The organism is Streptomyces sp. DF42 (assembly GCF_058267695.1).
The window spans coordinates 3077660-3193002 of sequence record NZ_CM177859.1 but is presented as its reverse complement, the minus strand read 5'-3'; the positions used below and the strand labels follow the sequence as shown (position 1 = coordinate 3193002).

The window sequence follows — 115343 nt, the reverse complement described above, 5'->3', positions numbered from 1 at the left end:
TGTTCGCGCTGAACGCCGGCGCGGTGGAGTTCGGTACCCACCGTGGCCGCAAGGTCGTGAACATCGTTCCGGTCGCCTGAGCTCAGGCTTAGACACAGACCGAACGTTTCGCGAGGCGGACCTCACTTCCCCTGGGGGAAGGCGGGTCCGCCTTTCGCGTGTTATAGCAGAGACACATCCGTACGTTTTTGAAGTGCTGGAGGCACCCCAGATGACCACCTTCGTGGACCGCGTCGAGCTGCACGTCGCCGCGGGTAACGGGGGCCACGGCTGTGCCTCCGTTCACCGTGAGAAGTTCAAGCCGCTCGGCGGACCCGACGGCGGCAACGGCGGGCGCGGCGGCGATGTGATCCTCACCGTCGACCAGTCCGTCACCACGCTCATCGACTACCACCACTCCCCGCACCGCAAGGCCACCAACGGCAAGCCGGGCGAAGGCGGCAACCGCTCGGGCAAGGACGGACAGGACCTCGTCCTGCTCGTGCCGGACGGCACAGTCGTGCTCGACAAGGCGGGCAACGTACTCGCCGACCTGGTCGGACACGGCACGTCGTACATCGCCGCGCAGGGCGGCCGGGGCGGCCTCGGCAACGCGGCGCTGGCGTCGGCGCGGCGCAAGGCGCCGGGGTTCGCGCTGCTCGGCGAGCCCGGGGACCTGCAGGACATCGGCCTGGAGTTGAAGACGGTCGCCGACGTGGCGCTCGTGGGGTACCCGAGTGCGGGCAAGTCCTCGCTGATCTCGGTGCTGAGCGCGGCGAAGCCGAAGATCGCGGACTATCCCTTCACGACGCTGGTGCCGAACCTGGGTGTGGTGACCGCGGGTTCGACCGTGTACACCATCGCCGACGTGCCGGGGCTGATCCCCGGCGCCAGCCAGGGTAAGGGCCTTGGCCTGGAGTTCCTGCGGCACGTCGAGCGGTGCAGTGTGCTCGTGCATGTACTGGACACCGCGACCCTGGAGTCCGAGCGTGACCCCGTCTCCGACCTCGACGTCATCGAGGAGGAGCTGAAGCAGTACGGCGGGCTCGACCGGCGACCGCGGATCGTCGTACTGAACAAGACCGACGTACCGGACGGCAAGGACCTCGCGGAGATGGTGCGGCCGGACCTGGAGGCGCGGGGTTACCGGGTCTTCGAGGTGTCGGCGGTGGCCCATCTCGGCCTGAAGGAGCTGTCGTTCGCGCTCGCCGACCTCGTGGCGAAGGCGCGGGCCGCCAAGCCGAAGGAAGAGGCGACGCGGATCGTGATCCGGCCCAAGGCCGTCGACGACGCGGGCTTCACGGTGACGCACGAGGAAGCCGACGGGGAGGCGGTGTTCCGGGTGCGGGGCGAGAAGCCCGAGCGCTGGGTACGGCAGACCGACTTCAGCAACGACGAGGCAGTCGGATTCCTCGCCGACCGGCTCAACCGGCTTGGTGTGGAAGAGGCGTTGATGAAGGCGGGGGCGCGTTCCGGTGACGGTGTCGCCATCGGACCCGAGGAGAACGCCGTCGTCTTCGACTGGGAGCCGTCGATGATGTCCGGGGCGGAGATGCTGGGACGCCGGGGTGAGGACCATCGCTTCGAGGCGCCGAGGCCCGCAGCGCAGCGGCGGCGGGACCGGGAGGCTGAGCGGGACGAGTCCCTCCAGGAGTTTGACGGGTTCGAGCCGTTCTGAGCTGTCGGCGCGGGTGACCGGGGGCTGCGCCCCCAGACCCCCTGTCGGCCTGCGGCCTTGTCCTCAAGCGCCGGACGGGCTGGTTGGGGCTGAGTTGGGTTCGTCGTCAGGTGGCGGACGGGCTGGTTGGGGCTGAGTTGGGTTCGTCGTCAGGCGCTGGACGGGCTGGTTGGGGCTGAGCTGGGTTCGTCGTCAGGTGGCGGACGGGCTGGTCTCGTGTGGGGGGTGCGCACTGCGGGCGTGCCCGGCAGCGTCGAGCGGGGCGACCGCTTCGGCACCGACGTCCAGATCGGGGACGTCGATAGCGACGGTTATCCGGATGCGGTCACCGGTCTGCCCGGCGAGGACCTGGGTTCCGTCGCCGACGCCGGTTCCGTGGTCGTGCTGCGCGGCAGCGCCGCCGGGCTGACCGGTAACGGCGCTCAGGTGGTCACGCGGAACACCGGCAACGTGCCCGGGGCCGGCCGCCCAGAAGGGCGCCCCCTTCGGCCGGGCCGTGCACCTCGGTGATTCCGACGGAGACGGGCCGGCCGACGTCGCCGTCGGCGCACCGGGGGGAACGGCGACGTCGGGGTCGTCCGGCACTTCCGTTGCGGCCCGAGCACCGTCGTGACGCCGAACAGCACCGGCCTCGTCGGCAACCCCCTGCTCGGCACGGACGGTACGAACGCGAAATTCGGCTCGAACTTCTCGTACTGAAGCCTCATGTGGTGGGCGTCAATTGATGTGACGTCAGACCCGTTGTGACCAGGTGACGTTCATCCCGTTGTTCCTGTGTCGCAACGGGTCTTCTGTTGTCTGCCCATTTGTCATGCACGCGAACACTTGCGTTCAGCCGGTGGACCGTCCGGCTACGTGAGCTTTCACGTGTCCAAGAGGCTTGCGAGGCAAGGGAGTTCGTGATGACCGGAACAATCTCGCCCGACCGACGGCGCTTTCTGACCGCCGGTGCCGCCGTCCTCGGTGCGGCGGCCTCCGCCCAGCTGTGGGTGCCGGGCACCGCCCGGGCGGCCGAGGCCACGCTGCCCGACGGGGTGTTCAGCCTCGGCGTCGCCTCCGGTGACCCGCTGCCCGACGGCATCGTGCTGTGGACCCGGCTCGCCCCCGACCCGCTGAACGGCGGCGGCATGCCCGACCGCGTGGTCGCGGTGGAGTGGGAGATCGCGGAGGACCCGCGGCTCAGAAAGCCGGTGCGCCGGGGTGTCGCCGAGGCCGGCCCCGAGTACGGGCACAGCGTTCACGTGGACGTACGCGGGCTGCGCCCGGACCGCTCGTACTGGTACCGCTTCCGGGTGAGCGGGCAGCTCTCGCCCACCGGCCGCACCCGCACCGCCCCCCACCCGCACAGCAGGGGCGGCTCCCTGCGCGTCGCGCTCGCCTCCTGCCAGAACTGGCAGCACGGCTATTTCACGCCGTACGCCGACATGCTCCAACAGGATCCCGACTTCGTCCTGTTCGTCGGCGACTACATCTACGAGTCCACGCCGGCCTCGACGGGGCCGCGCCGGCACGAGGGCACGGGGGAGCCGTACACCCTCGTCGAGTACCGCAACCGGTACGCGCAGTACCGCACCGACCCCGACCTCGCGGCGATGCACGCCAGCGCCCCCTGGGTGGTCACCTTCGACGACCACGAGGTCGACAACGACTGGGCCGGCGAGATCCCGCAGGATCCCGCCAAGCAGTCCCACGACGCGTTCGTGGCGCGGCTGACGGCGGCCTTCCAGGCGTACTACGAGCACATGCCCGTCCGGGCGACCGCGATCCCGACCGGCCCGCACATCCAGATGTACCGCCGCCTGGAGTTCGGCCGCCTCGCGCGCCTCAACCTCCTCGACACCCGCCAGTTCCGCAGCGACCAGGTGACCAGCCAGGCGGCCGCCGAGGACCCGTCACTCACGATGCTCGGCGCCGAGCAGAAGGCGTGGCTGCTGGACGGGATGCAGGACTCGCCGGCCCGCTGGAACCTCGTCGCCTCGCAGATCATGATGGCCGAGACCGACCTGCAGATCGGCGAGGGCAAGCTCTGGTACTACGACGCCTGGGACGGCTACCAGGTCGAGCGCAACGCCCTGCTCGACGAGTTCGCCGACGTCCGCAACCCGGTCGTACTCAGCGGCGACCGTCATCTGACGATGATCAGCGACCTCAGAACGGACTACGCCGACCCGGACTCCGAGGTCGTCGGCGCCGAGTTCGTCGGTACGTCCATCTCCAGCAACGGCGACCAGGACCAGGCCGCCTTCCACGCCCAGTGGGACCCGCTGCGGGCGGACAACCCGCACTGGAAGCTGATCGACGCCCACCGCGGCTACCACCTCTTCGACATCCGGCGTGACGGAATCGACGCGCAGGTGCGGGTGGTCGACACGGTGCTGCAGCCGAAGGCGACGCCGAGCACCTACGCGCGGCTGCGGGTGGAGAACGGCCGGCCGGGCGTCGAACTCGCCTGACGCCGTGCCCCGGGGCGGTGCATGAAGTCTGCGTGACGGGGGCCTGGGACACATCCGTGTCTTAGGCCCCCGTCACGTTCCTCCCTCACCGAGACCGAAATGCTGCGGAATCTTAATAAGGAATTCCGCGGCAATGGGCTGTCGGGCGGGCCGTATTCCAGGCTCATCCGTAACGGCGCGGTCATGCATATGAAGAATGCGTGCAGTACGGCACCGGGGGACGTGAAGATCTCGACGCCCCGGGCGGACGCAGAGGCCGCCGTCGGGAACGCCGTCGGGCGCGGTGCCGGGGATCGGCGCCGAGATGATCGGGCGCATCACTCGTATGGGCGTACGGGGCCTCGGGGATCCGGCGGCACGCACGGTTCACCTGGTTCACCTGACGTCTTCGTGGAACCAGCCAACGTGCCCCCGGCGGGCGCTGCCTGAGGAAGCCGCGGCGGCGCTGACCCCCTGTGCAGTTACTCACAGCAATTCGACAGGTCCTCCCGGCGGCGTTCCCGGGGCCACCAGCAGTGCAAGATGAATGTCAGGTGGCGCGCACATATGCAGTGAACGGCGCTCACCTTGCACAGCGGTAACCGCAAGTGGGACCATTTCCAGGTTCCCTGACGCCCCAAGGTAGGTCCTCTGTGTCCCAGCACATAGCCAAGCCCCGTACCACCGCAGTGATCCTGGCCGGTGGCACCGGCCAGCGGGTGGGTCTCTCGATCCCCAAGCAGCTGCTGAAGATCGCCGGCAAGGCAGTCGTCGAGCACACCCTGACCACCTTCGAGAAGGCCGACTCGATCGACGACGTCATCGTGCTGATGGCGCCGGGCTACGTCCCCGACATCGAGAAGATCGTCGCCAAGGCCGGGTTCAAGAAGGTCAGGAAGATCATCGAGGGCGGCTCGACGCGGAACGAGACCACCGAGCGTGCCATCGAGGCCCTCGGCGAGGGCCTGGCCGAGGGCGAGGACCTCAACGTCCTCTTCCACGACGCCGTGCGCCCCCTGCTCTCGCAGCGCGTCATCGACGACTGCGTGGTCGCCCTGGCGCGCTTCCAGGCCGTCGATGTCGCCATCCCGTCCGCGGACACCATCATCGTCACGCGCACGCACGGCGAGGACGGCGAGTTCATCACCGAGATCCCGGACCGCTCCCGCCTGCGCCGCGGACAGACCCCGCAGGCCTTCAAGCTGTCCACGATCAAGCGCGCCTACGAGGTCGCCTCCAGTGACCCCAACTTCCAGGCCACGGACGACTGCTCGGTCGTACTGAAGTACCTGCCGGACGTGCCGATCCACGTCGTCGCGGGCGACGAGTACAACATGAAGGTCACGCAGCCGGTCGACGTCTTCATCGCCGACAAGCTGTTCCAGCTCGCCTCGACCGCCACGCCCGAGCAGATGAGCGAGGAGGCCTACCGCGAGCTGCTGACCGGCAAGACGGTCGTCATCTTCGGCGGCTCGTACGGCATCGGCAAGGACATCGCCGAGATCGCCGAGTCCTACGGGTCCAAGGTGTACGCGCTCGGCCGCTCCACCACCGGCACGCACGTGGAGAACCCGGAGGAGGTCGACGACGCGCTGTCCAAGGCGTACGCGGAGACCGGCCGGATCGACTACGTCGTCAACACCGCGGGCGTGCTGCGCATCGGCAAGCTGGCCGAGACCGACAACGCGACCATCGAGGAGGCGCTGAAGGTCAACTACCTCGCGCCGGTGCAGATCGCCCGTTCCGCGTACAAGTACCTGGCGGAGACCAAGGGCCAGCTGCTGCTGTACACCTCCAGCAGCTACACCCGCGGCCGCGCCGAGTACAGCCTCTACTCCTCGACCAAGGCCGCCATGGTGAACCTCACCCAGGCCCTGTCCGACGAGTGGGCCGGCGACGGCATCCGTGTCAACTGCGTCAACCCGGAGCGCACCGCGACGCCCATGCGCACCAAGGCCTTCGGCCAGGAGCCCACGGGTTCCCTGCTCTCCTCCGAGGCGGTGGCCCGCACCTCGCTCGACGTGCTGCTCTCCGAGCTGACCGGGCACGTCATCGACGTCCGCCAGCAGGACCCGACGGCGGGCGCGGCGAAGGCCTCCGGCTTCGAGCAGGCGCTGGCCTCGGTTCTGGACGTCCAGGACGGCGTGTAATAATCGACGGTAATTAGTCTTCCGTTATTCAGGCCTCTGCTTTCCGGCGTTAATGCAGTGCATTGACCGGGTGCTTGCAGAGGCCTGATCCGTACACCCGACGAATTACCTAAACCCTGCGCACTCCAGAACAAAACCGGCACTCCCCATCCCAGAGCAGGTTCTCCGTGATATCCACCGCTATTCGCGTCGCCCGCGTGGGCAGCGCGGCCGAGCTGGCCGCGGCGGCACTCATGATGCTGGGCTTCCCGGCCATCATGCTGGCCGCGCTCATTCCGAGCGTCTACGCCTTCGCGGCCGCGGCCGCCGTGACGTACCTGGCGGACCACTATCTGCACCGCAAGGGCAGCTACCTCGTCAACCGGCTCAGCAAGGTCCGCGCCGGCCTGTCGATCCGTTTCCTGATCCGGCAGCTGCTGCTGGTCCTGCTGCTGGCCCGGATGTCCCTCTCGGATGGCCTGATCTTCTACGGCGCGATCGCCTGCTTCATCGCCTTCTACGGCCTCCAGGCCCCGCACGGCGCCCTGGTCACGCTGATCCGCAACCGCCGCCGGATGCCGGTCGCGACCCGCAACGTCGACCTGGCCTCGCGCGTCCGCATCCCGGACGCCCCGCCGCGCGGGCTGCTGAACCGCTCCGCCGAGAAGATGCTCCACCTCGACCTCGCGGCCGTCGCGGGCCTGCTCGTCTCCGCCGTCCTGGACTCGGCCGTGCCCGCCTTCATCGGCATCGGCGTCACCCTGGTCCTGGGCTGCCTCTACGTCCTCACGCTGATGCCGTACGTCCGTGGCACCAAGATCCCGCCGAACGCGGAGAAGGTGCTCGCGGCCGTCGACGACTGGCTGCGGGAGTACAAGCCGGAGACGGTGCTGTACTTCTCGGGCTCCAAGGACTCCGCGTACCAGGTCAACATGTGGCTGGAGACCATGGAGCAGCTTGACTCCAAGCCGCTGGTCATCCTGCGAGAGCGGGTCATCCTGACGAACCTGGCGCCCACCACGGCCCCCGTCATCTGCGTGCCCGGCGGTGTGCACCTGATGAACATGGAGCTCTCGACGGTGCGCGTCGCGCTGTACGCGGCGAACGTCGGCAAGAACATCCACCTGCTGCGCGTCCCCACCATGAAGCACGTCTTCATCGGCCACGGCGACAGCGACAAGCTCGCCAGCGTGAACCCCTTCAGCAAGGTGTACGACGAGGTGTGGACCGCCGGCCGCGCGGGCCGAGACCGCTACGCCATCGCCGACGTCGGCGTCCGCGACGACGACATCGTGGAGGTCGGCCGCCCGCAGCTGGCGCCGATCCAGAGCAGGCAGGACGCACTGCCCGCCCGTGGCGCGGCCGCTGACGGATCCTGCCCGACCGTGCTGTACGCGCCCACCTGGGAGGGCTGGGACGGCAACCCGGGCAACACCTCGCTCGTGCTCGCCGGCGAGCACATCGTGAAGAAGCTGGTGAAGGCCGACCCGCCGGTCCGTGTCCTGTACAAGCCGCACCCCTTCACCGGCACCGTCAGCAAGCAGGCGGGCGCCGCGCACCAGCGCATCATCGCCCTGGTCGAGAAGGCCGCCGCCGAGCGTGCCGCCGACTCCCGCTACACGGTGGACGCGGCTGCCCAGGCCAAGGCCAAGAGCGAACTGGCCCGTATCGAGGCCCGGCTCGCCGAGCTGTCCGGCACCGCCGGCGACAAGGGCGACGAGGCCGAGGCCACGCGGGACGGAGTGGTCGACGTCGAGAAGCACGCGGAGGTCGCCCGGCTGCGCGGCGAGTGGAACGACGCGTACTGGCGTTCCTTCGGCGGCTTCGAGCACCGCGTCATCGCGGGCGCCGAGCCGCGCCTGTACGACTGCTTCAACGTCTCCGACGCGATGGTCTCCGACATCTCCTCCGTGGTCTCCGACTTCATCGCGAGCGGCAAGCCGTACGCGGTCACGGACTCCGCCGAGCTGGGCGCCGAGGAGTTCAAACGGCAGAACACCGCCGTGCGTGCCGCGGTGATCCTCTCCAACAGCGCGGCGGAACTGGGCGAGTTGCTGGATGCGGTCCGCGCCCCGGCAGCCGACCCGCTGGCCGAGGACCGCAAGGAGCTGAAGGAGTATCTGCTCGGCCCGGACGAGCCCACGTCCATCGAGCAGTTCAACAAGGCGGTGGCCGACCTGGCGCTCAAGGCCCAGACGCGCAACCTCGGCCAGGAGTCCCGGGCTGCGGCCGGCGCCGCGGGAGCCGACGAGCTGTCGGACCAGTTGTCCCCGGCACAGCCTGCCCAGCCGGTGCCGGCGACCGGGGAGACGGACGGCGCCAACACACGCTGACGTTCTCCGCTCCCACGTAAACACCTCAAGAGCCCGGCCCCGAGGATCATTCCTCGGGGCCGGGCTCTTTACCGTTTCTTACCGCTTGCTCCCACCGCGTCCTGAGTAACTCTCGGCGGTTCTGCGTACTTTTCGGTGCCCGTTCCTTTCGGCTGCCTGTGCCGCCTGTGTGCTCCCTGTGACCTGTGTCACCAATTTCAAGCGGTAAGGCAACCTCCTCAAGTGACCGCCCGTCTAACAAATTGCGAATATGCGGATTCGGGGGAAATGCCCTGTGACCAAGGGGGAAATGTGACCGTCGCGCAGCCTGATGTGAGTGTGATCATCGGGGCGTACGAAGCGATGCCGTATCTGGTCGAGTGCCTCGCGTCCGTGGAGGCACAGACCATCGACCCGGAGCGCATCGAGGTCATCGCGGTGGACGATGGGTCCACCGACGGGACGGGGGACTGCCTGGAGGAGTTCGCGGAGCGTGTGACCATGCCGGTCACGGTGATCCGGCAGGACAACTCCGGCGGCCCGAGCGGGCCGCGCAACGTCGGGCTCGGCAAGGCCGCCGGGCGCTACGTCTTCTTCCTCGACGCCGACGACCGGCTGGGCCCGGAGGCGCTGGAGCGGATGGTCGCGATGGCCGACCGCAACCGCACGGACGTGGTCCTCGGCCGGGTCGAGGGCATCAACCGCAAGCCGCCGCAGTCGATGTGGGGGAAGACGTTCGAGCGTACGGACGTGTTCTCCTCCAACATCAAGTTCACGCTGAGCGCGCAGAAGCTGTTCCGGCGGGAGTTCCTGGAGCGGCACGGCATGCGCTTCGACGAGTCCCTGTGGACGGGCGAGGACGCGCTGTTCACGATGGAGGCCTATCTGCGGGCGGACGGCGTCTCCGTGCTGGCCGACTACACCTGCTACTACCTGGTCGGCCGGGACGACGGCAAACACGTGACGAAGAGCGGGAGTTACACCCTGCGTTTCGACTCCGCGCGTGCCCTGATGAACCTGATAGCCGGGCTGGTCCCCGCGGGGGAGCGGCGCGACGCGCTCATGATCCGGCCCTTCCTGATCACGCTGCTGCCGCAGTTCGGTCCCCGGTACCTCAAGGACAGCGAGAAGGTCCGTCGGCACAAGTTCGAGCTGGCGAAGCCGCTGATGGAGGAGTTCTGGGGTGAGGGCGTGGCCGGCCGCCTGAAGGTCGAGGAGCGGCTCAGGCTGCACCTGGTCGCCGAGCAGCGGCCCGAACTCCTCGTCGGCGTCCTGGAGTTCGTCAAGGCGAAGCAGGAGGCGGCCGCGCTCCTGGAGCGCAAGGGCCGCCATGTCTATCTCGCCTACCCGCTCTTCCGCGACGCCGCGGCGGGCATCCCGGACTCGGTCTACCTCGCCGCTCCCCGCGAGGCCCGCGCCTTCCCGGGCTACCGGGAACACACGCCCGCCTCGGTGCTGCGCCGCGCGGCCCGCAAGGCGCGCAGGGCGCTCAGGTCCCGGACGGCGACGAGCGGGCCGCGGACGCCGGGCGGTACGGGTACGGGAAGGGGCGCTGCGGCGGCGGCCTGACGCGCACGCCGGCTGCCTGAAAGCTGCCCTGCGCGGGTCGGCGGGCGCGTTGTCCGGGACGCCGGGCGGGCAGGTGCAGGTCTGTCGGTGAGCGGAGTGCTCGCCGCCGGACCCGTCGCTACCGCTGCCTACTAGGGCCCGACCCCTGCCTACCGGCCCGACTGCAGTGCGCGCCGGATCGGGCGGCCCACCACGCGGCGGGCCCGGCGGTAGACGGACGTCGACGGTGACGCCGTACCCGGCTTGGCGGTGCCTCGTTCCAGATCCCGCTTCAACTGGGCGTTGTCCAGCGACAGTTCGGTGATACGGCTCTGCATCCAGCCGAACCGTGAGGTGAGCGAGGCGAGGTCGGCGTCGTTCCAGGGGCGGATGCCCGCCGGGAAGGCCAGCTCCTTCATCCGGGCCTCGAAGCCCGCGCCGCCGTCGCCGTGCGTGAACGTGTTCTCCAGGCCGTTCCTGTCAAGGAACCCCGTGAACCGCTCGAAGCGCTCCAGATGACCGCCGGTCAGGCCGGTGAGGTCGGCCTCCTCGTAGAGCTGCGCGGGGTCCAGATCCGGAGGCAGTCTGTCGATGCGGCGGTGCGGGATGTCGAAGTAGCGGCACAGCTCCAGCGTCCGCGAGTCGCCGCACAGCACCGTCGCGGGCGTGCCCGCGAGCAGCGCCGCGACATTGCCGTGAATACGGGAGCCGAACGAGAAGTCGTATCCGCGCAGGTCGTCGATCCAGGTGACCGGGTCGACGTAGACCCGGACCTTGTCCTCCCGGTACATCGGGTGGTCGGGATGCGTCGGGATCGCCGTCACCGCCCCGTTCGGGTGGGACAGGTCCCGCCAGTGCAACTGCCGCGCGTCGCTGAGGTTCTGGCCGATGAACGTCAGATGCGGATAGCGGGCGTGGGCGCGGTCGATGACCTTGCCCAGGCCCTGCTTCTGCACCGCGCTGTGCGAGCCGTTGACCGCGATCCGGGAGCCGGCGGTGAGGCCCGGCGTCCGCTTGTGCACGGCCAGTTCCTTGCCGTGCATGAACAGGGACGGGCAGCCGATGACCTCGACGTCGTTGAACCCCAGGTCCTTGAGGTACTTCTCGGTGAACTCGCCCCGCACGCCGATCGAGGCACTGCGGTCGAGCACCGCGGAGACGAAATCGCGCACGGCAGGCTCCATGGGCTTCAGCCGTGCCGCGTTGTAGTTCAGCCCGGCCTGCGCGCCGATGCCCAGCACCACGACCGGGATCTTCAGCCTGCTGATCAGCCGCGTCAACCGCTTCAGCCCGGTCTCGAAGGACGGCCGGAAAGCATTGGCCAGCGGCACGACGAACGCGTCGTACTCCTCGTTGATCAGGCCCGCCGCCGCCACTTCGGTCCGCATGCTGTTCGAGACGACCTCGGTCCCCGGGGTTTCGAGGATCTTGTGGGAGGCGTCACTGAAGATCAGGTTGCCGGAGTTGGTGGCGATGACGTCCTGGTCGAGGGCCTCCTCCACCGGAAAGACGTCGAAAGGACTCTTCCCCGAACGCAGGAGGATGCGCTTTGCACGGCGAACTTCTGTAGGTTGCACGGAGTTCAAATTAGGTTTACCTGCACTTTGATTTCTATAGGCAACCAGTGCAACCTTTTTGCCGTACGCGACGCGTGAGCAAACGGTTACGTGACGCCTGTCCGGGGGCTGGACCGGCGCGCGGATCCGGGTCCCCTTCGCGTAGATTGCCGGGCGGGGAAGCTTGAGCGCGAGGGACGGAAGAACAAGGTGGCAGGGGCAAGGCAGGCCGTGATCGAGGCCCGCAGGATCGTCGTCAAGGTGGGCTCCTCGTCGCTGACCACCGCGGCCGGCGGTCTCGACGCCGACCGGGTCGACGCGCTCGTCGACGTTCTCGCCAAGAGCCGCAGCGGAGGAGAGAAGGAGATCGTCCTGGTCTCCTCCGGCGCCATCGCCGCGGGCCTGGCCCCGCTTGGCCTGCGCCGCCGCCCCAGGGACCTCGCCCGCCAGCAGGCCGCCGCCAGCGTCGGCCAGGGCCTGCTCGTCGCCCGCTACGCCGCCTCCTTCGCCCGCTACGGCGTCCGCGTCGGCCAGGTCCTGCTCACCTCGGACGACATGAGCCGCCGCGCCCACCACCGCAACGCCTCCCGCACCCTCGACAAGCTGCTCGCCATGGGCGCGTTCCCGATCGTCAACGAGAACGACACCGTCGCCACCGACGAGATCCGCTTCGGCGACAACGACCGCCTCGCCGCGCTGGTCGCCCACCTCGTCCACGCCGACCTGCTGGTGCTGCTGTCCGACGTCGACGGTGTCTACGACGGCGATCCCAGCAAGCCCGGCACCTCGCGGATAGCCCAAGTCCACGGGCCCGAGGACCTCGCGCACGTCGACATCGGCAGCGCGGGCAAGGCCGGCGTCGGCACCGGCGGCATGGTCACCAAGGTCGAGGCGGCCCGGATCGCGGCCGCCGCCGGCATCCCGGTCGTCCTCACCAGCGCGATCCACGCCGGCGACGCGCTGCAGGGCAACGACACCGGCACCTACTTCCACCCCGCGGACAGGCGCTCCGCCGACCGGCTGCTGTGGCTGCAGCACGCCTCCACCCCGCAGGGCTCCCTCACGCTGGACGACGGGGCGGTGCGGGCGGTGGTCGAGCGGCGCAAGTCGCTGCTGCCGGCCGGAATCGCCGCGGTGGAGGGCGAGTTCAGCGCCGGGGACCCGGTCGAGCTGCGCGACGGCGAGGGGCACGCGGTGGCCCGCGGGCTCGTCAACTTCGACGCCAAGGAGATCCCTCAGCTGCTCGGCCGCTCGACCCGGGAACTGGCGCGCGAACTGGGCCCGGCGTACGAGCGCGAGGTCGTCCACCGGGACGACCTGGTGATCCTGCACCCCTGACCGTTCCGAACGCCCGCGGCAGCGGAAGAGGGTGGCGCGAGAGCCGAAAACGGGGGGAACGCCCCGCAAAACGGCCCGCCCCTGAGGTGGACGTTCCGCAAAACCGCCCCACGAACCCTTGCGGCCTGCTCAACTTTGTCTCAGGGACAGATTCCGCGCGAGCATCGCTCGACCATTGCGTAAAGGAGGCCGTCGTGAGACGAGTGCGCCCTGGGGCGGCGGCGTCCCGCGACGGCGCCGCCTCCCGCGCGGGCGGCGAGGAGCGCGCCCTGACCAGCGTCGCGGCCGGCGCACGGTACGAGGAGCCGGCCGACCTGCCGCGTCTGTGGCACGTCACCCTCAGCGTCTCCGGCGAACAGGCGCCGCTGAAGGAGGTGCGGCGCGGCCTCGAACAGCTCGCCCACGACCACCCCTTCCTCCTGACCAGCCGATACGCGGGCGACCACGCGGAGATCCGCTACTGGGAGGAGGCCCGCGACCTGCACGACGCGGCCGCCGTCGCCCTGCGGCTGTGGGGCGAGCACCGCCAGACCGCCAAACTGCCGCCCTGGGAGATCGTCGGCCTGGAGGTCATCGACCGCGAGACCTACCACCAGCGGCTCGCCGAGGGGTACGGCCCGCCGCCGGCCAGCCCGGTGGGTGTCCACCCCTTTTGAGAGACCTGCGAGGTCTGCGAGGCCTGCGAGGTCTGGGGGATATATGGGCTATGCGGGCTCTGCGGTGCTTGTCTCGGGGTGTGGAATGCGCGGTGGATGAGCCCGGCCGGCGCACTACGCTTCCCTCATGACCACGCTTTCGCCGTACGACTCCATGTCCCCGGTCACCCGGGCCGCCTACCGCGCCAAGGCCGCCGCCGCCGACCTCGCCCCGCTGCCGCGCGCGGTGAAGGACGACGCGCTGCTCGCCGTCGCGGACGCCCTGGAGGTCCGTACGAGCGAGATCGTCGAGGCGAACGCCAAGGACATCGCCAAGGCCCGCGAGGCCGGCACCAGCGAGGCCATCGTCGACCGGCTGACGCTCACGCCCGAGAGGGTGCGCGCGATCGCCTCGGACGTGCGGGACGTCGTCGCGCTGCCCGACCCCGTCGGCGAGGTCGTCCGCGGCTCGACGCTCCCGAACGGCATCGATCTGCGCCAGGTCCGCGTCCCGCTGGGGGTCGTCGGCATCATCTACGAGGCCCGCCCGAACGTGACCGTGGACGCGGCGGCACTCTGCCTGAAGTCCGGCAACGCGGTCCTGCTGCGTGGCTCGGCCTCGGCGTACGAGTCGAACACCGCCCTCGTACGGGTGCTGCGCGACGCCGTGGGCGGCGCCGGGCTGCCCGCCGACGCGATCCAGCTGGTGCCCGGGGAGAGCCGCGAGAGCGTGCGCGAGCTGATGCGCGCCCGGGGCCTGGTCGACGTGCTGATCCCGCGCGGCGGCGCCTCCCTGATCCAGACGGTCGTCTCCGAGTCCACCGTCCCCGTCATCGAGACGGGCACCGGCAACTGCCACGTCTACGTCGACGCGTCGGCCGACCTCGACATGGCGGTCGACATCCTGATCAACTCCAAGGCCCACCGGGTCAGCGTCTGCAACGCCGCCGAGACCCTCCTCGTCCACCAGGACATCGCCCCCGAGTTCCTGCCGCGGGCCCTGGACGCCCTCGCGGAGGCCGGGGTGACCGTGCACGCCGACCCGCGCGTGCTGGCGTACGCGAAGGACTCCAAGGCGACCGTCGTCGAGGCCACGCCGGAGGACTGGGACACCGAGTACCTCTCCTACGACATCGCCGCCGCCGTGGTGGACTCGCTGGACAAGGCCGTCGAGCACATCCGGCTGTGGACCTCCGGCCACACCGAGGCGATCGTGACGACCTCCCAGCAGGCCGCCCGCCGCTTCACCCAGCTCGTCGACTCCACCACGGTCGCCGTGAACGCCTCGACCCGCTTCACCGACGGCGGCCAGTTCGGCTTCGGCGCGGAGATCGGCATCTCCACGCAGAAGCTGCACGCGCGCGGGCCGATGGGGCTGCCGGAGCTGACGAGCACGAAGTACATCGTCACCGGGGACGGGCACATCCGGCGCTGACCCGGCGCTGACCCGGCACCCAGGCCGGAAATGTCTCAGCAGACGGATGAATTTCCATACCGTCTGCCCAAAATGACCCCCCAGGTCTACTCTGGAGTGGTGCCGGAGGACGTGGGGGGCGCGCCGTTCCCTGACGGCTGGGAGCCCGACGACGACCACGACCGCGGGGTGTCGGACGAAGAGTTCGCCTCCGTGGTCTTCGACGAGGCCTTCGTACGGGCGGCCGTAGTACACGAGCCGACCGCCGTCGAACGCCTCCTTGCCGCTGCCCAGGCGAGAGCGGAGGCCTCCGAAGCGGAAGCCCGCAGGGCCCATGGCAGGGGTGAGCGCTACGAGGACGGATACCGCCCCGACGCCCGCACCGGTTTCGGCCATGATCCCGACCTCGACGACCCGGACGACACCGACGTCCTCGAAGGCCGCTACGGCGCCCCGGGGACGTACGGGAAACAGGTCCGCTGGCATCGCCCCGTCGCCTGGATGCTCGCCCTCGTGATGGGCATCGGCATGGTCGCGCTGGCCTTCGCCGCGGTCTACCGTGGAGCCTCCTCGGGCAGCCGGGACCAGGTGCCGGCGCCCGCCTCGACCGGCCTGGAACACGGCAGCGCGGTGCCGCCCTCCGCTTCCGCCGACAACTCTCAGCCAGCCCTCTCGGTGATACCGCGCACGCCCTGAGCAGCACTCGGAACAGCTCCGTCGCGCTCACTTTCGAACCTGGTGAGAACCTGTCAGAACTTGTCGTGTACCAGGGCGTTTACCGAAGCTCTCGGAGACCTACCCTGAATGTATGGGAGGGCCTGGAGACCCACCTGAGGGGACACCCGAGGGCGCCCCCGGAGGTGGAGAGGACGAGTATCGATCCGTCGTCTTCGACGAGTCGTTCGTCCGCGCTGCCCGCCTCCAGGAGTTCTCGGCGCACGAGCGCATGGCCGACCACGCACCCGCCGTACGCCGCCGTCCGTCACTGCGCCGGGGCCTGTCGCGGCAGGCGCTGATCCTGGTTCTCCTGATCGCGGTGGCCTTCGGCACCGCGATCTACATGGGTGTACGGCACCCCTACCAGACGCCCGCGGCCCGGCAGCCCGTCGAAGCCCTGCGGATGACCGTCATCCCGCTCTCCCCGCAGGGCAGGGTGCCCGGCGCGGTCGATCCCGAGTACCTGTACGCGCACAGCCCCGCCGCGCAGTTCCGCATCGGCGCCGAGGGCATACCGCTGCCCGCCTCGCGGCGCACCGCGCACTTCTCCGACAGCCAGGTGGTGGCCGCCCTGACCACCGCCAAGGACTACATCGTGCGGTCCTCGCTCTCACCCGACGTGATCAGCAGCCAGGACGTCCGCTCCGTGCGCGTCCTACTCGACGGCGACCAGCTGGACCAGTTCGACCAGAGTTTCGAGCACCCGACCGCCGACGGGCGCCACCAGCCCACCGGCTGGATGGTTCGCTTCGACCAGACCCGCGCCCAGCTCGCCGACACCAAGATCCGTGTCGAGGGCACGCTGCAGGCCGCCGAGACCGACTCAGCCACCCTCGAGGTCACCGCGGACCACACGTTCGTCTACGCGCTGAAGCCGACCGGCGCCGACGCCAGAGCCCAGGTCTCCCTGTTCACCGTCCGACGCGAGCTGCACTTCCGCTTCGACCGTGACGACCTGCGCCTGCGCCAGGCCCAGCTCGTCGTGTCCTACGTCCAGGCCGGCCCGCTGTCCTGCGCTGAGGACTCCACCAACCACCTCCACCCGCTGCTGGCCGGACAGACGGCCAGGGCGGGCGGCCCGGCAGGCACCGACCCGTACGCCACGGGCGGCACGACGGCCCTGTGCGGGTCGTTGGCCACTGGGGCGCAGCCGAGGGTGTGACAGGGGCGCGGGGTCGGTTGTCGGCTGCGGGTCCGGTGGGGGCTGGTCGCGCAGTTCCCCGCGCCCCTTGAGGGGGTGCAGTCGTCCGGAGTCGGTCAGTGCTCCTGGTCCGTGGGCGGCTCGTCGGTGGGCGGCTCGTCGGCCGTCGGCCGTTCCTGGGTGGGCGTCGAACTCGCGAAGCCGCCGAAGCCGCGCCGCACCCGCCCACCCAGATCCCCCGCCCCGCCGGCGATGTCGCTGACCAGCTTCATCAGGGGGTCCTTGGAGCTCTTCACATTGGTCGCATAGCTCGCCGCCGACTCACGGAACGAGTCCGAGACCGAGGTGTCCTTGTCCTCGGTGCGCCGCGGGTAGTGGCCGTCCATGATCCGCTGGTAGTCCCGGGACTCGGCCCACTTCTTCAGCTCGGCCGCGCGGATGGTGGTGAACGGGTGGGAGCGCGGCAGCAGGTTCAGGATCTTCAGCACGGAGTCGCGCAGGTCCCCGCCCGCCTCGTACTCGTCGGCCTGCTTCAGGAACGCGTCCACGTTCATCTCGTGCAGGTGGTTGCCGCCCGCGATCTTCATCAGGCCGCGCATCGAGGCCTGCAGATCCTGGCCGGCCAGCAGCCCCGCCCGGTCGGCGGACAGCTCCGACTTGCGGAACCACTCGCGCAGCGCCGTCACGATCGCCATGATCGCGAGGGTGCCCAGCGGGATCCAGGCGACCCGGATCGCCAGGTTCGTCAGGAACAGCAGGATCGTGCGGTACACGGAGTGGCCGGACAGCGCGTGGCCCACCTCGTGGCCGACGACCGCCCGCATCTCCTCCTCGTCGAGCAGCTCGACGAGACCCGTGGTGACGACGATGATCGGCTCGTCCAGGCCGATGCACATCGCGTTCGGCTGCGGGTCCTGGTTGACGTACATCGGCGGGACCTTCTCCAGGTCCAGGATGTAACAGGCGTCCCGCAGCATGTCGTTGAGGTGAGCGAACTGCTGGTCCGAGACGCGCACCGAGTCGGACAGGAACAGCAGCCTGAGGCTGCGCTCGGGCAGCAGCCCGCTGAGCGCCTTGAAGACCGTGTCGAATCCGCTCAGCTTGCGCAGCGCCACCAGAGCGGAACGGTCCGCCGGGTGTTCGTACGCACGCGAGGAGATCTCCGGGAAGCGCCGGCGCTGCCTGCTCGGTACGTGCTCGTGTCCGTTGTGCTCGTGGCCGTCGTCGGGCATGTCTTCCCCCATGCGTGAGAGTTGCCTTTGCGGACCCTTGTGCGGCCCTTTGCGCCCCCGAAGCAAGCCCCAGCCTAGGCGGAGTTACCGTGGACGGGCACTACACCGAAGGAGTCCAGCACCATGGATCACAGCCCCGCAGCCGCCTGGCTCACCGAGGCCGCGAGCGCCGCCCAGCACCAGGGGCCGGGGAATCTGCTCCGGGTCGTACTGATCGTGATGATGGTGGGTTGCGCGCTGACCGGGTGGTTCCTGTTGCGGGGTTACAAGCAGAAGGACGACTGAGGACCGCCCCGGGTTCCCCAACGGCGGAGTCGGCGTGATCGCCCTGAAGACGCCCGCTTACCATGGACGGACGTCTTTATCCCGCCCACACCGATAGGTTCTGTCGATGACGAGCTTCCACAGTGCTGCCGCTCAGTTGGTGACCCTCGCTGCCGAGGGCGAGGAGCACGGCGGCAACCACGAGAGCCTCAGCCCCTACGTCACCGGCGGCGGCGCCCTGTTCCTCCTGCTGCTCCTGCTGTGGATCACCACCCGCTTCAACCGCGACCGCTGAGCCCTTCCCGGGTCGCCTTCGGGCACCGGCCCGGGCGGGCTTCTCAGGCCGGGCCGGTAGGGTCTGCACGCATGGGAGAGCAGGACATGCCTACCGGTCCGGCGACCGGCACGGCGGACGGCACGCAAAACCGTCCGAAGAGCGGCCCCGCCGCGCAGCCGCGCCTGGTGAACGGCCCCGGCAACGGCCCGTCGAACCCCGGCAAGCGCCGCCTCGGCGTCATGGGCGGAACGTTCGACCCGATCCACCACGGGCACCTCGTGGCGGCCAGCGAGGTCGCCGCGCAGTTCCACCTGGACCAGGTGGTGTTCGTCCCGACCGGCCAGCCGTGGCAGAAGAGCCACCGCCATGTCTCCCCGGCCGAGGACCGCTATCTGATGACGGTCATCGCGACCGCCGAGAACCCGCAGTTCTCGGTGAGCCGCATCGACATCGACCGCGGCGGCCCGACCTACACCGTGGACACCCTGCGCGACCTGCGCGCGCTCAACCCCGACACGGACCTCTTCTTCATCACGGGAGCCGACGCACTGGCCCAACTGCTGACCTGGCGGGACACGGCGGAACTCTTCTCCCTCGCGCACTTCATCGGCTGCACCCGGCCCGGCCACCACCTGACCGACCACGGTCTCCCGGAGGGCGGCGTCTCGCTGGTGGAGGTTCCCGCCCTGGCCATCTCGTCCACAGAGTGCCGTGCGAGAGTCGCCAAGGGAGACCCCATCTGGTACATGGTGCCGGACGGGGTCGTGCGCTACATCGACAAGCGTGAGCTGTACCGCGGCGAGTGAGCCGAGAGGGGCACCGGTGAACGACCGATACGACGCGGGCTACGGCGGCGACCACGAGGAGCACGAGGAGCCGTACGAGCTCGTCGGCTACGACGAGTACGGCCGGCCCGTCTACCGGCAGGCCCAGCCGCAGCAGGCTCCCCCGCAGCAGTACGACCCGTACGCGCAGCAGCAGGGCTACGGATACGACCCGTACGCGACCGGACGGCAGCAGCCGGTCCAGCCGCAGCAGTACGACCCCTACGGCACCGGCCAGCAGCCTCCCGTGCCCTCCTACGACCCCTATGGCAGCGGGGGGACGACCCAGGGCGGTGCGCCCGGAGCGCCGTACGACCCCTACGGGCGGGCCGCGGCCGGCGGTCAGCAGCCCCGTGTCGCCGAGCAGACCGCCTACATCCCGCAGCAGGCCGGCCCGTCGGAGCCGGCACAGGACGACCCGCAGGCCGCCGCTCGGCCCGAACGGGACTACCGCACCGAGCAGTTCGCCTTCGTCGAGGATCCCGACAGTGACTCCGAAGACGTCATCGACTGGCTGAACTTCACCGAGAACCGCACCGAGCGACGCGAGGAGGCCAAGCGGCGCGCCCGCAGCCGCCTCGTCGCCCTCGTCGTGGTGCTGGCCCTGGTCGCGGTCGGCGGAGTGGGCTACCTCTGGTACGCCGGGAAGCTGCCCGGCCAGTCGTCGTCCTCCGGCTCCAGGACCGGTACGGCGACCGCCGCGGGCGCCCAGAGCCGCGACGTGATCGTCGTCCACCTGCACAACACCAAGAAGGGCGGCACCTCCACGGCGCTGCTCGTCGACAACACCACCACCAAGCAGGCCACCACCGTGCTGCTGCCGAACTCCCTCTCCCTGACGGACGACGACGGCACCACGACCACCCTCGCCAAGTCGGTCGACGAGGACGGCTCCTCGGGCACCCGCGACGCCATCGACACGGTCCTCGGCACCGACATCGAGGGCACCTGGCGGCTGGACACCCCTTACCTGCAGAACCTCGTCGACCTCGTCGGCAACATCGACGTCGACACCAACGCCGACGTACCGGACCCGGACGCCAAGAAGGGCAGCGCGCCGCTGGTCCACAAGGGCAAGGGCCAGACCCTCAGCGGCAAGACGGCCGTCGCCTACGCCACCTACCGCGCCGCCGGCGAGGCCCAGAACGCCCAGCTGGAGCGGTTCGGCCAGGTCATGCAGGGAGTGCTGCGCAAGCTGTCCTCCGATCCGAAGGGGGCGACCACCACCGTGCAGACGCTGGCGCAGATCCTGGACCCCTCACTCACCGACAAGGACCTCGGCACCTTCCTCGCCAAGCTCGCCGACCTCGCCAAGGGCGGCGACTACAAGACCGCCCTCCTGCCCGTGCAGAACGACGGCACGCTGAGCGCGCAGGCAAGCACCAGTGTGGTCAAGGACGTCCTCGGCGGCACCGCCAAGAGCCCCGACCAGGGCTCCGCCGTGCGGGTCTCCGTCCAGAACGCCAGCGGAGTCAAGGACAACACCGAGAAGGCCCGCGTCGTACTCCTCAACGGCGGCTTCACCTTCCTGGGAGGCGGCACCGCCACCACGTCGGCCACGTCGGCCACGTCAAGGGTCGTCTACACCGACGCCGCCGACAAGGAGAACGCCACCGAGGTCGCCAAGACCCTGGGCCTGCCCGCCGGCTCCGTCACCAAGGGCGCGACCACCTCGAACGCGGACGTCTCGGTGACCCTCGGCCAGGACTACAAGCCGTCGTAGTCCTGGCCCGCAGGCCCGGGAGAGAACGCAGGAAGCGGGGCCGCCCCACGTGATCCCCCAAACGCGTGGGGTGCTCCCGGCGGTCCGTGAGACCCTTGACGTCAAGTGACCGCCGACCGAAAGCCACGTAGTGACCGCCACTGACCGCTCCACCGAGCTCATCAACGCCGCCGCTCAGGCGGCCGCCGACAAGCTCGCGCACGACATCATCGCCTACGACGTCAGCGACGTCCTGTCGATCACGGACGCCTTCCTGCTGGCCTCCGCGCCCAACGACCGCCAGGTCAAGTCGATCGTCGACGAGATCGAGGAGCGGCTCCAGAAGGAGCTCGGCGTCAAGCCGGTGCGCCGCGAGGGCGACCGCGAGGCCCGCTGGGTCCTGCTCGACTACGTCGACATCGTCGTCCACGTCCAGCACAGCGAGGAGCGTGTCTTCTACGCCCTGGAGCGGCTGTGGAAGGACTGCCCCGAGCTGGAGCTGCCCGCCGACGCGAAGGCCACCCGGGGCAAGGCCGAGGAGCACGCCAAGCTGCGGGCTGCCGAGGAGGCGGCCGACCTGGGCGGTGAATGGTGATGAGCGCCACCGGTGAGGTGTCCGCGGGCCGTCCCGGCCGCGGGCGCCGCGTCATTCTGTGGCGGCACGGCCAGACCTCCTGGAACGTGGAGCGCCGCTTCCAGGGCAGCACGGACGTGCCGCTCACCGAGGACGGCGTGGCCCAGGCCCGCCGCGCCGCCCGGCTGCTCGTCTCCCTCAAGCCTGACGCGATCGTCGCCTCCGACCTCCAGCGGGCCGCGAACACCGCGGCCGAGCTGGCCGCGCTCACCGGCCTCGAGGTCACCCACGACGAGGGGCTGCGCGAGACCTACGCGGGCGTCTGGCAGGGGCTGACGCACGACGAGATCATCGCCCGCCACGGCGAGGAGTACGCCGCGTGGAAGCGCGGTGAGCCGGTCCGCCGCGGCGGCGGCGAGCTGGAGACCGAGGTGGCCGAGCGGGCCGCTCCCGTCGTGCTGCGGCACGCCGAGAAGCTCCCCGACGAGGGCACCCTCGTGGTGGTCAGCCACGGCGGGACGATCCGCACCACCATCGGACGCCTCCTGGGCCTGGAGGCCCGCCACTGGGAGAGCCTCGGCGGTCTCTCCAACTGCTGCTGGTCCGTCCTCGGCGAGGGCGCCCGCGGCTGGCGCCTGCTGGAGCACAACGCCGGCACGCTGCCGGAGCCGGTGCTCGGCGACGACGACTGAACGCCGGACCGGCCGTCGTGCCGGGCCCCTGATCCGGATTTCACTTTCCGGCAGGTCGCAGGCTAAAGTTCTTCTTGTTCGCCCCGCCGAGCGGGGCGAAACATCATGTGGCTCCACCACATGACAGAAGGACAAGGGGCTATAGCTCAGTTGGTAGAGCGCCTGCATGGCATGCAGGAGGTCAGGAGTTCAATTCTCCTTAGCTCCACAGATCGGATCCCGTCCCCTCAGGGGGGCGGGATCTTTCGTTGTCGCAGACCACCGCGGGGGGTGGGCCGTACGGCGCCGCAGCCACGTGGGAGCCACCTCGGCACCGAACTCCACGCCTCCGGGGCCGACTTGGCCCGCTCGTCACGGTCGCGCAGTTCGGACGGCTGACTGGGCTCGCCGCGTTCGGCACACTGTTCCCCAAGCGTCTTGAGTCACTTGGGGCCCGGCGGCGTATATCTCTGCGGAGGCGCCTTTGGCGTGCACGTTCGCGCCGGCCGGGACGGCCGCGGAGGGTGCCGTGTCCGGACTGGTACTGAGGCGTCGCTGACCGTATTGCTCCGGCCGTGGCAGAATCAAACGGCCGGAAGGGAGCGCGGCCCGACGGGAGGGAGCAGTGATGCCTGCGAGCATCCTCGAGGAGGTCGGCCACCTCCTCGAAGCGGCGTCGACACGGGACACGGTCACCCGTCTGAGCTGCCCTTCCTGTGGTTCCGTCCATGTCGCCCAAGTGCTCGGCGACAACGGCGGAATCTCCTACGTGTGCACGGCCTGCGGCCACAGCTGGAGCTGATCGATGGGTGCACACAGGCGAAAGTGCGATTGGTGCGGCAGTGGTACGCCCATCGTCCGGGACATGGAGCCGGTCAACCCCGACTACCAGTACTGGTGCGAGGAATGCGCGAGGGCGCTGATCATAAAGGGCGATCCGATCGAGACGTACCGCGAACTGGAGGGCGAGCCGATCTACGGCCGCCTCCTTGAGGAGCACTGCACACTGAAGCGGTTCTATTCGTTCGTCACGGCATGACACCCGTCGGCCTTGTCCTTGGCCGACGGAAACGATTTGGTGTTGCACCCGGTCGACCGTGTAATGTTGGCGTCGCCGCCGGGGAAACCTGCCGGACAGCGCCAATATCCGGCTTCGCCGGGTGACGCGAGGGGCTATAGCTCAGTTGGTAGAGCGCCTGCATGGCATGCAGGAGGTCAGGAGTTCAATTCTCCTTAGCTCCACAGGACTTGGAAGGCGGGTCATCCGATGGATGGCCCGCCTTCCACGTGTGTGAGCGGTGCAACATGACGGCGGGCCACCCCGAGGAGGGTGGCCCGCCGTTTCCGTCCGGTTCAGCGGCCGTTCGGGCTCAGCGGCCCAGCGCGCGCCGGCCGCGGCCCTGCGAGAGGACCGGCAGGTTGCGGGAGGGTGCCCGGTCGCGTGCCGCCTCCTCCTCGATGCGCAGGGCGAGTGCCGGGCAGCGGCGCACCGCGCGCAGGGCCTTGGCCTCCGCGTACCGCGGCACCTGGGCCTGGGCGACGGTCGGGAAGCCGTCGGCGCCGAGTTCGAACACCTCGGGGAGGATGTCGGCGCACAGGCCGTGGCCGCGGCACAGGGTCCAGTCCACGTAGATCTTCTGGCGGCTGGGGCCGTTCTCCTCCGGCTCTCCGCCGCCCGCGATGCCCGCGGGCATCTGGCCGCCCTCGAAGAGCGGCAGAACGCCCTCCACGGGCCGTCCGCAGCCGTTCCCGAGGACGTGCGCGGCGAGGTCGTCGGTGAACGCCTTGATCGTCGACTCCAGGAACATCGCGGAGCCGTCCGGGTGCGAGCAGGCGCCGCGCCGCTTCACGTTCTTGGCGACCTGCTTGAGCGCCTCCAGTGCGGCCGGGCCGCCGCCGCCCAGGATGTCCGCCATGCCGCGCGCGGCGGCCGGCAGACCGAGGTAGCAGGGACCGCACTGGCCCGCGCTCTCCTCCGCCAGCCACTGTGCCACGCGCAGCGACTCGCCCAGCGGGCAGGTCTCCTGAGTGATCGGCAGGATCGCGCCGGCGCCCAGCGCTCCACCCACCGCGTCCAGGGAGTTGCGGGAGACGATCGCCTCGTTGACCGTCGCCGCGTCGATCCACTTGCCGTGGTAGCCGCCCGTCAGCACCCCCTGCGGGACCGGCGGGGCGCCGGCGAGCTGGAGGACGTAACGCAGCGGGACGCCCGTGGGGACCTCGATCACCATGGGGCGTGCGACCGCGCCGGAGACCGTCAGCATGACGGTGCCCGGCTCGTCGTACAGACCGGTGTTGCCGTAGCGCTCCGGGCCGATGCGGGCGGCGATCGCCAGCTGGGCGAACGTCTCGGCGTTCGACAGCAGGGTGGGTGCGCCGCCCACGCCGTTCTGGGAGGCGCTGACCTTGCGGCCGGGCGGGATCGCGGGGCCGCCGTCGATGGAGCGGATCAGCGACGCGGCGGCGCCGGTGACCATGCGGACCGGGTTGCGCTGGACCCAGGCCTTCAGTGCCGAGCGGCGTCCGTTGCTCAGGCCGCGCTCGGCGAGCGCGGCCTCCATCGAGCGCTGCGTCGACTCACGGGTGACCCCCACCACGAGCGTGCGGGCGCCCAGCGCCTCCGCGACCAGCAGCGCGCCGTCCAGGATGAGGTGCGGGGCACGGTTGATCAGCACCGTGTCCTTGCGGCAGGCCGGCTCGTCCTCGCTGCCGTTGACCACGACGACGGGCCGTACGCCGCGCTTGATCGCCGCTTCGGCGACCGAGCGCAGCTTCTTGTGGAAGGGGAAGCCCGCGCCGCCGCGGCCCTTCAGGTTGATGTTCTCGGCGAGTTTGGCGAGCTGCTCGCCGCCCAGGGGTTCGAGCGGCCCGTGCACCTTGAGGTGCATGGACAGATCGAGTCTTTCGACAAGGTCGAAGCCAGACGTCAGTTGCGGAAGGCCGACCACGCGGACTTCCGGGACGTCGGGCAGGGCCTCGTTCACCTATAGCCTCCGGAGGGCGTGTTCCAAGGTTCGCCCGAACCCGGTGCGTCGTACGAGGCACCGGGCGATGGTTCGTTGGCGGGACCGCTGTGGTACGTGCCGTTCTGGTTGTACGTGTCGCTCTGGTTGTACGTGGCGTAGCCCGTGTTCGTCTCACCGGTGTCGTACACATCACTGTTGCGATAGGCGGCTGTGCTCGAATTGTCGTAGGTCGGGATGTTGTATCCGGTGTCCTGCATCGGGTCGTACGCCGATGGGGGCGCCTCGCCGACCGGAGGAGGCAGGGGGACCGGCCAGCTCCCCGAGGTGCTGCCGCCGCCGTCCATGCGCGGGATCGCCTCCGTGGCCTGCATGTCCACGGGCATGTCCATGCGCGCGGTCCGGTCGGCCGCGTAGGGCTGCTGTCCACGCTGCTGGGGAGTGACGGCGCGATAGGCGGCCGCGAAGCCGTTCGAGGGCTCGGGGGACATGGTGCGCGAGGCCGGGGCCTCGTACAGGGGTGCTGCCGCCGGGATGCTTCCCGTGTCGGTGACCGACTGCCTCGGTGCCCGCCTGTTCTCGTAGCCGGGCAGTGCCGAGGAGCCCTCGGCGACGCGCGCGCGACTGGCTTCGAGCTCCTCGGCGCGGACCGGCCCCGGCTCATTGCCCAGAATCATGGCGAGGCGGTCGGCGACCTTGCGCTTGAACGGGCGCGGCGCCGCACGCAGCGCGAGGGCCGCTGCGACCGCGACCACGCACAGCTCGTACGACACCATGAAGAACGTCTTCGCCGGCCGGCCCGCGAACAGGCCGTGGAGCAGCGCCGCGCACCAGGCCGGGTAGGCGAGCATGTGCATGGCACGCCAGCGCGCCGCGACCGGCGCCGGGGAGGCGAACTGGTTGCGGAGCGCGCCGGTGATGCCGACGAAGATCATGAGGTACGCGGCCAGGGAGCCCATGCCGATGAGGGTGGCGCTGCCCGGGTTCGCTCCGCCGGTGCCCGAGAAGAGCCAGCCGAAGGGGAGCAGGGCCGCGATCCAGTCGGCGTGGTCCAGTGCCAGCTTGACCCCGATGTGTATGAACAGGAACGCGATCGAGGCGACGGCGGTCACCCGGTGGATGCCCTGCGCGACGATGCGCTGGCGGATGTTGAGGACGAGCCGGTCCTGGGCCACCAGGCCCCAGATCACCGAGCAGGTGAGGCAGACGAGCGACAGGACGCCCGCACCGAAGTTCAGGAACTGCTGCAGCCAGTCGCCACCGAGCATCACGACGACGGGTATCAGCAGCAGTACGACAGCCGAGGCCACCCCGTAGGCCGACCGGCCCGGTTTGGGGAGCGAGGTGTTACTACGACGAGCGTTCATGGGGGCAACTCCGAAGCAGTTCGGGAAGGCGGTCCCGCTGCCGAACTCTAAGTGTCTCCATACCGATCGGTACGAGGTTTGAGTTATTGCGTTGTTATCAAAGGACCGCGCGCTTGTTGCGATGTCCCGGTGTTGGTCGTTACGCGAAGTAACGTTTGACCTTGGTTCAGTTTTTGTCGGGTGATGACCGATGCCAAGGAGCCATACGCACGCGCGTCGCATCGTGCTCAAGCGCTGCGGTACCCTAACCGCATGCGTGCCGTACGCCTTCTGCTTAGCGAGCCGCGCTGATCAGTCCCGACCGCCGGAACCGGCAGGTCGGCATCGGCGCGGCGTCCCCTCCTGTGTGAGGGGATTTTTCGTTTCTCGACGACACAGCCGCAGGCAGAGACGATCGATGGAGCTTAAGGATCATGAGCGAGACGAACCCCGCTGCCGCCGAGGTGGCCGCGCCGCACCGCTACACGGCCGCCGTGGCGGCCGAGATCGAGGCACGCTGGCAGGACTTCTGGGACGCCGAGGGTACCTACGCTGCGCCGAACCCCAAGGGTGATCTGGCCGGGGACCCCGAGGTCGTCGCCCGTCCCAAGAAGTTCATCATGGACATGTTCCCGTACCCCTCCGGTGCGGGTCTGCACGTCGGTCACCCCCTGGGCTACATCGCCACCGACGTCTTCGCGCGTTTCCAGCGCATGACCGGCCACAACGTCCTGCACACCCTGGGCTTCGACGCCTTCGGCCTGCCCGCCGAGCAGTACGCCGTGCAGACCGGCACGCACCCGCGCGTGTCCACCGAGGCCAACATCGCGAACATGAAGTCCCAGCTGCGCAGGCTGGGCCTGGGCCACGACAGGCGCCGGTCGTTCGCCACGATCGACCCGGACTACTACAAGTGGACCCAGTGGATCTTCCTGCAGATCTTCAACTCCTGGTACGACGACGAGGCCGGCAGGGCCCGCCCGATCTCCGAGCTGATCGCCCGGTTCGAGACCGGTGAGCGCGCCGTACCGGGCCACACGCGCGCGTGGCACGAACTGAGCGCCATGGAGCGTGCCGACGTCCTGAGCGAGTTCCGCCTGGCGTACGCCTCCGACGCGCCGGTCAACTGGTGCCCCGGCCTGGGCACCGTGCTGGCCAACGAGGAGGTCACCGCCGACGGTCGCTCCGAGCGCGGCAACTTCCCGGTCTTCAAGGCCAAGCTGCGCCAGTGGAACATGCGGATCACCGCGTACGCCGACCGGCTGCTGGACGACCTGGACGCGCTGGACTGGCCCGAGGCCATCAAGCTGCAGCAGCGCAACTGGATCGGCCGCTCCGAGGGCGCCCGCGTCGACTTCCCGATCGACGGCGAGCGCATCACGGTCTTCACCACGCGCCCCGACACCCTGTTCGGCGCGAGCTACATGGTGCTGGCGCCCGAACACCCGCTGGTCGAGAAGTTCACCCCGGCCGCCTGGCCGGAGGGCACGCACGACGTGTGGACCGGCGGTCACGCGACCCCGGGCGAGGCCGTCGCCGCCTACCGCGCGCAGGCCGCCTCGAAGTCCGACGTCGAGCGGCAGGCCGAGGCCAAGGACAAGACGGGCGTCTTCATCGGCGCGTACGCGACCAACCCGGCCAACGGAGACCGGCTGCCCGTCTTCATCGCCGACTACGTCCTGATGGGCTACGGCACTGGCGCGATCATGGCCGTACCCTGCGGCGACCAGCGCGACTTCGAGTTCGCGCGGGCCTTCGAACTGCCGGTCAACTGCATCGTCGAGCCGACGGACGGGCGCGGCACCGACACGTCGACGTGGGAGAACGCCTTCGCTTCGTACGACGCGAAGATCATCAACTCGACCAACGACGACATCTCCCTGGACGGCCTGGACGTCGCCGAGGCCAAGGCGCGCATCACCGAGTGGCTGGCGCGCAAGGGCCTGGGCGAGGGCACGGTCAACTTCCGCCTGCGTGACTGGCTGTTCAGCCGCCAGCGCTACTGGGGCGAGCCCTTCCCGATCGTCTACGACGAGGACGGCGTCGCCCACTCGCTGCCCGAGTCGATGCTGCCGCTGGAGCTGCCGGAGGTCGAGGACTACTCGCCGCGCACCTTCGACCCGGACGACGCCGACACGTCCCCCGAGACGCCACTGTCCCGCAACGAGGACTGGGTCAACGTCACGCTGGACCTGGGCGACGGCCCGAAGCGGTACCGCCGTGAGACCAACACCATGCCCAACTGGGCCGGTTCCTGCTGGTACGAGCTGCGCTACCTGGACCCGCACAACAGCGAGAAGCTGGTCGACCCGGAGATCGAGCAGTACTGGATGGGCCCGCGCGAGGGCCAGCCGCACGGCGGTGTCGACCTGTACGTCGGCGGCGCCGAGCACGCCGTACTGCACCTGCTGTACGCGCGCTTCTGGTCCAAGGTCCTGTTCGACCTGGGGCACGTCTCCTCCGCGGAGCCGTTCCACAAGCTGTTCAACCAGGGCATGATCCAGGCTTACGTCTACCGCGACAGCCGCGGCATCGCGGTACCGGCCGCCGAGGTGGAGGAGCGCGACGGCGCGTACTACTACCAGGACGAGAAGGTCTCCCGGCTGCTGGGCAAGATGGGCAAGTCCCTGAAGAACGCGGTCACTCCGGACGAGATCGCCGCCGAGTACGGCGCCGACACGCTGCGCCTGTACGAGATGGCGATGGGCCCGCTGGACGTGTCGCGGCCGTGGGACACGCGCGCGGTCGTGGGCCAGTTCCGGCTGCTGCAGCGGCTGTGGCGCAACGTCGTCGACGAGGCCACCGGTGAGGTCACCGTCTCCGACGCCGAGCCCGACGACGAGACGCTGCGCGCCCTGCACAAGGCGATCGACGGGGTGCGCCAGGACCTGGAGGGCCTGCGCTTCAACACCGCCATCGCCAAGGTCACGGAGCTGAACAACGCCCTGACCAAGGCGGGCGGCGCGGTGCCGCGCTCCGTCGCCGAGCCGCTGGTGCTGCTGGTCGCGCCGCTGGCCCCGCACGTCGCCGAGGAGCTGTGGAGCAGGCTGGGCCACAGCGACTCGGTCGTCCACCAGGACTTCCCGGTCGCCGACCCGGCGTACGTCGTCGACGAGAGCGTGACCTGCGTGGTGCAGATCAAGGGCAAGGTCAAGGCGCGGCTGGAGGTCTCGCCGTCCATCTCCGAGGAGGAGCTGGAGAAGGTCGCGCTGGCCGACGAGAAGGTCGTCGCGGCGCTGGACGGCGCGGGCATCCGGAAGGTCATCGTGCGGGCACCGAAGCTGGTGAACATCGTTCCGGCCTAGGCGCCTGCGGTCTGGGTGCCGGTGGCCCAGGCGCCGGAGGCCTGGGGCGTGAGCGCCTCGGGGTAGTCCCCTACGGGCAGGTTCGGGGTTCGTCTGGAACTCCGCGCCTGCCCGTCTCGTTTACCGTGGAAGAGCGACGCCGTATGGGTCGCGACCGGTCGGAGGAGGAGCGGTGGAAGCAGTGATCGCAGTATTCGCCCTGCTCTTCGTGCTCTTCCTGGTACTCGGCGCCTACGCCACGGTGAAGGCGGTCGGCGCCGCCAAGCGAGGCGTGGACCGCACGATCACCCAGGCCCGCCGCACGGTCGAGGACCACACCCTGCGGGCCAAGTCCTTCGTCCAGCCGGGAGCGGCGGGCGAGCTGGCCCAACTGCGGCTGAAGCTGCGCACATCGATGCGCGCGACCCAGGACGCGCTGCACGCGGGCGTGGCCGAGGACGAGTCCCTCAAGGAGTCCCTGGGCCTCTTCGAGCGCCTCAGCGCGCACGGGCACGAACTGGACGGCGAGCTCAGGCGCCTGGAGGCCGAGCCGGACCGGACCACTCTCGCCGAGCGGCTGCCCGACCTGCGGGAGCGCACCGAGCGCATCGTTCAGGCGGCCGACTCACTGCGCTGGGCCGCCCGCGACCGGGCCCGCCGCTTCGCCGACGACGACCTGGACTCGCTGAGCGCGCAGATAGACGTGGAGGCCGGTGCCCTGCGGCACTGGACGACGGCGGAGCCCGCGTCGGCCCCGCCGCCGTGGCCCGACGCCCCGGCCGCCGACGGCGAGGCATCTCGGCAGACCTGGCCGGAGGCGCCCCGGTCGCGCACGGCCGAGGAGCCGACGCGGACCGCCATCACCCCGCCGGTGCGGCGCCCTTCCTACCCCTGGCAGAAGAAGCCCCGCCCCGAGAGCACTACTTGATCCGGTCAAGGGCATACCAGGTGAGAGGGGCCGGGCTGCCGCCCGGGCACTACGGCAGGTAACCTCCAGCTCATGTCCCGCCATGTCGCGATCGTCACCGATTCAACGGCCTACCTGCCGCCGCGGACGATGGAGCGCCACGGCATCACATCGGTGCCGCTGACCGTGGTCCTCGGCGACCAGGCGCTGGACGAGGGCACCGAGATCTCGACCCGTTCCCTGGCCCAGGCACTCCAGAAGCGGCGCCCCGTCACCACCTCGCGTCCCAGTCCCGAGCTGTTCGCCCAGACCTATCGCAAGGTCGCCGAGTCCGGTGCGACCGGTATCGTCTCCCTGCATCTCTCCGCCGAGCTCTCGGGTACGTACGACGCGGCGGTCCTCGCGGCGCGCGAGGCACCGGTACCGGTGCGGGTGGTGGACACCGGCATGGTCGCCATGGCACTCGGCTTCTGCGCGCTGGCGGCGGCGGAGGCGACGGAGGCCGGCGGCACGGTGGACGAGGCCGTCACCGCCGCGGAGAAGCGGGCCTCCGGCACGGCGGCCTACTTCTACGTCGACACCCTCGATTATCTGCGCCGCGGCGGCCGGATCGGCGCCGCGCAGGCGCTGCTCGGCTCCGCGCTCGCCGTGAAACCGCTGCTGCAGCTGGACGGCGGCCGTATCGAACTCCTGGAGAAGGTCCGCACCGCGTCGAAGGCGATCGCCCGCCTTGAGGAGATCGTGGCCGAGCGCGCCGGCAGCGCACAGGTCGACATCGCTGTCCACCACCTCGCAGCCCCCGACCGGGCAGCGGCGCTCGCGGACCGGTTGCGGGCGCGGGTGACCGGGGTGGTGGACCTGCATGTGAGTGAGGTGGGGGCCGTGATCGGAGCGCATACCGGGCCGGGGTTGCTGGGGACTGTGGTCTCGCCGCGGTGACGGCGGTGCAGTCGCCGGGTGCCGGGTGCCGGGTGCCGGGTGCCGGGTGCCGGGTGCTGCGGGTTGGGTGCTTTCTGCGCCGTGCTTTCTGCTGTGTGGTGTCTTCCGTGTGCTGTCTTCTGTGGGTCGTTCCGCTCGTGTGGGTGACGTGGTTATCCACAACTGGCTGGTAATCCCCGGGAATTGAGCAAGATCATCGCGAGATCGGCGGGCTGTCCGATCCTCGTCGCATGGCACTTCGATCACGTTCACGTACAGCGACCGTCTCCAGCGGCCCGGGACGCGGACCCGCCTCCGACGGCCGGATCCGCCCTCGCCCGCTGCCGCTGAGGAGCCGTGCCCGGCACCGGCACGCGTCGGCGGAGGAAGCCCGCCGGCGTGCGCAGGCACTCTTTCCCGAACGTGCCGGTGATCGGCGGGAGTTGGGGACCGGGCCGCCGCCGGTGCTGCCTGTGGAGGAGGACGGCGAGCACGGTTCGTTCTCTGCGACTCCGGTGAGAGAAGCGGTTGAGGGCACGGAGGTTTCCCCGGCAGGAGAGGCCTGGCGTGCGCGGGCCGGGCATGCTCTGCGGGAGCGGATGCCGTTGTGGCTGCAGGCGAGGTGTGGGCTGGAGCGGCGCAGCGTGTTCGCACTCGGGGCGCTGCTTGTCGTGGCCGCCGTCTTCGCCGTTCAGCACTTCTGGGTCGGGCGGACACAGTCCGTGCGGGCGCCCGAAGTGGTGCGGGCAGCGGCTCCGTTCGGTGAACGGAAGGGGAGCGGAGAGCCGGAGCCGGACGCATCGGCCGGGGCGCCGGACACCGTGGGCACCGCGCGGACGGCGGCGACCGCCGGGGCCGAGATCGTCGTGGACGTCAGCGGCAAGGTCCGTGACCCCGGGATCCACCGCCTGCCCGCTGGGTCACGTGTCGCCGACGCGCTGCACGCGGCCGGCGGGGTGCGCCCTGGCACCAGCACGGACGGCCTGAACCGGGCCCGCTTCCTTGTGGACGGTGAGCAGGTGATCGTCGGCGGTTCCGCTGCCCCGGCACCCGGTTCGGGCGGTGTGGCCGGCGGCGGCCCGGCCGGCCCGCCGGCGGGTGCTGCTCCCGCTGCTCCGGTCGCGCTCAACACCGCCACCGTGGACCAGCTCGACACCCTGCCGGGCGTCGGCCCCGTGCTCGCCCAGCACATCATCGACTACCGCACACAGCACGGCGGCTTCCGCTCCGTGAACGAGCTGCGCGAGGTCAACGGCATCGGCGACCGCCGCTTCGCCGACCTCCGGAATCTCGTACGGCCATGAGGCGCACGCCAGCGCCCCCGCCCGGGCGCGCCACCGTCCACGCCGCCTCAGGAGGACGGCTCGGAACCGCCCACCCCAGACAGGAAGGACCGACGGACCTACGCCTCGTACCGCCCGCACTCGCGGCTTGGGCGACGGCGGCGTTGATGCTGGACGCGCCGTCCGGCTGGGTCGCGGGTGTCGCGGTCCTCTGCCTGACTGCTGCGGTGGTCCTGCTGGCGGTACGGCGACGGGGAGGACGAGCCGGTTCGCCGACACCGAAGCCAACGCCGACGCCTATGCCGGGTCTGTGGCCGCGGGCCCCGGTCGCTGCCCTGCTGCTCTGCGTCGCCGCTGCCGCCGTCTCCGCCGGGCTGCACGGAGCCGACCTGCGGCGCGGGCCCGTGCCCGGGCTGGCCCGGCAGTACGCCACCGTGACCGCCGAGGTCGAGATCACCTCCGACCCGCGGCTGACCAGGCCCCGGATCAGAGGGGATCATGCCGCTCCCGCCTCCGTGGTGATGGAGGGGGAGGTACGGCGGGTCGAGGAAGCGGACGGGGCGGCGTTGGCGACGCGGGCACCGGTGTTGGTGATCGTCGACGTGGGGGCGGGCAGTGCCCGAACGAAGGCCGACGTTGAGGGGCGATCACGGTCCCCCTGGCTCGAGTTGTTGCCCTCCACCCGGCTGCGGGTCGTTGCGCGGTCGGCGCCCGCGGCGGTCGGTGGGGACCGTATCGCCGGGGTGCTGCGGGTGCGGGGGCAGGCCGTGCCGGAGGTGACGGAAGGACCGTCGGGCATCCAGCGGTTCGCCGGGCGGTTGCGGGCCGGGCTGCGCGAGGCGACCGAAGGACTGCCGGCGGACGCGCGGGCGCTGCTGCCCGGGCTGGTCGTCGGGGACACCTCGCGGATCACTCCGGAACTGGACGAGGCCTTCAAGGACACCGACCTCGCGCACACGCTCGCCGTGTCCGGGAGCAACCTCACGATCATTCTCGCCCTGCTCATCGGACCGCCGGGCATGGCGCAACTGGTGGAGCGCCGGGGGCTCGCGCCCCGGCTCGGCATCCCGCTGCGGATGACCGCGCTGCTCGGGGGAGCGCTCACACTCGGCTTCGTGGTCGTGTGCCGACCGGATCCGAGTGTGCTGCGTGCCGCGGCCTGCGGTGCCGTCGTGCTGCTGGCCCTGGCGACCGGACGCCGCAGATCGCTCGTCCCGGCGCTGGCGACGGCGGTACTGCTGCTCGTGCTGTACGACCCCTGGCTGGCTCGGAGTTACGGCTTCCTGCTCTCCGTGCTGGCCACCGGAGCCCTGCTCACGCTTGCTCCGCGCTGGAGCGAGGCGCTGCGGCGGCGCCGGGTCCCGCCGAGGCTGGCCGAGGGGCTGGCTGCGGCGGCCGCGGCGCAGGCGCTGTGCGCACCGGTCGTCGCCGTGCTGTCGGCACGGGTGAGCCTGGTGGCGGTGCCGTGCAATCTGCTCGCGGAGATCGCGGTGGCGCCGGCCACGGTGCTCGGTTTCGCGGCGCTGGCGACCGCCCCGGTGCTGATGCCGGTGGCCAAGGTGCTGGCCTGGTGCGCGAGTTGGCCTGCCGACTGGATCGCGGACATCGCCCGGACCGGGGCGGCCCTGCCCGGCGCGGGAGTGGACTGGCCGGGCGACTGGAGCGGAGCAGGCCTGCTCGCGCTGGTCACGGTGGCCGTCCTGCTGGCCGGACGCCGGTTGTTGAGACATCCCTGGGTGTGCACCGCCTGCGGGGTGCTGCTCGTGCTCCTCGTGGTGCAGCCGCCGCCGTTGACGAGGGTGATCACGGGGTGGCCGCCGCCGGGATGGCGGTTCGCGATGTGTGACGTGGGGCAGGGCGACGCGACCGTGCTCGCGGCGGGGGACGGCAGCGGTGTGGTGGTCGACGCCGGGCCCGATCCAAGGCTCGTCGACCACTGTCTGAGCACGCTCGGCATCACCAGGATCCCCCTGATCGTGCTGACCCACTTCCACGCGGACCATGTGGCCGGGCTGCCCGGTGTGCTGCGCGGGCGTTCGGTGGGGGCGATCGAGACGACCGGCTTCGACGAGCCTGCGGACCAGGTGGAGTTCGTACGGAAGCAGGCGGCGGCACGGCGCATCCCGGTGACCCGGGCCGTGGCCGGCGAGCAGCGGCGCACCGGTTCGCTGTCCTGGCAGGTGCTGTGGCCTCCGCCGAGCCCGGCACCTGATCCGGACGGGCCGAACGACGCCAGCGTCGCCCTGCTCGTCAGGTCGGCCGGGCTGCGGCTCCTGCTGCTCGGGGATCTTGAACCCACGGCCCAGCAGGCGCTGTTGAGTTCGCCGCAAGGGGCACAGCTCGGTGGCGTGGACGTCCTCAAGGTCGCCCATCACGGTTCGGCCTACCAGGACCCGGAGCTGATACGCAGGGTGGCCCCGCGGATCGCGCTGATCAGCTGCGGGAAGGACAACCCTTACGGGCACCCGGCCCCCAGCACGGTCGCGGCCTTGCGGGCCGGGGGCGCGCTGGTGCTGCGGACGGACCGGGACGGGGCGCTGGCGGTCACGGAGACGGAGACGGGGACGGGGACGGGCAGGGAGTTGCAGGTGGCGCGAGACTGAGGGCATGCATAGCTCACAGGTCGACGCCTACCTCCGCCGTCTGGGAATCGAGCCCGCTCAGTGGCCCACCGCGCCCACCACCCCCACCATCGAGGGTCTGCGCGACCTGCATCTGCGTCACCTGCAGGCCGTGCCCTTCGAGAACCTGTCGATCCACCTCGGCGAGGAGATCGTGCTGGAGGAGAAGCGGCTGCTGGACAAGGTGGTGGGGGCGCGGCGGGGCGGGTTCTGCTACGAACTCAACGGGGCGTTCGGGGCCTTGCTCGCCGCACTGGGTTTCGAGGTCACCCTGCTCGCCGCCCGGGTGCACGGCGACGAGGGGCGGCTCGGGATCCCGTGCGACCATCTCGCGCTGCGGGTGCGGACGGTGGACGGGAGTGACTGGCTGGCGGACGTCGGCTTCGGGGCGCACAGTCACTGGCCGCTGGCGTTCGGGGAGAGGGGTGAGCAGAAGGATCCGGGCGGCACATTCCGGATCGTCGAGGCGGGGCCGGACCTGGACGTCGTCGTGAACGGCAGGCCGCAGTACCGGCTGGAGGTGCGGCCGCGTGAGCTCGGCGACTTCGTGGCCGGGGCGTGGTGGCACAGCACCTCGCCCGTGTCGCACTTCGTGCAGTCGTTGGTGTGTTCAAGGGTGACGGAGGACGGAGGGAGGATCACGCTCAGCGGGCGCACCTTCAAGGTGACCGGCCCGGACGGGGTGCGGGAGGAGCGTGAGTTGGGCACGGACGAGGAGGTGCTCGGGGTGTACCGGGACCGGTTCGGGATCGAGCTCGGCTGCGTGCCGACTGTGCGAAATCCGCGCAGGAGCGACTGATTGGGTCCACGAGGGACCATTCGTTGCTACTCGTGCGTAGGCAGTGCGTGTTGCCTCGAAAGCCACAACGGTGATCGAATGTGTCTTCGGCAGCGTGTGACGTCGAGGTGCACAGGGGTGGCGTGGATGTTCGGCCGCTGGTTGGCAAACCGAACGAGCAGAGAACAACGGACGAGTCCACTGGCGGCGGTGCAGACCCCGCCGACGGCCGGGGTGCTGAGCTGCCGGGTGCTGGATCCGGTCCACGCGCCGGTGACGCATGCGGAGTTCGCCGTCAGCGACCCCATGGGGCGCAAGGTGGCCGGCGGGGAGACGGATCCCTTCGGGTCGTTCGTGACGACGGTGCCCGCGGGGGAGTACCGGCTCGCGGTGTCGGCCGAGGGATACACGCCGTACCGGGCCAGCGCGACCGTCGGGGAGAATGCACTGGCCTCGCTGGGCGACGTGACGCTTCAGGTCGCGCGGCCGCCGGAGCTGCCCGCGGCGGGCGACTGGGAGATCGAGCCTGCGCACTCCTCGATCGGGTTCACCGCGCGGCACATCGGGCTGGCACGGATCCACGGCCGGTTCAACTCCTTCGCGGGGGCTGTACGGATCGCGGATCCGATGGAGCAGTCGGCGATGCATGTGGTGATCGACGCGGCGAGCATCGACACGAACGTCAGGATGCGGGACGACCATCTGCGCTCCGGCGACTTCCTGGACGTGGCGCGCTTTCCGACGCTGGAGTTCTACAGCGAGCGGTTCGTGCACAAGGGCGGCACCCGGTGGGCGGTCACGGGGGCGCTGTCGCTGCACGGCGTGACCCGTACGGTCACGCTCGACACGGAGTACCTCGGGCTCGGCAACGGCATGGAGGGCGAGGTGCGGGCGGCCTGCCGGGCCACGACGGAGCTGCATCGGGACGACTTCACGGTGAGCTGGCAGACGATGCTGGCGCGGGGGATCGCGGTTGTGGGGCCGAGCATCCGGATCGACCTCGATGTGCAGGTCGTGCGCAAGGGGTGACCTGCGGGAGCCTGACGTCAGTGCCGGACAATGGCTGCCGTGAGCGATGTGAGACATGTCCTGGTGCTGCCGGACCGTGATGCCGCGGAGGAGGTGGCCGAGGCGCTCGGGGAGCGGTTCGGGCTGTCCGAGCAACCGCGGCTCGTCAGGGACGCGCTGGCCGGTGAGGACGACGCGGAGGACGCGCAGTGGCTGGTCGTGCTGCGGGACGAGGACGGGCGGCTGGATCCGGGGGAGCTGGACGAGTTCGTGGGGGCGTGGGACGGGTGGCGGGAGGAGCCGTGAGCCGGTGAGCCTGCGGCGGGAGCCCGTTGTCAGTGGTGCGTGCGATGCTTGTCGCGATGGCCAGGAAGACTGCTGATGACGACCTTCTCGCCCCGGTGACGCTTGCCGTGGGCCAGGAGGACCTCCTGCTCGACCGTGCCGTGCGGGAGGTGGTGGCCGCCGCCAGGGCCGCCGACGCCGACACGGACGTACGTGACCTGAACCCGGAGCAGTTGCAGCCCGGCACGCTCGCCGAGTTGACCAGTCCGTCGCTCTTCGCGGAGCGGAAGGTCGTGGTCGTACGCAATGCGCAGGATCTTTCGGCCGACACCGTCAAGGACGTGAAGGCGTATCTCGGGGCGCCCGCCGAGGAGATCACCCTCGTGCTGGTGCATGCGGGCGCGGCGAAGGGCAAGGCGCTTCTCGACGCCGCGCGCAAGGCGGGTGCGCGTGAGGTGGCCTGCCCGAAGATGACCAAGCCGGCGGACCGGCTGGCCTTCGTGCGGGGGGAGTTCAGGGCGGTCGGGAGGTCTGCCACGCCCGAGGCCTGTCAGGCGCTCGTCGACGCGATCGGGAGCGATCTGCGGGAGCTGGCGTCCGCCGTTTCCCAGTTGGTCGCGGATGTGGAAGGGACCATCGACGAGGCCGTTGTCGGGCGGTACTACACCGGGCGGGCCGAGGCGTCGAGTTTCACGGTTGCCGACCGGGCCGTGGAAGGGCGGGCGGCCGAGGCGCTGGAGGCGCTGAGGTGGTCGCTGGCCACCGGGGTGGCGCCGGTGTTGATCACCAGTGCGCTGGCGCAGGGGGTGCGGGCCATCGGGAAGCTGTCCTCCGCGCGAGGGGGGCGGCCGGCCGATCTGGCGCGGGAGCTGGGGATGCCGCCGTGGAAGATCGATCGGGTGCGGCAGCAGATGCGGGGGTGGACGCCGGATGGGGTTGCTGAAGCGTTGCGGGCGGTTGCTGAGGCCGACGCGGGGGTGAAGGGGGGCGGGGACGATCCCGAGTACGCGTTGGAGAAGGCCGTCGTGACCATTGCGCGGGCAGCGCGGTCGCGCGGGCGGTAAGTGTGGATGGGGGTGGGTGTTGCGGGGCCTGCGTCGGTGTCGGCGCCGTGTGTTCTCGCCCCCGCCGCCCCTACCCGTCCCCTTCCCAGGGGCGCCGCCCCTGCCGCCCCAGCCCCCCGGCTTCGGCTTGGGTGGCCTTGTCTTCATGCGCTGGACGGGCTGGTTGGGGGGCTGCCCCTGTCGCTTCCTCCGGGGGCTGCCGCGATCAGTCCCCCGCGTTGGCTTGGGTGGCCTTGTCTTCATGCGCTGGACGGGCTGGTTGGGGGGCTGCCCCTGTCGCTTCCCCCGGGGGCTGCCGCCCCCCCCCAGACCCCCGCTTCGGCCTGGACGGCCTCGTCCTCAAGCGCCGGACGGGCTGATTGAGGGGCCGCCCTTCCCCTCACCAAGCACGCTGGAAGTGCGGAGGCCCGCGTCCCCGGACCCCTGATTCGGGCCCACCAAGAACGCAAGAAGTGGCGAAGGCCCCGCCCCCACCCTGGGGAAGGGTGGGAAGCGGGGCCTTCGGTTCACGATGTCGAGCCCGTACCCGCGTGGCGAACGCAGGCCGCGTACAGGCTCTGGGAGCCGGTCGGGAGCGGATGAGAGAGGGCCCGCTCTGGTCCTTCCGGCTGTTCGGTCCCGTAGGACCGGTCAGATCAGTGAGAGGTTCAGCCCTGGAGGGAAGCGACCTTGGAAGCAAGCGCCGACTTCTTGTTGGCGGCCTGGTTCTTGTGGATGACGCCCTTGGAGACGGCCTTGTCGAGCAGACGCGCGGCAGCGCGCTCGTGCTCGGTGGCCTTCTCGACGTCACCCGCGGCAGCGGCCTCGCGGGCCTTGCGGATCGCGGTCTTCAGGGAGGACTTGACGGCCTTGTTGCGCAGCCGGGCCTTCTCGTTGGTCTTGATCCGCTTGATCTGGGACTTGATGTTCGCCACTGATGAGCCTTTTCAGGTTCTGGTCCGGGGCCGCAAGGGACCCGTCCCGGTGATTTTCTGGAGTATGCCTCGTGCTGAGAGGGCAGGAGACACAGCCACCCAGGCTACCAGGGGCCCGGCCCATGGCCCAAAACGGTTCCCGGTCCCCGCCCGTGGGACCATGGAGCCTACGTATAGATCCGACCCGAGGCATAAGGCGCCTCAAGAGACAGGACCCTGCGTGCCCGCGACCCCTAACAATGTGCCCGAGCCGAGCCGTACCGCCCCGGCTCAGATCCGCAATTTCTGCATCATCGCGCACATCGACCACGGCAAGTCCACGCTCGCCGACCGCATGCTCCAGCTGACCGGCGTGGTCGACCAGCGGCAGATGCGTGCTCAGTACCTCGACCGGATGGACATCGAGCGCGAGCGCGGCATCACGATCAAGTCCCAGGCGGTGCGTTTGCCGTGGGCCCCGACCCATGACAAGACCGACACGCACATCCTCAACATGATCGACACCCCGGGGCACGTCGACTTCACGTACGAGGTCTCGCGCTCGCTCGCCGCCTGCGAGGGGACCGTACTCCTCGTCGACGCCGCCCAGGGCATCGAGGCCCAGACCCTCGCCAACCTCTACCTGGCGATGGAGAACGACCTCACGATCATCCCCGTACTGAACAAGATCGACCTGCCGGCGGCGCAGCCCGAGAAGTTCGCCGAGGAGCTCGCGAATCTCGTCGGCTGCGACCCGGACGACGTGCTGCGGGTGTCCGCCAAGACCGGTCTCGGCGTCGACGCGCTGCTCGACAAGGTGGTCAAGGAGATCCCGGCCCCGGTCGGCGTCGCGGACGCCCCCGCCCGCGCGATGATCTTCGACTCGGTCTACGACTCCTATCGCGGCGTCGTGACGTACGTACGAGTCATCGACGGGCAGCTCAACAAGCGCGAGCGCATCCGGATGATGTCCACCAACGCCACGCACGAGCTGCTGGAGATCGGGACGAACTCGCCCGAGATGCTCGGTGCCGACGGACTCGGCGTCGGTGAGGTGGGCTACCTCATCACCGGTGTGAAGGACGTCCGCCAGTCCAAGGTCGGTGACACGATCACCAGCCTGCACAAGGGCGCGACCGAGGCCCTCGGGGGATACAAGGACCCCAAGCCCATGGTCTTCTCCGGGCTGTATCCGCTGGACGGCTCCGACTACCCCGAGCTGCGCGACGCGCTCGACAAGCTGCAGCTCAACGACGCCGCGCTGGTGTACGAGCCGGAGACCTCCGCCGCCCTGGGCTTCGGCTTCCGTGTCGGCTTCCTCGGCCTGCTGCACCTGGACGTCATCCGTGAGCGGCTGGAGCGCGAGTTCGGGCTCGACCTGATCGCGACCGCGCCGAACGTGGTCTACCGCGTGATCATGGAGGACGGGACCGAGCACACGGTCACCAACCCCAGCGAGTTCCCCGAGGGCAAGATCAACGACGTGTACGAGCCCGTCGTACGCGCCACGATCCTCGCCCCGAGCGAGTTCATCGGGGCGATCATGGAGCTGTGCCAGACCCGGCGCGGGACTCTTCTCGGCATGGACTACCTGTCCGAGGACCGGGTCGAGATCCGCTACACGCTCCCGCTCGCGGAGATCGTCTTCGACTTCTTCGACCAGCTGAAGTCGAAGACGCGCGGTTACGCGTCGCTGGACTACGAGCCCACCGGCGAGCAGACCTCCAGCCTGGTCAAGGTCGACATCCTGCTGCACGGCGACAAGGTCGACGCGTTCTCCGCGATCACGCACAAGGACGCGGCCTACTCCTACGGTGTGCGGCTCGTCGCCAAGCTGCGCGAGCTCATCCCGCGGCAGGCCTTCGAGGTGCCCATCCAGGCCGCCATCGGCTCCCGGGTGATCGCCCGCGAGACCATCCGCGCCATCCGCAAGGACGTCCTCGCCAAGTGCTACGGCGGCGACATCTCCCGTAAGCGCAAGCTCCTGGAGAAGCAGAAGGAGGGCAAGAAGCGAATGAAGATGGTGGGTTCCGTGGAGGTTCCCCAGGAGGCGTTCATCGCCGTGCTCTCCAGCGATGACAGTGCGGGGTCGGGCAAGGGCAAGAAGTAACCCCGGGTAACAACGGGTTGCGGCACCAAACCGGACACAACAGGGGCTCGTCGTACCGAAAGCGCGACGGGCCCCTACGCGTGCGTAGCGTCGCTCTCTGTACGAAGTGACAGGCCGCCGCCCCTTACGAACCGGCCGGTCGGGCTCTACCCTGATCTCTGCTCGATAGTTACTCGCGAGTTAAACAACGGCTCGCGTGAATACACGCAGTCAATACCGCCGCACTTGAGCCAGCCGCGCTGCCGCGGGCCCCGGAGGATGTCGTGAGCGACACACAGACACTGATCGAGAACCGTCCGCCGAGCGTGGCGGCCCTCTTCCTGGAGCGCGTTGCGGCCACGCCGGACGCGGAGGCGTACCGCTACCCGGTGGCCCCCGTGTCCGGTGAGGGCCCCGACGACTGGAAGGCGCTGAGCTGGGCGCAGGCCGCGGAGCGGGTCTACTCGATCGCCGCCGGCCTGATCGAACTGGGTGTGCAGCCCGAGCAGCGCGTCGCGCTCGCCTCCTCCACCCGGGTCGAGTGGCTCATCGCCGACCTCGGCATCATGTGCGCCGGGGCCGCCACGACCACGATCTACCCGCAGACCAACGCCGACGAGTCGGCGTTCATCCTCTCCGACTCCGAGAGCCTGGTGCTGGTCGCGGAGGACGCGGCCCAGCTCGCCAAGGTGGTGGAGAAGCGCGCTGAGCTGCCCGCCCTCACCCATGTGGTCGTGATCGACTCGGCCGGCGTCGAGACGAGCGACTGGGTCCTCACCCTCGCCGAGCTGGAGGCCAGGGGCGCCGCTCGCCTGGAGAAGGACCCCGACCTGATCAGGGAGCGGGTCGGGGCGATCACCAAGGACCAGCTCGCCACCCTCATCTACACCTCCGGCACCACCGGCCGCCCCAAGGGCGTGCGCCTGCCGCACGACAACTGGTCGTACATGGCGAAGGCGATCTCCGCGACCGGCCTGATCAGCGCCGAGGACGTGCAGTACCTGTGGCTGCCGCTCGCGCACGTCTTCGGCAAGGTGCTCACCTCGGGCCAGATCGAGGTCGGTCACGTCACCGCCGTCGACGGCCGCGTCGACAAGATCATCGAGAATCTGCCGATCGTGCGGCCGACGTACATGGCGGCCGTCCCGCGCATCTTCGAGAAGGTCTACAACGGGGTCGCCGCCAAGGCGAAGGCCGGCGGCGGAGCCAAGTACAAGATCTTCCAGTGGGCCGCGGAGGTCGCGCGCGAGTACGCCAAGGTCTCCCAGGACAACTTCCGGCGCACCGGCACGGCGTCGGTCCCCTTCGGACTGGGCGCCAAGCACAAGGTCGCCGACGCGCTGGTCTTCGCCAAGATCCGCGAGGCGTTCGGCGGCAACCTGCGGGCCTGCGTGTCCGGTTCGGCCGCGCTCGCGCCGGAGATCGGCTACTTCTTCGCCGGCGCGGGCATCCACATCCTTGAGGGCTACGGCCTCACGGAGTCCTCGGCGGCCTCCTTCGTGAACCCCGGCGAGGCCTACCGCACCGGCACGGTCGGCAAGCCGCTGCCCGGCACGGAGGTGCGCATCGCGGACGACGGCGAGATCCTGCTGCGCGGCCCCGGAATCATGGAGGGCTACCACGGGCTGCCCGAGAAGACCGTCGAGGTGCTGGAGTCGGACGGCTGGTTCCACACCGGCGACATCGGCGAGCTGTCCCCGGACGGCTACCTGCGCATCACCGACCGCAAGAAGGACCTCATCAAAACGTCCGGCGGCAAGTACATCGCGCCGGCCGAGGTCGAGGGGCAGTTCAAGGCGGTCTGCCCGTACGTCTCCAACATCCTGGTGCACGGCGCCGACCGGAACTTCTGCACGGCGCTGATCGCGCTGGAGGAGCCGTCCATCCTTGAGTGGGCCAAGGAGAACGGGCTCGCGGGCAAGTCGTACGCGCAGGTCGTCGCCGAGCCGGCGACGGTCGCCCTCATCGAGGGGTACGTCAAGGAACTCAACCAGGGCCTGCAGCGCTGGCAGACCGTCAAGAAGTTCCGGTTGCTGCCGCGTGACCTCGACGTGGAGCACGGCGAGATCACGCCGAGCCTGAAGCTGAAGCGGCCGGTCGTCGAGCGGGAGTACAAGCACCTGATCGACGAGATGTACGCCGGAGCCCGCGAGGCGTAGCCAGGGGCGTTACGGACGGCCCCTGTTGACGAGTGTCCGCAGCTCCCGGACCTGGATGCGCAGTGCTTCCAAATCCGGGGGCTCGTGGCCGTCCAGCTGCGCCTCCAGCTCCGCCAGTCTGCTGCTCACCTCCCCGTAGTCCGCCTGTTCCTGTGCGCGTACGCGCTCCAGCTGCTGGTTCTTGCGGTGCAGGTCCAGGAAGACCGTGACCTTCGCCCGCAGGACCCAGGGGTCGAAGGGCTTGGTCAGGTAGTCGGCGGCGCCTGTGGCGTACCCGCGGAAGGCGTAGCCCGAGTCGTCCTCCGCACCGGTCAGGAAGATGATCGGGACGTCCTTGGTCTGGTCGAGCCGCTTGATGTTCGCGGCCGTCTCGAATCCGTCCATGCCGGGCATGCGGACGTCGAGCAGAACGAGGGCGAAGTGCTGGCGCAGCAGTGCCTTCATCGCCTCCTCGCCCGAACGTGCGCGTACCAGCGGCTCGTTGAGGGACCCCAGGACGGCCTCGAGCGCGATCAGGTTGTCCTCCATGTCGTCCACGAGGAGGATGCTGGCGCGCTCGCGGGTCGTTGCCTCAGCGCTCATGGTGACAGTGCCTCATGATTCGGTCGTCGGCGGAACCGTGGCTTCCCCAGTCGTGGTCGGTTCCGTCGCAACGGTTTCGGTGGTGTCGTCCGCCCCTTCGGGATCGAGCAGGGCGCAGACGACTGTCAGCAGCTGGTCGACGTCCACCGGCTTCGGTACGTAGTCGTTGGCGCCCCGCGCGATGGACTTCTCGCGGTCTCCGGGCATCGCCTTCGCGGTGAGGGCGACGATCGGCAGGCCCGTCCAGCGGGGGGCACGGCGGATGGCGGCGATGGTCTCGTAGCCGTCCATCTCCGGCATCATGATGTCCATCAGGACGAGTTCGACGTCCGGGTTGCGCTCCAGTGTCTCGATGCCCTCGCGGCCGTTCTCCGCGTACAGGACCGGCATGCCGACGCGGCCGAGGACATGGGTGAGGGCGAAGACGTTACGGATGTCGTCGTCCACGATCAACACCCGCCGCCCGGGCAGCACCTGACCCGCGCGGCCGGCCTTCCACGCCTCCAGCTTGGTGGGCGTCGGCCAGGAGTCGTCCACGTCGTGCGTCGCGGTGTACGGCTCCGCCGACAGCTGCTCCGGCGCCGCCACCGCACGGTCCTCGGGAACCGGTCCGGTCGCCGAGTGGCCGGGGCTGACGACGGGGACGTACAGCGTGAACGTGGACCCCGTGCCGGGCTCGCTCGTGGCGACGATGCGGCCGCCGAGCAGGCCCGCGATCTCCCGGCTGATGGACAGACCGAGGCCCGTGCCCCCGTACTTGCGGTTGGTGGTGCCGTCGGCCTGCTGGAACGCCTCGAAGATCACCGGGAGTTTCTCGGCCGCGATGCCGATGCCGGTGTCGGAGACGGCGAAGGCGATCACGTCGTCCCCCTCGCGGACGTGGAGGTGCTCGGGGTCCTTGATCCTGTTCACCCGCAGCTCCACCCGGCCCGTCGCGGTGAACTTGATCGCGTTGGACAGCAGATTGCGCAGGATCTGCTGCAGGCGCTGCTCGTCCGAGTACATCTCGCGCGGTACGTCGTCGCCGACCGCGACCTCGAAGGCGAGCCCGCGGTCGAGGGTGAGCGGGCGGAAGGTGGCGTGCACGTAGTCCAGCAGTTTGATGAGCGGCAGCTTCTTCGGGCGTACGTCCATCCGGCCGGCCTCGATCTTCGACAGGTCCAGGATGTCGTTGATCAGCTGCAGCAGGTCGGAGCCGGAGCGGTGGATGGTCGTCGCGAACTGCACCTCCTGGTCGGTGAGATGACCGTCGGGGTTGTCGGACAGGAGACGGGCCAGGATCAGCAGGGAGTTGAGCGGGGTGCGCAGCTCGTGCGACATGTTCGCCAGGAACTCCGACTTGTACTGGGAGCTGGTGGCCAACAGGGCGGCCTTCTCCTCCAGTTCGGCGTTCGAGCGCTGCAACTCCGCCTGCTGCTTCTGGAGTTCGTCGGAGCGCTCCTGGAGCTGCATGGCCAGCCGCTGGGACTCGCCGAGCAGGGACTCCGTACGGGAGTTGGCGATGATCGTGTTGATGGCGACGGCGATGGTGTTGACGAACTGGTCGAAGAACGCGAGATGCACATCGGAGAAGCGGGAGAAGGACGCCAGCTCGATCACACCGAGGAGCTTGTCCTCGAAGAGGATCGGGATGATGACGACGCTCGTGGGGGCCGCCTCCCCGAGCCCGCTGTTGATCTTGATGTAGTCCGGCGGGGCCTCCTCGACGAGGATCCGCTTCTTCTCGCGGGCCGCCTGCCGGACCAGGCCGTGCACCGGCAGACCGCTGGTCTCGACCGTCGCGCCCTGGGCCGAGCCGTACCCGGCGATGAACGCGAGCCCCTTCGTGGGAACGGTGGTGCGCAGCGAGGCGCTGTCCTCGCCCGGGTCGGCCAGGAAGAACGCGCCGTACTGGGCGTTCACCAGCGGCGTCAGCTCGCGCAGCAGCAGGTCGGCGACCTCCATCAGGTCGCGGTGGCCCTGCATCAGTGCGGCGAGCCGGGTCAGGTTGGACTCCAGCCAGTCCTTCGCGCGGGTGGTCTCGCGGAGGTTGGCCACCATCAGGTTGATGTTGTCCTTGAGCTCGGTGACCTCGCCCTGGGTCTCCACGGTGATCGACCGGGACATGTCGCCCTGGGCCACGGCGGAGGCGACCTCGGCGATCGCGCGGACCTGGGTGGTGAGGTTCAGGGCGAGTTCGTTCACGTTCGTCGTCAGGCGCTTCCAGGTGCCGTACACGCCCTCGACCCGTGCCTGGCCGCCGAGTTGGCCCTCGGAGCCGACCTCGCGGGCCACCCGGGTGACCTCCGAGGAGAAGGACGACAGCGTGTCGACCATCGTGTTGATGGCGGTCTTCAGCTCCAGGATCTCGCCGCGCGCGTCCACGTCGATCTTCTTGGAGAGGTCGCCGTTGGCGACGGCCGTGGTGACCTGGGCGATGTTGCGCACCTGCGAGGTCAGGTTGTCCGCCATGTAGTTGACGTTGTCCGTCAGGTCCCGCCACACGCCGGAGACCCCGAGCACCTGGGCACGGCCGCCCAGCCGACCGTCGGTGCCTACCTCGCGGGCCACCCGGGTGACCTCGTCGGCGAAGGCGCGCAGCTGCTCCACCATCGTGTTGACGGTGTCCTTCAGCTCCAGGATCTCGCCGCGCGCGTCGACGGTGATCTTCTTGGAGAGGTCGCCGTTGGCGACGGCCGTGGTGACCTGGGCGATGTTGCGGACCTGCGAGGTCAGGTTCAGCGCCATGAAGTTGACGTTGTCGGTGAGGTCCTTCCAGACGCCCGACACGCCCCGCACCTGCGCCTGGCCGCCGAGGTTTCCCTCGGTGCCGACCTCGCGGGCGACGCGGGTGACCTCGTCGGCGAAGGCGGAGAGCTGGTCGACCATGGTGTTGATGGTGGACTTCAGCTCCAGGATCTCGCCCTTCGCCTCGACAGTGATCTTCTTGCCGAGGTCGCCCTGCGCCACGGCGGTCGAGACGAGGGCGATGTTGCGGACCTGCGAGGTCAGGTTGTCCGCCATGAAGTTGACGTTGTCGGTGAGGTCCTTCCAGACGCCGGAGACGCCCCGCACCTGGGCGCGGCCGCCGAGGTTTCCCTCGGTGCCGACCTCGCGGGCGACGCGGGTGACCTCGTCGGCGAAGGCGGAGAGCTGGTCGACCATGGTGTTGATGGTGGACTTCAGCTCCAGGATCTCCCCCTGCGCGTCGACGGTGATCTTCTGGCTCAGGTCGCCGTTGGCGACGGCCGTGGTCACCTGGGCGATGTTGCGGACCTGCGACGTCAGGTTCGAGGCCATGAAGTTGACGTTGTCGGTCAGGTCCTTCCAGACCCCGCTGACACCGCGCACCTGGGCCCGCCCACCCAACTGGCCTTCGGTGCCGACCTCGCGGGCGACCCTGGTGACCTCGTCGGCGAAGGCGGACAGCTGGTCGACCATCGTGTTCACGGTCAGCTTCAGTTCGAGCAGCTCACCGGTCGCCTCGACGGTGACCGTGCGGGTCAGGTCACCGCGGGCCACCGCCGTCGTCACCAGGGCGATGTCCCTCACCTGGGCGGTCAGCCGGGCCGCCATCGTGTTGACCGCCTCGGTCACATCCCGCCAACTGCCCGACAGGCCCGTCACCTTGGCCCGCCCGCCGAGCCGGCCCTCCGTGCCCACCTCGCGCGCGACCCGGGTCACCTCGCCCGTGAACAGCGACAGCTGGTCGACCATCTTGTTCACGGCACGGCCCAGCCGCCGCAGATCACCTCGCAACTGCCGGCTGCCGTCGTGCAGGTCGACCCGCTGGGTCAGATCGCCGCCGGCCACCGCGTCCAGCACCCGCGTCGCGTTGGCCGCCGGGGCCACCAGCGCGTCCAGGATCTGGTTCACGTCGTTGACCCGGGACGTCCAGGCCCCCTGCCCGGGGCTTGCCGAGACCCGCTCGTCGAGTCGGCCGTGGCGTACCAACTCCCGCTTCACGCGCTGCACTTCACCGTTGAAGTGGGTGCTGCGGTCCATGATCTGGTTGAAGGCGGCCGTCAGCTCCGCCACCATCCCGTGGCCCGTCTCCGGAACCATCGTGAAGTTGCCGTCCCGGGCCGCGGCCATCGCGGCGAGCAGCGGGCGCAGCTCCGATGCTCGGAGTTGTTCCGGTTTTTGACCGTCTTCGAGCACACGCGTAGCACTGTTCTCACTCATGGCGGCCCACTTCGGTAACTCGGCGCTTATGGGCGAGGCCAGTCTGTCACTCTGTCGGCATCGACTGAGGCGAATTCGTCCGAACCGCTCGGGGAGCTGTCCATGGGGGCCATTCCGACGCAACGGGAGACCGCTTCCTGTGCCTGCGGTGCGCCTGAGCATCGGCATCCGCCCGCACACGGGAGTGTGGATCCACGTGCGCAGACGTACACGACGCTGCCCGGCAGCCCTCTCGCGCCGGGCTCCGCCAGGGCGCTCGTGCGGGCCGCCGTCGCCGACTGGACCGAGTCACGCCTGCCCGGCACCGAGTACCTCACCGACCGCCTCGCCGACGACGCCGTGCTCGTCGTCAGCGAACTCGTCACCAACGCGGTCGTGCACGCGGGCACCGAGGTCGAGGTGGAGTGCCGCCTGGAGGGGGCGGCCGGAGCACTCGTCCTGGAGGTCTCCGACCACCACCCCTCCCGCGCGCCCCGCGACTCGGCCGCCGAAGTGCCGCACGAGACACCGGAGTACGGCCGGGGACTGCGCCTCGTCGCCACGCTCGCCGAGTCCTGGGGCGTCACCTTCCGCAGGGGCGCCAAGACGGTGTGGGCGCGGCTGTCCGCCGAGGGACGCCCGGCCGCGGGCCAGACTGAGGCGTACGCAGGCCGGTACGCCCTGGAACGCGGCCTGCGCGCCGCCCAGGTGCTGGCCCCCGACCCGCAGCGCGCCGAGCGCGACCGGGACTGGCTCAACCGGGGCTCCCTGTCGTTCCTCGCCGAGGCCTCCGACCTGCTCGCCGGGCAGCTCGACGAGAATCTCGTCGCCGCGCTCGCCGGACAGCTGATCGTGCCGCGGCTCGCCGACTGGTGCGCGGTGTGGCTGGAGGACGAGGCCATGGGCCGCGGTGGCGGTTGGGGGGCCGACGGCACCACGGGGGCCGGGCCCCGGCTCGCGCGCGTCTGGCACGGCAGCGAGAACCGCATCGAGGAACTGCGCCGGGCCCTGGAGAAGGACCCGCCGCACCCCGGCGAGGCCCTGAGGTCGGGGCCGGTCTCCCACCCCTGGCCCGGCGAGGCACTCGGGGTGCGGGACGAGCACGGTACGGCGCTGGCGTACCGCCTGATCGCGGGCGGCCGCCCGCTCGGCACGCTCGTCATCGGCCGTGCCGGACTGCTGCGCTTCCCCGACGAGATCACCGGCCTGGTCGAGGACCTCAGCCGCCGGGTGGCGCTCGCCGTCGGCGCCGCCCGCCAGTACGCCCGCCAGGCCACCATCAGCCAGGTCCTGCAGCGCGGACTGCTGCCCGCCGCCGTCGCCGAGATCCCCGGCGTGCGCAGCGCCCTCGTCTACGAGCCGTGCGACAAGGGCGGCCCCAGCGGCGACTTCTACGACCTCTTCCCGGCCGGCGACGGCCGCTGGTGCTTCGCCGTCGGCGACGTGCAGGGCAAGGGCCCCGAGGCCGCCGTGGTCATCGGTCTGGCCCGCCCCTGGCTGCGCCTCCTGGCGCGCGAGGGCTACCGCGTCGCCGACGTCCTCGACCGCCTCAACCGGCTCCTCCTGGACGACGCGACGGAGGCCGCGGACGCCGCCGCCCGGGCCCTGGCACGGCCGGCCGCCCCCGGCGACGGCCCGCAGACCCGCTTCCTCTCCCTCCTCTACGGCGAACTGGCCCCCTTCGACGGTGGCATCCGCTGCACCGTCGCCTCCGCCGGCCACCCGCTCCCACTGCTCCTCGGCCTCGACGGGGACGTCCGCACGGCGGCCCGCCCGCAGACCCTCCTCGGTGTCGTCGACGACGAGACGTACACCAGCGAGACCTTCGAGCTGCGCCACGGAGACAGCCTCCTGTGCGTCACGGACGGTGTGACGGAGCGCCGCTCCGGCTCCGACATGTTCGACGACGCCGACGGCCTCGCGGCCGCCCTCGCCGGGTGCGCCGGGCTCAGTGCCGAAATGATCGCGGAGCGCATCCGGCGGCTGGTGCACGAGTTCGGCGGACGACCGCCGGAGGACGACCTGGCGCTGCTGGTGCTGCAGGCGGAGTAGGCCCCGCCGGCGTACTGGACAATGGAAGGCATGCCTTCCGCACTCCCCGACGGCGAGCCGGTCCCCGCCGACGGCGCCCTCCCCGCGTCCGCCCTCGCCGGTTCGGCCGACCGCCCCCTCGGCTTCTACCTGCACGTCCCGTACTGCGCGACCCGCTGCGGCTACTGCGACTTCAACACGTACACGGCCACCGAGCTGCGCGGCACGGGCGGCGTCCTCGCCTCCCGCTACAACTACGCGGACACCCTCATCGACGAGATCCGCCTGGCCCGCAAGGTCCTGGGCGACGACCCGCGCCCGGTCCGCACGGTCTTCGTGGGCGGCGGCACGCCGACGCTGCTGGCGGCGGGCGATCTCGTACGGATGCTGCACGCGATCCGCGACGAGTTCGGCCTCGCGCCCGACGCGGAGGTGACGACGGAGGCGAACCCGGAGTCGGTGGACCCGGCGTATCTGGCCGAGCTCCGGCAGGGCGGCTTCAACCGCGTCTCCTTCGGCATGCAGAGCGCGAAGCAGCATGTGCTGCGCGTGCTGGACCGGACGCACACGCCGGGCCGCCCCGAGGCGTGTGTGGCGGAGGCCCGCGCGGCGGGCTTCGAGCACGTCAACCTGGACCTGATCTACGGCACACCGGGGGAGTCGGACGACGACTGGCGGGCCTCCCTGGAGGCGGCGCTGGGCGCGGGCCCGGACCACATCAGCGCCTATGCGCTGATCGTCGAGGAGGGCACGCAGCTGGCGCGCCGCATCCGCCGCGGCGAGGTCCCGATGACGGACGACGACGTCCACGCCGACCGCTACCTGATCGCGGACGAGGCGATGAAGGCGGCGGGCCTCGACTGGTACGAGGTCTCCAACTGGGCCACCTCCGAGGCGGGCCGCTGCCTGCACAACGAGCTGTACTGGCGGGGCGCCGACTGGTGGGGCGCGGGCCCCGGCGCCCACTCGCACGTGGGCGGGGTGCGCTGGTGGAACGTCAAGCATCCCGGGGCGTACGCGGCGGCACTGGCGGCGGGGCGGTCACCGGGCGCGGGACGCGAGCTCCTGTCGGACGAGGACCGGCGCGTGGAGCGGATCCTGCTGGAACTGCGGCTGCGGGAGGGCGTACCGCTGTCGCTGCTGAAGGAGGAAGGGCTGGAGGCCTCTCGGCGGGCGCTCGGGGAGGGGCTGCTGGAGGGCGGGCCCTACGAGGACGGGCGGGCCGTGCTCACGCTGCGGGGGCGGCTGCTGGCGGATGCGGTGGTGCGGGATCTGGTGGACTGATCTGCCGCCGGCCCGACCCCAGGGCGGCTATTGCGGCGCCGTGACGAAGTCGATCAGCTCCTCCACCCGTCCCAGCAGCTCCGGCTCCAGGTCCTTGTAGGAGCCGACCCGCTTCAGGATCGCCTGCCACACCGCCCCGGTGTTCTCCGACGGCCAGCCCAGCGCCCGGCACACCCCGGTCTTCCAGTCCTGCCCGTGCGGCACCCGCGGCCACTCCGCGATCCCCAGGGACGACGGCTTCACCGCCTCCCAGATGTCGATGTACGGGTGGCCGACCACCAGAGCGTGCTCGCTCGTCACCGACTCCGCGATGCGCCACTCCTTGGTGCCGGGCACCAGGTGGTCCACAAGCACCCCCAGCCTCGCGTCCGGACCCGGCGCGAACTCGGCCACGATCGACGGCAGGTCGTCCACGCCCTCCAGGTACTCGACGACCACGCCCTCGATGCGCAGGTCGTCACCCCAGACCTTCTCCACCAGTTCGGCGTCGTGCCGCCCCTCGACATAGATGCGCCCGGCGCGGGCCACGCGCGCGCGTGCGCCGGGGACGGCGACCGAACCGGATGCCGTGCGGCTGGGGCGCACGGGCCCCGAGGACGGGCGTACGAGCGTCACGACGCGCCCCTCCAGCAGAAACCCGCGCGGCTCCATCGGAAACACCCGGTGCTTGCCGAAGCGGTCCTCCAGGGTCACCGTGCCCGCCTCGCAGCGGATCACCGCGCCGCAGAAACCGGTGCCGGGCTCCTCGACCACCAGACCGGGCTCGGCCGCGACCTCCGGGACGGGCTTGGGCTTCTTCCACGGCGGGGTCAGATCGGCGGAGTACTGGCGCATTCGGATGACGATAGGAGAAGCCGCCGGGCGGCGGTCACGACACGCCGAAACGCGCGGCCAGCTCGTCGCGCTGTGCCCGCACGAACCCCGCGTCGACCACCGCTCCGTGACCGGGCACGTACAGCGCGTCCGCGCCGCCCAGGTCCAGGAGCCGGTCGAGGGCGGCCGGCCATTGCGACGGGACGGCGTCGGGGCCCGCCTGCGGCTCACCGGACTCCTCGACCAGGTCGCCGCAGAAGACGACCTCCGGGGAGCCGGGGACCAGGACGACGAGGTCGTGGGCGGTGTGGCCGGGGCCCACGTTGGCCAGCAGGACCTGCCGCCCGCCGCCCAGGTCGAGGGTCCACTCGCCGGAGACGTGATGCCGGGGTGCGACAAGGGCGTCCACCGCCTCCTCGGCCACCCGCGCGTCCAGACCGTTGCCCACCGCGTCCGCCCGCAGCTCCTCGCGCGCGTGCCGTGCGCCGAACACCGTGTCCATGCCCACCGCGCCGTACACCTGCGCACCCGCGAACGCCGCCGCCCCGAAGACATGGTCGAAGTGCGGATGCGTGAGCGCGAGATGAGTCACACGGTGACCGGTGAGTTCCTGCGCCTCGGTACGCAACCGCACGCCCTCCGCGAGGCTCGAACCGGCGTCGATCACCAGCGCCGTGCCGGCCCCGACGACCAGTCCGGCCGTGCAGTCCCAGCCCGGAAGACGGCACCGCCCGACCCCGGCCGCCACCCGATCCCACCCCAGCTCTTCCCAAGTCACCGTCATACGGCGACGCTAGCCGTACGACCCCGCCGACGGGGGCCGACCTTGCCCTGGGTGTACCCCACAGCCGTACACTGGGCCGGGAAAGGCTGGCACTCGGACGGACAGAGTGCCAGGCGAAGTGCCTGGGGGACGACTTCTGGAGGTGTGCGCGATGCTGAGTGAACGACGGCTTCAGGTACTGCGCGCCATCGTCCAGGACTACGTCGGCACCGAGGAGCCCGTCGGGTCGAAGGCCCTCACCGAGCGGCACAACCTCGGAGTGTCCCCGGCGACGGTGCGTAACGACATGGCGGCCCTGGAGGACGAGGGGTTCATCGCCCAGCCGCACACCAGCGCCGGGCGGATCCCCACCGACAAGGGGTACCGGCTGTTCGTCGACAAGCTCGCGGGCGTCAAGCCGATGTCGGCGCCCGAGCGGCGGGCCATCCAGAACTTCCTCGACGGCGCCGTGGACCTTGACGACGTGGTGGCGCGGACGGTTCGGCTGCTCGCCCAGCTCACGCGGCAGGTGGCGGTCGTCCAGTACCCGTCGCTGACCCGCTCGACCGTCCGGCACGTGGAGCTGCTCTCGCTCGCCCCCGCGCGCGTGATGCTCGTGCTGATCACGGACACCGGCCGGGTCGAACAGCGCATGGTCGACTGCCCGGCACCGTTCGGCGAGGCCTCCCTCGCCGACCTGCGGGCCCGGCTCAACAGCCGGGTCGCGGGCCGCCGGTTCGCGGACGTCCCCCACCTCGTGGAAGACCTGCCGGAAGGCTTCGACGCCGAAGACCGGGGTACGGTCTCGACAGTGCTCTCCACACTTCTGGAGACACTGGTCGAGGAGAACGAGGAACGGCTGATGATCGGCGGCACCGCCAATCTGACCCGTTTCGGGCATGACTTCCCCCTCACCATCCGCCCCGTCCTGGAGGCGCTGGAGGAGCAGGTCGTGCTCCTCAAGTTGCTTGGCGAGGCGGGGGATTCGGGCATGACGGTGCGCATCGGGCACGAGAACGCCTATGAGGGACTCAACTCCACTTCGGTGGTGTCGGTCGGCTACGGTTCGGGCAATGAGGCGGTCGCCAAGCTCGGCGTGGTCGGACCGACTCGCATGGATTACCCGGGAACGATGGGAGCGGTACGCGCAGTGGCACGGTACGTCGGACAGATCCTGGCGGAGTCGTAAGTGGCCACGGACTACTACGCCGTTCTCGGCGTGCGCCGCGACGCGTCGCAGGAAGAGATCAAGAAGGCCTTCCGGCGGCTCGCGCGCGAGCTGCACCCGGACGTCAATCCGGACCCGAAGACCCAGGAGCGGTTCAAGGAGATCAACGCCGCCTACGAGGTGCTGTCGGACCCGCAGAAGAAGCAGGTCTACGACCTCGGCGGCGACCCGCTCTCGCAGGCCGGCGGTGGCGCCGGCGGCTTCGGCGCGGGCGGCTTCGGGAACTTCTCGGACATCATGGACGCGTTCTTCGGTACGGCGTCGCAGCGGGGCCCGCGGTCGCGTACGCGCCGGGGCCAGGACGCGATGATCCGGCTGGAGATCGACCTTGACGAGGCCGCCTTCGGCACGACCAAGGACATCCAGGTCGACACGGCGATCGTCTGCTCCACCTGCAACGGTGAGGGTGCGGCGCCCGGCACGACCGCTCAGACGTGTGACATGTGCCGCGGCCGCGGTGAGGTGTCGCAGGTGACCCGGTCCTTCCTGGGCCAGGTCATGACGTCCCGTCCGTGCCCGCAGTGCCAGGGCTTCGGCACCGTCGTCCCGACGCCGTGCCCGGAGTGCGCCGGCGACGGCCGGGTCCGCTCGCGCCGCACGCTCACGGTCAAGATCCCGGCCGGTGTCGACAACGGCACCCGCATCCAGCTCGCGGGCGAGGGCGAGGTCGGCCCCGGTGGCGGCCCCGCCGGTGACCTCTACGTCGAGATCCACGAGCTGCCGCACTCGACCTTCCAGCGGCGCGGCGACGACCTGCACTGCACGGTCACCATCCCGATGACGGCCGCGTCCCTCGGTACCAAGGTCCCGCTGGAGACGCTGGACGGCATGGAGGAGGTCGACATCCGGCCCGGCACCCAGTCCGGCCAGTCGATCCCGCTGCACGGCCGCGGCGTCACGCACCTGCGCGGCGGCGGCCGCGGCGACCTCATCGTCCACGTCGAGGTCCAGACCCCCAACAAGCTGGACCCGGAACAGGAGCGCCTCCTGCGCGAGCTGGCCAAGCTGCGCGGCGAGGAGCGTCCCGTGGGGCAGTTCCAGCCGGGGCAGCAGGGGTTGTTCTCGCGGTTGAAGGATGCGTTCAACGGTCGCTGACGTGAGTTGTGGGACGGCTGCCGGGGGTCCGGGGGTCGTCCCCGGGATAGGCACGGTCAGCCGGGGCGGCAGGGGTTGTTCTCGCGGTTGAAGGATGCGTTCAACGGTCGCTGACGTGAGTTGTGGGACGGCTGCCGGGGGTCCGGGGGTCGTCCCCCGGGTGGGCACGGTCAGCCGGGGCGGCAGGGGTCTTCCCGCGGCTCAAGGATGCGTTCAACGGGCGCTGATGTGGTGCTGGGGGCCCCCGCCCCCAGACCTCCGTTCCGGCCCTGAACGGGCCTCGTCCTCGCACGTCGGACGGGCTGGAAGTGCCGGCCGGCATCGGGTCGTGCCGTAGGCCTATGCCTGCCGGAAGGCCCGATTCGGACTTGTTCGGAGGACGTGACAACATGCCGTCATGTCCTCTGTGCTGACCGGTCTCTTCCCTCATCCGATCGTGCAGGCCCCCATGGCGGGCGGCGTCTCCGTGCCGCACCTCGCAGCGGCAGTGGCCGAGGCCGGCGGGCTCGGGTTCCTCGCAGCCGGGTACAAGACGACCGACGGCATGTACCAGGAGATCAAGCAGCTGCGGAGCCTCACGAGCCGTCCTTTCGGCGTGAATCTCTTCCTGCCGCAGCCGGAGTACGCCGACCCCGGAGCCGTCGAGATCTACGCCCACCAGCTGGCCGGCGAGGCCTCCTGGTACGAGACCGAAGTCGGTGACCCGGACAGCGGCCGCGACGACGGCTTCGAACCCAAGCTCGCCGTGCTGCTCGACAACCCCGTGCCGGTCGTGTCCTTCCACTTCGGCGTCCCGAGCCGCGAGGTGGTCGACTCCCTGCACCGTGTCGGCACGTTCACCCTGGCCGCCGCGACCACCGCGGAGGAGGCCCTCGCGGTGGAGCGGTCCGGCGCCGACGCGGTGATCGCGCAGGGCATCGAGGCCGGCGGCCACCAGGGCACGCACCGCGACATCCCGGAGAACGACGGCTCCGGCATCGGCCTGCTCTCCCTCGTCGCGCAGATCCGCGAGACCGTGGGCATCCCGATCGTCGCCGCCGGCGGCATCATGCGCGGCGGCCAGATCGCCGCCGTACTGGCGGCGGGCGCGAGCGCGGCCCAGCTCGGCACGGCGTTCCTCGCCACGCCGGAGTCCGGCGCAAGCGCCGTACACAAGCAGGCGCTGACCAACCCCCTGTTCGTGCGTACGGAGTTGACGCGCGCGTTCTCCGGCCGCCCGGCCCGCGGTCTGGTCAACCGCTTCCTGCGCGAGCACGGCCCGTACGCCCCCGCCGCCTACCCGGAGGTCCACCACCTCACCGCGCCGCTGCGCAAGAAGGCCGCCGCGTCCGGGGACGCGCAGGGCATGGCGCTGTGGGCGGGACAGGGCCACCGCATGGCGCGCGAACTCCCGGCCGGGCAGCTGGTGGAGGTCCTCGCCGCCGAACTCGACGCGGCCAAGACAGCGTTGTCGGCCAAGGGGGACCTGCGATGACCGCGCCGGTGTTCGTGGTCGACTCCCTGGAGGGCGTGGGCGCCGGAGCCATCGTCGAACTGGACGGCCCCGAGGGGCGCCACGCGGTGTCCGTACGGCGGCTGCAGCCCGGAGAGGACGTGGTCCTCACGGACGGGCTGGGCCGTGGCGCCGCCGGTACGGTCGTGCGGACCGAGGGCAAGGACCGGCTGTTCGTCGAGCCCACCGAGTTCCCGTACGAGCCCGACCCCGCGCCCCGCATCACCGTCGTCCAGGCCCTCCCCAAGGGCGACCGCGGCGAGTTGGCCGTCGAGACGATGACCGAGACCGGCGTCGACGCCATCGTCCCCTGGTCGGCCGCCCGCTGCATCACCCAGTGGAAGGGCGACCGGGGCCTGAAGGCACTCGCCAAATGGCGTGCCACGGCCCGCGAGGCAGGCAAGCAGTCGCGCCGGCTGCGCTTCCCGGAGGTCACGGACGCGGCAACGACCAAGCAGGTTGCCGCACTTCTCGCCAAAGCCGACTTCGCCGCGGTCCTGCACGAGGACCGCGACTACCGCAGCGAGCCGCTGGCCACCGCCGAGTTCCCCTCCGCGGGCGAGATCGTGCTGGTCGTGGGACCCGAAGGAGGCGTCTCCGAGCAGGAGTTGGCGCTCTTCGAGGAGGCCGGCGCGAAGGCGTACCGGCTGGGGCGTAGCGTGCTGCGTACATCGACCGCGGGCACCGTGGCGACGGCCCTGCTCCTCGGCCGCACCGGCCGCTGGTCCTGATCGACATCGGGGGAACATCGTGGAACTCGCCCAGGTCCGGCTCCTCGTCAGTGACTTCGCCGCCTGCTACCGCTTCTACGCCGAGGTGCTCGGCCTCAAGCCGCAGTCGGGGGCGGCCGAGGGGCCGTACGAGAAGTTCAGTCCGGCCACCGGCTCGGCCGGCATCGCTCTCCAGGACCGGTCGATGATGGCCGAGGTGCTGGACGAACTGGGCGACACGGCAACGGGTCACCGCTCCCTGGTGGTTCTGCGCGTCGACGACCTCGACACCTACTGCGAGCAGATCGCGACCCGGGGCGCCGACCTCGCGCACGGCCCCGCCCTCATGACGGACCGCATGCGCGTGGCCCACCTCAAGGACCCCGAGGGCAATGTGGTGGAACTGCAGGAGTGGCTGCTGCTGCGGGGATGACCGCAGCGCGCGTGCGGGCGCTTTCGTGACCGTATGCGCTCTACCGCGGAAGCGGGCGCGGTGGCAGGCTGCCGTTCATGGGGGCATTGAGGCGGATCTGGCGGCGGCCGCGAGGACGGCGGGTGGCGGCCGTGACAGTGCTGGTGATGACGGCCGTCGGCGGAGCCGTGGCGTGCGACCCGGGCGGACTGAACTCCGCGGCCGTCGCGTACACGACCGATCAGACCGCGACCAAGGAACTGGAGCGGCAGAAGGTCGATGTGCAGTGGCTCAGCTGCACGGCCAACTACGGGAACAACAAGGCCTCCACGGGCAACGCGGCGCCCTCGGCGAGCGAGACCACCGTCGCCCAGGTCGACTGCCAGGGGCAGACCAAGGACAGACGCGAGATCACCGTCACCGGAAAGGTCACCCGCGCCGTCAACGGCGCCTGCGTGCGCGGCGACCTCACGGCCAAGGTGGGCGGCAAGCAGTGGTTCCACGTGAGTGGCCTCGGCAACTGCGACGCGACCCCGTCGCCCATCTTCAACAACCCCTCGCGCGGACAGCAGCCCGGGGCCACCGTCACCGTGACGGTCACCAAGACCATCTGGTGCAAGGGCGATCCGCAGTGCCGGCCCGTGGAGGGCAAGTGATCCGAACCTCTGTCGGCGGATGCCGCGCCTGCCTAAAGTGATCAGGTGACTCAGCCCGTATCGAAGGCATCCCCGGTATCCGCTGCGTATCTCCGATTTCCGCATGTGCACGGCGAGTTGGTGACCTTCGTCGCCGAGGACGACGTATGGCTCGCTCCTGTGGACGGCGACCGCGCCTGGCGGGCCAGCGCCGACAACGTACCGGTCAGCCACCCGCGCATCTCGCCCGACGGCACCACCGTCGCCTGGACCTCCACCCGCGACGGCGCCCCCGAGGTGCACGCGGCCCCGGTCGAGGGGGGCCGTGCCACCCGCCTGACGTACTGGGGGAGCGTGCGCACCCAGGTCCGCGGCTGGACCCCGGACGGACAGGTCCTCGCGATCAGCACATACGGCCAGGCGAGCCTGCGCCGCAGCTGGGCCCGCGCGATCCCGCTGGACGGCGGCCCCGCCACCACCCTGCCGCACGGCCCCGTCGGCGACGTGGCGTTCGGCCCGTCCACCGTCCTGCTGTCCGCGCCTATGGGGCGCGAGGCCGCCTGGTGGAAGCGGTACCGGGGCGGCACGGCGGGCAAGTTGTGGATCGACCGGGCCCCTGACGGTGAAGAGGGAGCCGGGGAGTTCGTACGGCTGCACGAGGACCTGGACGGGAACCTGGAGAGCCCCGTCTGGGCCGGTGACCGTATCGCCTTCCTCTCCGACCACGAGGGCGTCGGCGCCGTCTACTCCTCCCTCGCCGACGGGTCCGACCTGCGCCGGCACACCCCGGTCTCCGGCTTCTACGCCCGTCATCTCGCCGGCGACGGCAGCCGGCTCGTGTACACCAGCGCCGGCGAGCTGTGGATCCTCGACGACCTGGACGGCGCCGAGCCCCGGCGGCTCGACGTCCGGCTCGGCGGACCGCGGGCCGACCTGCAGCCGTTCCCCGTGAACGCCTCCCACTGGTTCGGCTCCGCCCACCCCGACCACACCGCCCGCGGCAGCGCGGTCGCCGTGCGCGGCTGCGTCCACTGGGTCACCCATCGCGCCGGCCCCGCCCGCGCCCTCGCCGTCGAACCCGGCGTCCGGGCCCGGCTGCCGCGCACCTTCCGCGCCGACGGCGAGGAACTCGTCGTCTGGGTGACCGACGCGGAGGGCGACGACGCCCTGGAGTTCGCCCCCGCGACCGGCACGGCACCCGGCGCCACCCCGCGCCGGCTGGCCGCCGGACGGCTCGGCCGGGTCCTCGACCTCGCCGTCGCGCCCGACGGCAGCCGTGTCGCCGTCGCCGCGCACGACGGGCGGGTGCTGCTCGTCGAGCGGGACAGCGGCGAGGTCCGCGAGGTCGACCGGGCCGCCGACGGGGACGTCTCGGGCCTGGTCTTCTCGCCCGACTCCGGCTGGCTCGCCTGGTCCCACCCCGGTCCGAGCCCGCTGCGCCAGCTCCGCCTCGCCAACACCACCGACCTGTCGGTCACCGAGGCGACCCCGCTGCGCTTCCGCGACTACTCGCCGACCTTCACCCTCGACGGCAAGCACCTGGCCTTCCTCTCCGCACGCTCCTTCGACCCGGTCTACGACGAGCACGTCTTCGACCTGGCCTTCGTCGGCGGCTCCCGCCCGCACCTGATCACCCTGTCCGCGACCACCCCGTCCCCGTTCGGCCCGCAGCGCCACGGCCGCCCCTTCGAGGCGCCGGACAAGGACGAGACCCCGGACAGCGAGGGCACCCCCAACACCCGTATCGACCTCGAAGGGCTCGCCGACCGGATCGTGCCCTTCCCGGTCGAGGCCGCCCGCTACTCCACCCTGCGCGCCGCCAAGGACGGTGTGCTGTGGCTGCGCCACCCGGTGCGCGGAGTCCTCGGCGCCTCCCGGGCCACCCCGGACGACCCCGACCCCAAGAGCGCGCTGGAACGCTACGACCTGGCCCAGCAGCGCATCGAGCACCTGGCCTCCGACGCCGACCATCTCGCCGTCAGCGGCGACGGCAAACGCGTCCTGCTGTGGACCGACGGCAAGCTCAAGGTCGTCCCGAGCGACCGGCGCGCCTCGAACGACGACGAGAGCGACACCAACATCACCGTCGACCTCGGCCGGGTCCGCCAGAGCGTCGACCCGACCGCCGAATGGCGGCAGATGTACGACGAGACCGGCCGCCTCATGCGGGACAACTTCTGGCGATCCGACCTCGGAGGCGTCGACTGGGACGGCGTCCTCGACCGCTACCGCCCCGTCCTCGACCGCGTCGCCACCCACGACGACCTCGTGGACCTCCTGTGGGAGGTGCAGGGCGAACTCGGCACCTCGCACGCCTACGTCCGCCCGCGCGGCGGCCACGGCAGCGGCGAGCGGCAGGGCCTCCTCGGCGCCGACATCTCCCGTCATGAGGACGGCAGTTGGCGCATCGACCGGGTGCTGCCCGCGGAGACGTCCGACCCCGACGCCCGCTCCCCGCTGGCCGCGCCCGGTGTCGCGGTGCGCGCCGGGGACGCGATCGTCGCGATCGCCGGACACCCGGTCGACCCGGTGACCGGCCCCGGCCCCCTCCTGGTCGGCACGGCGGGCAAGCCGGTCGAACTGACCGTCCTGCCCGCCGGCGGCGGCGACCCGCGGCACCCGGTGGTCGTCCCCGTCGCCGACGAGGAGCCGCTTCGCTACCACGCCTGGGTCGCCGACCGCCGCGCCTACGTCCACGAGCGGTCCGGCGGCCGGCTCGGCTACCTCCACGTCCCCGACATGCAGGCCCCCGGCTGGGCGCAGATCCACCGGGACCTGCGCGTCGAGGTCGCCCGCGACGGCCTGGTGGTCGACGTCCGGGAGAACCGCGGCGGCCACACCTCCCAGCTGGTCGTCGAGAAGCTGGCCCGGAAGATCGTCGGCTGGGCGGTGCCGCGCGGCGTACGGCCCTACAGCTACCCGGAGGACGCGCCCCGCGGCCCCGTCGTCGCCGTCGCCAACGAGTTCTCCGGCTCCGACGGCGACATCGTCAACGCGGCCATCAAGGCCCTCGGCATCGGCCCCGTCGTCGGCACCCGCACCTGGGGCGGCGTCATCGGCATCGACAGCCGCTACCGCCTGGTCGACGGCACGGTCGTGACCCAGCCCAAGTACGCGTTCTGGCTGGAGGGTTACGAGTGGGGCGTGGAGAACCACGGAGTGGACCCGGACGTGGAGGTCATCCAGCGCCCACAGGACTACGCGGCGGGCCGTGACACCCAGCTGGACGAGGCGATCAGGCTGGCGCTGGAGGCCCTGGAGCAACAGCCCGCCAAGACCCCGCCGACCCTGCCGGCTCCGCCGAACTGAAAGGGGCGCGGGGCCGTATCGGTCCGCGACGATAGAGTTGCCCCCATCTTTCGATCAATCCGCCGTTCAGGAGGCCACATGGCTGGGGAGCCGCAGGACGACTGCCTGTTCTGCAAAATCGTCGCAGGCCACGTCCCCGCGACGATCGTCCGCGAGACGGACACCACCGTCGCCTTCAGGGACATCAACCCGCAGGCCCCCACCCACATCCTGATCATCCCCAAGGTCCACTACGAGAACGCCGCGTCCCTGGCCGACGCCGAACCGGCCATCGCCGCCGACATACTCCGCGAGGCGCAGCACATCGCCGACGAGGAAAAGCTCGAAAGCTACCGCACCGTCTTCAACACCGGTGCCGGCGCCGGCCAGACCGTCTTCCACACCCACGCCCACCTCCTCGGCGGGCGCGGCCTCCAGTGGCCCCCCGGTTAGCAACCCGCCGTGTCCGTCCGTGAATTGGTGGTCCTCGGCACAGCCAGCCAGGTCCCGACCCGGCACCGCAACCACAACGGCTACCTGCTGCGCTGGGACGGCGAGGGCATCCTCTTCGACCCCGGCGAGGGCACCCAGCGCCAGATGCTGCGCGCCGGGGTCGCGGCGCACGACCTGAACCGGATCTGCGTCACGCACTTCCACGGGGACCACTCGTTGGGCCTCGCGGGCGTCATCCAGCGCATCAACCTGGACCGGGTGCCGCACGAGATCACCGCGCACTACCCGCGCTCCGGGCAGCACTTCTTCGACCGCCTGCGCCACGCCACCGCCTACCGGGAGACGGTCGAGCTCACCCAGGCGCCGGTCGACACAGACGGCACCCTGGCCGGCACGGACTCGTACACCCTCGAAGCCCGCAGGCTCTCGCACCCCGTCGAGTCCTACGGCTACCGGCTGATCGAACCCGACGGCCGCCGCATGCTGCCCGACCGGCTCGCCGCGCACGGCGTCAGGGGCCCGGACGTCGGCCGCATCCAGCGGGAGGGCGCGATCGACGGCGTGTCCCTGGAGGACGTCAGCGAGGTGCGCCGCGGGCAGCGGTTCGCGTTCGTCATGGACACCCGCCTGTGCGACAACGTGCACGCGCTCGCCGAGGGCTGCGACATGCTCGTCATCGAGTCGACCTTCCTCGACGAGGACACCGACCTCGCGACCGACCACGGCCACCTCACCGCGGGCCAGGCAGCCGCGGTCGCACGCGCGGCGGGCGTACGGCATCTGGTGCTCACGCACTTCAGCCAGCGCTACTCGGACCCCGACGAGTTCGAGCGGCAGGCGCGGGCGGCCGGCTTCGAGGGGGAACTGACCGTCGCGCACGACCTCTTGCGGGTGCCGGTTCCGAAACGCCGCTAAAACCCCCGTACGATGCTGCGATGCCCCTCCCCAAAGCCGAACTGCACCTGCACATCGAAGGCACCCTGGAGCCGGAGCTGGCTTTCGAGCTGGCCGCCCGCAACGGCGTCGAGCTGCCGTACGCCGACGAGGACGAGCTCCGCAAGGCGTACGACTTCGAGGACCTCCAGTCCTTCCTGAACCTGTACTACGAGCTCATGGCCGTCCTGCGCACGGAGCAGGACTTCGAGGACCTCGCGAACGCCTACCTGGCCCGCGCCGCCGCGCAGGGCGTACGGCACGCGGAGATCTTCTTCGACCCGCAGGCACACCTCGCGCGCGGAGTCGGCATGGGCACGGTGGTGGAAGGGCTGTGGCGGGCGCTGGGGCACAGCGAGGCGAACCACTCCGTGTCCACCGGGCTCATCCTCTGCTTCCTGCGCGACGAGTCGGCCGAGTCGGCCCTCAGGACCCTGGAGGCCGCGAAGCCGTACCTGGACCGGATCACCGGTATCGGCCTCGACTCGGCCGAGGTCGGGCACCCACCGGCGAAGTTCCGCGAGGTGTACGAGGCGGCCGCCGCGCTCGGTCTGCGCCGTGTCGCCCACGCGGGGGAGGAGGGCCCGCCGGAGTACATCACCGAGGCCCTGGACGTCCTGGGCATCGAGCGCGTCGACCACGGACTGCGGTGCATGGAGGACCCGGCGCTGGTCGCCCGCCTGGTCCGCGACCGCATCCCGCTGACCCTGTGCCCGCTCTCCAACGTCCGCCTGCGCACGGTCGACACACTCGCCGACCACCCGCTCCCCGCGATGCTCGACGCCGGCCTGCTCTGCACGGTCAACTCCGACGACCCCGCCTACTTCGGCGGCTACGCGGGCGACAACTTCGACGCCGTACACACGACCCTGAAACTCTCGCAGGACCGCCTACGCGACCTGGCCCGCAACTCCTTCCTCGCCGCCTTCCTGGAGAACGACGAACAGCGCCGCGCACGGTACCTCTCCGAGGTGGAGGCGTACGAGTTCTGAACACGGCGACCTGCGCGACCACCCCTCACCGGCCCACAGGTTCATGGGGGTCGTGCCCCGTCGGGGGCGCGGGGAACTCCGCGACCACCCCTCACCGGGCCGCAGGTTCATCGGGGTCGTCCCGGTCAGGGGCGCGGGGAACTGCGCGCTCAGCCCCCACGGGGCCGCAGGTTCATGGGGGTCGTGCCCCGTCGGGGGCGCGGGGAACTGCGCGCTCAGCCCCCACGGGGCCGCAGGTCCATGGGGGTCGTCCCGGTCAGGGGCGCGGGGAACTGCGCGCTCAGCCCCCACGGGGCCGCAGGTCCATGGGGGTCGTGCCCCGTCAGGGGCGCGGGGAACTGCGCGCTCAGCCCCCGCCGGGCCGCAGGTTCATCGGGGTCGGGCCCGGTCGGGGGCGCGGGGAACTGCGCGACCCACCCCCACCGGGCCGCACGTTCATCACCGCACCCAGCGGAGCGCCTACGCGGCGGCGGTGTCGTACGCGTGCCGCACAGGTGTCTCCACCGGAATCTCGACGACCGGAAGAGGACGCCTGCCGACACCTCTGGCGACCGCCGTCATCGGGATCGCGATCACGAGCAGGCCGGCGGCCAGAATCGCCCCCATGGCCGGGAATCCGGCCTCGGCGGACAGCACGCTGCCGGCCAGCGGGCCCGCCGCCGTGCCCAGCGAGGAGGCCGAGCCGACCAGCACCGCCCAGCGCCCGCGCGGGTCGAGCGAGGCGGCGAGGCCGATCACGTACGACAGGACGATCGGGTAGAGCGTGTTCCAGGCAATCTCACCGCCGGCGAAGGTCGTCAGGTCGTGCGCGCAGGCGCTGAGCACGGTGCAGCCGGCGATGAGGACCGTGCCCGCCCCGACGGGCAGCGCCAGCCCGAGCCGCGGCCCGAGCGCCCCCGCTGCGACGACCCCGAGCAGCCCGGTGCCGAGTGCGACGGCGAAGACCGCGCCGACCGCGGCCTCGGACAGATGCGCCTGCGCGAGGCCGATCCGGCCACTCACGCCCCAGAGGGAGTTCTGGACGAGGGACCAGCACAGGAGGGCGCCGGCCAGGGTCAGGCCGGCCCGGCGGTGAGGGAGCGGCGGCGCCTCGCGCCGGGACTGCGGGGCTGCCGTGCGCAGCGGCAGACGGCCCGTCAGGGGCCATACGGCGAGCGCGGTGAGGGCGATCGCGGCGAGGGGCTGTCCATGGCCCGCGCCCAGGTGGGGGACTGTCAGATACACGGCGCCCGCGAGCGCGGAGACGCCGAGCAGGCCGAGCGTGGTCGTCCGGTGCGGGTCCTGCTGGGCGGCGATCCCGGTGGCGGCCACCGTCGTCGCCGTACCGGATCCGAAACCGCCCGCCAGGGTGCCCAGGACGACGGCCGGGACGGAGCTGCTGAGCGCGGCTCCGCCGTAGCCGAGGACCGCGAGCGCCAGGCCGATGCGGGCCAGGGTGCGGGGGCCGACGCGGTCGACGCGTGACGCGAGCAGAAAGCCGGCCGCGGCCGAACTCAGCAGCAGCGCACTGCCGACGGCGCCCGCCTGGGTGGCGGAGAGCGGAAGCCCCGAATCCAGCCGTCCGACGGTGGTCGGCAGCAGATACGGAGCGAGGTACCCGGACGTGAAAAGGGCGACGAGGGGCCAGGGGGTGGTGCGAGGGCTGAACACGGGCGTTCCCAGGGCATGCGAAAGAGACGGCTCAGAAGGGGGATTGGGCGACGACCGTCGACGGACAGGAACGCGCGAGCAAGTTGTATCAAGCACGTGGTTCCGGAAAGAAGTGCGGGCGGTGTGATGTGGAGCACTTCGCGTTTCGGGTGGGGAGGGCCGGGTAAACGAGCGGCCCACAGTCGTGGGCGTACCCGCTAACGCCAGTGCGCGGCCCCGCCCGCCGCAGGCGCCGTCGCCTCGGCCTTCGCCCTGATCTCCCGCATCACCGCGACGATCCGTTCCTCGTGCTCCGGTGTCAGCCGGGCCACCGGCACCGAGCAGCTGAGGGCGTCCTGGGCGGGGGCGTCGTAGCGCAGCGCGAAGCCGAACCCGACGATTCCGGTGACCGCTTCCTCGCGGTCGACCGAGTACCCCCGCGCCCGCACCCCGGCGAGGTCCGCCACCAGGGACTCCCGGCTGGTGTGCGTGTTCGGGGTCAGGGCCTCGTACGGCTCCTCGGGCAGTTCCCCGGCGCCCCGTTCGGCCAGCAGTGCTTTGCCCAGCGCGCCGGCGTGGGCGGGCAGTCGGCGCCCCACCCGGCTGATCGTCCGCAGGTATTCGTGCGACTCCCGGGTCGCGAGGTACGCGACGTCCCGGCCGTCCAGCCGCCCCATGTGGATCGTCTCGCCGAGTGCCTCCGACGCCTCGTCGAGATACGGCCGCACGACGCGCACGCGCGGGTCGGAGTCGAGGTAGCTGGTGCCGGTGAGCAGGGCGTGGATGCCGATGCCGTACAGCGACCCGGTAATGTCCGTGCGGACCCAGCCCCTGCTGATCAGGGTCTGCAGCAGCGCGTACATCGAGCTGCGCGGCACGCCCAGCTCGTCCGCCAGTTCCTGGAGTCGCGCCGGACGGTCGCCGCGCGCGGCGAGCAGCTCCAGCAGCTCCACCGTCCGTGCCGCGGACTTCACCTCGCGGACGCCCCCCGCGCCCCCTGTCTCCGACATGCGCCGATCGTAATCGGGGCGCGTGGCCCATTGACGGTCGCGGTTCGTGTATCTAATCTCCATCTCCATACGTGGATGGCATCTACATAGGGAGATAGTCGAAGTGAGTGGTGGTAGCGGCACGGACACAGAGACGGTGGTGCGCCGGCTGCGGTCCGGCATGGCGGGCGGCGTGCTGTCGTTCCCGCTCACCAGCTTCCACGACGACGGCTCCCTCGACCCCGAAGGCTTCCGCGCCCATGTCGCGGCACAGATCGCGACCGGTCCCGGCGCCGTCTTCCCCGCCTGCGGCACCGGCGAGTTCTTCTCGCTGGACGAGGACGAGTACCGGCAGGTCGTGACCATCACGGTGGCGGAGGCGGCCGGCCGCGTGCCCGTCGTGGCCGGCATCGGATACGGCTGGGCGCAGGCCGTACGGTTCGCCCGCCTCGCCGAGGAAGCCGGCGCCGACGCGCTCCTCGTCCTGCCGCACTACCTGGTCGCCGCCCCGCAGCAGGGCCTCGTCGCGCAGTTGGAGCAGATCGCCGCCCGCACCCGGCTGCCACTCATCGCCTACCAGCGCGGCCAGGTCGCCTTCACCGCCGACTCGCTCCGGCGCATCGCCCGCATCCCGAACGTCATCGGCCTCAAGGACGGCCACAGCGACCTCGACCGCCTCCAGCGCCTCACCCTGGCCGCCCCCGAGGGCTTCCTCTTCTTCAACGGCGCCTCCACCGCCGAGATCCAGGCGCGCGCCTACGCCACCGTCGGCGTCCCCGCCTACAGCTCGGCCGTGCACGCCTTCGCCCCCGAGATCGCGAACGCCTTCTTCGGCGCGCTGCAGGGCGGCGACGACAAGACCGTGGAGCGGCTGCTGCGGGACTTCTACGTCCCCCTCGTCGAACTCCGCGACCGCGTACCGGGATACGCCGTGTCCCTGGTGAAGGCGGCGGCCCGGCTGCGCGGCCGCCCCGTCGGCCCCGTGCGCGCCCCGCTCACCGACCCCTCGGCCGCCGACCTGGCCGACCTGCGGACCCTCCTGGCCACCGGACTCGACCTCGTGGGAGCCGCCCTGTGAACCTCACCATCACCGACGTACGGCTGACGCCGATCCTGGTCGCCGACCCGCCCCTCCTCAACACCCAGGGCGTGCATCAGCCGTACACCCCGCGGCTGATCGTGGAGGTGGTGACGGCCGACGGGATCACCGGTGTCGGCGAGACCTACGGCGACACCAAGTACCTGGAGCTCGCCCGCCCCTTCGCCGAGAAACTGAAGGGCCGTCAGGTCGGCGACCTGAACGGCATGTTCACCGTCGCCGACGAGGTCTCCGTCGACGACACCCAGGTCTCCGGACGGGTCGACGTCGGCGGACTGCGCGGCGTCCAGACCGCCGACAAGCTGCGCCTGTCCGTCGTCTCCGGCTTTGAGGTCGCCTGCCTCGACGCCCTCGGCAAGGCGCTCGGCCTGCCCGTGCACGCGCTGCTCGGCGGCAAGCTGCGGAACGCCGTCGAGTACAGCGCCTACCTGTTCTACAAATGGGCCGGCCACCCCGAGGGCGTGGCCTCGGAGACGGACGACTGGGGCGCCGCCGTCGACCCGGCCGGGGTCGTCCGCCAGGCCCGGCTGTTCACGGAGCGGTACGGGTTCACGTCGTTCAAGCTCAAGGGCGGCGTCTTCCCGCCGGACGAGGAGATCGCCGCGATCCGCGCCCTCGCCGAGGCGTTCCCCGGTCACCCCCTCCGCCTCGACCCCAACGGCGCCTGGTCCGTGGAGACCTCGCTGAAGGTGGCGAAGGAACTCGGGGACGTCCTGGAGTACCTGGAGGACCCGGCGCTCGGCACCCCCGCCATGGCCGAGGTCGCCGCGCGGACCGGCGTGCCGCTCGCCACCAACATGTGCGTGACGACCTTCGCCGAGATCAGGGAGGCGTTCACGCGCGACGCCGTCCAGGTGGTGCTGTCCGACCACCACTACTGGGGCGGACTGCGCAACACCCAGCAACTCGCCGCCATCTGCCGCACGTTCGGCGTCGGCGTCTCCATGCACTCCAACACCCATCTGGGGATCAGCCTGGCCGCGATGACCCATGTCGCGGCCACCGTCCCGAACCTCCACCACGCCTGCGACTCCCACTACCCCTGGCAGTCGGAGGACGTGCTCACCGAGCGCCTGACCTTCGAGGCCGGCAAGGTCACCGTCTCCGACGCACCCGGCCTCGGCGTGGAACTCGACCGCGACAGGCTGCGGTTCCTGCACCAGCGGTGGCTCGACGACGACGGGTCGCTGCGTGAGCGCGACGACGCGGCGGCGATGCGGGTCGCCGAGCCGGGGTGGGAGACGCCCGCCGTACCTCGCTGGTAGCGCGGCCCCCTTCGCCCCTTCGCCCCTTCGCCCCGTCCAGGGGGCGCCGCCCCCTGGACCCCCGTTCGGCCCGGACGGGCTCGTCCTCAAGCGCCGGACGGGCTGGTTTTGGCCGGGACGGGCTCGTCCTCAAGCGCCGGACGGCCTGGGTTCGGCCTGGACGGCCTCGTCCCTAAATGCCGGACGGGCTGGACTCGCGGAGGTCGGCCCGATGGGGCGGGCGCCTGCGCCGCGTTGTCGGTGGGGTGGTGCACACTGGCCTGATCCGCACCATGCCAGGGAGTGCACCGTGATCGCGCCCACCGGAAAGGGACCGTCACCCGTCACCACGGGACCGAAGTGCCAGGCCGAGTTCGACCCGCTCGCCGTGCTGCGCACACCGGAGGATCCCCCCTGGGACGTGTACCTCACGGGCACCGTGTTCCTGGACATCATCTTCACCGGGCTCGACTCCGCCCCGGTGCGCGGGACGGAGTCCTGGGCGCGCGGGATGGGGTCGAGCCCCGGCGGCGTCGCCAACATGGCCACCGCACTGGCCCGCCTCGGCCTGAAGACGTCCCTGGCCGCGGCTTTCGGCGACGACCACTACGGCGAGTACTGCTGGGACGCGCTGGAGCAGGGCGAGCACATCGACCTCTCCACCTCCCGTACCGTGCCCGGCTGGCACTCCTCGGTCACCGTCTCCATGGCGTACGAGGGGGAGCGCACGATGGTCTCCCACGGTCACGAGCCGCCCCCGGACGCACTCTCCCTCCAGTCGGGGGCCCCCGACTTCCCTCCCCGCGCGCGTGCAGCCATCGCCTCCCTCACGCCCGGCAAGCGCGCCCCCTGGATCGCCGAGGCCGCAGGCACGGGCGCCCGGATCTTCGCCGACGTCGGCTGGGACGACAGCGGCGCCTGGGACCTGGCGGGCCTGGCCGACCTCGAACACTGCGAGGCCTTCCTGCCGAACGCGGAGGAGGCGATGCGGTACACCGGCGCCGCCGGCCCCAAGGCCGCCGCCCACGCCCTCACCGAACACGTACCGCTCGCGGTGGTCACCCTCGGTGCGGAGGGCGCGTACGCGGTGGACGGGCGCACCGGCGAGACCGCCGAGGTCCCCGCCATCGCCGTGGAGGCCCTCGACCCCACCGGCGCCGGAGACGTGTTCGTCGCGGGCTTCGTCACCGGCACCCTGGCCGGCTGGCCGCTGGCCGACCGGCTGGCCTTCGCGGGCCTGACGGCCGCCCTGTCCGTGCAGGAGTTCGGGGGATCGCTGTCGGCGCCGGGCTGGTCGGAGATCGGGGCCTGGTGGCGGAAGGTGCAGTCGGTCGAGGGCCAGGATCCGACGGCACTCAGCCGCTACTCCTTCCTGGAGACACTCGTACCGGAGGAGTCGGCGAGACCGTGGCCGCTGCGGCGGGCGGTGCCGACGATCGGGTTCAGGTCGGTCTGAGAGGGCGTGCCCGGCGCATATCGGTGCAGGTCGGCACATCACGGTGGTGAAACAGAGGCCGCGGAAAAGGCCTACGGCGTTGTCAGTTCCCCGGCGTACCCTGGAAACCGCCAGGCAGCCCAAGCGGCTTGCGTGTCGTTTCGAGGAGGACGAGCAAGGCCTACAGAGCCGGCCCATGACTCAGACACCCACAGTTCACACCCCCGCGCAGGGGCAGGCGAGAGCGCAGTTCACCGTCCCCGCCCAGCACCCCATGGTGACCGTCCTGGGGTCCGGCGACTCCCTCCTGCGCGTGATCGAGAAGGCCTTCCCGGCGGTCGACATCCACGCCCGGGGAAACGAGATCAGCGCGGTCGGCGACGCCGTGGAAGTCGCCCTCATCCAGCGCCTGTTCGACGAGATGATGCTGGTGCTCCGCACCGGACAGCCGATGACGGAGGACGCAGTGGAACGCTCGATCGCCATGCTCAGGGCGAGTGAGAACGGGGAGAGCGACGGCCAGGAGACCCCGGCCGAGGTCCTCACCCAGAACATCCTCTCCTCCCGGGGCCGCACCATCCGCCCCAAGACCCTCAACCAGAAGCGGTACGTCGACGCGATCGACAAGCACACGATCGTCTTCGGCATCGGCCCCGCCGGCACCGGCAAGACGTACCTCGCCATGGCGAAGGCGGTGCAGGCCCTGCAGTCCAAGCAGGTCACCCGCATCATCCTGACCCGCCCCGCGGTGGAGGCCGGCGAGCGCCTCGGCTTCCTCCCCGGCACCCTCTACGAGAAGATCGACCCCTACCTCCGCCCGCTGTACGACGCCCTGCACGACATGCTGGACCCGGACTCGATCCCGAAGCTGATGGCCTCGGGGATCATCGAGGTGGCGCCGCTGGCGTATATGAGGGGCAGAGCGCACCCGACGTTCACGAATGTCCTCACCCCGGACGGATGGCGCCCCATCGGCGACCTCCAGGTCGGTGACCTGGTCATTGGATCGAACGGTGAGCCGACTCCGGTCCTGGGGGTGTACCCGCAGGGAGTGAAAGACGTCTACCGTGTCACCGCTCAGGACGGTGCCTGGACATTGTGCTGCGGAGAGCACCTGTGGACGGTCCGAACCGCCTCCGACAAACGCCGGAACAAGCCATGGCGGGTCCTGGAGACACAGGAGATGATCGGCAACCTGCGGGCGGCCCACGCTCGCCGGTATGAGCTGCCGATGCTCACGGCACCGGTCTGCTTCCCTGAGCGCGAGGTCCCCATGGACCCGTACGCGCTGGGGCTGCTGCTGGGCGACGGATGCCTCACCGGCTCCACGACTCCGTCCTACTCAACGGAGGATGCGGAGTTGGCCGAGGCACTGGAAGCCGCGCTGCCCGGTGTCGCGGTTCGCCACAAGAACGGGCCCGACTACACCCTGAACCGGGTCAAGTCCCCCGGTGACGTGGTCACCCTGGAGAACCCCGTGACGCGCGTGCTGCGCGAGTTGGATCTGCTGAGTACTCGCTCGCACTCCAAGTTCGTCCCTGACGACTACCGATACAACTCCGCCGAGGTGCGCCTTGCGGTCCTCCAGGGCCTGCTCGACTCGGACGGCGGTCCCGTCACGCAGAAGGACCGCACCTGCCGGATCCACTATTCGACGACGTCGATCGCGCTTCGCGACGACGTGATCTCGCTCGTGCAGTCGCTCGGTGGTGTCGCTTACACGCGACGCAGGGTCGCAGAGGGCCGCAAGCCGGGTCTCGCGAAGGGCCGGGAGGTCGGGTACCGGTACGACGCCCATGTCGTCGACATCCGCCTCCCCGAGGGCATCGAGCCCTTCCGCCTCGCCCGCAAGCGCGACAAGTACCTCGCGGCCGGAGGGGGCGGCCGCCCGATGCGCTTCATCGACAGCATCGAGCCCGCAGGCCGCGAGGAGACCGTCTGCATCCAGGTGGCCGCCGAGGACTCCCTCTACGTCACCCAGGACTACCTGCTGACGCACAACACGCTCAACGACGCCTTCATCATCCTCGACGAGGCCCAGAACACCTCCCCCGAGCAGATGAAGATGTTCCTCACCCGGCTCGGCTTCGAATCGAAGATCGTGATCACGGGTGACGTGACGCAGGTCGACCTGCCCAACGGCACCAAGTCGGGTCTGCGGCAGGTCCAGGAGATCCTGGAGGGCCTCGACGACGTCCACTTCTCCCGCCTGTCGTCGCAGGACGTCGTACGGCACAAGCTGGTCGGCCGTATCGTCGACGCGTACGAGAAGTACGACAGCCAGAACGGTACGGAGAACGGCGCCCACCGGGGCGGCCGGAACAAGCGGAAGTAGACAAGCCAGCACCATGTCGATCGACGTCAACAACGAGTCCGGAACCGAGGTCGACGAGCAGGCGATCCTCGACATCGCCCGCTACGCACTGGCCCGGATGCGCATCCACCCGCTCTCCGAGCTCTCGGTGATCGTCGTGGACGCCGACGGCATGGAGCAGCTGCACATCCAGTGGATGGACCTGCCGGGGCCCACGGACGTCATGTCCTTCCCGATGGACGAGCTGCGTCCGCCGACGAAGGACGACGACGAGCCCCCGCAGGGCCTCCTCGGTGACATCGTGCTGTGCCCCGAGGTCGCCAAGAAGCAGGGTGAGGAAGCGCCCACGCAGCACTCCATGGACGAGGAGCTCCAGCTCCTCACCGTCCATGGCGTGCTGCACCTCCTCGGGTACGACCACGAGGAGCCCGACGAGAAGGCCGAGATGTTCGGCCTGCAGGCGGCCATCGTGGACGGCTGGCGCGCGGAGAAGGGCCACACCGGCCCGTCCCCGGCCCCGACCGTCTCATGAGTCCCCAGATCGTCGCGGGTGCGATCGCCCTGGTCGTCGTCGCCTGGCTCGCCGCCTGCGCGGAGGCGGGCCTCGCACGCGTCTCCAGCTTCCGCGCCGAGGAGGCCGTACGCTCCGGCCGCCGCGGCAGCGCGAAGCTCGCCCGGATCGCCGCCGACCCGACCCGCTATCTGAACGTCGCGCTGCTGGTCCGCGTCGCCTGCGAGATGGCGGCCGCGGCCCTGGTGACCTACGCCTGCCTGCAGGAGTTCAACGGCACCACGCGTGCCCTGCTGGCCGCGATCGGCGTCATGGTCCTGGTGTCGTACGTCGCCGTGGGCGTCTCCCCGCGCACCATCGGCCGCCAGCACCCGCTGAACACGGCGACCGCCGCGGCCTACGTGCTCGTGCCCCTGGCCAGGATCATGGGCCCGATCCCGAACCTCCTCATCCTGATCGGTAACGCGCTCACCCCCGGCAAGGGGTTCCGCCGCGGCCCCTTCGCCTCCGAGGCGGAGCTGCGCGCGCTGGTCGACCTCGCGGAGAAGGAGTCGCTGATCGAGGACGAGGAGCGCCGCATGGTGCACTCGGTGTTCGAGCTCGGCGACACCCTCGTACGGGAGGTCATGGTGCCGCGGACCGACCTGATCGCCATCGAGCGGTACAAGACGATCCGTCAGGCCCTCACCCTGGCGCTGCGTTCGGGCTTCTCCCGGATCCCCGTCACCGGGGAGAGCGAGGACGACGTCGTCGGGATCGTGTATCTGAAGGACCTGGCGCGCAAGACGCACATCAGCCGGGACGCCGAGAGCGAGCTGGTCTCGACGGCCATGCGGCCCGCCGCCTTCGTGCCCGACACCAAGAACGCCGGCGACCTGCTGCGCGAGATGCAGCAGGACCGCAACCACGTCGCCGTCGTCATCGACGAGTACGGCGGCACGGCCGGCATCGTCACCATCGAGGACATCCTGGAGGAGATCGTCGGCGAGATCACCGACGAGTACGACCGTGAACTCCCGCCGGTCGAGGACCTCGGCGACGACCGCTACCGCGTCACCGCCCGCCTCGACATCACCGACCTGGGCGAGCTGTACGGCCTCGACGAGTACGACGACGAGGACGTGGAGACCGTCGGCGGTCTGCTCGCGAAGGCTCTGGGCCGGGTGCCCATCGCGCAGGCGTCGTCGGTCGTGGAACTGCCCGACGGGCGGGAGTTGCGGCTGACGGCGGAGTCCGCGGCCGGCCGCCGCAACAAGATCGTGACCGTGCTGGTGGAGCCCGTGGGCCCGGCCGGCCCGTCGGGGGAGGAGGCGAAGGAGGAGTGAGCCCGGAGGAACTGCGCGGCTTCTGCCTGTCCTTCAACGCCGCGGTGGAGGACTTCCCGTTCAACCCGGAGACCTCGGTCTTCAAGGTGCTGGGCAAGATGTTCGCCCTGAGCGGGCTGGATGCCCGCCCGCTCACCGTCAACCTCAAGTGCGACCCCGAGGACGCGGGCCGGCTGCGTGCCGACCACCCCGGCCTGATCATCCCCGGGTACCACATGAACAAGCGCCACTGGAACACCGTCACCGTCGACGGCGAGCTCCCGGACCGGCTGGTCAGGGAGCTCGTCGAGGACTCGTACGACCTGGTGGTGGCCGGTCTACCGCGCGCCGACCGGCTCCGCCTCGACCGGCCCTGAGGCGTTCGTTCCCGAGGCCTTGCGTTCCCGCAGGCCGAGCCCGACCAGTGCGGCGGCCGCGAGCACGACCGCCGCGTCGATCGCCAGCACCGTGTGGACGCCCGACAGCAGGTCGTCCGACGTCGTGGCCAGGACGCCGAGGAGCGGGATCCCTACGGTGATGCCGACCTGCTGGGTCGAGGTGACCAGTCCGGTGGCCAGGCCCTGCTCCTCGTCCGGGACGCCGGAGGTGACGGTCAGGCCGTACGAGATGATCGCGCCCAGGTGGCACATGCTGGACAGCGAGACGGCGGCCGTGGCGAGCCAGACCGACCAGGTGTGGGCGTTCAGCCCGAGCAGCGCCGCGATGAGGGCGCCCTGGCCGGCGAGCGAGACGACCAGCGTGCGGCGGGCGCCGAGGCGGCCGATGACCTTCGGGGTGTACGTGCCCGCTATCGCCGACAGGACGCCCTGGAAGCCGAAGACCAGACCCGTCTCGAAGGCCGACAGGCGCAGCACCTCCTGCAGGTAGAGCGTCAGGACGAAGACGACCGTCGACATCATCGAGAAGGTGACCAGGCCGCCCAGGTTGCCCCAGGCCACCGTGCGGCGGCGCAGCATCGGCAGGGAGACCAGGGGGGCCGCCGTGCGCGACTCGACGAAGACGAACGCGGCGAGCAGCAGCAGTCCGGCGAGCAGGGTCGTGATGACGTCGGCGCGGGCGAAGCCGTGGTCGGCGGCCGTCGACAGCGAGTAGATGAGGGAGAGCAGGCCGGCGGTGACCGTGATCGCGCCGGGCACGTCCAGGCGCGGTCGCTCGGGGGTGCGGGACTCGGGCAGCAGGCCGGGGGCCAGCGGCAGCACGATCAGGGCGAACACCGTCAGCAGGCCCATCGTGGAGCGCCAGCCGAAGGCGTCGGTGAGGACGCCGCCGGCCACCATGCCGACGGTGAAGCCGAGGGAGAGCAGGGTGCCCGAGATGCCGAGGGCGCGGGCGCGGGCGGGACCTTCGGGGAAGGTCGTGGTCAGCAGGGACATACCGGTCGGGACGATCGCCGCCGCGCCGAGGCCCTGCAGTGCGCGGCCGGTGAGGAAGGACGCCGGGTCCCAGGCGAAGGTCGCAAGGAGCGAGGCCGCGCCGAAGAGGGCGAGTCCGGCGAGGAACAGCCTGCGCCGGCCGTAGAGGTCGCCGATCCGGCCGAACAGGAGCAGGAAGCCGCCGGAGGGCAGTGCGAACGCGGTGACCGCCCACTGCAGGGCGGACCGGCTCATGCCCAGATCGTCTCCGAGCACGGGCAGCGCCACGTTCAGGACGGAGAAGTCCAGGGCGACCATGAACTGGGCCGCGCACAGGACGAAGAGGACGAGTTTGTCGCGCGTCGACAGCCTGGGGTTGTCGAGCGGTTCGGTGGTCGTGGTTCCGGTCGGGGTGGTGTCGATCGCCATGGGTAAGAGACTGCGGGCGTCGGAATAGGCGTGGGGAGCCGGAGGTTGTGCTGGTGGTGGCACCACCAGGCAGAGCAGACGGGGGAGTCGGGCACGTGGCGGAGGTCGTCGAGACAGCGGCGGGCAAGGCGCATCGACTGCGGGAGCTGCGCGAGTTCCTGATGAGCCGGCGGGCACGGGTCTCCCCGGCCCAGGCCGGCCTGCCGGACGGCGGGGTGCGACGGCGCACGCCCGGGTTGCGGCGCGAGGAGGTCGCGGTGCTCGCCGGTGTCGGCGCGTCCTGGTACCAGTGGCTTGAGCAGGGCCGGGACATCTCCGTCTCCCCGCAGGTCCTGGACTCGGTGGCGCGGGTGCTGCGGCTGAGCAGCGCCGAGCGGCGGCATCTGTACCGGCTGGCCGGGCTGAACCCGCCGGCGCCGGAGGCCGAGCCGGGCGGGCCGGACGGGCAGGACATGTACGCGGGGCTGCGGCGGCTGATCGACACCTGGATGCCGTATCCGGCGCACATCATGGACCCGTACTACAACTGCGTGCTGTACAACGACGCGGCCTCGACGGTGCTGGGCATGCGGCCGGGCAACACGCAGAACTGCGTGGTCGACTTCTTCATGGACCCGCTGTACCGGTCGCGGTCGGCGAGCTGGGAGCGCAACGCCCGTACGGTCGTCGCGCAGTTCCGGGCCGCGAGCGCCACCCGGCCCGCCGACGAGGGTTTTCAGACGTTGCTGGCACAGCTGACCGAGTCGAGTGCCGAGTTCGCCGCGCTGTGGGCACAACGGGACATCGAGGACGCCGGGCAGATCCGCAAGGAGCTGGAGCATCCGCTGGTCGGGCTGCTGGTCGTGGAGTCGACGGCGATGCGGGTACCGGCCCGGCCCGATCTCACGATCGTGCTCCACACCCCGCTCGACGAGGCGAACACGGCGGCGAAGCTGGAGTGGCTGGCCTCTCCCGAGGCTCGGCGCGGCGCGATGTACCCCGTGGCCGGATAGCCGCCGCGGTGGTCCGTATGCTCGGCTCATGACCGACAGCAGTGCGCTTGATCCCGAGGACCGCAAGATCGTCACCCTGGCTCGTTCCGCGCGGGCCCGCAACGGCGTGCCCGAGGGTGCGGCCGTACGGGACGAGACCGGACGTACGTATGTCGCCGGGAGCGTCGATCTTCCGTCGCTGAAGCTGAGCGCGCTGCGGACGGCGGTCGCCATGGCGGTGGCCTCGGGGGCGAAGTCCCTGGAAGCGGCGGCCGTGGTGACCGAGGCCGAGTCGGCTTCGGACGAGGACCGGGCGGCCGTACGGGACCTCGGCGGGGACCGGACCCCGGTGCTCGTGGCCGGCCCCGACGGCACCGTTCGGAGCACCCTCACGGCAGGCTGAAAACCGGCCGCTTCAGAGTCGTCCGGAATTCGTCCTTGCCGTTCCTCCATCCCACCGGCATCAATGGAACCGGTAGTTCCGACGGACCGTCAGATCCAACCGCCAGATCCACCCCCCACACACGGCGTACCGCACCACGCCTTTTGACGGTCTGCGCGGACCTCTCCCATCCATCCCCACATGGCAGTTCCCAGCTTCGGGAAGGGAGCCGGATCCCCATGAGAGCCAAACGAATGACCACAGGTGCGGCCATGGCGGTGGGGGCCCTCGCGGCCGCCTCGCTCGCGTTCGCCCCCAGCGCGCTCGCCGTCACCCCGCAGTCGGCGACGATCACCGCCGACTGCGGAAGCTTCGGTGGCGGAGACGCCACGCTCACGGCCACCCAGGACGGCCCGTCGGCCACCCTGACCCTCACGTCGTCCGCGATCACCGCCCCGATCGCCCTGTCGGCGGACTCGATCTCCTCCACGCTGACTCTGGTCAACGCCGCTGGCGGCACCTCCGCCTTCAGCGGTACCAAGAACCCGGCGATGGCCGCAGGCGACCCCGTCACCGTCGGTCCGCTGGGCGGCACCGTGGCCTCCGGCGACAGCCTGGAGGCCTACGGCGGCTCGCTGCAGATGACCGTGTTCGGCATCACCATCACCTGCACGGCCACCGGGCCGCAGTCGCCCGGACCGTTCGTGTTCGACTGATCAGCGGTCGACTGATCAGCGGTCGACCGATCCACGGTCGTTGATGGCGGCGGCTGGTTGATGGTTCGTCAGTTCTCGGTAGGTACACAGGAACTGACGGGCCATCAGTTCATTTCGGTGTCTCCATTGACTTCTCACGCGATCCCCACATCAATGCCCCCAGTGAGCACAGAAGAAGAGGGGGCACACCCATGGGTTCGCTGAACCGAAGACGCCGCTGGGCGTCACTGCTCGGCGCGACCGCGCTCGCGGTCTCCGCGGGCGCGGCGCTGGCCTGTCCGGCCGGCGCCGCCACGAACGTGGACTTCGCCACGCACTGCATTCCGCCCGCCGTCGCGGGCATACCGCCGATCGACGGCACGACCACCGCCGGCGTCGCGGTGGACAACGCCAGTCCGAAGGTCGGTGACACCGTCACCGTCACCTACACCGTCGTCAAGCCCGCCGCCAGCAACCCCACCGCGATCGCCCTGCCGGCCGACATCATGACGCCCACCGGCAAGGTCACCCTCGGTGGCGCGCAGACGGGGAACGTGACGGTCGCCGGACCGAAGAAGAACGACCCGGTGCCGGGCAACGGCGCCTTCCCGTCGTTCTCCATGACCGGCACCTTCAAGGTCACCGCGCCGGGCTCGATCACGCTCTCGCCCGGCGACTACAACATCCACACCAGCTACATCCTCGAGCTGGACACCCCGTGCACGGTGACCAACCCGCCCGCGCCGGTCTCCGCGACCGTCACCGCGACGGACGCCAGTCCCACCAACAACCGTGCCATCTCGCTGGGTTCGGCCTCCGGGAACGCCGGTGCCGGTGTCACCGTCACCGGCAGTAACTTCACGCCCGGCGCGACCGTCACCCTCGCCGGGCGCTCCGGGGACACCCAGACCGCGGACACGGCGACCGCCACCGCCTCCGCCAACGGCTCCTTCAGCGGCTCCCTCGTCGTCAACGACAGGACGACGACGGGTGTGGTCGCCTACGAGGGCAGCGCGTGGAGCGCCGGCAAGGGCGCCGGGCCCGCCGCCTACGTCGTCAACGACACCACCCCCGTCCCCGACGGCAGCCAGAAGCTGACGGCCACGGTGAAGGCCGGCACCCTGTCCATGTCCCAGGCCGGTGACTCCGTCGCCCTGTCGGCGGTCGACTTCGGCAAGGGCGGGGCCTCGACCGGCGCCCTGAACGGCGTCACCGTGAAGGACTTCCGCGGCGGACCCGCGGGCTGGTCCCTCACCGGCAAGGTCACCGACTTCACCGGTCCCGGCGCCAAGATCGATGCCGGGAAGCTGAGCTGGACTCCCGCCTGCGCCACCAAGGCGGGCAGTCCGAGCACCTGTCAGGCCGGTTCGGCGGGCGCGGTGGGCGGTTCGGGCGCGACCCTGGCGTCCACCCCCAACGGCACGCTCACCGGCGGTGAGTTCACGGCAGGCGCCGGACTCTCCCTGGACGTACCGGCGTTCACGCCTCCGGGTTCGTACTCCGGCGTGCTCACCCTCACCCTCACCTGACCGCACGGGCGCCCGCACCCGCCCGTCCACCTCGTCCCACGCGGGGGTCCGCACCCATGCGCAAGCTGTACGTCCTCCTCCTGAGCCTCCTCCCTGCCCTGTTCCTCACCGGCCTGAGCGCGCCCGCGCACGCCGCCGACAACGGCAGCTGGTCCGTCTACCCGGCCTCCTCGAAGGTCGCCGCGCGCCCGTACTTCTATCTTTCCGCCGACCCCGGGACGACCATCGAGGACAAGGTCGTCGTCGCCAACAGGACCGGGCAGCCGCTGACCTTCCGGTTGTATGCCGCCGACGCCTACAACACCGCGCGGGACGGCGGGTTCGCGGTGCGGACGGTCAAGGAGAAGCAGCGGGGGGTGGGTGCCTGGGCGAAGCCCGCGACGTCACGCGTGACCGTCCCGGCGCACGGCAAGGTCACCGTCCCGTTCACGCTCCGCGTCCCCGAGGGCGCCGAACCCGGCGACCATCCGGGCGCGTTGGTGGCGCTCGACGAACGTGTCGACAAGGGCGACGGGTCACTCGCGCTCGGCGTGCAGCGTGCCGTCGGCGCCCGTGTCTACCTCCGCGTCGGCGGCCCGACCCTCCCCGCGATCGCCGTGGAGAACGTCCACGTCATCCACCACCAGCCCCTCGTCCCCGGCCTCGGCGACAGCACGGCGAGGATCTCCTACACCCTCCACAACACCGGCAACGTCACCCTGAACCCCAAGGTGGAACTGCGCGCGGAGGGAGTGTTCGGCCGTACGCTGCTGAACCGCGACCTGTCCCGCGTCCCCGCCGAACTGCTGCCCGGCCGGCGCGTCCGGCTCACCGAGCCGTGGCACGGCGCGCCCCAACTCGACTGGGGCGACGTCAGGTTGACGGCGAGCGCGCAGGACACGCGGGAGTCGGGGAGCGCGCCGTTCTTCGCGCTGCCGTGGGTGGCGACGCTGGTGCTGCTGGTGGTGACCGTCGTGGGAGTCGTGCTCGCGGTCAGAGCGCGTCGGGGCCGCGCTCGCCCGTCCGAACCCGTACGACCGTCTCGACCGGCACTGCCCACACCTTCCCGTCCCCGATCTTCCCCGTCTGTGCGACCTTGACGATCGCGTCGATCACGGCGTCCGAGTCGGCGTCGTCGACGACGACCTCGATGCGCACCTTGGGGACGAGGTCGACCTGGTACTCGGCGCCGCGGTACACCTCCGTGTGGCCGCGCTGCCTGCCGTACCCGCTGGCCTCGGTCACGGTCAGGCCGTGCACACCGAGTTCCTGGAGTGCGGTCTTCACCTCGTCGAGGCGGTAGGGCTTGACGATCGCCGTGATGAGCTTCATGGCTGGCTCTTGACCTTCTGCGCGGAGGAGACGAGGGAGGACGAGACCGGGGCGCCGTGGCCCAGGACGCCGTGATCGTATGCGGTCTCGGCGTGCACCGTAAGGTCCAGGCCGGTGTGCTCCTCCTCCTCGCTCGCGCGAAAGCCCATCGCCCTGTCGAGCAGTTTTCCGATGCCGTACGTGACGAGGAAGGCGTACGCCGCCACGGCGACCATGGCCGCCAGCTGCTTGCCGAGCTGGGCGAGCCCGCCGCCGTAGAGGAGGCCCTCGGGGCCGTCCGTCATCTCCTTCACGGCGAAGACGCCGATGAGCAGGGTGCCGATGATCCCGCCGACCAGGTGGACGCCGACGACGTCGAGCGAGTCGTCGTAGTTGAGCTTGAACTTCCAGCCCACCGCGTACGAGCAGACGACACCCGCGGCGAGGCCGACGACCAGGGCACCGAGCAGGGAGACCGAGCCGCAGGAGGGGGTGATGGCGACCAGGCCCGCGACCGCGCCGGACGCGGCGCCCAGGGTGGTGGGATGCCCGTCGCGCCTCTGCTCGACGAAGAGCCAGCCGAGCAGGCCGGTGCAGCCGGCCGCGAGGGTGTTGAGGAAGGCCGCGGCGGCCAGTCCGTTCGCCCCGAGGGCCGAGCCGGCGTTGAAGCCGAACCAGCCGAACCAGAGAAGGCCGGCGCCCAGCATCACCATCGGGAGGTTGTGCGGACGCATCGCGTCCTTCTTGAAGCCGAGGCGCGGACCGAGGACCAGGCAGAGGGCCAGGCCCGAGGCGCCGGAGGTGATCTCCACCGGCAGGCCGCCGGCGAAGTCGAGGGCGCCGAGGTGGCTCGCGATCCAGCCGCCGGGGCCCCACACCCAGTGGGCGACGGGAACGTATACGAGCAGCGCCCACACGGGCACGAAGACCAGCCAGGCGGAGAACTTCACCCGGTCCGCGACCGCGCCGCTGATCAGGGCCGCCGTGATGATCGCGAAGGTGAGCTGGAAGGTGGCGAAGAGGAGGGTGGGGACGGTGCCGTGCACGCTGTCGGGGCCGAGGTCCGCCATCCCGGCCTGCTTCAGCCCTCCGATGAGCCCGCCGCCGATGTCGTCGCCGAAGGCGAGGGAGTACCCGCCCGCCAGCCACACCACCGTGACCAGGGCGATCGACACGAAGCTCATCATCAGCATGTTGAGGACGCTCTTCGTGCGGACCATGCCGCCGTAGAAGAGGGCCAGGCCCGGGGTCATCAGCAGGACGAGGGCGGTGGCGGCGAGCAGCCAGGCGGTGTCGCCCGTGTCGATCTGCGCGGCGGCGAGGGTCACGGTCGTCTCCATCGAGGTGGGGGCTCGTCAGAGCGTCACCGGCGTGCGTTTCCGGTTGTGCACGGGTGTGTTTCCGCGATGTTTCGTTACGTGGAGGTTTCCTGGAGCTCACGGTGGGGGCAGCGGTCGCTCGGTTGTACGGCGGTGCTCTGTGGATCAGGGAGAATGGGCCCCATGAGCGTTCGCAGTCAGTCATCCGGGCCGTCGGAATCGTCGGAAGCCGGACACAGGTCGGGCTTCGCCTGTTTCGTCGGTCGCCCCAACGCGGGCAAGTCCACTCTCACGAACGCTCTGGTCGGGCAGAAGGTGGCGATCACCGCGGACCAGCCGCAGACGACGCGGCACACGGTGCGGGGGATCGTGCACCGGGAGGACGCCCAGCTGATCCTGGTCGACACCCCGGGGCTGCACAAGCCGCGCACGCTGCTCGGTGAGCGGTTGAACGACATCGTGCGGACCACCTGGGCCGAGGTCGACGTGATCGGCTTCTGTCTCCCGGCGAACGAGAAGCTCGGCCCGGGTGACCGTTTCATCGCGAAGGAACTGGCGTCGATCAAGAAGACGCCGAAGATCGCGATCGTCACGAAGACGGACCTGGTGGACTCGAAGACCCTGGCCGAGCAGCTGATCGCCATCGACCTGCTCGGCAAGGAGCTGGGGTTCGAGTGGGCGGAGATCGTGCCGGTGTCGGCCGTCGCCGACCAGCAGGTGGATCTGCTCGCCGACCTGATCGTCCCGCTCCTGCCGGAGGGGCCGGCGCTCTATCCCGAGGGTGATCTCACCGACGAGCCCGAGCAGGTCATGATCGCGGAACTGATCCGCGAGGCCGCGCTGGAGGGCGTCCGCGACGAGCTCCCGCACTCCATCGCTGTCGTCGTCGAGGAGATGCTCCCGCGCGAGGACCGCCCTGCCGACAAGCCCCTGCTCGACATCCACGCCTTCGTGTACATCGAGCGCCCCAGTCAGAAGGGCATCATCATCGGGCCGAAGGGGCAGCGGCTCAAGCAGGTCGGTATCAAGTCCCGCAAGCAGATCGAGGCGCTGCTCGGTACGCCGGTGTTCCTGGACCTCCATGTGAAGGTCGCGAAGGACTGGCAGCGGGATCCTCGGCAGCTGCGGAAGCTGGGCTTCTGACCTCTGTCTGGCGCCTGTCCCTGGGGGCTGCGCCCCCAGACCCCCGCGTTCGGCCTGAACGGCCTCGTCCTCAAACGCCGGACGGGCTGAAAGATCAGGTCTGGCTGGGAGTCAGGTCCTGCAGCCCCACCACGCGCAGCAGTTGCAGGCGCTCGTGGGAGGCCGTGCCCGGGCGGGCCGTGTGGATGACGAGTTGCTGGTTGTGGTCGGAGTTGACGAGGACCTCGCAGTCCAGCTCCAGCAGGCCCACCACAGGGTGCAGGAAGCGTTTCGTCGAGGCGCGGCGTACCGCCACCTCGTGTTCCTCCCAGAGTCGGGCGAACTCCTCGCTCCCGGCGCGTAGTTCGGCGACGAGGGCGGCGGGCTCCGGGTCGGTGGGGCGGGCCGACGTCACCGCCCGCAGGGCGGCCACCTGCTCGCGGGCGCGCTCCGGGCGGTCCTCGACCGGGAACAGGCCCTGAGCCGTCGGGTCCAGGAAGAAGCGGCGGAGCATGTTGCGCCCGCGGGGCGGCCGGGAGAGGACGTCTCCGCTCAGCGCCCGCGACATCGCGTTCTGGGTCAGGACCTCGCCGCAGTCGGTCACCACCATCGCCGGGGTGTCGTGCAGCCGGTCCAGCACCAGGAGCAGGCCCGGAGGCACATGCGTGCTCGTCGTCTCCCGGCGCGGCGGTTCCTCGCCCGCGAGGCGGAACAGATGATCGCGCTCGTCCTCCGTCAGGCGCAGGGCGCGGGCCAGCGCGGCGAGCATCTGGCGGGACGGACGCGGGCCCCGGGACTGTTCCAGCCGTGTGTAGTAGTCCACGGACATGCCGGCCAGCTGGGCCACCTCCTCACGGCGCAGACCCGGCGTACGGCGGCGGGCGCCGGCCGCGAGGCCCACGTCGGAGGGGTCCAGACGGGCACGGCCGCGGCGCAGGAAGTCGGCTAGTTCGGCTCGGTTCACCTCTCCAGGGTGCGGGAGGCCGCGCCGCTTATCCAGGGACTGCCGATCCCCTGATCAGCAGGTCTCTCCCGGTTCCCGCCGCGTCCGCCGAGGCTGGTTGTCGAGGACGGACGACAGCAGGTGAGGAGCACATGATGCTGACACTCGTGACCGGGACGACGGGACAGGTCGGACGGCGGTTCGCGCCGAGGCTGCTGGCTCAGCGGCAGCCGGGCGAGCAGGTGCGGGTCCTGGTGCGGGACGCCGCCCGCGGTGAGCGGTTCGCGGAACTGGGCGCCCAGGTGGCCGTAGGGGACATGCGGGACGAGGAGACACTCGGCAAGGCGCTCGCCGGGGTGGACGCCGTCGTGAACGTCGCCGCCTCCTTCCGCGGCGTGCCGGACGAGGAGGCGTGGGCCGTCAACCGGGACGCCGCGGTGGCACTGGGCCGGGCCGCACAGGCCTCGGGAGTGAAGCGGTTCGTGCAGGTCAGCACGGGCAACGTGTACGGCGTGGGACGGGGCCGCCCGCTGACCGAGGAGGACGAGAGCCGGCCCGGCGGCGAGATGTGGGGTGCGTATGCCGAGTCCAAGGCCGAGGCCGAGCGGGAGCTGCTCGCGATGGAGGGCCTGGACGTACGCGTCGGACGGCTTCCGTTCGTCTACGGCGAGGGCGACCCGCACCTCGCCGACTCCCTGCGCTGGGCCGCGCACTGGGCCCCGCACAAGCGGCTGCAGATGGCCCATCACGCGGACGTCGCCCAGGGCCTGACGCGGCTGCTGTACGCGCCGGGAATCGGCGGCCGGATCTACAACGTCGCCGACGACGCCCCGGTCACGACGGTCGAGCTGTACCAGCTCAACGGCGTCGAGGTGCCCGCCGCTCTGCAGGAGCTGACGGATCCCGACCCCTGGTTCGGGATCATGTCCAACCGGCGGATCCGCCGGGAGCTCGGCTTCAGGCCCCTTCATCCGAGCGTCTGGACGGCCCGGGACGCCGGAGCCCTGTGACGGTCACCTGACGCCCCTGATCCGCCCCACCAGCACCGCCCCCGCCAACCCGATCACGGCCGCCACCAGGTACAGCACCCGGTAGCCGCCCAGGTACGACACGATCGGCGCGGCGAGGGCGGGCGCCGCCACCTGGGGCAGGGCATTGGCCACGTTGATCACGCCCAGGTCCTTGCCGCGGTCCAGCGCCTTCGGCAGTACATCCGTCATCAGCGCGAAGTCGACCGACGTGAACACTCCGAAGCCGACCCCGAGCACCGCCGCCGCGACGATCGCGCCCGGCCAGGTCTGCCAGCCCGCCAGCGCCGCCGTCGCCACCGCCATCAGCACGCCCGACCAGATCACGAACGGTTTGCGGCGTCCCAGCCGGTCCGACCACACCCCGCCCACGACGACCGTGGCGAGCAGCGTCAGACCGTTGACCGCCGTCAGGATCAGCACACCCTCGTCGGGGTCGTCGTAGTGGAGGCGGTCGCGCAGGTAGTACAGCAGGTAGAGCAGGACGAGCGCGTTGCTGAGGTTGATCAGGAGGCGGGTCAGCCACGCCCAGCCCAGGTCCGGATACCGGCGCGGGCTCAGCCAGAACCCGGCCAGAAAGCCGCGCCACGACCACACCGGCCGGTCCGCCGGCGCCAACCGCAGATCCTCGTACCGGATGACGTACGGCAGCACGCCCGCCACCGTGAACACCGCGCACGCCGCATACCCGGCCCCGACGCCCCCGGCCGCCGTCGCGAGCCCCGTCCCGCCGACCACCCCGAGGATCTGCGCGGCCCCCAACCAGCCGCCCACCGATCCCCGTTGGAGCCGCGGCACCCGATCCGGCACCGCCGCGGTCACCGCCGCGAACGCCGCGTTCAGTGTCAGCTGGACCAGACACCAGCCCGCCGCCATCGTCCACACCCCGCCCGCGCCCGCGAGCAGCAGCAAGGACAGCGCGCCGCCCGCCGCCCCGGCCACGATCCACGGCGTACGGCGGCCCCGGCGCGCCGTCGTCCGGTCGGAGAGCGCGCCGAAGAGCGGGTTGGCGACCAGCGAGACCAGGGCGCCCGCGCCGGTCACCCACGCCAGCATCGTCTCCTTGGACATGCCGGAGCCCGGGGCGAAGTCCTTGGCCTGGGAGGCCAGCAGGATCTGCAGGGGGCCGTACCAGCCCACCCAGATCGCCCCGTTGGCGAGCGAGAGGGACGCGGTCCAGCCCCGTCCGACGCGTTCGGCGGGCTCGGCCAGGGGGTTCGGGATGCCCGAGGTGCCCGAGGTGTCCGAGGTGTCCGAGGGTCGGGTCTTCGTCATCTCTGCGCCCGCAGCATGTCCCGGAACCAGCCGTACGAGGCCTTCGGGGTCCGCCGCTGCGTCTCGAAGTCCACGTGCACCAGCCCGAACCGCCGCGCGTACCCCTCCGCCCACTCGAAGTTGTCGAGCAGCGACCACACGAAGTAGCCGCGCACGTCGACGCCCGCCTCCAACGCCCCGTGCAGGGCCCGGACATGGGCGTCCAGGTACGCGATCCGGTCCTGGTCGTCGGTCCCGTCGTAACTGCAGCCGTTCTCGGTGATGACGACGGACGGCAGACGGTCGCCGTAGCGGGCGTGGAAGGTGGTCAGCAGTTCCGTCAGGCCCTCGGGTACGACGGGCCAGCCGAAGTCCGTGACCGGAACGCCCTCGATCTGCCGTACCGAGAAGGGGAGTTCGGCCGGAATCGTCAGACCGCCGAACTCGATGTCCTCGCCCTGCGGGGCGCCCACCCGGGTCGGTGCGTAGTAGTTGACTCCGTACCAGTCGAGGGGCTCCGCGATGATCTTCAGGTCGGCCTCGACATCGCCCGGCATCAACTCGCCCAGTCCCTCCGGGTACCGGCCGAGCAGCAAGGGGTCGGCGAACAGGCGGTTCAGCAGCAGGTCGTAGAACCCCGCCGCCTCCACGTCCGCCGGCTCCTCGGACGCCGGCCAGGTCGGCCCGTGCGAGTTGGCGATCCCGATGTCGGTGGCGCCGGACGCGCGCAGCGCGCGTACGGCCAGACCGTGGGCCAGCAGCTGGTGGTGGGCGACGGGGAGCGCGTCGAACATCAGCTGCCTGCCCGGCGCGTGGGCGCCCAGCGCGTGCCCCAGCAGTGTGTGCTCGGCGGGCTCGTTGATGGTGATCCACTTCTGCACGCGGTCGCCCAGCCGCTCGGCCACCACCGACACGTACTCCGCGAACCGCTCGGCCGTGTCGCGCTCCAGCCAGTCCATTCCCCGGGGGAGGTCCCAGTGGAAGAGCGTCGGCGCCGGACGCACGCCGGCGGCGCACAGCTCGTCGACGAGGCGGTCGTAGAAGTCCAGGCCGCCCGCGGAGCGCACCCTGGGCCAGGAGACCGAGAAGCGGTACGCGCCCACGCCCAGGCCGGCGAGGAGGGCCACGTCCTCGCGGTAGCGGTGGTAGTGATCGCAGGCCACCGCCGCGGTCGAGCCGTCCTTCACCCGGCCCGGCTCGGCCGTGAAGGCGTCCCACACGGACGGTTCGCGCTCGTCGGCCGCGCCCTCGATCTGGTGGGCCGAGGTCGACACACCCCAGAGGAATCCGGCCGGGAACTGAGGAATCGGGTTCGCCGCACGCAGCGGATCAGTCGCCATGCGCGGATCATCCTTACCGCCGGTAAGGGAAGTCAACGCCCGCGCACGAACGACCTGTTGGGGCCGGTGTGGAACACAGGCCCCAACAGCTCACGCCCCTTCCTTCAGCACCTTGGAGATCAGCCTGCGCTGTTCGTCCGTCAGCCGGGGATCCGCCGCGTAGAACGTCTTTCCGTCCACCGTGATCTCGTAGCTGAACCCGTCCGGAACCCCGATGGGCGGTGTGCTCCGGCCCCCGGCCACGGCCTGTTCGGCCAGCGCCTGCCACTCGTGTGCGTCGGGCCGCCCCGAGGTGTCCACCTCGGCGTGCCGCTCGATGCCCGCGAAACCGCCCGTGCGCCTCACTCGAATACGCATGGGACTGTGTCTAGTACGGAACTACGAGCTGCGCACCCCGACCTGTTCCCAGGCCTTCAGGACCGCCTGCAGCTCCTCGCCCTCGTTGAAGCGGGCCTTGGCCGCCGCGACCGTGAGCTTCGCGAAGTCCGCGAACAGGGCGTCCTTCTTCAGCTCGCCGCCGGTCAGGACGTCGAACCAGATCTGTCCGGCCTTCTCCCAGGCGTGCCCGCCGAGGGCGCTGGCGGCCAGGTAGAAGGCGTGGTTGGGGATGCCGGAGTTGATGTGGACGCCGCCGTTGTCGCGGCCGGTGCGGACGAAGTCGTCCATGGTGCCCGGCTGCGGGTCCTTGCCGAGTACGTCGTCGTCGTACGCCGTGCCCGGTTCCTTCATGGAGCGCAGCGCCTTGCCCGTGACGCGCGGCGCGAGGAGACCCGCGCCGATCAGCCAGTCGGCCTCGGCGGCGGTCTGGCCGAGCGTGTACTGCTTGATCAGCGAGCCGAAGACGTCGGACAGGGACTCGTTGAGGGCGCCGGGCTGGCCGAAGTAGGTGAGATTGGCCGTGTACTGCGTGACGCCGTGCGTGAGTTCGTGGCCGATGACGTCGATCGGGATGGTGAAGTCGAGGAAGATCTCGCCGTCACCGTCGCCGAACACCATCTGCTCGCCGTTCCAGAAGGCGTTGTTGTAGTCGTTGTCGAAGTGGACCGTCGCGTCGAGCGGCAGGCCGTTGCCGTCGATCGAGTAGCGCTCGTAGGCCTTCAGATACAGCTCGAAGGTGGCACCGAGGCCCGCGTAGGCACGGTTGGCGGTCGCGTCCTTGCCGGGGTCCTCGCCCTCGGAGCTGACCTTGCGGCCCGGCAGGTCGGTGCCGTGCCGGGCGTCGTAGATCGTGCGGTGCGGCTTGTCGGGCGCCGCCGAGGCGGGCGGGGCGACGGTCGGAGCGCCGATGACCGTGGTCAGCCGGCGGTGGGTGCGCTCGTAGGCGTCGCGCTCCAGGGTCTTGCGCGCGGCGTTCGCGAGCGCGGGGTCCTCGTGCTGGGCCAGCTTGTCGAGGACGTGGGGCGGCACGACGGTGCAGAAAACGGGCTCGAAGCCCCCGTTGGTCTTCGTCATGCCCGAAACCCTTGCACTGAGTTATGTCGGTGTCACTACCCGCAACCATGATTGGTGAAATATCGGGACAGGGGCGCCCACGCTCCGTGACGAAGTGGTATGGCGCACTTTTTGTCCCCAATGTCTTTCGGGTCCCGCATACTGATACGGCGCCCCGCGACCGAGGGGGCTCGGCTAGCATGCGGAGCATCATGCGTTTCGGGCTGCTTCTTCTTAGCTGCCGCGGCGAGGGCCTGTAGTCCAGGTCGACTCCCTCCCCGCGGAGCTTCGCGTTGCGTCGTCGGCCGTCCTTCCGGACATCCTGAGGAGCCCCGCAATCATGGCGAACCGCCAGCAGCCCAGCACCATGCCGATCCACAAGTACGGCCAGTACGAGCAGGTCGCCATTCCCGACCGCTCCTGGCCGGAGCAGCGGATCACCTCCGCGCCCCGCTGGCTCTCCACCGACCTGCGTGACGGCAACCAGTCCCTGATCGACCCGATGTCGCCCGAGCGCAAGCGGCGGATGTTCGACCAGCTGGTCAAGATGGGCTACAAGGAGATCGAGGTCGGCTTCCCGGCGTCGGGACAGACGGACTTCGACTTCGTACGGTCGATCATCGAGGAGCCGGGTGCCATCCCCGACGACGTCACGATCTCCGTGCTGACCCAGGCCCGCGAGGACCTGATCGAGCGGACGGTGGAGTCCGTGAAGGGCGCCAGGCGCGCCACGGTCCACCTGTACAACGCCACCGCCCCGGTCTTCCGCCGGGTCGTCTTCCGCGGCTCCAAGGACGACATCAAGCAGATCGCCGTCGACGGCACCCGGCTGGTCATGGAGTACGCCGAGAAGCTGCTGGGTCCCGAGACGGAGTTCGGCTACCAGTACAGCCCCGAGATCTTCACGGACACCGAGCTGGACTTCGCGCTGGAGGTCTGCGAGGCGGTCATGGACGTCTGGCAGCCCGGCCCGGGCCGCGAGATCATCCTCAACCTGCCCGCCACGGTGGAGCGTTCGACCCCCTCCACGCACGCGGACCGCTTCGAGTGGATGGGCCGCAACCTGACCCGCCGCGAGCACGTCGTCCTGTCGATCCACCCGCACAACGACCGCGGTACGGCCGTCGCCGCCGCCGAGCTGGCGCTGATGGCCGGCGCGGACCGCGTCGAGGGCTGCCTGTTCGGCCAGGGCGAGCGCACCGGCAACGTCGACCTGGTCACGCTGGGGATGAACCTCTTCTCCCAGGGCGTCGACCCGCAGATCGACTTCTCCGACATCGACGAGATCCGTCGCGTGTGGGAGTACTGCAACCAGATGGAGGTCCACCCGCGCCACCCGTACGTGGGCGACCTGGTCTACACGTCCTTCTCCGGCTCCCACCAGGACGCCATCAAGAAGGGCTTCGACGCGATGGAGGCCGACGCGGCCGCCAGGGGCGTCACCGTCGACGACATCGAGTGGGCGGTCCCGTACCTGCCGATCGACCCGAAGGACGTCGGCCGCTCCTACGAGGCGGTCATCCGCGTCAACTCGCAGTCCGGCAAGGGCGGTATCGCGTACGTCCTGAAGAACGACCACAAGCTGGACCTGCCTCGCCGGATGCAGATCGAGTTCTCGAAGCTCATCCAGGCGAAGACGGACGCCGAGGGCGGCGAGGTCACCGGCTCCGACATCTGGGCGGTCTTCCAGGACGAGTACCTGCCGAACCCGGAGAACCCCTGGGGCCGCATCCAGGTCCGCAACGGTCAGTCGACGACCGACACCGACGGCGTGGACACTCTCAAGGTCGAGGCCACGGTCGACGGCGTCGACACCGTCCTGGCCGGCTCCGGCAACGGTCCGATCTCGGCCTTCTTCGACGCCCTGCAGTCCGTCGGGATCGACGTGCGCCTGCTGGACTACCAGGAGCACACGATGAGCGAGGGCGCCTCCGCACAGGCCGCCTCCTACATCGAATGCGCGATCGACGACAAGGTTCTGTGGGGAATCGGCATCGACGCGAACACGACGCGTGCGTCACTCAAGGCGGTCGTCTCCGCGGTGAACCGCGCGGCCCGCTGAAGCCTCTGACCGGCCATTTCGGGGCCCTGATCGTCGTATGCGACGATCAGGGCCCCGTCGGTTATCGGCCATCTGTCCGTGGAGGTCACGGAAAGGTCTCGTCCAGGGTGCTGACTACGCCTTACTGATGTGGCTAACATCACGGACACCGCTGCGATGTTGCCGCGGTGTTAAGGAGGTGCGACGTGCTGCCAGTACGGGGACGAAACGGCCGGGCGGCCAGGCCTGCGCGCCTCCTGGGCACACGCACCGCGTGGACGCCCGTCGGGGACGGCGAGTTCTTCTGCCCCGGCTGCGGAGGCGACCGCAACTACCAGCGACTGACCGGCCACCGGCGCTTCGTCCTCTTCGGTGTGCCCGTGCTGCCGCGCGGCGAGACCGCGCCGGTCGTGGAGTGCGCCGCCTGCCGCCGTCACTTCGGCACGGACGTCCTGGACCACCCCACCACCACCCGCTTCTCCGCGATGCTCCGCGACGCCGTCCACACGGTCGCCCTGGCGGTGCTCGCGGCGGGCGGCACCGGTTCGCGCACGGCCCTGGAGGCCGCCGCCGGCGCGGTCAGAGCGGCCGGCTTCGACGACTGCACCGAGGACCAGTTGAACGCGCTCGTCGAGGCGCTGGGCGCGGACACCGGCCGGGTCCACGGCGAGTCCTGCGGCGCCGGACTCGCCATAGAGCTGCACGAGGCCCTGGACCCACTGGCCCCGCACCTCGCCCCCGTGGGCCGCGAGGCGATCCTGCTGCAGGGTGCCCGCATCGCCCTCGCCGACGGCCCCTACACCCCGGCCGAGCGTGACGTCCTGAGCACCGTCGGCGCCGCCCTCACCATCTGCTCGGACGACGTGACCCGTCTGCTCGCTGCGGCACGCACGCCGTCCTGAGCCGCCTGTCGCTCGCGCCGTCACCCCCGTCGGAGTAACGGCGCCCCCGGGCAGGTCGCCCCCGGCAGTACCCACGGCGCGGCTGATCGAGCGGTTCCCGTACAGCCCGTCGGCGCCCGCGACAGGTGGCCCCGCACGCCTCTCCGGCCGCGAGCGGGCGGTGCCGACCCGGTCGGCGGGCGGGCTCAACGACGCCGAGATCGGTGAGGTGTTGGGGCTGAGTCCGCTGACGCCAGGACCCATGTCAGCCGGACCGCGGGGAGGCCGGGGGCACGGGACGGGGCTCAGCCGGTCCTCGCCGCCCACGAGTCGGAACCGGTGAGTCCGGGAACCATCCGACGGTGACCATCCTGAGCCGCACCCTCCTCGCCGCCACCGTGCTCCTCACCCCGCTCACCGCCCTCGCCCCGGCCGCCGCGGCCACCGGCTGTACCGCCTCCGTCCCGTACGTGTCGGGCGAGGGCGGCTACGACACCTACCGCATCCCGGCGACCGTCACGACGGGCCGGGGCACGGTCCTGGCCTTCGCCGAGGGCCGTCGGGGCGGCGCGGGCGACACCGGCCACATCGACGTCGTCCTCAGACGCTCCGGCGACGGAGGCTGCACCTGGGGCCCCCTGCGGGTGGTCGCGGCCGGGAACGGGAACACCCGGGGCAACCCGGCACCCGTCCTCGACCCGCACACCGGCGCGGTCGTCCTCGTCACCTCCTACAACGGCGGGGCCGTCACGGAGGCGCAGATCATGCGGGGCGAGGTCACCCCGGAGGAGAGCCGGCGGGTCTTCGTGCAGCGCAGCCGGGACGACGGGCGGCACTTCACCGCGCCGCTGGACATCACGGCGGAGGTGAAGCCGCCGAACTGGCGGTGGTACGCGACGGGACCGGGCCACGCGGTCGCGCTGACCCGCGGGCGGCACGCCGGCCGGCTGGTCGTCCCCGCCAACCACTCCGCGGCCCCGCCCCCCGGATCCTCCGACACCGGCCGGGAGGCCCGGTACTACGGCGCGCACGCCATCTACAGCGACGACGGCGGGCGCAGCTGGCAGGTGGGCTTCGTCGATGACTCCTACGACGGCGTGGACAACGCCAACGAGTCCACTGCCGCTCAACTCTCCGACGGCAGGCTGTACTTCAGTGCGCGGGACCAGAACGGCACGAGTGCCGGCAACCGGCTCGACTCGTACTCCAGCGACGGCGGGGAGTCTCTCGACCGCCCGTACGAGGTGCAGTCCACCCTGAACGACGTGCCGGTGGTCGAGGGCAGCGTCCTCCAACTCGGCGGTATGGACGCCCCGTTGCTCTTCTCCGGCCCGTCCGTACCGACCGCCCGCCGGGCGATGGCGATCTGGCGCAGCACGGACGCCGGCGCGACCTTCACCAAGGCCCTGACCCTCTCGCAGCAGCCGGCCGGGTACTGCGACCTCGTCCGGGTCCGGCGGAACACGGTCGGCATCCTGTACGAGACGGGTGCGTCGGGTCCGTACGAGACGATCGAGTTCCGCCGCGTGCCGGTGACGGACGTGAGCTGAGCGGCGCCGTCCGGGGGCGGCCCCCGGACCCCCGCTCCTCGAACGCCGGAGGGGCAGATTTTCAGCTGGCCGGCGTGGGCGAGGGATGAGTCAGAGCAGGCCCGCCGTCGCCAGGTACGTGCCCACCTGTTCCACCTCCGCCGGTGACAGCGGTACCTGGGGCTCCGCCGTCGCCGGGCAGTCGATGATCCCCCGCAGATGCAGCGCCGCCTTGAAGGCGCCCAGCGCCGACGAACTGCCGCCCATACGGCCGGCGTCCCCGACGGCCACCAGGCCGAACAGGGCGCACAGCCGCTCCTGTTCGGCCCGCGCCCGCTCCCAGTCGCCGTCCCGGCACAGGCGGTCGAGGCGGACGTAGCCGTGCGGGTCGACGTTGGCGAGGCCCGGCACCGCCCCGTCGGCGCCCAGCGCGAGCGCCGAGTCGACGACCAGCTCCGAGCCGGTCAGCACGCTGAAACCGGTGATGTCGGACCGGGTGCGCGCGCCCGTGACGACCTCGCGGAAGGCGGACAGGTCACCACTGGAGTCCTTGAGGCCGGCGAGCACGCCCTCGGCGGCCAGCTCCAGCACCACGTCCGCGGGCAGCTTGGTGTGGACGGCGACCGGAATGTCGTACGCCACCACCGGCACCGGCGACGCGGCCGCGATCAGCCGGAAGTGCCGGGCGATCTCGGCGGGGTGGGTGCGCGTGTAGAAGGGCGCCGTCACCACCACCGCGTCCGCGCCCGCGGCCGTCACCGACGCCACATGGTCCAGCACCCTCGGCGTCGTCATGTCGATCGCCCCGGCCAGCACCGGGAGCCGGCCTCCCACATGGGCGGCCACCGACTCCACCACCAGCCTCCGCTGCCCGTCGCGCAGATACGCCGCCTCCGACGACGAACCCAGCACGAACAGCGCGTGCACCCCGCCCGCCACCAGGTGGTCGACCAGCCCGAGCAGGGAGGGGACGTCCACCTCGCGGTCCGGTGTCAGGGGCGTGCAGACGGGCGGGACGACACCGGTCAGCGGGGCGGGGAAGGTCATGGGTGCTCCGTGGGGTGGTTCCGACGTACGAGGTCGCGGGTCGACTCGTCCTCCTGCACAGGATGGTGGCAGCGGAAACGGTGAGTTCGGATCGACGCGTCCGAAAAGTCCGGCATTTTCGCCGCACACACGTCGTCCGCCTTCCAGCAGCGGGTGCGGAAGGGGCAGCCGCTGGGCGGGTGCGTCGCCGAGGGGACGGGCCCGGTCAGCGGGATGGGGTCGACGGGGTCCAGGAGGCCGGGGGTCGCCGAGAACAGGGCTCGGGTGTACGGGTGGCGGGCGCGGTCGCTCACCTCGGCGGCCGGGGACTCCTCGACGATCCGGCCGAGGTACATGGTGATCACACGGTCGCTCATCCGCCGGACCGTCTGGATGTCGTGCGAGACGAAGACCAGGGCCAGACCCAGGCGTTCCTTCAGGTCCAGGAGGAGGTTGAGGATCTGGGCGCGGACCGAGACGTCCAGTGCGCTCGTCGGCTCGTCCGCCACCACCAGGCCGGGGTTCAGCGCCAACGCCCGTGCGATGGCGACGCGTTGGCGCTGCCCGCCGGACAGCTGACCGGGCAGGGCGTCGGTGAGGGCGCGGGGAAGACCCACGAGGGACATCAACTCCCGTACACGTTCCTCGCGTCGGGTTCTCGAACCGCGGTCGTGCACGTCCAGCGGGTCCCGCAGGATCTGCCGTACGGGCAGCCGTCGGTTCAGGGCCGTCGACGGGTCCTGGAAGATCATGCCGGTGTTGCCGCCGACGGCCGCCCGGCGTTCGGCGGGCGTCATCGACCACAGGTCGCGGCCCTGGAAGGACACCGTGCCGTACGTCGGCCGGACCACGCCCACCAGCACCTTCGCCAGCGTCGACTTGCCGCACCCGGACTCGCCGACGACGCCGACCGTCTCGCCGGGCGCGACGGTGAGATCGGCGCCGGTCAGGGCGTACACCTTGTCCCGCGTGAACAGGCCGCCGCTGCGCGCCTTGTGCACGACATGGGCGTCGGACAGTTCGATGATCGCGTTCACGTCACGGCCTCCGACTCCGACGTCACGAGCGGGACCGCCGGATGGTGACAGGCCGCCGTGTGGGTCGCCGTGCCCAGCAGGTCCGGTGGGGTCGTCCGGCAGATCTCGGTCGCGAGCGGGCAGCGGTCGGTGAACCGGCAGCCCGCCGGGAAGTCCGCCGGGGACGGCACGACCCCCTTGATCTGTGTCATCCGCTCGGCCGCCGACTCCAGGGACAGCACGCTGCCGAGCAGGCCGCGCGTGTAGTGGTGGGCCGGTGCCTCCACCAGGTCGGCGGTCACGCCCGTCTCCACGATCTGCCCGCCGTACATCACCACCACCCGGTCGGTGACGTCCGCGACGAGCGCCAGGTCGTGCGAGACGAGGATCAGCGCGAAGCCCAGCTCCTCGCGCAGCCGCAGCAGGAGCTCCATGACCTGCGCCTGCACCGTCACGTCCAGGGCCGTCGTCGGCTCGTCGGCGACGACCAGCTTCGGATCGCGGGACAGGGCCATCGCGATCAGCACGCGCTGGCGCTGGCCGCCGGACAGCTCGTGCGGGTAGCTGCGCAGGGTGCGGTCGGGGTCGAGGCCGACCATCGTCAGGAGTTCGGCGGGGCTGCGGCGGCCGCCGCGGCGTACGACCTGTTTGAGCTGGGCGCGGATCGTCATCGCGGGGTTGAGGGAGGAGAGCGCGTCCTGGTAGATCATCGCCATCTCGTGGCCGAGGAGCGCCCGCCGTACCCGCATCGGTTCCGCCAGCAACTCCCGCTGGCCGAAACGGACCTGGCCGCGGATCCGGGCGCCCTTCGGCTCCAGGCCCATGACCGCCAGCGCGGTCAGGGACTTTCCGCAGCCCGACTCGCCGACCAGGCCGAGGACTTCACCCCGGCGCACCTCGAAGCTGATGCCGTCGACGATGTCCACACCGCCGTGCCGGCCCTCGAAGCCGATGGCGAGGTTCTCCACCGCCAGCACCGGTTGCCCGCCGTGGGGGAGGGCGCGGGCCCGCGAGCGCAGCCGTGCCGCCGCCGCGGTCAGGCCGGGCAGCTGCAGCACCTCGCCGCTGCCGGGCTCCGGGGACTCAAGCCGGTCGTCGTGCGCGCGGACGTCGATCTCCCGTGCCGACGGCGCCGCCCACGCGTCCGACACCCCCTCGGCCAGGACGTTCAGCGACAGGACGGTCACCAGGATCAGCAGGCCCGGGAAGACGGTGGCCCACCAGCCCCCGGTGAGCACCATGTCCTTGCCGTCGGCGATGACGCTGCCCCAGGAGGGGTCGGGAGGGCGCACGCCCGCGCCGATGAAGGACAGCGACGCCTCGAAGACGACGGCCTCGGCGACCTGCACCGTGCAGAACACCAGGACCGGCGCGGCGCAGTTGACGGCCACGTGCTTCAGCACGATGTGCGGCGTCCGGGCGCCGATCACCCGCTCCGCCGTCACGTAGTCCTCGCCGTACTGGTCGAGGACGTTCGCCCGTACGACCCGTGCCACCGGCGGCATGAACAGGAACGCGATCGCGCAGATCAGTACGGTGATCCCGCCGCCGAAGACCGCGACCAGGACCGCCGCGAGCGCGATGCCGGGGAACGCCATCACCACGTCCAGGCAGCGCATCAGCGTCTCGTCGAGCGCCTTGCGGGAGGTGGCCGCGACCGCCCCGATCAGCGCCCCCACGACCAGCGCGAGGGCGGTCGCGCCCAGGCCGATCGCGAGCGACCAGCGGGCGCCGTACATCAGCCGGCTCAGGATGTCCCGGCCGAGGCTGTCCTGGCCCATCCAGTGCGCGGCGGACGGGTGCCCGGTGCCGTCGACCGGCGCCTGCTGGTCGAGGGGGTCGTGCGGCGCGAGCAGGGGCGCCAGCAGGGCCATCAGGACCACGACGGCCAGGAAGCAGACGGCGACCTTCGAGAGCAGCGGCAGCCGGCGCCAACCGCGCAGGCGGACGCCGGGCCCGGACAGCGTCTCGGTGAGGTTCTTGCGCGTGAACTGCGTGATCATGCGGTCGCATCCCTCAGTCGCGGGTTGACCAGCAGGTACAGGATGTCGATGACGAGGTTGACCACGACGAAGCCGGTCGCCGTGGTCAGGACGACGCCCTGCACGACGGCCGGGTCGCCGTTCTTCACGGCGTCGATCATCAGCTTGCCCATGCCGGGCAGGGAGAAGATCGTCTCGATGACGACCGCACCGCCCAGCAGATAGCCGACTCGCAGTCCCAGTACGGTCAGTGGGTTCATGAGGGCGTTGCGCAGCACGTTGCGCCCGACGACCACCCGCGGCGGAAGCCCGCTCCCGACCGCCGTACGCACGTAGTCCCTGTCCAGCTCCTCCACCACCGACGTCCTGACGATCCGCGTCAGCTGGGCCGCGACGGGCAGCGACAGCGCGAGCGCGGGCAGGGTCATCGTCTTCAGCCAGCCGGTGAAGGAGTCGGCGGGGTTGATGTAGCCGCCGGTCGGGAACCAGCCCAGGTCGACCGCCAGGTACTGGATCATCAGCAGCGCCAGCCAGAAGCCGGGGGCGGCGACTCCGGTGAGCGACACCACGCGGATGATCTGGTCGGGGAGCCGGTCACGGTAGATGGCCGCCGTCACTCCGCCGGCCAGGGACAGTACGACCGCCACGCCCAGGCCCAGGAAGGTGAGCTGGAGGGTGAGCGGCAGGGCGGTCGTGACCTGGTCGATCACCGGTGCGCGGGTCAGCGCGCTGGTCCCCATGTCGCCGTGCAGCAGGTCGCCGACGAAGTGGACGTAGCGCACGGGCAGCGGGTCCAGGAGGCCGTTCTGCTCGCGGAAGTCGTGCAGTTGCCGCGGGGTGGGGTTGGCGCCCTGGAAGAACGCGGACGCCGGGTCGACGTCCGAGAAGCGCATCACCAGGAACACGAACAGCACGATGCCGAGCATCAACGGCACGAGCAGGGCGACGCGGCGGAGCAGGATCCGGGCGACGGTGATCACGGGCGGGCTCCTGTTGTTCTCAGACCCACTTGGCCTGGAGGAGGTTGATGCCGGGGTACGGCTGTGCCCTTATGCCGCCGAGCCTGCGCGGGTCCCAGGCGGTCATCAGCTCGTTGTGGACGACCGGGTAGAGCACGGCCTGCTCGGCGACGACGTCGATGTAGTCCTGGATCATCGTCTTCTTCTTGTCCGGGTCGGGCTCCTGGGTGGCCCGGTCCATGTCCTTGAAGAGCTGCCTGGCCACGGGGTTGTCCGCCCACCGCGTGTACTGCATCCACAGGTTGGTGGGCCCGTAGTTGTAGTGCATGATCAGGTCGGCGTCGAGGCCGAACTGGTTGGGGTTCGAGGCCGCGGCGACGACCTGGTAGTCCTGCTTCTGGTCCATCTTGGTGAAGACGGCCGTGGTCTCCTGCGGGGAGAGGGTCGTCCGCACGCCGATCGCGTCCCAGGACGCCTTGATCGTCGGCAGACAGTCGACGATCCAACTCACGTTCACCGCAAGGATGTTGACCTTCAGCCCGCTGACCCCGGCGGCCTTCAGGAGCGCCTTCGCCTTCTCGGGGTCGTAGTCGTAGACGGTCTTCGCCCGCCGGTAGCCGGGGTTGCCCTCGTTCAGGAACGAGGACGACGGCTTGCCGTGCCCCTTGAGCGCGACCTGCACCATCTTCTCGGTGTCGATGGCGTAGTGCAGCGCCTGCCGTACGCGTACGTCGTCGAAGGGCTTGTGCAAGGTGTCGAACATCAGGAACAGGTTGTTCATGCCGGCCCCGCCGGCGACCGTCAGCCCGCCGCTCTCCAGCTGTTTGATATTGGCGTAGGGGATGTTGTCGGAGATCTGCGCGCCCGCGCTGGAGCCCGAGATCTTGGCGACGCGCGGGGCCGCGTCCACGATGGTCAGCCAGTTCATCTTCTTGAACGCGGCCCTGCGGGGTCCGTTGTAGTCGGCGAACGCCTCGAAGGCGGTGTTCGACTTCGGGTGGTGCGCGCTCTGGCGGTACGGTCCCGAGCCGATCGCCAGCCCCCTGATGGCATCGTCCCAGGCGCCGGGCCCGGAGAAGACGTGCTTCGGCATGATCTTCGCGAGGGTGAGCCGTGAAGCCCCGTCCGGGAAGGGGAACTTGAGCACCAGCTCGACGTTCTGGGCGTCGATCTTCCGGACCTCCTTCAGCCAGCCGGCGAAGAAGCCCTTGGCGAGCGTCTGTGTCTTCGGGTCGAGGATCCGGTCGAAGACGAACACCACGTCGTCGGCGGTGACGGGCTTGCCGTCGTGGAACCTGGCGCCGGCCCGCAGCGTGAACTTCCAGGACGTGGAGTTCAGGTCCTGCGGCAACGCGGTGGCGAGCGCGGCGTACGGCTTGCGGGAGATCGGGTCGGTGTCGAGCAGGCCCTCGTAGATGTGGTTGTTGGCCGCCATGCAGAAGGCGGACGCGGTCTGTGTGGGATCCCAGGTGCCGTCGTTGCCGTAGCCGATGACCGCGGTCAGTGTGCGGTCCTGGCCGCCCCCGCCGCCGGTGTCGTTCGTGGACTGGGGCCCGGACGAGCAGGCCGACAGCGACGCGGAGACGGCGGTGGCCGCACCCAGCGCGCCGGTGCACTTCAGGAAGGTCCGGCGATGCACGGTTCCTCCAGCGGGGAGTTCCATCGGGGTGAGGAGATACGACGTCCTACGTCCTGCCTGTCAGCCGCGACCATAGGAGGGGCCCGGAGGGCGGTCAAGGGGTCTTACACGAATGGCGTAGCTGCCAGAGGTCGAGCCAATGGCAGTGTGAAATGGCGGGAGTTGGCGCACGTCAGCGGCGGACATGGGACGTGGGACGTCCGCTGCGCGTACGATGCGGCGCATGTCCGCGGAGCCCAGGAACAAGGAGCCCGGGGAGCCCAGGCACTCCCGGCCCGGGGAGTCCGGGCGCTCCCGGCACACGGAGTCCGGGAACAGCCGGATACGGCGCGAGGTCGTGCAGCTGATCCTCGACCGCGGGCTCCGGCCCGGCGCCCCACTGCCCACCGAGGCCGAGCTGATGGAGGACCTCGGCGTCAGCCGCAACTCCGTGCGCGAGGCCCTCAAGGCGCTCCAGGCACTCGACATCGTGGAGATCAGACACGGCTACGGGACCTACGTCGGCCAGGCGTCCCTCACCCCTCTGATCGACGGTCTCACCTTCCGCACGCTCGCCCGGCAGGACGACGACACCGGTGCGCTCGCCGAGATCCTCCAGGTGCGCGAGGTGCTGGAGGAGGGGCTGATCCGGCGGATCGCGGGGACGGTCACCGAGGCGGAGCTGGACGCGCTGGAAGCGGTGGTGGCCCGGATGGAGGCGGCGGTCGGGGCGGCCCGGCCGTTTCCCGAACTCGACCGGGAGTTCCACGAGTTGCTCTACGCCTCCCTGGGCAACGCGCTCGTGCCCCAGCTCCTCGGCGCCTTCTGGACCGTGTTCCGCAGGGTCGCGGGCGCCCGCGGCTGGACCGACGACCCGGCACCCGAGGTGACCGTCCACCGCCACCGGGACATCGTGACGGCACTGCGGGCGCGGGACGCCGAGAGTGCCCAGCGCGCCATGGCACACCACTTCCGGGGCATCGAGGCGCGTACGCTGACCCGGTGACGGACACGGGCACCTGGCAGCCCACGGACCGCGGCGTCCTCCGGCTGCCGTCGGGACGGCTGGTCCGGGGCCGCGGACTGCGGCGCCCCCTCGAACCGGGGGCGCCCACGCCCTCGTACGCCCTCTACCTCCTGGGCGGGCAACCGCCGCCCGTCTCCTGGGAGTTCCGGTGGATCCGCTGGCCGGACTTCCGGCTGCCCGCCGACCGCGCCGACGCGCGCGCCGCGCTCACCGAGGCCTGGGAGCGGGCCACCGGCGAGCGCGTCGAGATCGCCTGCGGTGGCGGCCGCGGCCGCACCGGGACGGCGCTGGCCTGCCTGGCGGTCCTGGACGGCGTACCCGCCGGGGAGGCGGTGGACTTCGTACGGCGCCACTACGACCGGCATGCGGTGGAGACGCCGTGGCAGAAGCGGTACGTGCGGAGGTTCTAGCGCAGGGGCACTACGGGCCTGTTGTGAAAGTGGCGCCGTCGCCCGAAGGTCGGCCGCGCGCCTGCCGCGGCGGCTGGTGTCACCGTCGGTGCGTGGCGGTGCGGCGAGTGGGGGCACCTCCCCCGCCCTTGAGGCAGTGGGGGAGCGTGCCGGGCGTCGCGCGGCAGACGCCACTTTCGCAACAGCCCTAGGCCAGGGCGTCCACCACGGCGGCCGTCGCGCCCGCGATCAGGGCGTCGTCCCAGGCGGCGTCCGGTGCGGGCTTCGTCGACAGGAACGCGAGGACGACCGGTGCGCCGTCCGGGGTCCATGCGACGCCCACGTCGTTGGTGGTGCCGTACGAACCGGAGCCCGTCTTGTCGCCGACCGTCCATGACGCGGGCACCCCGGCGCGGATGCGGTGGTCGCCGGTCGTGTTGTTCAGCAGCCAGTGCGTGAGCCGGTCGCGGTCGGGGCGGTTCAGGGCGTCGCCGACGACCAGGCGGCCGTAGGTGCCGCCGATCGCGCGCGGGCTCGTCGTGTCCGTGACGCGGCCCGGTTCGGCCGAGTTGAGTTCCGGCTCCCACCGGTCGAGGCGGGTCACCCCGTCGCCGAGCGAGCGGGCGAAGCGGGTGATCGCGGTGGGGCCGCCGAGCAGGCGCAGCAGGAAGTTGGCCGCCGAGTTGTCGCTGTAGCGGATGGCGGCGTCGCAGAGCTCGGCGACCGTCATGCCGTGCGCCAGGTGCTCCTCCGTCCCCGTGACCGGGGCGCCGTCCACCAGGTCCTCGCGCCGGTAGTGGATGCGGCGGGCGAGCACCTCGCCGTGCCGGTCCAGGTCGCGCAGGACGGCTCCGGCGACGAGGGTCTTGAAGACCGAGCAGATGGGGAAGCGCTCGTCGGCCCGGTAGGCGACGGTCCGCTTCGTCCGGACGTGGTGCGCGAACACGCCCAGCCGGGCGCCGTGTCGGCGCTCCAGTCGCTTCAGCTCGCGCAGGTGGTCGGTGGTGGCGTGGGCGGGGGCGCTCGTCAGGAGCGCGGCGGCGGTGGCGGTGCCTGCGGTGAGCAGGGTGCGTCGGCCTAGGATCTTGCTCTCCTTCGGTCGGTGACGGCCGGCGGTCTCCGGTCGTCCTCCCCATGATCGACGCCACACGTCATTCCTTGGTTGCCGAGCCGTAGACCATCGGCGGACGGCGGGGCCCGGACCCGGCCGCCACCATGAGGGCATGGAGAAGACGAAGGGGATCAGTCGGGCGCAGTTCCTGGCGGGGACGGCGGCCCTCGGGCTCTCGGCGGCCGTGCTGCCGAGCCACCCGGCCCGGGCCACCGGCCGGGGCCTACGGCACCGCGGTGTCGTCTACACGGTCGGTGAGGGCGAGACGCCGGGGACCGCGTGGAGCGCCGCCCGGATGCGCCGGGACATCCGCGCCATCCGCGGCGAGCTGCACGCCGACACCGTCGACGTCACCGGCGACGGCGTCGAACGTCTCACGGCCACCGCCGCCGAGGCCGCCGAGCGCGGGCTGCACGTATGGCTCCAGCCGACCCTGGCGGACGCCCCGGAGCGGGACATCCTGGAGCACCTGGCAGAGTGCGGCCGCTTCGCGGATCGGCTGCGGAGGCAGGGCGCGAGCATCGACTTCAGCGTGGGCTGCGAGTTCTGGCTCTTCGTGCCCGGGATCGTGCCGGGGAAAACGGTCCTGGAACGCGTACAGAACATGCTGAACGGCGACTTCGACCCGGTGCAGATGCGGCGCCGCCTCGACCGCTTCACCGCGAAGGCGGCGGCGTCCGGCCGCTCCGTCTTCCACGGCAACCTCAGTTACGCGGCAGCCCAGGACGACAAGGTCGACTGGCGGCTCTTCGACATCGTCGGCATCGACTACTACTCCTACTTCCGCCATCACGCCGACTACGTACGGGAGTTGAGGCGCTACCTGCGCTGGGGCAAGCCCCTCGCCATCACCGAGTTCGGGACGTGCACCTACAAGGGTGCCCCCGAGGCGGGCGGCATGGGCTGGGACGTGGTCGACCACGACAAGGACCCGGAGGAGATCAAGGGCCACCTGGTGCGCAGCGAACACACCCAGGCCGCCTACCTGGCCGACCAGTTGGCGGTCTTCGAGTCGATGGGCCTGTATGCGGCGATGGCGTTCGAGTTCGTCACCCCGGACGCCCCCCACCGCACCGACAATGCCCGCTACGACCTCGACATGGCGAGCTACAGCATCACCAAGGCCGTCAAGGACCGCCCCGACGACCCCCGTTCGGACTGGCACTGGGAGCCGAAGGAGGCGTTCCACGCGCTCGCCCGCCGCTACCGCCGGTGTGCTCCCTTGCAGTAGATGTCGTGGTCGGGCCGTTCGCCGGTCGCCAGGAAGCGGGACACCCTCTCGTCGCCGCACCGGGTGCCGTTGGCGAGGTAGGCCTCGTGGCCGGTCGAGTCGTTGGTGACCATGACGGCGCGCCTGCCGAAGGCCTCGCGCATCTTTCGGGCGCTGCTCCGCCCGGACCGGGTCGGGGTTGCCGTCGCTGTCCAGCACGATGCGGGCGGTGCGCCGCGGGGAGGGCTGGGAGTAGACCGCGCCGACATACGTCCCGTAGGAGACGCCCCCGGCCGAGATCCTCCCCTCGCCGAGCGCGGCCCGGATGCGGTCGATGTCGCGTGCGTTGTCGGCCGTGCTGATGTGCCGCATCAGCTCGCCGCCGTTGTGTGCGCAGGCGTCGGCCATGCGTCGGGCGGTGGTCAGGTTGCCGGTGACCGATCTCGTCGTACGGCGCGACCGCCGCACCCTCCGCCGCCAGTACGACGGCCGGCGCGCCCGCGTCCGGCGACCGCACCGTCACCGTCGGGGCCGTGCCGCGCGCGGCGAACCCGGCAAGGCTCTCGGCGGCGCGTGACCCGCCGCCTGATCCACGACTTCGCGTCCTGCCCCGGACCGGCCCTGCCGGGGCGGGAGTTGAAGGGCACCACCGACCGCGAACGCGAGGTCCTCACGCTGGTCGGCACGGGCCTGGCCAACGCCGAGACAGCCGCCGAACCATGCATCGGCGTGGCCACGGCGAAGACCTACCTCACCCGCCTCCTGACCAAGCTGGACGCGCGGGACCGGGTCCAGCTGGTGATCATGGCTTACGAGGCGGGGCTGGTGTCGGTGCCGCGGTGAAGGCGCAGTGCCGTGTCACCGCCCGCGCATACGTCGCCGTCTGCCCAACCCCGGCACCGCCGCCGGCGCGCACTCGGAGATCTTCGTGGTCAGGCGCTCCAGCTCCGCCGCCTTCGCGAAGTAATCCGCATACCGCTTGTCGTTGATGAGGTTCAGGCACAACCGCTCGAAAATGCCGTCGGTTTGCAGGATCCCGTCAATCCGGGTCGCGATATCCAGGGGGATTTTCGAATAGCCTGCTCGAACTGCCCGATAGAGGCGCCGGACATGAAGACGCGTGCTCCCAGGTCCGCCTGACGGAGACCGGCTTCCTCCCGATGTCTCCTCAGCTCTGCGCCGAAGAACTCCCACGCCGCCAGGGGTGAACCGTTGGCCATGGCCAACCCTCTTGCGATGCACCGCACTTGTAGTGCACAGACTCCAGCCGAGTGTAGGTGCCGTACGTCATCGTCGAGAGGAAAAGAGTGAAACCCAAAAAGAAAGGGGAGCAGGCTGTTGGCTCGACGAAGCCGGCCTCCGGAATTGTGGGTCGCTTTCGTTACGGTCGTTAAGGAGAGGAAATGAAACCCCCCGTCGGCACTCACGTCGTAGACACACGCACCGGAAAGGTGGGAATCGTCATGGGGCACGAAGGACCGTACGTACAACTGAGACCGTACGGCGGCGGCAGGGAGTGGGACGCGGAGCCCGGCGTCGTGCGGGGCGCCACCCCCTCCGAGCGGCTCAGCGCGGCGACGGCGTACGCCAACGCCCGCAGCCGGGGCGAAGTCCCTTGACGTACAGTGCGGGCGCATGGGCCTGAGGAACTGGAGAAGCCGGAGAGGCTGGGGGGACTGGAGAAAGCCGAGGGCCGCCAGCCGGTACCCCGAACCCCTCACCGCGCACCAGCTCTGGATGGTGTCCCTGAGCGCGCCGGTGAGCCGGGACCGGAACGCCTCGCGGACCACTCTGTACCCCTACACACGGATCGATGACGACAGCGCCCGCGACTGGCTGGCCGGCCAGTGGGAGATCACCTCGCGGGAGCGGTTGGTCCGCCGGCTCGACGACCTGTCCCGCGGCGGCTACCGGGCACGGGCTCAGCAGGTCCTCGGCGTCTCCCCGCTCGCCTGGGACGCCGCCCTCTACGTGGACATCGCCCGGCTCGGCTTCGGGTGCGGGCTGGTCACCGAGGCAGAGGCGTGGACCGCGCTCAAGAACATCGTGCCGTCGGTGGTGCGGACGTACGGCTCGTGGCAGGAGTACGCCGACCACTACCTGCTGGGGCGCAAGGTGTGGCGGGACGGGCTGAGCGGCACGCGGGTCACGGACATCCCCGCCCCGCAGGCCGACGCCGACGCGCATCTGAGCGCGCTGCTGGACCCGGCGAACCGGTCCAGTCCCTGGAACCAGGCCCCCTGGGACACCATCACTCACCCCGACCGTGCCCGCTGACTCCGGCCGTACGCGAGAATGGACCCCATGAGTCTGTTCCGCGACGACGGCATCGTGCTGCGCACCCAGAAGCTGGGCGAGGCGGACCGGATCATGCTGTGCTTTGCCGGGGGACGCTCCCCGGACCTCCCGCCGTATATCCGCGGGGGTGCGCGATGAGTCTCTTCCGGGACGACGGCATCGTGCTGCGCACCCAGAAACTCGGCGAAGCCGACCGGATCATCACGCTGCTCACCCGCGGTCATGGGCGGGTGCGGGCCGTGGCCCGTGGGGTGCGGCGGACCAAGTCCAAGTTCGGGGCCCGTCTGGAACCCTTCTCCCACGTCGACGTGCAGTTCTTCTCGCGCGGGAGCGAGCTGGTCGGGCGCGGGCTGCCGCTGTGCACGCAGAGCGAGACCATCGCGCCGTACGGCGGCGGGATCGTCGCCGACTACGGCCGTTACACCGCGGGCACCGCGATGCTGGAGACCGCCGAGCGGTTCACCGACCACGAGGGCGAACCGGCCGTGCAGCAGTACCTGCTCCTCGTCGGTGCCCTGCGCACCCTCGCCCGCGGCGAGCACGCGTCGCACCTCGTTCTCGACGCCTTCCTCCTGCGCTCCCTCGCCGTCAACGGCTACGCCCCCAGCTTCGGCGACTGTGCGAAGTGCGGAATGCCCGGCCCGAACCGGTTCTTCTCGGTCGCCTCCGGTGGCTCCATCTGCGTCGACTGCCGGGTGGCCGGAAGCGTCGTACCCTCGCCGCAGACCCTGGAACTGCTGGGCGCGCTGCTTACGGGAGACTGGGAGACCGCGGACGCGTGCGAGCCGCGGTACGTCAGGGAGGGCAGCGGGCTGGTGTCCGCCTATCTGCACTGGCATCTGGAACGCGGGCTGCGCTCCCTGCGTTACGTCGAGAAATAAGGAGACGAGAAGCACATGGTTGTACGCGGGATCCTGGGACGCCAGCGCCGCGATCACAAGGCGCCTCAGCCGCACCCGTCCGGCGCCCGCGCGCCGAAGCTGCCGGGCGAGCTGATCCCGAACCATGTGGCGATCGTCATGGACGGGAACGGCCGATGGGCGAAGGAGCGCGGCCTGCCCCGGACGGAAGGGCACAAGGTCGGCGCCGAGCGCGTGCTCGACGTCCTGCAGGGCGCGATCGAGATGGGCGTCGGCAGCATCTCCCTCTACGCCTTCTCCACCGAGAACTGGAAGCGCTCGCCCGACGAGGTCCGCTTCCTGATGAACTTCAACCGCGACTTCATCCGCAAGACCCGCGACCAGCTCGACGAGCTGGGCATCCGGGTGCGCTGGGTGGGCCGTATGCCCAAGCTGTGGAAGTCCGTCGCCAAGGAGCTCCAGGTCGCCCAGGAGCAGACCAAGGGCAACGACCTCCTCACGCTGTACTTCTGCATGAACTACGGCGGGCGGGCGGAGATCGCCGACGCCGCGCAGGCTCTTGCCGAGGACGTGAAGGCGGGCCGGCTCGACCCGTCCAAGGTCAACGAGAAGACCCTCGCGAAGTACCTGTACTACCCGGACATGCCGGACGTGGACCTGTTCCTGCGCCCGAGCGGCGAGCAGCGCACCTCCAACTACCTGCTCTGGCAGAGCGCGTACGCCGAGATGGTCTTCCAGGACGTCCTGTGGCCGGACTTCGACCGTCGTGACCTGTGGCGGGCCTGCATGGAATTCGCCTCGCGCGACCGGAGGTTCGGCGGAGCCGTGCCGAACGAAGAGCTTCTGGAGATGGAGCGGGCGATGCGAGGGGATTCGGCCACCTCGTAGCCACGGGGGTTCATCCGCGGAGAGACGGCGGGTTCACGGCGGCCGTCGACGATCCGGCCAGGAAACGCGTCACCCCCGCCCTCGCGCTGTGCACTCTGCCTGCCGCGGCCATGCCCTCGCAGGCCGCGGACCAGCTCGCGCACCCGTCCGGGTCTCGAAGGGCAGCAAGTTCTACGACCCCGACGAGCCGGAGCGCTGCTTCGGCCGGGCGTGACCTGCTGCGCCTACTGCGACGCCGCCGCGCACTCCGCGCACGTGCCGAAGATCTCCACCGTGTGCGCCACGTTCACATAACCGTGCTCGGCGGCGATCGCCTCGGCCCACTTCTCGACCGCGGGCCCCTCCACCTCGACCGCCTTGCCGCACACGCGGCAGACCAGGTGGTGGTGGTGCTCGCCGGTGGAGCAGCGGCGGTAGACGGACTCGCCGTCGGAGGTGCGCAGAACGTCGACCTCGCCGGCGTCGGCGAGGTTCTGGAGGGTGCGGTAGACCGTGGTCAGGCCGACCGAGTCGCCCTTGTGCTTGAGCATGTCGTGGAGTTCCTGCGCGCTGCGGAACTCGTCGACCTCGTCCAGGGCCGCCGCCACGGCTGCCCGCTGCCGGGTCGCGCGGCCCTTCACGGGCGGTCCAGCGGTCGTCACCGGTTCCTCCTACGGCTCGTTCACGTCTGCGTCTGCCCGGACATTGTGCCAGTCCCGGCTGTGCCCAGTCAGACGCCGACCTTTCCGTCGCCTGCCCGGGCGGCCGGAATCGCACACTCCGCGGGCTCCCCGGCGGGCTGCTCGACGGCCGCCGCACGGGCCCGGCGGCGGGAGAGCGGGGCCGCGAGGGCGGTCAGCACCATGAACGCCGCGATGGTCAGCAGCACGATCGTCGCGCCGGGCGGCACGTCCTGGTAGTACGAGGTGACCGTGCCGCCGATGGTCACGGTCACGCCGATCGCCACCGCGATGGCGAAGGTGGCGGCGAAGCTGCGGCTGAGCTGCTGGGCCGCGGCGACCGGGACCACCATCAGGGCCGACACCAGCAGCAGCCCCACCACCCGCATGGCGACCGTCACGGTGACCGCCGCCGTGATCGCCGTCAGCAGGTTCAGCGCGCGTACCGGCAGGCCGGTCACCCGCGCGAACTCCTCGTCCTGGCTGACCGCGAAGAGCTGCCGGCGCAGACCGAGGGTGACCAGCACCACGAAGCCCGCGAGCAGGCAGATCGCCGTCACGTCCGACTCCGAGACGGTCGACAGCGAGCCGAAGAGGTACGACGTCAGATTGGCGTTGGAGCCGCCGGGCGCGAGGTTGATGAACATCACGCCGCCGGCCATACCGCCGTAGAAGAGCATCGCGAGGGCGATGTCGCCGCGGGTGCGGCCGTACCAGCGGATCAGCTCCATGAGGATCGCGCCGAGGACGGAGACGACCGTCGCCATCCAGACCGGGGACGCGGAGAGCAGGAAGCCGAGGCCGACGCCCGTCATCGCCACATGGCCGATGCCGTCGCCCATCAGGGCCTGGCGGCGCTGGACGAGGTAGATGCCGATGGCGGGAGCGGTGATGCCGACCAGGACGGCGGCCAGCAGCGCCCGCTGCATGAAGGCGTAGTTCAGGAGGTCCATCAGCTCAGCAGTCCCGTGCGGATCGGTTCGGCTCCCGCGGGTGCGTGCGGGTGTACGTGGTCGTGGCCGGGCAGCGCATGCTGGCCGACGGCCGGGGTGGGCGGGCCGTCGTGCAGCACGCAGCCGTCGCGCAGGACGACCGCCCGGTCGATCAGGGGCTCCAGCGGCCCGAGTTCATGGAGGACGAGGAGTACCGAGACGCCACTGGCGACCTGCTGCCGCAGTGTCCGTGCGAGCACCTCCTGGCTGGCCAGGTCCACGCCCGCCATCGGCTCGTCCATGATCAGCAGTTCGGGTTCGGCGGTGAGCGCGCGGGCGATCAGCACGCGCTGGTGCTGGCCGCCGGAGAGGGCGTTCACCGAGTCCTTGGCCCGGTCCGCCATGCCGACCAGCTCCAGGGCCTGTCGTACGGCGGCGTGATCCGCCTTGCGCAGCACGCCGAAGCGGGCCCGGGACAGCCGGCCGGACGAGACGATCTCGGTGACGGTGGCCGGGACGCCGCCGGCGGCGGTCGTGCGCTGCGGGACGTAGCCGACCCGCGCCCAGTCCCTGAACCGCTTGCGCGGCGTGCCGAACAGCTCGATGTCACCGGCGCTCACCGGCACCTGGCCGATGATCGTGCGGATCGCGGTCGACTTGCCGGAGCCGTTGGCGCCGAGCAGCGCGACGACCTCGCCGCGTGCCACGGCGAGGTCGATTCCGCGCAGGACGGGGCGCGAGCCCAGCTCGGCCCGTACGCCGCGCAGCGATATGACGGCCTCGGTGCCGGGCTTGGCATCGCGTTCGGCGTCGGGCTTGCCCAAGGCGCCCATGTCGTCCTCCGTAAAGGTCATTTGCTTCCCAGGGCCGTCTGCAGTGCCTTGAGGTTGGCCTCCTGGACCGAGAAGTAGTCCCTGCCGCGGGACTTGGCGGTGATGCCCTCGATCGGGTCGAGGACGTCCGTCTTCAGTCCGGCGTCGGCGGCGATGGTCTTCGCGGTCTTGTCGCTGACGAGCGTCTCGTAGAACACGGTGGTGACGCCGTCGGCCTTCGCCATGGTCTCAAGGCCCTTCACCCGGGCCGCGCTCGGCTCGGACTCGGGGTCGAGGCCGTTGATGGCCTCCTCGGTGAGGCCGTAGCGCTCGGCGAGGTAGCCGAAGGCGGCGTGGGTGGTGATGAAGACCTTGGACTTCGTGTGCGCCAGCCCGTCCTTGAACCGGGTGTTCAGGGCGTCGAGTTCCTTCACCAGGGCCGCGGTGTTCTTCTCGTAGTCGGCGGCGTTCTTCGGGTCCGCCTTCTCGAAGGCCTTGCCGACGCCCTCGGCGACCCGGGCATAGCGCACCGGGTCCAGCCAGATGTGGGGGTCGAGGCCGGCCAGCTCCTCGTTCGCGGAGTGGTCGTGGGAGGCCGCGTGACCGCCGACCTCGTTGCCGTGCTTCTCCAGCGAGGTGAGGGAGGCGGCGTCGATCTTCGTTCTGACCTCGGACTGGGCCACCGCGTCGTCGACGGAGGGCTGCAGGTTCTTCAGGTAGAGCACCGCGTCCGACTCCTGGAGCTGCGCGGTCTGCTGGGCGCTGATCTCCAGGTCGTGCGGCTCCTGGCCGGGCTGAGTCAGGCTGGTGACGTGTACATGGGCCCCGCCGATCCGGTCGGCGAGGAAGGCCATCGGGTAGAACGACGCGACGACGTCGAACTTGCCGGTGTTCGCCGCGGCGGCACTGTCGGTGGAGCAGGCGGAGAGCGAGCCGAGGCCGAGGGCGGTGACGGCCGCCATGGCCACCCCGGATATGTGCTGTCGTCGTACGTTCATGACAGTCATTTTCAACAAATATGGAAACCGTTGTCAACAAAGCTCTCGGCAAAGGGGACGCAAGGCCCGCACGAGGCTCGTAGGCCGAACCGATTTGATTGAGGGGGAGCCCCCGCCGGTACCCTGAAGCATTCGCTCTGAAGCGTCTCGCTTCGTCGCCCGTCGTCGTAATGAAGAGAGCACCGTGGCCGCCGACAAGATCGACACCATCGTCAGCCTGAGCAAGCGCCGAGGCTTCGTATTCCCCTGCAGTGAGATCTACGGCGGACAGCGCGCCGCCTGGGACTACGGACCGCTGGGTGTCGAGCTCAAGGAGAACCTGAAGCGCCAGTGGTGGCGCTACATGGTGACGTCGCGCGAGGACGTGGTCGGTCTCGACTCGTCCGTCATCCTGGCCCCCGAGGTCTGGGTCGCCTCCGGCCACGTCGCCACCTTCACCGACCCGCTGACCGAGTGCACCTCGTGCCACAAGCGGTTCCGCGCGGACCACCTGGAGGAGCACTACGAGGCCAAGCACGGCCGCGTGCCGGAGAACGGCCTGGCGGACGTGAACTGCCCCAACTGCGGCAACAAGGGCCAGTTCACCGAGCCCAAGCAGTTCTCGGGTCTGCTGTCCACGCACCTGGGCCCCACCCAGGACTCCGGCTCGATCGCGTATCTGCGTCCCGAGACCGCACAGGGCATCTTCACCAACTTCGCCCAGGTGCAGACCACTTCGCGCCGCAAGCCGCCGTTCGGCATCGCGCAGATGGGCAAGTCCTTCCGCAACGAGATCACGCCCGGCAACTTCATCTTCCGCACCCGCGAGTTCGAGCAGATGGAGATGGAGTTCTTCGTCAAGCCGGGCGAGGACGAGAAGTGGCAGGAGTACTGGATGGAGCAGCGCTGGAACTGGTACACCGGCCTGGGCCTGCGCGAGGAGAACATGCGGTGGTACGACCACCCGAAGGAGAAGCTCTCCCACTACTCCAAGCGCACCGCCGACATCGAGTACCGCTTCCAGTTCGGCGGCAACGAGTGGGGTGAGCTGGAGGGCGTCGCCAACCGCACCGACTACGACCTCGGCGCCCACTCCAAGGCCTCCGGCCAGGACCTGTCCTACTTCGACCAGGAGGCCGGCGAGCGCTGGACTCCGTACGTCATCGAGCCCGCGGCCGGCGTCGGCCGCGCCATGCTCGCCTTCCTGCTGGACGCGTACGTCGAGGACGAGGCGCCCAACGCCAAGGGCAAGCTGGAGAAGCGCACGGTGCTGCGCCTGGACCACCGCCTGGCGCCGGTGAAGGTCGCGGTCCTGCCGCTTTCCAGGAACCCCGAGCTGTCGCCCAAGGCCAAGGGTCTCGCCCAGGCGCTGCGGCAGAACTGGAACATCGAGTTCGACGACGCGGGCGCGATCGGCCGCCGCTACCGCCGCCAGGACGAGATCGGTACGCCGTACTGCGTCACGGTCGACTTCGACACGCTTGAGGACAACGCGGTGACGGTGCGGGAGCGGGACTCGATGAAGCAGGAACGCGTGTCGCTGGACCAGATCGAGGGGTACCTGGCCGGGCGTCTCGTCGGCGCCTAGGTCCTCCGCGGGCCATGTCTGGGGGCTGCCGCCCCCAGGCCCCCGCTTTCGGCCCCTGAGGGCCTCGTCCTCAAACGCCGGACGGGCTGAGAATGCCTGTCCGGCGTTGGTCATTGGACCTCGATACGCGCCTCGCTTTGGCCCTGTTGTGCGGGCCGCGGCGTCGCGAGGCTGGCTCCATGAGCCTCGCCTTCCTCCTCACCACCCTCGTTGTCGTCGCCACCCCCGGCACCGGTGTCGTCTACACCCTGGCCGCCGGTCTGTCCCGGGGGCGCCGGGCGAGCGTTGTCGCCGCCTTCGCCTGCACGCTCGGGATCGTGCCGCACGTCCTGGCCACCGTCACCGGTCTCGCCGCGCTGCTGAACGCGAGCGCGAGCGCCTTCCAGATCCTCAAGTACGCCGGTGTCGCCTACCTTCTGTACATGGCGTGGGCGACGGTGCGGGACAAGGGGACGATCGCCGTCGAGGGAGAGGGCGCCCCGAGTTCGGCGGGGCGGGTCATCATGCGGGGCGTGCTCGTCAACATCCTCAACCCGAAGCTGACGATCTTCTTCTTCGCGTTCCTGCCGCAGTTCGTGGACCCGGGCCGGCCGCACGCCCTGCCGAGGATGCTGGAGCTGAGCGGCGTGTTCATGCTGGCGACCTTCGTGGTGTTCGCCGGGTACGGCATCCTCGCCGCCTCGGTCCGCAGCCACGTCACCTCACGGCCGCGGGTGATGGCGTGGCTGCGGCGGAGCTTCGCGGGGTCGTTCGTGGCGCTGGGCGCGAAGCTCGCCCTCACCGCGAGGTGACCCTCAACGCCCTTGCAGTGACTTCACGTTGTCGCCGAACGTCCAGTTCTTCGAGCCGTCCCAGTTGACCGACCAGGTCATCAGGCCCTTGAGTGAGGTGCCGTAGTGCTTCCAGGCCTGGGAGACCAGTGACGGTGACATGTAGCCGCCGCCCGCACCCGACTGGGCGGGCAGGCCCGGCACCTGCTTGTCGTAGGGCACCCTGATCGTCGTGCCCTGCACGACGAGGCCCTTGTTGAGGCA

Annotated in this window: 103 protein-coding genes, 2 tRNA genes and 2 pseudogenes (2 of these 107 running past the window's edge); 75 read left to right on the top strand and 32 right to left on the bottom strand. The window is 70.6% G+C overall.

Annotation, left to right across the window (positions count from 1 at the left end):
* The 8 genes from rpmA to ACYUED_RS14500 all read left to right on the top strand — a co-directional run.
* A protein-coding gene (rpmA, locus tag ACYUED_RS14535; protein WP_019063244.1) for a 50S ribosomal protein L27 crosses the window boundary here: on the top strand, positions 1–80 show its final stretch. It extends 175 nt beyond the left edge of the window; 80 of the gene's 255 nt are visible here — the last part of the coding sequence; its start codon lies off the left edge, out of view; it ends in the stop codon at positions 78–80.
* A 131-nt stretch (positions 81–211) separates the two neighbouring features.
* Complete coding sequence (gene obgE / locus ACYUED_RS14530; protein ID WP_491294259.1) at positions 212–1657, top strand: GTPase ObgE; 1446 nt, start codon at positions 212–214, stop codon at positions 1655–1657.
* 225 nt (positions 1658–1882) lie between these two features.
* Positions 1883–2167 carry an FG-GAP repeat protein gene (locus ACYUED_RS14525; protein WP_491292702.1) on the top strand — a complete coding sequence of 95 codons (285 nt, stop codon included), beginning with the start codon at positions 1883–1885 and terminating at the stop codon, positions 2165–2167.
* A complete protein-coding gene (locus ACYUED_RS14520; RefSeq protein ID WP_491292701.1) occupies positions 2154–2270 on the top strand; it encodes a hypothetical protein in 117 nt (38 codons plus the stop codon). The genes ACYUED_RS14525 and ACYUED_RS14520 overlap by 14 nt, the downstream gene beginning before the upstream one ends.
* Before the next feature lie 289 nt (positions 2271–2559).
* Positions 2560–4110, top strand: coding sequence for an alkaline phosphatase D family protein (locus tag ACYUED_RS14515; protein WP_491292700.1), 1551 nt, complete (start codon positions 2560–2562; stop codon positions 4108–4110).
* Between the two features lie 632 nt (positions 4111–4742).
* Complete coding sequence (locus ACYUED_RS14510) at positions 4743–6239, top strand: D-ribitol-5-phosphate cytidylyltransferase (protein ID WP_491292699.1); 1497 nt, start codon at positions 4743–4745, stop codon at positions 6237–6239.
* Between the two features lie 167 nt (positions 6240–6406).
* The gene (locus ACYUED_RS14505) at positions 6407–8551 is read left to right on the top strand and encodes a hypothetical protein (protein ID WP_491292698.1); all 2145 of its coding nucleotides are present in this window, start codon (positions 6407–6409) and stop codon (positions 8549–8551) included.
* 291 nt (positions 8552–8842) lie between these two features.
* Positions 8843–10099 carry a glycosyltransferase family 2 protein gene (locus ACYUED_RS14500; RefSeq protein ID WP_491292697.1) on the top strand — a complete coding sequence of 419 codons (1257 nt, stop codon included), beginning with the start codon at positions 8843–8845 and terminating at the stop codon, positions 10097–10099.
* Between the two features lie 149 nt (positions 10100–10248).
* Here the strand turns inward: ACYUED_RS14500 and ACYUED_RS14495 are convergent, their stop codons facing one another.
* Positions 10249–11655 carry a polysaccharide pyruvyl transferase family protein gene (locus ACYUED_RS14495; protein ID WP_491292696.1) on the bottom strand — a complete coding sequence of 469 codons (1407 nt, stop codon included), beginning with the start codon at positions 11653–11655 and terminating at the stop codon, positions 10249–10251.
* A gap of 210 nt (positions 11656–11865) precedes the next feature.
* On the opposite strand from ACYUED_RS14495, the gene proB reads away from it, so the two are divergent.
* The 5 genes from proB (at position 11866) to ACYUED_RS14470 (ending at position 16900) form a co-directional block, all read left to right on the top strand.
* Positions 11866–12972: a glutamate 5-kinase gene (gene proB / locus ACYUED_RS14490; RefSeq protein WP_491294258.1), complete on the top strand. Its 1107-nt coding sequence runs from the start codon at positions 11866–11868 to the stop codon at positions 12970–12972.
* Between the two features lie 194 nt (positions 12973–13166).
* Positions 13167–13628, top strand: a complete 462-nt coding sequence (locus ACYUED_RS14485) for a DUF8830 family protein (RefSeq protein WP_491292695.1) — start codon at positions 13167–13169, stop codon at positions 13626–13628.
* 127 nt (positions 13629–13755) lie between these two features.
* Positions 13756–15042 (top strand): glutamate-5-semialdehyde dehydrogenase, encoded by a 1287-nt coding sequence (locus ACYUED_RS14480; protein ID WP_491292694.1) that lies wholly within the window; start codon positions 13756–13758, stop codon positions 15040–15042.
* A 99-nt stretch (positions 15043–15141) separates the two neighbouring features.
* Positions 15142–15717 carry an SCO2584 family spore wall biosynthesis protein gene (locus ACYUED_RS14475; protein WP_491292693.1) on the top strand — a complete coding sequence of 192 codons (576 nt, stop codon included), beginning with the start codon at positions 15142–15144 and terminating at the stop codon, positions 15715–15717.
* Positions 15718–15829: 112 nt separating this feature from the next.
* Positions 15830–16900 carry an SCO2583 family membrane protein gene (locus tag ACYUED_RS14470; protein ID WP_491292692.1) on the top strand — a complete coding sequence of 357 codons (1071 nt, stop codon included), beginning with the start codon at positions 15830–15832 and terminating at the stop codon, positions 16898–16900.
* Positions 16901–16995: 95 nt separating this feature from the next.
* Here ACYUED_RS14470 and ACYUED_RS14465 read toward each other — a convergent pair whose 3' ends face one another.
* Complete coding sequence (locus ACYUED_RS14465; RefSeq protein WP_491292691.1) at positions 16996–18111, bottom strand: M48 family metallopeptidase; 1116 nt, start codon at positions 18109–18111, stop codon at positions 16996–16998.
* 123 nt (positions 18112–18234) lie between these two features.
* On the opposite strand from ACYUED_RS14465, the gene ACYUED_RS14460 reads away from it, so the two are divergent.
* From ACYUED_RS14460 to ACYUED_RS14415, 10 genes are all read left to right on the top strand, one after another.
* Complete coding sequence (locus ACYUED_RS14460) at positions 18235–18396, top strand: hypothetical protein (RefSeq protein WP_266514220.1); 162 nt, start codon at positions 18235–18237, stop codon at positions 18394–18396.
* A 106-nt stretch (positions 18397–18502) separates the two neighbouring features.
* On the top strand, positions 18503–18670 hold the full coding sequence (locus ACYUED_RS14455) for a hypothetical protein (RefSeq protein ID WP_266514217.1): 168 nt from the start codon (positions 18503–18505) through the stop codon (positions 18668–18670).
* Positions 18671–18741: 71 nt separating this feature from the next.
* Positions 18742–19458, top strand: coding sequence for a nicotinate-nucleotide adenylyltransferase (gene nadD, locus ACYUED_RS14450; RefSeq protein ID WP_491292690.1), 717 nt, complete (start codon positions 18742–18744; stop codon positions 19456–19458).
* A gap of 16 nt (positions 19459–19474) precedes the next feature.
* Positions 19475–21199 carry an LCP family protein gene (locus ACYUED_RS14445; RefSeq protein WP_491292689.1) on the top strand — a complete coding sequence of 575 codons (1725 nt, stop codon included), beginning with the start codon at positions 19475–19477 and terminating at the stop codon, positions 21197–21199.
* A gap of 130 nt (positions 21200–21329) precedes the next feature.
* Entirely contained in the window at positions 21330–21773 is a 444-nt protein-coding gene (gene rsfS / locus ACYUED_RS14440; protein ID WP_491292687.1) for a ribosome silencing factor, read from the top strand.
* Positions 21773–22444, top strand: a complete 672-nt coding sequence (locus ACYUED_RS14435) for a histidine phosphatase family protein (protein WP_491292686.1) — start codon at positions 21773–21775, stop codon at positions 22442–22444. Before rsfS ends, ACYUED_RS14435 begins: the two co-directional genes overlap by 1 nt.
* Positions 22445–22579: 135 nt before the next feature.
* Positions 22580–22652: transfer RNA gene (locus tag ACYUED_RS14430), tRNA-Ala, on the top strand.
* A gap of 399 nt (positions 22653–23051) precedes the next feature.
* On the top strand, positions 23052–23225 hold the full coding sequence (locus ACYUED_RS14425) for a hypothetical protein (RefSeq protein ID WP_107057459.1): 174 nt from the start codon (positions 23052–23054) through the stop codon (positions 23223–23225).
* Positions 23226–23228: 3 nt separating this feature from the next.
* The gene (locus ACYUED_RS14420) at positions 23229–23462 is read left to right on the top strand and encodes a hypothetical protein (RefSeq protein WP_003976229.1); all 234 of its coding nucleotides are present in this window, start codon (positions 23229–23231) and stop codon (positions 23460–23462) included.
* 130 nt (positions 23463–23592) lie between these two features.
* Positions 23593–23665 (top strand) — tRNA-Ala (locus ACYUED_RS14415).
* Positions 23666–23793: 128 nt separating this feature from the next.
* Here the strand turns inward: ACYUED_RS14415 and ACYUED_RS14410 are convergent.
* Complete coding sequence (locus ACYUED_RS14410; RefSeq protein WP_491292685.1) at positions 23794–25407, bottom strand: NADH-ubiquinone oxidoreductase-F iron-sulfur binding region domain-containing protein; 1614 nt, start codon at positions 25405–25407, stop codon at positions 23794–23796.
* On the bottom strand, positions 25404–26753 hold the full coding sequence (locus tag ACYUED_RS14405; RefSeq protein ID WP_491292684.1) for a ferric reductase-like transmembrane domain-containing protein: 1350 nt from the start codon (positions 26751–26753) through the stop codon (positions 25404–25406). Before ACYUED_RS14405 ends, ACYUED_RS14410 begins: the two co-directional genes overlap by 4 nt.
* Before the next feature lie 413 nt (positions 26754–27166).
* Here ACYUED_RS14405 and leuS point away from each other — a divergent pair, with 413 nt between their 5' ends.
* The 9 genes from leuS to holA all read left to right on the top strand — a co-directional run bounded on the left by leuS (position 27167) and on the right by holA (position 38880).
* Positions 27167–30037 (top strand): leucine--tRNA ligase, encoded by a 2871-nt coding sequence (leuS, locus tag ACYUED_RS14400; RefSeq protein WP_491292683.1) that lies wholly within the window; start codon positions 27167–27169, stop codon positions 30035–30037.
* 172 nt (positions 30038–30209) lie between these two features.
* The gene (locus ACYUED_RS14395; RefSeq protein WP_491292682.1) at positions 30210–30944 is read left to right on the top strand and encodes a hypothetical protein; all 735 of its coding nucleotides are present in this window, start codon (positions 30210–30212) and stop codon (positions 30942–30944) included.
* Positions 30945–31016: 72 nt separating this feature from the next.
* On the top strand, positions 31017–31862 hold the full coding sequence (locus ACYUED_RS14390; RefSeq protein WP_491292681.1) for a DegV family protein: 846 nt from the start codon (positions 31017–31019) through the stop codon (positions 31860–31862).
* A gap of 230 nt (positions 31863–32092) precedes the next feature.
* A complete protein-coding gene (locus ACYUED_RS14385) occupies positions 32093–33145 on the top strand; it encodes a ComEA family DNA-binding protein (RefSeq protein ID WP_491292680.1) in 1053 nt (350 codons plus the stop codon).
* The gene (locus tag ACYUED_RS14380) at positions 33142–35727 is read left to right on the top strand and encodes a ComEC/Rec2 family competence protein (protein WP_491292679.1); all 2586 of its coding nucleotides are present in this window, start codon (positions 33142–33144) and stop codon (positions 35725–35727) included. Before ACYUED_RS14385 ends, ACYUED_RS14380 begins: the two co-directional genes overlap by 4 nt.
* A gap of 4 nt (positions 35728–35731) precedes the next feature.
* A complete protein-coding gene (locus tag ACYUED_RS14375) occupies positions 35732–36544 on the top strand; it encodes an arylamine N-acetyltransferase family protein (protein ID WP_491292678.1) in 813 nt (270 codons plus the stop codon).
* 126 nt (positions 36545–36670) lie between these two features.
* A complete protein-coding gene (locus ACYUED_RS14370; protein WP_491294257.1) occupies positions 36671–37552 on the top strand; it encodes a YceI family protein in 882 nt (293 codons plus the stop codon).
* Positions 37553–37582: 30 nt separating this feature from the next.
* Positions 37583–37837 carry a hypothetical protein gene (locus ACYUED_RS14365; RefSeq protein ID WP_491292677.1) on the top strand — a complete coding sequence of 85 codons (255 nt, stop codon included), beginning with the start codon at positions 37583–37585 and terminating at the stop codon, positions 37835–37837.
* Between the two features lie 56 nt (positions 37838–37893).
* A complete protein-coding gene (gene holA / locus ACYUED_RS14360) occupies positions 37894–38880 on the top strand; it encodes a DNA polymerase III subunit delta (protein ID WP_266514167.1) in 987 nt (328 codons plus the stop codon).
* Positions 38881–39527: 647 nt separating this feature from the next.
* Here the strand turns inward: holA and rpsT are convergent.
* Complete coding sequence (gene rpsT, locus ACYUED_RS14355) at positions 39528–39794, bottom strand: 30S ribosomal protein S20 (RefSeq protein WP_266514164.1); 267 nt, start codon at positions 39792–39794, stop codon at positions 39528–39530.
* Positions 39795–40014: 220 nt separating this feature from the next.
* Between rpsT and lepA the strand changes: the two genes are divergently transcribed.
* Both lepA and ACYUED_RS14345 read left to right on the top strand, forming a co-directional pair.
* A complete protein-coding gene (gene lepA, locus ACYUED_RS14350) occupies positions 40015–41883 on the top strand; it encodes a translation elongation factor 4 (protein ID WP_491292676.1) in 1869 nt (622 codons plus the stop codon).
* Between the two features lie 263 nt (positions 41884–42146).
* Positions 42147–44021, top strand: a complete 1875-nt coding sequence (locus ACYUED_RS14345; RefSeq protein ID WP_491292675.1) for an AMP-dependent synthetase/ligase — start codon at positions 42147–42149, stop codon at positions 44019–44021.
* 9 nt (positions 44022–44030) lie between these two features.
* Here ACYUED_RS14345 and ACYUED_RS14340 read toward each other — a convergent pair whose 3' ends face one another.
* Both ACYUED_RS14340 and ACYUED_RS14335 read right to left on the bottom strand, forming a co-directional pair.
* Positions 44031–44603, bottom strand: a complete 573-nt coding sequence (locus tag ACYUED_RS14340; RefSeq protein ID WP_491292674.1) for a response regulator — start codon at positions 44601–44603, stop codon at positions 44031–44033.
* A gap of 12 nt (positions 44604–44615) precedes the next feature.
* Complete coding sequence (locus tag ACYUED_RS14335; RefSeq protein ID WP_491292673.1) at positions 44616–48767, bottom strand: HAMP domain-containing protein; 4152 nt, start codon at positions 48765–48767, stop codon at positions 44616–44618.
* 102 nt (positions 48768–48869) lie between these two features.
* Between ACYUED_RS14335 and ACYUED_RS14330 the strand changes: the two genes are divergently transcribed.
* Positions 48870–50798, top strand: a complete 1929-nt coding sequence (locus ACYUED_RS14330; RefSeq protein WP_491292672.1) for a SpoIIE family protein phosphatase — start codon at positions 48870–48872, stop codon at positions 50796–50798.
* Positions 50799–50828: 30 nt separating this feature from the next.
* A complete protein-coding gene (gene hemW / locus ACYUED_RS14325; RefSeq protein WP_491292671.1) occupies positions 50829–52061 on the top strand; it encodes a radical SAM family heme chaperone HemW in 1233 nt (410 codons plus the stop codon).
* Positions 52062–52088: 27 nt separating this feature from the next.
* Here hemW and ACYUED_RS14320 read toward each other — a convergent pair whose 3' ends face one another.
* Positions 52089–52895, bottom strand: a complete 807-nt coding sequence (locus ACYUED_RS14320) for a DUF3097 domain-containing protein (RefSeq protein ID WP_491292670.1) — start codon at positions 52893–52895, stop codon at positions 52089–52091.
* Between the two features lie 34 nt (positions 52896–52929).
* Entirely contained in the window at positions 52930–53658 is a 729-nt protein-coding gene (locus ACYUED_RS14315) for an MBL fold metallo-hydrolase (protein WP_491292669.1), read from the bottom strand.
* A gap of 151 nt (positions 53659–53809) precedes the next feature.
* Here ACYUED_RS14315 and hrcA point away from each other — a divergent pair, with 151 nt between their 5' ends.
* From hrcA to ACYUED_RS14265, 10 genes are all read left to right on the top strand, one after another.
* Entirely contained in the window at positions 53810–54826 is a 1017-nt protein-coding gene (gene hrcA / locus ACYUED_RS14310; RefSeq protein WP_491292668.1) for a heat-inducible transcriptional repressor HrcA, read from the top strand.
* Positions 54827–55960, top strand: a complete 1134-nt coding sequence (gene dnaJ, locus ACYUED_RS14305; protein WP_491292667.1) for a molecular chaperone DnaJ — start codon at positions 54827–54829, stop codon at positions 55958–55960. It begins immediately after the preceding gene.
* Positions 55961–56357: 397 nt separating this feature from the next.
* Positions 56358–57434, top strand: coding sequence for a nitronate monooxygenase (locus tag ACYUED_RS14300; protein ID WP_491292666.1), 1077 nt, complete (start codon positions 56358–56360; stop codon positions 57432–57434).
* The gene (locus tag ACYUED_RS14295) at positions 57431–58183 is read left to right on the top strand and encodes a 16S rRNA (uracil(1498)-N(3))-methyltransferase (protein WP_491292665.1); all 753 of its coding nucleotides are present in this window, start codon (positions 57431–57433) and stop codon (positions 58181–58183) included. The genes ACYUED_RS14300 and ACYUED_RS14295 overlap by 4 nt, the downstream gene beginning before the upstream one ends.
* 19 nt (positions 58184–58202) lie before the next feature.
* A complete protein-coding gene (locus ACYUED_RS14290; RefSeq protein WP_491292664.1) occupies positions 58203–58595 on the top strand; it encodes a VOC family protein in 393 nt (130 codons plus the stop codon).
* A 77-nt stretch (positions 58596–58672) separates the two neighbouring features.
* Positions 58673–59230: a hypothetical protein gene (locus ACYUED_RS14285; RefSeq protein WP_491292663.1), complete on the top strand. Its 558-nt coding sequence runs from the start codon at positions 58673–58675 to the stop codon at positions 59228–59230.
* Between the two features lie 45 nt (positions 59231–59275).
* Entirely contained in the window at positions 59276–62518 is a 3243-nt protein-coding gene (locus ACYUED_RS14280) for a S41 family peptidase (RefSeq protein WP_491292662.1), read from the top strand.
* Positions 62519–62596: 78 nt separating this feature from the next.
* Complete coding sequence (locus ACYUED_RS14275) at positions 62597–62950, top strand: histidine triad nucleotide-binding protein (RefSeq protein WP_491292661.1); 354 nt, start codon at positions 62597–62599, stop codon at positions 62948–62950.
* A 9-nt stretch (positions 62951–62959) separates the two neighbouring features.
* Positions 62960–63865, top strand: a complete 906-nt coding sequence (locus ACYUED_RS14270) for a ribonuclease Z (protein ID WP_491292660.1) — start codon at positions 62960–62962, stop codon at positions 63863–63865.
* A gap of 20 nt (positions 63866–63885) precedes the next feature.
* Entirely contained in the window at positions 63886–64875 is a 990-nt protein-coding gene (locus ACYUED_RS14265) for an adenosine deaminase (RefSeq protein ID WP_491292659.1), read from the top strand.
* A 459-nt stretch (positions 64876–65334) separates the two neighbouring features.
* Here ACYUED_RS14265 and ACYUED_RS14260 read toward each other — a convergent pair whose 3' ends face one another.
* Both ACYUED_RS14260 and ACYUED_RS14255 read right to left on the bottom strand, forming a co-directional pair.
* Positions 65335–66525, bottom strand: coding sequence for an MFS transporter (locus ACYUED_RS14260; protein ID WP_491292658.1), 1191 nt, complete (start codon positions 66523–66525; stop codon positions 65335–65337).
* 197 nt (positions 66526–66722) lie between these two features.
* Complete coding sequence (locus tag ACYUED_RS14255) at positions 66723–67514, bottom strand: IclR family transcriptional regulator (RefSeq protein ID WP_491292657.1); 792 nt, start codon at positions 67512–67514, stop codon at positions 66723–66725.
* Positions 67515–67674: 160 nt separating this feature from the next.
* Between ACYUED_RS14255 and ACYUED_RS14250 the strand changes: the two genes are divergently transcribed.
* The 7 genes from ACYUED_RS14250 (at position 67675) to ACYUED_RS14220 (ending at position 75777) form a co-directional block, all read left to right on the top strand.
* The gene (locus ACYUED_RS14250; RefSeq protein WP_491294255.1) at positions 67675–68571 is read left to right on the top strand and encodes a 5-dehydro-4-deoxyglucarate dehydratase; all 897 of its coding nucleotides are present in this window, start codon (positions 67675–67677) and stop codon (positions 68569–68571) included.
* On the top strand, positions 68568–69857 hold the full coding sequence (locus ACYUED_RS14245; protein WP_491292656.1) for a glucarate dehydratase family protein: 1290 nt from the start codon (positions 68568–68570) through the stop codon (positions 69855–69857). The genes ACYUED_RS14250 and ACYUED_RS14245 overlap by 4 nt, the downstream gene beginning before the upstream one ends.
* 289 nt (positions 69858–70146) lie before the next feature.
* Entirely contained in the window at positions 70147–71292 is a 1146-nt protein-coding gene (locus tag ACYUED_RS14240; protein ID WP_491292655.1) for a carbohydrate kinase family protein, read from the top strand.
* 175 nt (positions 71293–71467) lie between these two features.
* Positions 71468–73606: a PhoH family protein gene (locus tag ACYUED_RS14235; protein ID WP_491292654.1), complete on the top strand. Its 2139-nt coding sequence runs from the start codon at positions 71468–71470 to the stop codon at positions 73604–73606.
* 13 nt (positions 73607–73619) lie between these two features.
* On the top strand, positions 73620–74117 hold the full coding sequence (ybeY, locus tag ACYUED_RS14230) for an rRNA maturation RNase YbeY (RefSeq protein WP_491292653.1): 498 nt from the start codon (positions 73620–73622) through the stop codon (positions 74115–74117).
* Positions 74114–75421: a hemolysin family protein gene (locus ACYUED_RS14225; RefSeq protein ID WP_491292652.1), complete on the top strand. Its 1308-nt coding sequence runs from the start codon at positions 74114–74116 to the stop codon at positions 75419–75421. Before ybeY ends, ACYUED_RS14225 begins: the two co-directional genes overlap by 4 nt.
* A complete protein-coding gene (locus ACYUED_RS14220; RefSeq protein WP_491292651.1) occupies positions 75418–75777 on the top strand; it encodes an MmcQ/YjbR family DNA-binding protein in 360 nt (119 codons plus the stop codon). The genes ACYUED_RS14225 and ACYUED_RS14220 overlap by 4 nt, the downstream gene beginning before the upstream one ends.
* Here ACYUED_RS14220 and ACYUED_RS14215 read toward each other — a convergent pair.
* The gene (locus tag ACYUED_RS14215) at positions 75739–77202 is read right to left on the bottom strand and encodes an MFS transporter (protein WP_491292650.1); all 1464 of its coding nucleotides are present in this window, start codon (positions 77200–77202) and stop codon (positions 75739–75741) included. The two genes, ACYUED_RS14220 and ACYUED_RS14215, sit on opposite strands and share 39 nt — an antisense overlap.
* Positions 77203–77297: 95 nt before the next feature.
* On the opposite strand from ACYUED_RS14215, the gene ACYUED_RS14210 reads away from it, so the two are divergent.
* The 5 genes from ACYUED_RS14210 (at position 77298) to ACYUED_RS14190 (ending at position 81858) form a co-directional block, all read left to right on the top strand.
* Positions 77298–78194: a helix-turn-helix transcriptional regulator gene (locus ACYUED_RS14210; protein WP_491292648.1), complete on the top strand. Its 897-nt coding sequence runs from the start codon at positions 77298–77300 to the stop codon at positions 78192–78194.
* A gap of 28 nt (positions 78195–78222) precedes the next feature.
* Positions 78223–78576 (top strand): cytidine deaminase, encoded by a 354-nt coding sequence (locus tag ACYUED_RS14205; protein WP_491292647.1) that lies wholly within the window; start codon positions 78223–78225, stop codon positions 78574–78576.
* 218 nt (positions 78577–78794) lie between these two features.
* A complete protein-coding gene (locus ACYUED_RS14200) occupies positions 78795–79271 on the top strand; it encodes a hypothetical protein (protein ID WP_491292646.1) in 477 nt (158 codons plus the stop codon).
* 191 nt (positions 79272–79462) lie between these two features.
* Positions 79463–80779 carry a beta-xylosidase gene (locus ACYUED_RS14195; RefSeq protein ID WP_491292645.1) on the top strand — a complete coding sequence of 439 codons (1317 nt, stop codon included), beginning with the start codon at positions 79463–79465 and terminating at the stop codon, positions 80777–80779.
* Positions 80780–80835: 56 nt separating this feature from the next.
* Complete coding sequence (locus tag ACYUED_RS14190; RefSeq protein WP_491292644.1) at positions 80836–81858, top strand: DUF916 domain-containing protein; 1023 nt, start codon at positions 80836–80838, stop codon at positions 81856–81858.
* On the opposite strand, the gene ACYUED_RS14185 is transcribed toward ACYUED_RS14190, so the two are convergent.
* The gene (locus ACYUED_RS14185; RefSeq protein ID WP_491292643.1) at positions 81752–82090 is read right to left on the bottom strand and encodes a P-II family nitrogen regulator; all 339 of its coding nucleotides are present in this window, start codon (positions 82088–82090) and stop codon (positions 81752–81754) included. The genes ACYUED_RS14190 and ACYUED_RS14185 overlap by 107 nt on opposite strands.
* Entirely contained in the window at positions 82087–83409 is a 1323-nt protein-coding gene (locus ACYUED_RS14180) for an ammonium transporter (RefSeq protein WP_491292642.1), read from the bottom strand. The genes ACYUED_RS14185 and ACYUED_RS14180 overlap by 4 nt, the downstream gene beginning before the upstream one ends.
* A gap of 153 nt (positions 83410–83562) precedes the next feature.
* On the opposite strand from ACYUED_RS14180, the gene era reads away from it, so the two are divergent.
* The gene (gene era, locus ACYUED_RS14175; RefSeq protein WP_266514067.1) at positions 83563–84531 is read left to right on the top strand and encodes a GTPase Era; all 969 of its coding nucleotides are present in this window, start codon (positions 83563–83565) and stop codon (positions 84529–84531) included.
* 94 nt (positions 84532–84625) lie between these two features.
* On the opposite strand, the gene ACYUED_RS14170 is transcribed toward era, so the two are convergent.
* Positions 84626–85474 carry a helix-turn-helix transcriptional regulator gene (locus tag ACYUED_RS14170; RefSeq protein ID WP_491292641.1) on the bottom strand — a complete coding sequence of 283 codons (849 nt, stop codon included), beginning with the start codon at positions 85472–85474 and terminating at the stop codon, positions 84626–84628.
* A gap of 134 nt (positions 85475–85608) precedes the next feature.
* Here ACYUED_RS14170 and ACYUED_RS14165 point away from each other — a divergent pair, with 134 nt between their 5' ends.
* Positions 85609–86463: an NAD-dependent epimerase/dehydratase family protein gene (locus tag ACYUED_RS14165; protein WP_491294254.1), complete on the top strand. Its 855-nt coding sequence runs from the start codon at positions 85609–85611 to the stop codon at positions 86461–86463.
* Between the two features lie 3 nt (positions 86464–86466).
* On the opposite strand, the gene ACYUED_RS14160 is transcribed toward ACYUED_RS14165, so the two are convergent.
* The 4 genes from ACYUED_RS14160 to ACYUED_RS14145 all read right to left on the bottom strand — a co-directional run bounded on the left by ACYUED_RS14160 (position 86467) and on the right by ACYUED_RS14145 (position 90527).
* Positions 86467–87756, bottom strand: coding sequence for an MFS transporter (locus ACYUED_RS14160; protein WP_491292640.1), 1290 nt, complete (start codon positions 87754–87756; stop codon positions 86467–86469).
* Entirely contained in the window at positions 87753–89075 is a 1323-nt protein-coding gene (locus ACYUED_RS14155; RefSeq protein ID WP_491292639.1) for a GH1 family beta-glucosidase, read from the bottom strand. The genes ACYUED_RS14160 and ACYUED_RS14155 overlap by 4 nt, the downstream gene beginning before the upstream one ends.
* Before the next feature lie 90 nt (positions 89076–89165).
* Positions 89166–89432, bottom strand: a complete 267-nt coding sequence (locus ACYUED_RS14150) for a protealysin inhibitor emfourin (RefSeq protein WP_491292638.1) — start codon at positions 89430–89432, stop codon at positions 89166–89168.
* A gap of 21 nt (positions 89433–89453) precedes the next feature.
* Positions 89454–90527: a M4 family metallopeptidase gene (locus tag ACYUED_RS14145; RefSeq protein ID WP_491292637.1), complete on the bottom strand. Its 1074-nt coding sequence runs from the start codon at positions 90525–90527 to the stop codon at positions 89454–89456.
* Positions 90528–90846: 319 nt separating this feature from the next.
* On the opposite strand from ACYUED_RS14145, the gene leuA reads away from it, so the two are divergent.
* The 3 genes from leuA (at position 90847) to ACYUED_RS14130 (ending at position 94978) form a co-directional block, all read left to right on the top strand.
* A complete protein-coding gene (gene leuA, locus ACYUED_RS14140; protein ID WP_491292635.1) occupies positions 90847–92568 on the top strand; it encodes a 2-isopropylmalate synthase in 1722 nt (573 codons plus the stop codon).
* A gap of 185 nt (positions 92569–92753) precedes the next feature.
* Positions 92754–93449, top strand: coding sequence for a TerB family tellurite resistance protein (locus ACYUED_RS14135; RefSeq protein ID WP_491292634.1), 696 nt, complete (start codon positions 92754–92756; stop codon positions 93447–93449).
* A 341-nt stretch (positions 93450–93790) separates the two neighbouring features.
* The gene (locus ACYUED_RS14130) at positions 93791–94978 is read left to right on the top strand and encodes a sialidase family protein (protein WP_491292633.1); all 1188 of its coding nucleotides are present in this window, start codon (positions 93791–93793) and stop codon (positions 94976–94978) included.
* A gap of 90 nt (positions 94979–95068) precedes the next feature.
* Here ACYUED_RS14130 and ACYUED_RS14125 read toward each other — a convergent pair whose 3' ends face one another.
* From ACYUED_RS14125 to ACYUED_RS14105, 5 genes are read right to left on the bottom strand one after another with little or no spacing between them, the layout of a single operon-like run.
* Positions 95069–96004 carry a dihydrodipicolinate synthase family protein gene (locus ACYUED_RS14125; protein ID WP_491292632.1) on the bottom strand — a complete coding sequence of 312 codons (936 nt, stop codon included), beginning with the start codon at positions 96002–96004 and terminating at the stop codon, positions 95069–95071.
* The gene (locus ACYUED_RS14120; protein ID WP_491292631.1) at positions 96001–97020 is read right to left on the bottom strand and encodes an oligopeptide/dipeptide ABC transporter ATP-binding protein; all 1020 of its coding nucleotides are present in this window, start codon (positions 97018–97020) and stop codon (positions 96001–96003) included. Before ACYUED_RS14120 ends, ACYUED_RS14125 begins: the two co-directional genes overlap by 4 nt.
* Positions 97017–99002 (bottom strand): dipeptide/oligopeptide/nickel ABC transporter permease/ATP-binding protein, encoded by a 1986-nt coding sequence (locus ACYUED_RS14115; protein WP_491292630.1) that lies wholly within the window; start codon positions 99000–99002, stop codon positions 97017–97019. Before ACYUED_RS14115 ends, ACYUED_RS14120 begins: the two co-directional genes overlap by 4 nt.
* Entirely contained in the window at positions 98999–99961 is a 963-nt protein-coding gene (locus tag ACYUED_RS14110; protein ID WP_406321721.1) for an ABC transporter permease, read from the bottom strand. The genes ACYUED_RS14115 and ACYUED_RS14110 overlap by 4 nt, the downstream gene beginning before the upstream one ends.
* Positions 99962–99980: 19 nt before the next feature.
* Entirely contained in the window at positions 99981–101603 is a 1623-nt protein-coding gene (locus tag ACYUED_RS14105; RefSeq protein ID WP_491292629.1) for an ABC transporter substrate-binding protein, read from the bottom strand.
* 190 nt (positions 101604–101793) lie between these two features.
* Between ACYUED_RS14105 and ACYUED_RS14100 the strand changes: the two genes are divergently transcribed.
* Together ACYUED_RS14100 and ACYUED_RS14095 are read left to right on the top strand one after the other, a co-directional pair.
* Positions 101794–102564, top strand: coding sequence for a FadR/GntR family transcriptional regulator (locus ACYUED_RS14100; RefSeq protein ID WP_491292628.1), 771 nt, complete (start codon positions 101794–101796; stop codon positions 102562–102564).
* Positions 102561–102995 (top strand): protein-tyrosine phosphatase family protein, encoded by a 435-nt coding sequence (locus ACYUED_RS14095; RefSeq protein WP_491292627.1) that lies wholly within the window; start codon positions 102561–102563, stop codon positions 102993–102995. The genes ACYUED_RS14100 and ACYUED_RS14095 overlap by 4 nt, the downstream gene beginning before the upstream one ends.
* A gap of 187 nt (positions 102996–103182) precedes the next feature.
* On the opposite strand, the gene bla is transcribed toward ACYUED_RS14095, so the two are convergent.
* Positions 103183–104058 carry a class A beta-lactamase gene (gene bla / locus ACYUED_RS14090; RefSeq protein WP_491294252.1) on the bottom strand — a complete coding sequence of 292 codons (876 nt, stop codon included), beginning with the start codon at positions 104056–104058 and terminating at the stop codon, positions 103183–103185.
* 139 nt (positions 104059–104197) lie between these two features.
* Here bla and ACYUED_RS14085 point away from each other — a divergent pair, with 139 nt between their 5' ends.
* Positions 104198–105316, top strand: coding sequence for an abortive phage infection protein (locus ACYUED_RS14085; protein ID WP_491292626.1), 1119 nt, complete (start codon positions 104198–104200; stop codon positions 105314–105316).
* Here the strand turns inward: ACYUED_RS14085 and ACYUED_RS14080 are convergent.
* Positions 105289–105459, bottom strand: coding sequence for an alpha/beta hydrolase (locus ACYUED_RS14080; RefSeq protein WP_491292625.1), 171 nt, complete (start codon positions 105457–105459; stop codon positions 105289–105291). The genes ACYUED_RS14085 and ACYUED_RS14080 overlap by 28 nt on opposite strands.
* Positions 105460–105629: 170 nt before the next feature.
* Between ACYUED_RS14080 and ACYUED_RS14075 the strand changes: the two genes are divergently transcribed.
* The gene (locus ACYUED_RS14075) at positions 105630–105872 is read left to right on the top strand and encodes a hypothetical protein (RefSeq protein ID WP_491292624.1); all 243 of its coding nucleotides are present in this window, start codon (positions 105630–105632) and stop codon (positions 105870–105872) included.
* Positions 105869–106138, top strand: a complete 270-nt coding sequence (locus ACYUED_RS14070; RefSeq protein WP_491292623.1) for a response regulator transcription factor — start codon at positions 105869–105871, stop codon at positions 106136–106138. Before ACYUED_RS14075 ends, ACYUED_RS14070 begins: the two co-directional genes overlap by 4 nt.
* Before the next feature lie 13 nt (positions 106139–106151).
* Here ACYUED_RS14070 and ACYUED_RS14065 read toward each other — a convergent pair.
* A pseudogene (locus tag ACYUED_RS14065) lies at positions 106152–106515 on the bottom strand (helix-turn-helix domain-containing protein); the annotation flags it as partial.
* Between the two features lie 183 nt (positions 106516–106698).
* On the opposite strand from ACYUED_RS14065, the gene ACYUED_RS14060 reads away from it, so the two are divergent.
* The 5 genes and pseudogenes from ACYUED_RS14060 to ACYUED_RS14040 all read left to right on the top strand — a co-directional run bounded on the left by ACYUED_RS14060 (position 106699) and on the right by ACYUED_RS14040 (position 109341).
* A complete protein-coding gene (locus ACYUED_RS14060; protein ID WP_266514001.1) occupies positions 106699–106914 on the top strand; it encodes a hypothetical protein in 216 nt (71 codons plus the stop codon).
* Between the two features lie 118 nt (positions 106915–107032).
* Positions 107033–107572, top strand: coding sequence for a DUF1266 domain-containing protein (locus ACYUED_RS14055; RefSeq protein ID WP_491292622.1), 540 nt, complete (start codon positions 107033–107035; stop codon positions 107570–107572).
* A gap of 27 nt (positions 107573–107599) precedes the next feature.
* Positions 107600–107686, top strand: a pseudogene (locus ACYUED_RS14050) (DNA repair protein RecO); the annotation flags it as partial.
* 41 nt (positions 107687–107727) lie between these two features.
* Positions 107728–108474, top strand: a complete 747-nt coding sequence (gene recO / locus ACYUED_RS14045; protein WP_266513996.1) for a DNA repair protein RecO — start codon at positions 107728–107730, stop codon at positions 108472–108474.
* Between the two features lie 15 nt (positions 108475–108489).
* Positions 108490–109341 carry an isoprenyl transferase gene (locus ACYUED_RS14040; protein WP_491292621.1) on the top strand — a complete coding sequence of 284 codons (852 nt, stop codon included), beginning with the start codon at positions 108490–108492 and terminating at the stop codon, positions 109339–109341.
* A 224-nt stretch (positions 109342–109565) separates the two neighbouring features.
* Here the strand turns inward: ACYUED_RS14040 and ACYUED_RS14035 are convergent, their stop codons facing one another.
* From ACYUED_RS14035 to ACYUED_RS14020, 4 genes are all read right to left on the bottom strand, one after another.
* Entirely contained in the window at positions 109566–109982 is a 417-nt protein-coding gene (locus ACYUED_RS14035; protein ID WP_491292620.1) for a Fur family transcriptional regulator, read from the bottom strand.
* Positions 109983–110050: 68 nt separating this feature from the next.
* Positions 110051–110953, bottom strand: coding sequence for a metal ABC transporter permease (locus tag ACYUED_RS14030; RefSeq protein ID WP_491292619.1), 903 nt, complete (start codon positions 110951–110953; stop codon positions 110051–110053).
* Positions 110953–111765, bottom strand: a complete 813-nt coding sequence (locus ACYUED_RS14025; RefSeq protein ID WP_491294251.1) for a metal ABC transporter ATP-binding protein — start codon at positions 111763–111765, stop codon at positions 110953–110955. Before ACYUED_RS14025 ends, ACYUED_RS14030 begins: the two co-directional genes overlap by 1 nt.
* Before the next feature lie 17 nt (positions 111766–111782).
* Entirely contained in the window at positions 111783–112742 is a 960-nt protein-coding gene (locus ACYUED_RS14020) for a metal ABC transporter substrate-binding protein (RefSeq protein ID WP_491292618.1), read from the bottom strand.
* A 184-nt stretch (positions 112743–112926) separates the two neighbouring features.
* Between ACYUED_RS14020 and ACYUED_RS14015 the strand changes: the two genes are divergently transcribed.
* Together ACYUED_RS14015 and ACYUED_RS14010 are read left to right on the top strand one after the other, a co-directional pair.
* Positions 112927–114309, top strand: coding sequence for a glycine--tRNA ligase (locus tag ACYUED_RS14015; RefSeq protein WP_491292617.1), 1383 nt, complete (start codon positions 112927–112929; stop codon positions 114307–114309).
* Between the two features lie 179 nt (positions 114310–114488).
* Positions 114489–115100, top strand: a complete 612-nt coding sequence (locus tag ACYUED_RS14010) for a LysE family translocator (protein ID WP_491292616.1) — start codon at positions 114489–114491, stop codon at positions 115098–115100.
* A 3-nt stretch (positions 115101–115103) separates the two neighbouring features.
* Here ACYUED_RS14010 and ACYUED_RS14005 read toward each other — a convergent pair whose 3' ends face one another.
* On the bottom strand, positions 115104–115343 hold the 3' end of the coding sequence (locus ACYUED_RS14005; RefSeq protein WP_491292615.1) for a chitinase. Its footprint extends 807 nt past the window's final position; 240 of the gene's 1047 nt are visible here — the last part of the coding sequence; its start codon lies off the right edge, out of view; it ends in the stop codon at positions 115104–115106.

Coding starts and splice junctions, on each gene's coding strand:
- ACYUED_RS14515 (WP_491292700.1), top strand. CDS start 2,560: ATGACCGGAACAATCTCGCCCGACCGACGGCGCTTTCTGACCGCCGGT.
- ACYUED_RS14100 (WP_491292628.1), top strand. CDS start 101,794: ATGCGGCGCATGTCCGCGGAGCCCAGGAACAAGGAGCCCGGGGAGCCC.
- ACYUED_RS14295 (WP_491292665.1), top strand. CDS start 57,431: ATGACCGCGCCGGTGTTCGTGGTCGACTCCCTGGAGGGCGTGGGCGCC.
- ACYUED_RS14300 (WP_491292666.1), top strand. CDS start 56,358: ATGTCCTCTGTGCTGACCGGTCTCTTCCCTCATCCGATCGTGCAGGCC.
- ACYUED_RS14265 (WP_491292659.1), top strand. CDS start 63,886: ATGCCCCTCCCCAAAGCCGAACTGCACCTGCACATCGAAGGCACCCTG.
- ACYUED_RS14075 (WP_491292624.1), top strand. CDS start 105,630: ATGTCGCGTGCGTTGTCGGCCGTGCTGATGTGCCGCATCAGCTCGCCG.
- hemW (WP_491292671.1), top strand. CDS start 50,829: ATGCCTTCCGCACTCCCCGACGGCGAGCCGGTCCCCGCCGACGGCGCC.
- ACYUED_RS14420 (WP_003976229.1), top strand. CDS start 23,229: ATGGGTGCACACAGGCGAAAGTGCGATTGGTGCGGCAGTGGTACGCCC.
- ACYUED_RS14320 (WP_491292670.1), bottom strand. CDS start 52,895: ATGCGCCAGTACTCCGCCGATCTGACCCCGCCGTGGAAGAAGCCCAAG.
- ACYUED_RS14235 (WP_491292654.1), top strand. CDS start 71,468: ATGACTCAGACACCCACAGTTCACACCCCCGCGCAGGGGCAGGCGAGA.
- ACYUED_RS14455 (WP_266514217.1), top strand. CDS start 18,503: ATGACGAGCTTCCACAGTGCTGCCGCTCAGTTGGTGACCCTCGCTGCC.
- ACYUED_RS14040 (WP_491292621.1), top strand. CDS start 108,490: ATGGTTGTACGCGGGATCCTGGGACGCCAGCGCCGCGATCACAAGGCG.
- holA (WP_266514167.1), top strand. CDS start 37,894: ATGGCCAGGAAGACTGCTGATGACGACCTTCTCGCCCCGGTGACGCTT.
- ACYUED_RS14165 (WP_491294254.1), top strand. CDS start 85,609: ATGCTGACACTCGTGACCGGGACGACGGGACAGGTCGGACGGCGGTTC.
- ACYUED_RS14380 (WP_491292679.1), top strand. CDS start 33,142: ATGAGGCGCACGCCAGCGCCCCCGCCCGGGCGCGCCACCGTCCACGCC.
- ACYUED_RS14315 (WP_491292669.1), bottom strand. CDS start 53,658: ATGACGGTGACTTGGGAAGAGCTGGGGTGGGATCGGGTGGCGGCCGGG.
- ACYUED_RS14390 (WP_491292681.1), top strand. CDS start 31,017: ATGTCCCGCCATGTCGCGATCGTCACCGATTCAACGGCCTACCTGCCG.
- ACYUED_RS14030 (WP_491292619.1), bottom strand. CDS start 110,953: ATGGACCTCCTGAACTACGCCTTCATGCAGCGGGCGCTGCTGGCCGCC.
- ACYUED_RS14200 (WP_491292646.1), top strand. CDS start 78,795: ATGAGAGCCAAACGAATGACCACAGGTGCGGCCATGGCGGTGGGGGCC.
- ACYUED_RS14255 (WP_491292657.1), bottom strand. CDS start 67,514: ATGTCGGAGACAGGGGGCGCGGGGGGCGTCCGCGAGGTGAAGTCCGCG.
- ACYUED_RS14285 (WP_491292663.1), top strand. CDS start 58,673: ATGGGGGCATTGAGGCGGATCTGGCGGCGGCCGCGAGGACGGCGGGTG.
- ACYUED_RS14340 (WP_491292674.1), bottom strand. CDS start 44,603: ATGAGCGCTGAGGCAACGACCCGCGAGCGCGCCAGCATCCTCCTCGTG.
- leuS (WP_491292683.1), top strand. CDS start 27,167: ATGAGCGAGACGAACCCCGCTGCCGCCGAGGTGGCCGCGCCGCACCGC.
- ACYUED_RS14275 (WP_491292661.1), top strand. CDS start 62,597: ATGGCTGGGGAGCCGCAGGACGACTGCCTGTTCTGCAAAATCGTCGCA.
- ACYUED_RS14250 (WP_491294255.1), top strand. CDS start 67,675: ATGGCGGGCGGCGTGCTGTCGTTCCCGCTCACCAGCTTCCACGACGAC.
- ACYUED_RS14180 (WP_491292642.1), bottom strand. CDS start 83,409: ATGGAGACGACCGTGACCCTCGCCGCCGCGCAGATCGACACGGGCGAC.
- ACYUED_RS14330 (WP_491292672.1), top strand. CDS start 48,870: ATGGGGGCCATTCCGACGCAACGGGAGACCGCTTCCTGTGCCTGCGGT.
- leuA (WP_491292635.1), top strand. CDS start 90,847: ATGGCGAACCGCCAGCAGCCCAGCACCATGCCGATCCACAAGTACGGC.
- ACYUED_RS14460 (WP_266514220.1), top strand. CDS start 18,235: ATGGATCACAGCCCCGCAGCCGCCTGGCTCACCGAGGCCGCGAGCGCC.
- ACYUED_RS14080 (WP_491292625.1), bottom strand. CDS start 105,459: ATGCGCGAGGCCTTCGGCAGGCGCGCCGTCATGGTCACCAACGACTCG.
- ACYUED_RS14020 (WP_491292618.1), bottom strand. CDS start 112,742: ATGAACGTACGACGACAGCACATATCCGGGGTGGCCATGGCGGCCGTC.
- ACYUED_RS14185 (WP_491292643.1), bottom strand. CDS start 82,090: ATGAAGCTCATCACGGCGATCGTCAAGCCCTACCGCCTCGACGAGGTG.
- recO (WP_266513996.1), top strand. CDS start 107,728: ATGAGTCTCTTCCGGGACGACGGCATCGTGCTGCGCACCCAGAAACTC.
- ACYUED_RS14160 (WP_491292640.1), bottom strand. CDS start 87,756: ATGACGAAGACCCGACCCTCGGACACCTCGGACACCTCGGGCACCTCG.
- obgE (WP_491294259.1), top strand. CDS start 212: ATGACCACCTTCGTGGACCGCGTCGAGCTGCACGTCGCCGCGGGTAAC.
- ACYUED_RS14115 (WP_491292630.1), bottom strand. CDS start 99,002: ATGATCACGCAGTTCACGCGCAAGAACCTCACCGAGACGCTGTCCGGG.
- ACYUED_RS14190 (WP_491292644.1), top strand. CDS start 80,836: ATGCGCAAGCTGTACGTCCTCCTCCTGAGCCTCCTCCCTGCCCTGTTC.
- ACYUED_RS14465 (WP_491292691.1), bottom strand. CDS start 18,111: ATGCCCGACGACGGCCACGAGCACAACGGACACGAGCACGTACCGAGC.
- ACYUED_RS14145 (WP_491292637.1), bottom strand. CDS start 90,527: ATGACGAAGACCAACGGGGGCTTCGAGCCCGTTTTCTGCACCGTCGTG.
- ACYUED_RS14085 (WP_491292626.1), top strand. CDS start 104,198: ATGGAGAAGACGAAGGGGATCAGTCGGGCGCAGTTCCTGGCGGGGACG.
- nadD (WP_491292690.1), top strand. CDS start 18,742: ATGGGAGAGCAGGACATGCCTACCGGTCCGGCGACCGGCACGGCGGAC.
- ACYUED_RS14405 (WP_491292684.1), bottom strand. CDS start 26,753: ATGAACGCTCGTCGTAGTAACACCTCGCTCCCCAAACCGGGCCGGTCG.
- ACYUED_RS14470 (WP_491292692.1), top strand. CDS start 15,830: ATGGGAGGGCCTGGAGACCCACCTGAGGGGACACCCGAGGGCGCCCCC.
- ACYUED_RS14335 (WP_491292673.1), bottom strand. CDS start 48,767: ATGAGTGAGAACAGTGCTACGCGTGTGCTCGAAGACGGTCAAAAACCG.
- ACYUED_RS14150 (WP_491292638.1), bottom strand. CDS start 89,432: ATGCGTATTCGAGTGAGGCGCACGGGCGGTTTCGCGGGCATCGAGCGG.
- ybeY (WP_491292653.1), top strand. CDS start 73,620: ATGTCGATCGACGTCAACAACGAGTCCGGAACCGAGGTCGACGAGCAG.
- ACYUED_RS14205 (WP_491292647.1), top strand. CDS start 78,223: ATGACCGACAGCAGTGCGCTTGATCCCGAGGACCGCAAGATCGTCACC.
- ACYUED_RS14060 (WP_266514001.1), top strand. CDS start 106,699: ATGAAACCCCCCGTCGGCACTCACGTCGTAGACACACGCACCGGAAAG.
- hrcA (WP_491292668.1), top strand. CDS start 53,810: ATGCTGAGTGAACGACGGCTTCAGGTACTGCGCGCCATCGTCCAGGAC.
- ACYUED_RS14125 (WP_491292632.1), bottom strand. CDS start 96,004: ATGACCTTCCCCGCCCCGCTGACCGGTGTCGTCCCGCCCGTCTGCACG.
- ACYUED_RS14365 (WP_491292677.1), top strand. CDS start 37,583: ATGGCTGCCGTGAGCGATGTGAGACATGTCCTGGTGCTGCCGGACCGT.
- ACYUED_RS14375 (WP_491292678.1), top strand. CDS start 35,732: ATGCATAGCTCACAGGTCGACGCCTACCTCCGCCGTCTGGGAATCGAG.
- era (WP_266514067.1), top strand. CDS start 83,563: ATGGGCCCCATGAGCGTTCGCAGTCAGTCATCCGGGCCGTCGGAATCG.
- ACYUED_RS14025 (WP_491294251.1), bottom strand. CDS start 111,765: ATGGGCGCCTTGGGCAAGCCCGACGCCGAACGCGATGCCAAGCCCGGC.
- ACYUED_RS14055 (WP_491292622.1), top strand. CDS start 107,033: ATGGTGTCCCTGAGCGCGCCGGTGAGCCGGGACCGGAACGCCTCGCGG.
- ACYUED_RS14225 (WP_491292652.1), top strand. CDS start 74,114: ATGAGTCCCCAGATCGTCGCGGGTGCGATCGCCCTGGTCGTCGTCGCC.
- ACYUED_RS14385 (WP_491292680.1), top strand. CDS start 32,093: ATGGCACTTCGATCACGTTCACGTACAGCGACCGTCTCCAGCGGCCCG.
- ACYUED_RS14195 (WP_491292645.1), top strand. CDS start 79,463: ATGGGTTCGCTGAACCGAAGACGCCGCTGGGCGTCACTGCTCGGCGCG.
- ACYUED_RS14155 (WP_491292639.1), bottom strand. CDS start 89,075: ATGGCGACTGATCCGCTGCGTGCGGCGAACCCGATTCCTCAGTTCCCG.
- ACYUED_RS14105 (WP_491292629.1), bottom strand. CDS start 101,603: ATGGAACTCCCCGCTGGAGGAACCGTGCATCGCCGGACCTTCCTGAAG.
- ACYUED_RS14010 (WP_491292616.1), top strand. CDS start 114,489: ATGAGCCTCGCCTTCCTCCTCACCACCCTCGTTGTCGTCGCCACCCCC.
- ACYUED_RS14215 (WP_491292650.1), bottom strand. CDS start 77,202: ATGGCGATCGACACCACCCCGACCGGAACCACGACCACCGAACCGCTC.
- ACYUED_RS14480 (WP_491292694.1), top strand. CDS start 13,756: ATGACCACGCTTTCGCCGTACGACTCCATGTCCCCGGTCACCCGGGCC.
- ACYUED_RS14370 (WP_491294257.1), top strand. CDS start 36,671: ATGTTCGGCCGCTGGTTGGCAAACCGAACGAGCAGAGAACAACGGACG.
- ACYUED_RS14425 (WP_107057459.1), top strand. CDS start 23,052: ATGCCTGCGAGCATCCTCGAGGAGGTCGGCCACCTCCTCGAAGCGGCG.
- ACYUED_RS14435 (WP_491292686.1), top strand. CDS start 21,773: ATGAGCGCCACCGGTGAGGTGTCCGCGGGCCGTCCCGGCCGCGGGCGC.